Annotated in this window: 97 protein-coding genes, 1 tRNA gene and 9 pseudogenes (2 of these 107 only partly in view); 57 read left to right on the forward strand and 50 right to left on the reverse strand. The window is 40.7% G+C overall.

The window, feature by feature from the left end; genetic code table 11:
• Positions 1 to 440, reverse strand: the 5' end (the start) of a protein-coding gene (locus C427_RS01230; RefSeq protein ID WP_015430285.1) for a hypothetical protein. The gene continues 982 nt to the left of window position 1, outside the view; the window shows 440 of its 1,422 coding nt (coding positions 1-440); the start codon lies at positions 438 to 440; its stop codon lies beyond the left edge, outside the window.
• 183 nt (positions 441 to 623) lie between these two features.
• Here C427_RS01230 and C427_RS01235 point away from each other — a divergent pair, with 183 nt between their 5' ends.
• The 10 genes from C427_RS01235 to C427_RS01280 all read left to right on the forward strand — a co-directional run bounded on the left by C427_RS01235 (position 624) and on the right by C427_RS01280 (position 12,350).
• Positions 624 to 2,486 (forward strand): acyl-CoA synthetase, encoded by a 1,863-nt coding sequence (locus C427_RS01235; protein WP_007637949.1) that lies wholly within the window; start codon positions 624 to 626, stop codon positions 2,484 to 2,486.
• A gap of 25 nt (positions 2,487 to 2,511) precedes the next feature.
• The gene (locus C427_RS01240) at positions 2,512 to 3,711 is read left to right on the forward strand and encodes a 3-oxoadipyl-CoA thiolase (protein ID WP_007637948.1); all 1,200 of its coding nucleotides are present in this window, start codon (positions 2,512 to 2,514) and stop codon (positions 3,709 to 3,711) included.
• Between the two features lie 84 nt (positions 3,712 to 3,795).
• Positions 3,796 to 5,892, forward strand: coding sequence for a 3-hydroxyacyl-CoA dehydrogenase NAD-binding domain-containing protein (locus tag C427_RS01245; protein WP_007637947.1), 2,097 nt, complete (start codon positions 3,796 to 3,798; stop codon positions 5,890 to 5,892).
• A gap of 82 nt (positions 5,893 to 5,974) precedes the next feature.
• On the forward strand, positions 5,975 to 6,952 hold the full coding sequence (locus C427_RS01250; protein ID WP_007637945.1) for an NAD(P)H-dependent flavin oxidoreductase: 978 nt from the start codon (positions 5,975 to 5,977) through the stop codon (positions 6,950 to 6,952).
• A gap of 73 nt (positions 6,953 to 7,025) precedes the next feature.
• A complete protein-coding gene (locus C427_RS01255; RefSeq protein WP_007637944.1) occupies positions 7,026 to 7,760 on the forward strand; it encodes an enoyl-CoA hydratase-related protein in 735 nt (244 codons plus the stop codon).
• Positions 7,761 to 7,776: 16 nt separating this feature from the next.
• A complete protein-coding gene (locus C427_RS01260) occupies positions 7,777 to 8,193 on the forward strand; it encodes a PaaI family thioesterase (protein WP_007637942.1) in 417 nt (138 codons plus the stop codon).
• Positions 8,194 to 8,345: 152 nt separating this feature from the next.
• Positions 8,346 to 9,410: a C4-dicarboxylate TRAP transporter substrate-binding protein gene (locus C427_RS01265; RefSeq protein ID WP_226991144.1), complete on the forward strand. Its 1,065-nt coding sequence runs from the start codon at positions 8,346 to 8,348 to the stop codon at positions 9,408 to 9,410.
• 52 nt (positions 9,411 to 9,462) lie between these two features.
• On the forward strand, positions 9,463 to 9,966 hold the full coding sequence (locus C427_RS01270; protein WP_236613732.1) for a TRAP transporter small permease: 504 nt from the start codon (positions 9,463 to 9,465) through the stop codon (positions 9,964 to 9,966).
• A gap of 178 nt (positions 9,967 to 10,144) precedes the next feature.
• Positions 10,145 to 11,311, forward strand: a complete 1,167-nt coding sequence (locus tag C427_RS01275) for a TRAP transporter large permease (RefSeq protein WP_236613733.1) — start codon at positions 10,145 to 10,147, stop codon at positions 11,309 to 11,311.
• 109 nt (positions 11,312 to 11,420) lie between these two features.
• On the forward strand, positions 11,421 to 12,350 hold the full coding sequence (locus C427_RS01280; protein WP_007637938.1) for a putative 2-dehydropantoate 2-reductase: 930 nt from the start codon (positions 11,421 to 11,423) through the stop codon (positions 12,348 to 12,350).
• 149 nt (positions 12,351 to 12,499) lie between these two features.
• Here C427_RS01280 and C427_RS01285 read toward each other — a convergent pair whose 3' ends face one another.
• Both C427_RS01285 and C427_RS01290 read right to left on the reverse strand, forming a co-directional pair.
• Complete coding sequence (locus C427_RS01285; protein ID WP_007637937.1) at positions 12,500 to 13,300, reverse strand: IclR family transcriptional regulator; 801 nt, start codon at positions 13,298 to 13,300, stop codon at positions 12,500 to 12,502.
• Between the two features lie 274 nt (positions 13,301 to 13,574).
• Positions 13,575 to 14,456: a LysR family transcriptional regulator gene (locus C427_RS01290; RefSeq protein WP_007637936.1), complete on the reverse strand. Its 882-nt coding sequence runs from the start codon at positions 14,454 to 14,456 to the stop codon at positions 13,575 to 13,577.
• 131 nt (positions 14,457 to 14,587) lie between these two features.
• Here C427_RS01290 and C427_RS01295 point away from each other — a divergent pair, with 131 nt between their 5' ends.
• The 3 genes from C427_RS01295 to C427_RS26125 all read left to right on the forward strand — a co-directional run bounded on the left by C427_RS01295 (position 14,588) and on the right by C427_RS26125 (position 16,781).
• The gene (locus tag C427_RS01295) at positions 14,588 to 15,769 is read left to right on the forward strand and encodes an acyl-CoA dehydrogenase (RefSeq protein ID WP_007637935.1); all 1,182 of its coding nucleotides are present in this window, start codon (positions 14,588 to 14,590) and stop codon (positions 15,767 to 15,769) included.
• Positions 15,770 to 16,497: 728 nt separating this feature from the next.
• A complete protein-coding gene (locus C427_RS28040; RefSeq protein WP_007637932.1) occupies positions 16,498 to 16,623 on the forward strand; it encodes a hypothetical protein in 126 nt (41 codons plus the stop codon).
• Positions 16,624 to 16,634: 11 nt separating this feature from the next.
• Positions 16,635 to 16,781 (forward strand): hypothetical protein, encoded by a 147-nt coding sequence (locus tag C427_RS26125; protein ID WP_007637931.1) that lies wholly within the window; start codon positions 16,635 to 16,637, stop codon positions 16,779 to 16,781.
• A gap of 35 nt (positions 16,782 to 16,816) precedes the next feature.
• Here C427_RS26125 and C427_RS01300 read toward each other — a convergent pair whose 3' ends face one another.
• The 3 genes from C427_RS01300 to C427_RS01310 are packed head-to-tail and all read right to left on the reverse strand — an operon-like array spanning position 16,817 to position 20,211.
• The gene (locus C427_RS01300) at positions 16,817 to 17,605 is read right to left on the reverse strand and encodes an RMD1 family protein (RefSeq protein WP_007637930.1); all 789 of its coding nucleotides are present in this window, start codon (positions 17,603 to 17,605) and stop codon (positions 16,817 to 16,819) included.
• A gap of 3 nt (positions 17,606 to 17,608) precedes the next feature.
• Positions 17,609 to 18,766 (reverse strand): GNAT family N-acetyltransferase/peptidase C39 family protein, encoded by a 1,158-nt coding sequence (locus C427_RS01305; protein ID WP_007637929.1) that lies wholly within the window; start codon positions 18,764 to 18,766, stop codon positions 17,609 to 17,611.
• Positions 18,766 to 20,211: a RimK family protein gene (locus C427_RS01310; protein ID WP_187292393.1), complete on the reverse strand. Its 1,446-nt coding sequence runs from the start codon at positions 20,209 to 20,211 to the stop codon at positions 18,766 to 18,768. Before C427_RS01310 ends, C427_RS01305 begins: the two co-directional genes overlap by 1 nt.
• Positions 20,212 to 20,457: 246 nt before the next feature.
• Between C427_RS01310 and C427_RS01315 the strand changes: the two genes are divergently transcribed.
• A complete protein-coding gene (locus C427_RS01315; protein ID WP_007637926.1) occupies positions 20,458 to 21,306 on the forward strand; it encodes a LysR family transcriptional regulator in 849 nt (282 codons plus the stop codon).
• Positions 21,307 to 21,336: 30 nt separating this feature from the next.
• Here the strand turns inward: C427_RS01315 and C427_RS01320 are convergent, their stop codons facing one another.
• The 10 genes from C427_RS01320 to gmk all read right to left on the reverse strand — a co-directional run bounded on the left by C427_RS01320 (position 21,337) and on the right by gmk (position 30,428).
• On the reverse strand, positions 21,337 to 21,540 hold the full coding sequence (locus C427_RS01320; RefSeq protein ID WP_409371889.1) for a hypothetical protein: 204 nt from the start codon (positions 21,538 to 21,540) through the stop codon (positions 21,337 to 21,339).
• A gap of 44 nt (positions 21,541 to 21,584) precedes the next feature.
• A complete protein-coding gene (locus tag C427_RS26130; protein WP_007637924.1) occupies positions 21,585 to 21,758 on the reverse strand; it encodes a hypothetical protein in 174 nt (57 codons plus the stop codon).
• A gap of 311 nt (positions 21,759 to 22,069) precedes the next feature.
• Complete coding sequence (locus tag C427_RS01325; RefSeq protein WP_007637923.1) at positions 22,070 to 22,849, reverse strand: class I SAM-dependent methyltransferase; 780 nt, start codon at positions 22,847 to 22,849, stop codon at positions 22,070 to 22,072.
• On the reverse strand, positions 22,842 to 24,917 hold the full coding sequence (gene recG / locus C427_RS01330) for an ATP-dependent DNA helicase RecG (RefSeq protein ID WP_007637922.1): 2,076 nt from the start codon (positions 24,915 to 24,917) through the stop codon (positions 22,842 to 22,844). Before recG ends, C427_RS01325 begins: the two co-directional genes overlap by 8 nt.
• Before the next feature lie 177 nt (positions 24,918 to 25,094).
• Entirely contained in the window at positions 25,095 to 25,727 is a 633-nt protein-coding gene (locus C427_RS01335; protein ID WP_007637921.1) for a peroxiredoxin-like family protein, read from the reverse strand.
• Between the two features lie 286 nt (positions 25,728 to 26,013).
• Positions 26,014 to 26,703: a tRNA (guanosine(18)-2'-O)-methyltransferase TrmH gene (trmH, locus tag C427_RS01340; RefSeq protein ID WP_007637919.1), complete on the reverse strand. Its 690-nt coding sequence runs from the start codon at positions 26,701 to 26,703 to the stop codon at positions 26,014 to 26,016.
• Between the two features lie 46 nt (positions 26,704 to 26,749).
• Positions 26,750 to 27,136: a RidA family protein gene (locus C427_RS01345; RefSeq protein ID WP_007637918.1), complete on the reverse strand. Its 387-nt coding sequence runs from the start codon at positions 27,134 to 27,136 to the stop codon at positions 26,750 to 26,752.
• Between the two features lie 51 nt (positions 27,137 to 27,187).
• Positions 27,188 to 29,302 (reverse strand): bifunctional GTP diphosphokinase/guanosine-3',5'-bis pyrophosphate 3'-pyrophosphohydrolase, encoded by a 2,115-nt coding sequence (gene spoT / locus C427_RS01350; protein ID WP_007637917.1) that lies wholly within the window; start codon positions 29,300 to 29,302, stop codon positions 27,188 to 27,190.
• Between the two features lie 104 nt (positions 29,303 to 29,406).
• On the reverse strand, positions 29,407 to 29,679 hold the full coding sequence (gene rpoZ, locus C427_RS01355; RefSeq protein ID WP_007637916.1) for a DNA-directed RNA polymerase subunit omega: 273 nt from the start codon (positions 29,677 to 29,679) through the stop codon (positions 29,407 to 29,409).
• Between the two features lie 104 nt (positions 29,680 to 29,783).
• Positions 29,784 to 30,428 (reverse strand): guanylate kinase, encoded by a 645-nt coding sequence (gmk, locus tag C427_RS01360; RefSeq protein ID WP_007637915.1) that lies wholly within the window; start codon positions 30,426 to 30,428, stop codon positions 29,784 to 29,786.
• Positions 30,429 to 30,573: 145 nt separating this feature from the next.
• On the opposite strand from gmk, the gene cyaY reads away from it, so the two are divergent.
• The 12 genes from cyaY (at position 30,574) to C427_RS01420 (ending at position 41,098) form a co-directional block, all read left to right on the forward strand.
• Entirely contained in the window at positions 30,574 to 30,891 is a 318-nt protein-coding gene (gene cyaY, locus C427_RS01365) for an iron donor protein CyaY (protein WP_007637914.1), read from the forward strand.
• 41 nt (positions 30,892 to 30,932) lie between these two features.
• A complete protein-coding gene (locus tag C427_RS01370) occupies positions 30,933 to 31,604 on the forward strand; it encodes an alpha/beta hydrolase (protein ID WP_007637913.1) in 672 nt (223 codons plus the stop codon).
• Between the two features lie 330 nt (positions 31,605 to 31,934).
• On the forward strand, positions 31,935 to 33,416 hold the full coding sequence (locus C427_RS01375; RefSeq protein ID WP_007637912.1) for an SLC13 family permease: 1,482 nt from the start codon (positions 31,935 to 31,937) through the stop codon (positions 33,414 to 33,416).
• 396 nt (positions 33,417 to 33,812) lie between these two features.
• Positions 33,813 to 34,283, forward strand: a complete 471-nt coding sequence (locus C427_RS01380) for a YHS domain-containing (seleno)protein (protein ID WP_007637911.1) — start codon at positions 33,813 to 33,815, stop codon at positions 34,281 to 34,283.
• A 300-nt stretch (positions 34,284 to 34,583) separates the two neighbouring features.
• The gene (locus tag C427_RS01385) at positions 34,584 to 34,781 is read left to right on the forward strand and encodes a GNAT family N-acetyltransferase (RefSeq protein WP_007637908.1); all 198 of its coding nucleotides are present in this window, start codon (positions 34,584 to 34,586) and stop codon (positions 34,779 to 34,781) included.
• Between the two features lie 64 nt (positions 34,782 to 34,845).
• Positions 34,846 to 35,775: a hydroxymethylbilane synthase gene (gene hemC / locus C427_RS01390; protein ID WP_007637907.1), complete on the forward strand. Its 930-nt coding sequence runs from the start codon at positions 34,846 to 34,848 to the stop codon at positions 35,773 to 35,775.
• 215 nt (positions 35,776 to 35,990) lie between these two features.
• A complete protein-coding gene (locus tag C427_RS01395; protein WP_051075180.1) occupies positions 35,991 to 36,533 on the forward strand; it encodes a uroporphyrinogen-III synthase in 543 nt (180 codons plus the stop codon).
• A complete protein-coding gene (locus tag C427_RS01400; RefSeq protein WP_007637905.1) occupies positions 36,534 to 37,886 on the forward strand; it encodes a uroporphyrinogen-III C-methyltransferase in 1,353 nt (450 codons plus the stop codon).
• 2 nt (positions 37,887 to 37,888) lie between these two features.
• Complete coding sequence (locus tag C427_RS01405; protein WP_081589007.1) at positions 37,889 to 39,058, forward strand: heme biosynthesis HemY N-terminal domain-containing protein; 1,170 nt, start codon at positions 37,889 to 37,891, stop codon at positions 39,056 to 39,058.
• A 21-nt stretch (positions 39,059 to 39,079) separates the two neighbouring features.
• Positions 39,080 to 40,132: an MBL fold metallo-hydrolase gene (locus tag C427_RS01410; protein ID WP_007637903.1), complete on the forward strand. Its 1,053-nt coding sequence runs from the start codon at positions 39,080 to 39,082 to the stop codon at positions 40,130 to 40,132.
• 165 nt (positions 40,133 to 40,297) lie between these two features.
• Positions 40,298 to 40,690, forward strand: coding sequence for a hypothetical protein (locus C427_RS01415; RefSeq protein WP_007637902.1), 393 nt, complete (start codon positions 40,298 to 40,300; stop codon positions 40,688 to 40,690).
• A gap of 331 nt (positions 40,691 to 41,021) precedes the next feature.
• A tRNA-Arg gene (locus tag C427_RS01420) sits at positions 41,022 to 41,098 on the forward strand.
• A 235-nt stretch (positions 41,099 to 41,333) separates the two neighbouring features.
• Here C427_RS01420 and C427_RS01425 read toward each other — a convergent pair.
• Positions 41,334 to 42,122, reverse strand: coding sequence for a hypothetical protein (locus tag C427_RS01425; RefSeq protein ID WP_226991146.1), 789 nt, complete (start codon positions 42,120 to 42,122; stop codon positions 41,334 to 41,336).
• A 589-nt stretch (positions 42,123 to 42,711) separates the two neighbouring features.
• Between C427_RS01425 and C427_RS01430 the strand changes: the two genes are divergently transcribed.
• The 7 genes from C427_RS01430 (at position 42,712) to C427_RS01455 (ending at position 46,862) form a co-directional block, all read left to right on the forward strand.
• Entirely contained in the window at positions 42,712 to 42,972 is a 261-nt protein-coding gene (locus C427_RS01430; RefSeq protein WP_007637899.1) for a DnaJ domain-containing protein, read from the forward strand.
• An 11-nt stretch (positions 42,973 to 42,983) separates the two neighbouring features.
• Positions 42,984 to 43,451 carry a hypothetical protein gene (locus C427_RS01435; RefSeq protein WP_007637898.1) on the forward strand — a complete coding sequence of 156 codons (468 nt, stop codon included), beginning with the start codon at positions 42,984 to 42,986 and terminating at the stop codon, positions 43,449 to 43,451.
• A 27-nt stretch (positions 43,452 to 43,478) separates the two neighbouring features.
• A complete protein-coding gene (locus C427_RS01440; RefSeq protein ID WP_007637896.1) occupies positions 43,479 to 44,126 on the forward strand; it encodes a hypothetical protein in 648 nt (215 codons plus the stop codon).
• A gap of 18 nt (positions 44,127 to 44,144) precedes the next feature.
• Positions 44,145 to 44,954: a hypothetical protein gene (locus C427_RS01445; protein WP_015430290.1), complete on the forward strand. Its 810-nt coding sequence runs from the start codon at positions 44,145 to 44,147 to the stop codon at positions 44,952 to 44,954.
• Positions 44,927 to 45,058, forward strand: a complete 132-nt coding sequence (locus C427_RS28045; RefSeq protein WP_015430291.1) for a hypothetical protein — start codon at positions 44,927 to 44,929, stop codon at positions 45,056 to 45,058. The genes C427_RS01445 and C427_RS28045 overlap by 28 nt, the downstream gene beginning before the upstream one ends.
• A 109-nt stretch (positions 45,059 to 45,167) precedes the next feature.
• Positions 45,168 to 46,058 (forward strand): pseudouridine synthase, encoded by an 891-nt coding sequence (locus C427_RS01450; protein WP_007637892.1) that lies wholly within the window; start codon positions 45,168 to 45,170, stop codon positions 46,056 to 46,058.
• A gap of 186 nt (positions 46,059 to 46,244) precedes the next feature.
• A complete protein-coding gene (locus C427_RS01455) occupies positions 46,245 to 46,862 on the forward strand; it encodes a 3'-5' exonuclease (RefSeq protein WP_081589006.1) in 618 nt (205 codons plus the stop codon).
• Positions 46,863 to 46,923: 61 nt separating this feature from the next.
• Here C427_RS01455 and C427_RS26135 read toward each other — a convergent pair whose 3' ends face one another.
• The 6 genes from C427_RS26135 to nagB all read right to left on the reverse strand — a co-directional run bounded on the left by C427_RS26135 (position 46,924) and on the right by nagB (position 53,667).
• A complete protein-coding gene (locus C427_RS26135; protein ID WP_007637890.1) occupies positions 46,924 to 47,094 on the reverse strand; it encodes a hypothetical protein in 171 nt (56 codons plus the stop codon).
• Positions 47,095 to 47,320: 226 nt separating this feature from the next.
• Positions 47,321 to 49,261 (reverse strand): acetate--CoA ligase, encoded by a 1,941-nt coding sequence (gene acs / locus C427_RS01460; RefSeq protein WP_007637889.1) that lies wholly within the window; start codon positions 49,259 to 49,261, stop codon positions 47,321 to 47,323.
• Positions 49,262 to 49,370: 109 nt separating this feature from the next.
• On the reverse strand, positions 49,371 to 50,684 hold the full coding sequence (locus C427_RS01465) for a sugar MFS transporter (protein ID WP_007637888.1): 1,314 nt from the start codon (positions 50,682 to 50,684) through the stop codon (positions 49,371 to 49,373).
• Positions 50,685 to 50,722: 38 nt separating this feature from the next.
• The gene (gene nagA / locus C427_RS01470; RefSeq protein ID WP_007637887.1) at positions 50,723 to 51,850 is read right to left on the reverse strand and encodes an N-acetylglucosamine-6-phosphate deacetylase; all 1,128 of its coding nucleotides are present in this window, start codon (positions 51,848 to 51,850) and stop codon (positions 50,723 to 50,725) included.
• Positions 51,851 to 51,867: 17 nt separating this feature from the next.
• Positions 51,868 to 52,746 (reverse strand): glucosamine kinase nucleotide-binding domain-containing protein, encoded by an 879-nt coding sequence (locus tag C427_RS01475; protein ID WP_007637886.1) that lies wholly within the window; start codon positions 52,744 to 52,746, stop codon positions 51,868 to 51,870.
• A 114-nt stretch (positions 52,747 to 52,860) separates the two neighbouring features.
• On the reverse strand, positions 52,861 to 53,667 hold the full coding sequence (gene nagB, locus C427_RS01480) for a glucosamine-6-phosphate deaminase (RefSeq protein ID WP_007637885.1): 807 nt from the start codon (positions 53,665 to 53,667) through the stop codon (positions 52,861 to 52,863).
• 500 nt (positions 53,668 to 54,167) lie between these two features.
• Here nagB and C427_RS01485 point away from each other — a divergent pair, with 500 nt between their 5' ends.
• Positions 54,168 to 55,238, forward strand: coding sequence for a LacI family DNA-binding transcriptional regulator (locus C427_RS01485; RefSeq protein WP_007637884.1), 1,071 nt, complete (start codon positions 54,168 to 54,170; stop codon positions 55,236 to 55,238).
• A gap of 103 nt (positions 55,239 to 55,341) precedes the next feature.
• Positions 55,342 to 55,551 carry a hypothetical protein gene (locus C427_RS01490; protein WP_007637883.1) on the forward strand — a complete coding sequence of 70 codons (210 nt, stop codon included), beginning with the start codon at positions 55,342 to 55,344 and terminating at the stop codon, positions 55,549 to 55,551.
• A 62-nt stretch (positions 55,552 to 55,613) separates the two neighbouring features.
• On the opposite strand, the gene C427_RS01495 is transcribed toward C427_RS01490, so the two are convergent.
• Entirely contained in the window at positions 55,614 to 56,435 is an 822-nt protein-coding gene (locus tag C427_RS01495) for a helix-turn-helix transcriptional regulator (RefSeq protein ID WP_007637881.1), read from the reverse strand.
• A 141-nt stretch (positions 56,436 to 56,576) separates the two neighbouring features.
• Here C427_RS01495 and C427_RS01500 point away from each other — a divergent pair, with 141 nt between their 5' ends.
• Entirely contained in the window at positions 56,577 to 59,723 is a 3,147-nt protein-coding gene (locus tag C427_RS01500; RefSeq protein WP_007637880.1) for a beta-galactosidase, read from the forward strand.
• Positions 59,724 to 59,775: 52 nt separating this feature from the next.
• Here C427_RS01500 and C427_RS01505 read toward each other — a convergent pair whose 3' ends face one another.
• The 3 genes from C427_RS01505 to C427_RS01515 all read right to left on the reverse strand — a co-directional run bounded on the left by C427_RS01505 (position 59,776) and on the right by C427_RS01515 (position 64,927).
• The gene (locus C427_RS01505; protein WP_409371890.1) at positions 59,776 to 60,462 is read right to left on the reverse strand and encodes a cupin domain-containing protein; all 687 of its coding nucleotides are present in this window, start codon (positions 60,460 to 60,462) and stop codon (positions 59,776 to 59,778) included.
• A 96-nt stretch (positions 60,463 to 60,558) separates the two neighbouring features.
• Positions 60,559 to 63,768: an efflux RND transporter permease subunit gene (locus C427_RS01510; protein WP_015430292.1), complete on the reverse strand. Its 3,210-nt coding sequence runs from the start codon at positions 63,766 to 63,768 to the stop codon at positions 60,559 to 60,561.
• 10 nt (positions 63,769 to 63,778) lie between these two features.
• Complete coding sequence (locus tag C427_RS01515) at positions 63,779 to 64,927, reverse strand: efflux RND transporter periplasmic adaptor subunit (RefSeq protein WP_007637877.1); 1,149 nt, start codon at positions 64,925 to 64,927, stop codon at positions 63,779 to 63,781.
• 189 nt (positions 64,928 to 65,116) lie between these two features.
• Between C427_RS01515 and C427_RS01520 the strand changes: the two genes are divergently transcribed.
• Together C427_RS01520 and C427_RS26640 are read left to right on the forward strand one after the other, a co-directional pair.
• On the forward strand, positions 65,117 to 65,977 hold the full coding sequence (locus C427_RS01520; RefSeq protein ID WP_007637876.1) for an ATP-grasp domain-containing protein: 861 nt from the start codon (positions 65,117 to 65,119) through the stop codon (positions 65,975 to 65,977).
• 280 nt (positions 65,978 to 66,257) lie between these two features.
• Positions 66,258 to 66,425: a hypothetical protein gene (locus tag C427_RS26640; protein ID WP_007637874.1), complete on the forward strand. Its 168-nt coding sequence runs from the start codon at positions 66,258 to 66,260 to the stop codon at positions 66,423 to 66,425.
• A gap of 94 nt (positions 66,426 to 66,519) precedes the next feature.
• Here the strand turns inward: C427_RS26640 and msrB are convergent, their stop codons facing one another.
• Positions 66,520 to 67,092 carry a peptide-methionine (R)-S-oxide reductase MsrB gene (msrB, locus tag C427_RS01525; RefSeq protein WP_007637873.1) on the reverse strand — a complete coding sequence of 191 codons (573 nt, stop codon included), beginning with the start codon at positions 67,090 to 67,092 and terminating at the stop codon, positions 66,520 to 66,522.
• Positions 67,093 to 67,496: 404 nt separating this feature from the next.
• Here msrB and C427_RS01530 point away from each other — a divergent pair, with 404 nt between their 5' ends.
• The 3 genes from C427_RS01530 (at position 67,497) to C427_RS01540 (ending at position 71,156) form a co-directional block, all read left to right on the forward strand.
• Positions 67,497 to 68,477 (forward strand): transposase, encoded by a 981-nt coding sequence (locus C427_RS01530; protein WP_007637872.1) that lies wholly within the window; start codon positions 67,497 to 67,499, stop codon positions 68,475 to 68,477.
• 673 nt (positions 68,478 to 69,150) lie between these two features.
• Positions 69,151 to 70,035 carry an IS1595-like element ISGps1 family transposase gene (locus C427_RS01535; RefSeq protein WP_015430293.1) on the forward strand — a complete coding sequence of 295 codons (885 nt, stop codon included), beginning with the start codon at positions 69,151 to 69,153 and terminating at the stop codon, positions 70,033 to 70,035.
• 200 nt (positions 70,036 to 70,235) lie between these two features.
• On the forward strand, positions 70,236 to 71,156 hold the full coding sequence (locus C427_RS01540) for a cation diffusion facilitator family transporter (RefSeq protein ID WP_007643950.1): 921 nt from the start codon (positions 70,236 to 70,238) through the stop codon (positions 71,154 to 71,156).
• 342 nt (positions 71,157 to 71,498) lie between these two features.
• On the opposite strand, the gene C427_RS01545 is transcribed toward C427_RS01540, so the two are convergent.
• Positions 71,499 to 72,716, reverse strand: a complete 1,218-nt coding sequence (locus C427_RS01545; RefSeq protein ID WP_007643948.1) for an Nramp family divalent metal transporter — start codon at positions 72,714 to 72,716, stop codon at positions 71,499 to 71,501.
• 44 nt (positions 72,717 to 72,760) lie between these two features.
• On the reverse strand, positions 72,761 to 76,456 hold the full coding sequence (locus tag C427_RS01550; RefSeq protein ID WP_007643945.1) for a hydantoinase B/oxoprolinase family protein: 3,696 nt from the start codon (positions 76,454 to 76,456) through the stop codon (positions 72,761 to 72,763).
• A 95-nt stretch (positions 76,457 to 76,551) separates the two neighbouring features.
• Between C427_RS01550 and C427_RS01555 the strand changes: the two genes are divergently transcribed.
• The 3 genes from C427_RS01555 (at position 76,552) to C427_RS01565 (ending at position 78,876) form a co-directional block, all read left to right on the forward strand.
• The gene (locus tag C427_RS01555) at positions 76,552 to 76,785 is read left to right on the forward strand and encodes a putative quinol monooxygenase (RefSeq protein ID WP_015430294.1); all 234 of its coding nucleotides are present in this window, start codon (positions 76,552 to 76,554) and stop codon (positions 76,783 to 76,785) included.
• A 142-nt stretch (positions 76,786 to 76,927) separates the two neighbouring features.
• Positions 76,928 to 77,674, forward strand: a complete 747-nt coding sequence (locus C427_RS01560) for a DUF4097 family beta strand repeat-containing protein (protein ID WP_007643941.1) — start codon at positions 76,928 to 76,930, stop codon at positions 77,672 to 77,674.
• A 455-nt stretch (positions 77,675 to 78,129) separates the two neighbouring features.
• Positions 78,130 to 78,876, forward strand: coding sequence for a ferredoxin--NADP reductase (locus tag C427_RS01565; protein ID WP_007643939.1), 747 nt, complete (start codon positions 78,130 to 78,132; stop codon positions 78,874 to 78,876).
• Positions 78,877 to 78,961: 85 nt separating this feature from the next.
• Here the strand turns inward: C427_RS01565 and C427_RS01570 are convergent, their stop codons facing one another.
• Positions 78,962 to 80,185 (reverse strand): EAL and HDOD domain-containing protein, encoded by a 1,224-nt coding sequence (locus C427_RS01570; protein WP_007643937.1) that lies wholly within the window; start codon positions 80,183 to 80,185, stop codon positions 78,962 to 78,964.
• 623 nt (positions 80,186 to 80,808) lie between these two features.
• Here C427_RS01570 and C427_RS01575 point away from each other — a divergent pair.
• Together C427_RS01575 and C427_RS28050 are read left to right on the forward strand one after the other, a co-directional pair.
• Complete coding sequence (locus tag C427_RS01575; RefSeq protein ID WP_007643934.1) at positions 80,809 to 81,636, forward strand: SDR family NAD(P)-dependent oxidoreductase; 828 nt, start codon at positions 80,809 to 80,811, stop codon at positions 81,634 to 81,636.
• A gap of 947 nt (positions 81,637 to 82,583) precedes the next feature.
• Positions 82,584 to 82,709: a hypothetical protein gene (locus C427_RS28050; protein ID WP_007643932.1), complete on the forward strand. Its 126-nt coding sequence runs from the start codon at positions 82,584 to 82,586 to the stop codon at positions 82,707 to 82,709.
• 70 nt (positions 82,710 to 82,779) lie between these two features.
• On the opposite strand, the gene cysG is transcribed toward C427_RS28050, so the two are convergent.
• Complete coding sequence (cysG, locus tag C427_RS01580) at positions 82,780 to 84,171, reverse strand: siroheme synthase CysG (protein ID WP_007643931.1); 1,392 nt, start codon at positions 84,169 to 84,171, stop codon at positions 82,780 to 82,782.
• 171 nt (positions 84,172 to 84,342) lie between these two features.
• The gene (locus tag C427_RS01585; protein ID WP_007643927.1) at positions 84,343 to 86,100 is read right to left on the reverse strand and encodes a DEAD/DEAH box helicase; all 1,758 of its coding nucleotides are present in this window, start codon (positions 86,098 to 86,100) and stop codon (positions 84,343 to 84,345) included.
• A 1,279-nt stretch (positions 86,101 to 87,379) separates the two neighbouring features.
• Here C427_RS01585 and C427_RS28055 point away from each other — a divergent pair.
• From C427_RS28055 to prsT, 5 genes and pseudogenes are all read left to right on the forward strand, one after another.
• Positions 87,380 to 88,027 carry a reverse transcriptase N-terminal domain-containing protein gene (locus C427_RS28055; protein WP_015430295.1) on the forward strand — a complete coding sequence of 216 codons (648 nt, stop codon included), beginning with the start codon at positions 87,380 to 87,382 and terminating at the stop codon, positions 88,025 to 88,027.
• A pseudogene (locus C427_RS28060) lies at positions 87,982 to 88,571 on the forward strand (reverse transcriptase domain-containing protein); the annotation flags it as partial. The gene C427_RS28055 and the pseudogene C427_RS28060, both read left to right, overlap by 46 nt.
• A 3-nt stretch (positions 88,572 to 88,574) precedes the next feature.
• Positions 88,575 to 88,871, forward strand: coding sequence for a hypothetical protein (locus C427_RS26655; protein ID WP_236613734.1), 297 nt, complete (start codon positions 88,575 to 88,577; stop codon positions 88,869 to 88,871).
• A 232-nt stretch (positions 88,872 to 89,103) separates the two neighbouring features.
• Positions 89,104 to 90,197: pseudogene (locus C427_RS25620) on the forward strand (IS3 family transposase).
• Between the two features lie 212 nt (positions 90,198 to 90,409).
• Positions 90,410 to 93,178 (forward strand): XrtA/PEP-CTERM system TPR-repeat protein PrsT, encoded by a 2,769-nt coding sequence (gene prsT / locus C427_RS01610; protein ID WP_007643980.1) that lies wholly within the window; start codon positions 90,410 to 90,412, stop codon positions 93,176 to 93,178.
• Between the two features lie 508 nt (positions 93,179 to 93,686).
• Here the strand turns inward: prsT and C427_RS01615 are convergent.
• The 10 genes and pseudogenes from C427_RS01615 to C427_RS01660 all read right to left on the reverse strand — a co-directional run bounded on the left by C427_RS01615 (position 93,687) and on the right by C427_RS01660 (position 104,213).
• The gene (locus C427_RS01615; RefSeq protein ID WP_007643978.1) at positions 93,687 to 94,073 is read right to left on the reverse strand and encodes a DUF1304 domain-containing protein; all 387 of its coding nucleotides are present in this window, start codon (positions 94,071 to 94,073) and stop codon (positions 93,687 to 93,689) included.
• Positions 94,074 to 94,248: 175 nt separating this feature from the next.
• Positions 94,249 to 95,136, reverse strand: a complete 888-nt coding sequence (gene hflC / locus C427_RS01620; protein WP_007643976.1) for a protease modulator HflC — start codon at positions 95,134 to 95,136, stop codon at positions 94,249 to 94,251.
• A gap of 3 nt (positions 95,137 to 95,139) precedes the next feature.
• Positions 95,140 to 96,297, reverse strand: a complete 1,158-nt coding sequence (gene hflK, locus C427_RS01625) for an FtsH protease activity modulator HflK (protein WP_034900416.1) — start codon at positions 96,295 to 96,297, stop codon at positions 95,140 to 95,142.
• 83 nt (positions 96,298 to 96,380) lie between these two features.
• Positions 96,381 to 97,671: pseudogene (gene hflX, locus C427_RS01630) on the reverse strand (ribosome rescue GTPase HflX).
• Between the two features lie 21 nt (positions 97,672 to 97,692).
• Positions 97,693 to 97,938, reverse strand: a complete 246-nt coding sequence (gene hfq / locus C427_RS01635) for an RNA chaperone Hfq (protein ID WP_007643971.1) — start codon at positions 97,936 to 97,938, stop codon at positions 97,693 to 97,695.
• Between the two features lie 82 nt (positions 97,939 to 98,020).
• The gene (miaA, locus tag C427_RS01640) at positions 98,021 to 98,974 is read right to left on the reverse strand and encodes a tRNA (adenosine(37)-N6)-dimethylallyltransferase MiaA (RefSeq protein ID WP_007643970.1); all 954 of its coding nucleotides are present in this window, start codon (positions 98,972 to 98,974) and stop codon (positions 98,021 to 98,023) included.
• On the reverse strand, positions 98,967 to 100,787 hold the full coding sequence (gene mutL, locus C427_RS01645; RefSeq protein WP_007643969.1) for a DNA mismatch repair endonuclease MutL: 1,821 nt from the start codon (positions 100,785 to 100,787) through the stop codon (positions 98,967 to 98,969). Before mutL ends, miaA begins: the two co-directional genes overlap by 8 nt.
• Positions 100,788 to 100,826: 39 nt before the next feature.
• Positions 100,827 to 102,161 carry an N-acetylmuramoyl-L-alanine amidase gene (locus tag C427_RS01650; RefSeq protein ID WP_007643968.1) on the reverse strand — a complete coding sequence of 445 codons (1,335 nt, stop codon included), beginning with the start codon at positions 102,159 to 102,161 and terminating at the stop codon, positions 100,827 to 100,829.
• Between the two features lie 10 nt (positions 102,162 to 102,171).
• Positions 102,172 to 102,663: a tRNA (adenosine(37)-N6)-threonylcarbamoyltransferase complex ATPase subunit type 1 TsaE gene (gene tsaE / locus C427_RS01655; RefSeq protein ID WP_007643967.1), complete on the reverse strand. Its 492-nt coding sequence runs from the start codon at positions 102,661 to 102,663 to the stop codon at positions 102,172 to 102,174.
• Positions 102,660 to 104,213 carry a bifunctional ADP-dependent NAD(P)H-hydrate dehydratase/NAD(P)H-hydrate epimerase gene (locus C427_RS01660; RefSeq protein ID WP_007643966.1) on the reverse strand — a complete coding sequence of 518 codons (1,554 nt, stop codon included), beginning with the start codon at positions 104,211 to 104,213 and terminating at the stop codon, positions 102,660 to 102,662. Before C427_RS01660 ends, tsaE begins: the two co-directional genes overlap by 4 nt.
• On the opposite strand from C427_RS01660, the pseudogene queG reads away from it, so the two are divergent.
• Positions 104,207 to 105,353 (forward strand): annotated as a pseudogene (gene queG / locus C427_RS01665) (tRNA epoxyqueuosine(34) reductase QueG). The gene C427_RS01660 and the pseudogene queG sit on opposite strands and share 7 nt — an antisense overlap.
• 247 nt (positions 105,354 to 105,600) lie before the next feature.
• Here queG and C427_RS26890 read toward each other — a convergent pair.
• The 3 genes from C427_RS26890 to C427_RS01680 all read right to left on the reverse strand — a co-directional run bounded on the left by C427_RS26890 (position 105,601) and on the right by C427_RS01680 (position 107,215).
• Positions 105,601 to 105,792 carry a hypothetical protein gene (locus C427_RS26890; RefSeq protein ID WP_236613735.1) on the reverse strand — a complete coding sequence of 64 codons (192 nt, stop codon included), beginning with the start codon at positions 105,790 to 105,792 and terminating at the stop codon, positions 105,601 to 105,603.
• A gap of 84 nt (positions 105,793 to 105,876) precedes the next feature.
• A complete protein-coding gene (locus C427_RS01675; RefSeq protein ID WP_226991314.1) occupies positions 105,877 to 106,590 on the reverse strand; it encodes a tRNA1(Val) (adenine(37)-N6)-methyltransferase in 714 nt (237 codons plus the stop codon).
• A 1-nt stretch (position 106,591) separates the two neighbouring features.
• Positions 106,592 to 107,215 carry an NAD(P)H-binding protein gene (locus C427_RS01680; protein ID WP_007643961.1) on the reverse strand — a complete coding sequence of 208 codons (624 nt, stop codon included), beginning with the start codon at positions 107,213 to 107,215 and terminating at the stop codon, positions 106,592 to 106,594.
• Between the two features lie 381 nt (positions 107,216 to 107,596).
• On the opposite strand from C427_RS01680, the pseudogene C427_RS23875 reads away from it, so the two are divergent.
• Positions 107,597 to 107,836: pseudogene (locus C427_RS23875) on the forward strand (DPP IV N-terminal domain-containing protein); the annotation flags it as partial.
• 126 nt (positions 107,837 to 107,962) lie between these two features.
• Entirely contained in the window at positions 107,963 to 108,181 is a 219-nt protein-coding gene (locus tag C427_RS23880) for a hypothetical protein (RefSeq protein WP_015430308.1), read from the forward strand.
• Positions 108,182 to 108,311: 130 nt separating this feature from the next.
• Here the strand turns inward: C427_RS23880 and C427_RS01690 are convergent.
• Positions 108,312 to 109,084 (reverse strand): annotated as a pseudogene (locus C427_RS01690) (IS982 family transposase).
• Between the two features lie 108 nt (positions 109,085 to 109,192).
• Positions 109,193 to 110,165 (reverse strand): annotated as a pseudogene (locus tag C427_RS25625) (IS630 family transposase).
• A 121-nt stretch (positions 110,166 to 110,286) separates the two neighbouring features.
• On the opposite strand from C427_RS25625, the pseudogene C427_RS25630 reads away from it, so the two are divergent.
• Positions 110,287 to 110,575, forward strand: a pseudogene (locus C427_RS25630) (prolyl oligopeptidase family serine peptidase); the annotation flags it as partial.
• Between the two features lie 183 nt (positions 110,576 to 110,758).
• Here the strand turns inward: C427_RS25630 and C427_RS01705 are convergent.
• A pseudogene (locus C427_RS01705) lies at positions 110,759 to 111,876 on the reverse strand (IS256 family transposase); the annotation flags it as partial.
• Between the two features lie 204 nt (positions 111,877 to 112,080).
• On the opposite strand from C427_RS01705, the gene C427_RS01710 reads away from it, so the two are divergent.
• Positions 112,081 to 112,737 carry a DsbA family oxidoreductase gene (locus tag C427_RS01710; protein WP_007642850.1) on the forward strand — a complete coding sequence of 219 codons (657 nt, stop codon included), beginning with the start codon at positions 112,081 to 112,083 and terminating at the stop codon, positions 112,735 to 112,737.
• Positions 112,738 to 112,916: 179 nt separating this feature from the next.
• Here the strand turns inward: C427_RS01710 and C427_RS01715 are convergent, their stop codons facing one another.
• Complete coding sequence (locus C427_RS01715) at positions 112,917 to 115,085, reverse strand: M3 family metallopeptidase (protein WP_007642853.1); 2,169 nt, start codon at positions 115,083 to 115,085, stop codon at positions 112,917 to 112,919.
• A 231-nt stretch (positions 115,086 to 115,316) separates the two neighbouring features.
• Between C427_RS01715 and C427_RS01720 the strand changes: the two genes are divergently transcribed.
• Positions 115,317 to 115,343: the 5' portion of a hypothetical protein gene (locus C427_RS01720; protein WP_015430312.1), read on the forward strand. The gene runs 543 nt beyond the window's last position; the window shows 27 of its 570 coding nt (coding positions 1-27); it begins with the start codon at positions 115,317 to 115,319; its stop codon lies off the right edge, out of view.

Below are 115,343 nucleotides of genomic sequence, written 5' to 3' on the forward strand. Positions count from 1 at the left end.
CCGACACTCATTAATATGCCCAACAAGTGGCTGGCAAAGGTAAGAAACGCATAACGCCTTACAGGTTGTTGCTGTAATAATGCGCGACCCGTTAGGTTAACTGAGTTTGAGGTTAAAGCCGCTTCTTTTAAGAGGCTCAATGCAATTAAAAAAATGACAAAAAAAGCGACGCTGCCACATAAAATGGCTATCTGTATAAATGTTATTTGTGATGACAATAACAATGCGATTGTTAAGCCAATAGCCACTATGGCGATGATTTTCGCGGTTAATTCTAAATTTTTCCATTCGACTAAAGTAAATATTAGCAACACAAATACAGCCAATATGGCGGGTGGTTGATACCCCGTCCATTCTGTAATTAACGTTGCAAAAAAAATAACGACTAAACATAGCGGAGATAGCCAAGGAGGTAACAACCAAGAAGACGAGTTATTCATTTGTAGCTTTATTTGGCATGGGTCTGGTTGCTTATCTAATTCTTATATAAAGTACATGGAGTTGTTTTCCAAAAAACTTGCAAAATGCAATTCCGCATTGCAGAATGCTAACGCTATTTTACCGGTATTGTTAGTGTCTTGGTAATATTAAATAATTACAACTTGTATTAAATTGAGTGCTTAATGTCCAAACAAACAGAATTAGAATTACTTGCTGATTTAGAAAAGATAAGTTACCAAGAACGATATCATTGTAAAACAACATACGATGTATTTTGCCATGCAGCAGATGAATATTCCGCTGATATAGCTATAGCTGAGCATGTTACCGCTTCTCGAGATGAAACTGCCAAACAACTCACTTTTGCTGATTTAGCCAAAAAAATCAATCAAACAGCCAACCTATATCAATCTTTACGGATTGAGCGTAATGATGTTGTCTCTATTCTACTTCCGAATTTAACTGAAACTCATCTTTGTATATGGGCATCACAAGCGGTGGGCATCGCCAATCCTATTAACTACCTACTGCAAGTTGAGCATATTGTTGAAATATTGAATGAGGTAAAAGCAAAAGTATTAGTCACTGTTTCTCTCGATGATGCGACTGAATTGGGTAATAAAGTGCAGCAGATTATTGAACGTGTGCCATCACTTGAACACCTACTTTTGCTAGATGACAGTCATGCTGCTGAGGGCAGTCATAAAAAAGTTAGCGTGACTGATTTTAATAAGGCTATAGCGACTCAATCGGATGCAAGATTAGCACAATCTTTACAACCTAATGGTGACGATATTGCGATGTATTTTCACACTGGCGGTACGACAGGTCGTCCTAAAATAGCCAAGCTATCCCATGACAATATTAGTTTTGTAGTGCAAGTGTATGCAGGGTTTAATACTTATCACGGTAAATCTCCAGTATTGAACGCATTACCGTTATTTCATGTGTTTGGTGTAATTGCCGCTAGTTTGTCGATGTTTATTGTGGGTCGTACGGTGGTAATTATGACCCCAGAGGGCTTTAGAAACCCTAACACGGTCAAAAACTGGTGGTATTTTGTGAGTAAGTATCAAGTGTGTTGGTTTCCTACTGTACCCACCATTATGTCTGTTTTATTACAGCAACCGGATGAGGAAATTGATCTTAGTTGTTTTGAATATGCGGCTTGTGGATCAGCCCCTTTACCCCTTGAATTAAAATTATCCTTTCAACGAAGATTTAATTGTAGTGTGACCAATGGTTACGGCATGACAGAATCATCTTGTTTAATTGCTAGAGTATTACCTGGCTCTGATATTAAAGGGGTGGCAGTGGGCAATGGCATACCCTACAGCCGAGTGATTGCTGCTCAACTAAATGATAATAAAATTAGCCGTGTTTGTGATATTAATGAACCCGGCATCATTTTAGTTAAAGGTCCTAATATCTTTCAGGGCTATTTGAATGCAAGTGATAATGAGGGGGCATGGGTCGAAGAACAGTGGTTTAACACCGGTGATTTAGGGGTGATTAATGCGCTAGGGCATATTCAGTTGACTGGTCGAGCAAAAGATTTAATTATCCGTGGTGGTCATAATATTGATCCTCAAATCATTGAAGATGCACTTATGTCCCATGCCGAAGTTATTCAAGCAGTGGCGATTGGTCAACCTGATGTGCATTCAGGAGAAATACCCGTTGCTTATGTAGTGGTAAAAAATAAGCCACAAGACACGCAGCAAACTACAGCATCTGAATTATTGGCTTTTTGCCAAGAGCATATCAGCGAAAGGGCCGCTATCCCTAAGCGTATCGAAATTCTTGAGAGCATACCGGTAACAGCTGTTGGCAAAGTCTTCAAACCGTTGTTACGTAATAAAGCCACCGAATTTAGTGTTAATGATTTATTTAAAAAACATGATATCAGCGCGCACATTAAGTCAGAATTTGACCCTGAAAAAGGGCAGGTGGTACATATTCAATTATCAAATAGTCAAGACCAAGATAAAGCCGCTACATTACTTATCGCTTTTCCAGTTTTAGTTAAATACATAAACGGTTAATTACATCAATTTATAAGGAAAAATCATGCAAGATGCATATATTTACGATGCCGCACGAACCGCATTTGGACGCCATGGTGGCGTTTTATCTTCGGTTCGACCTGATGATATGTTGGCGCACCTTATTAAAACGTTAGTGCAACGCAATGACTTTGATTTAAGCCTGTATGAAGATGTGATTGCTGGTAATACTAATCAAGCGGGTGAAGATAGCCGAAACGTAGCGCGTACTGCAGGGTTATTGGCTGGCTTGCCAATTGAGACCGGTGGTTTAACTGTTAACCGTTTATGTGGTTCAAGTTTAGCCGCGGCCTTAGATGCAGCCCGATGTGTAAAAACGAATGAAGGTGATTTATTTGTAGCTTGTGGTGTTGAGTCTATGAGTCGCGCACCTTTTGTTTTAGCCAAAGCTACTTCTGCCTTTGCTAGGCAACAAGAAATGTTTGATACCACTATGGGCGCGCGTTTTACTAACCCAGAAATTGTTAAGCAGTTTGGTGGTCATTCAATGCCTGAAACCGCAGACAACATTGCCAGCGATTTACATATCAGTAGAGAAGAATGCGATGTATTTGCAGCCGCCTCTCAAGCAAAATACGAAACGGCAAAAGTAGCCGGATATTTTAATGATGAAATCATTCCTATTGAGGTGTCACAAGGTCGCAAGAAGCCAGCACTGTCAGTGACAACAGATGAACATCCACGCCCTGCGTCTACATTAGAAGCACTCAGTAATTTACGCCCCTTATTTGATGGCGTAGTCACTGCAGGTAATGCTTCAGGCATCAATGATGGCGCTTCTGCCATGATCATTGGCAATAAAGAGGTAGGTGAAAAGGCGGGTATCAAACCTCGCGGTAGAATTATTGCCGGTGCCATAGCAGGTGTACCACCACGAGTAATGGGATTAGGCCCCGTGCCAGCTACCCGAAAAGTATTAGCAAGAGCAGGCTTAACCCTAGCCGATATGGACGTTTTAGAATTTAATGAAGCATTTGCAGTACAAGCGTTAGGGTGCATGAAACAACTTGGCATTGCTTTTGATGACCCCCGTGTTAATCAAAATGGAGGTGCGATTGCGATTGGTCATCCTTTGGGCGCAAGTGGAACACGGATTATGTTGACGGCATTACGCCAACTAGAAAAAACCGGTGGCCGTTATGCACTTGCGACAATGTGTATTGGCATTGGTCAAGGTATCGCTGTAGTCATCGAACGTGTTTAGATCTCCAATGAATCACCAACGCATCTCCAATGAGTCTTTAATAAGTCTCTAATAAAGAGTGTTCTAAAAGTAAGGAATTAATTTATGTCAGTTGTTAGTTATCAATTAGAGGGTGATATCGGTGTTATTCGATTAAATAACCCGCCAGTCAACGCACTTTCTCATGCATTACGAAGCGGCATTCAAGATGCGGTAACACAGGCACAAGATGATGCCTCTTTAGCTTTAGTATTGATGTGTGAAGGGCGCACGTTCATTGCTGGTGCAGATATCTCAGAGTTCGGTAAACCACCGATGTTGCCTTCATTACCTGAGCTGCTTATTGTGCTTGAAGCATCGAAAAAACCTATCATTGCTGCCATACATGGTACCGCACTAGGTGGTGGCTTAGAGACTGCGCTGGCTTGTCATTATCGTTGTGCACTACCTTCAGCTCAAGTTGGTTTACCTGAAGTTAAATTAGGTTTGTTACCTGGTGCTGGTGGCACACAACGAGTACCAAGGTTAACTGGCGTGAAAGCTGCACTTGATTTAATGACAACCGGTGCACCTATCGCTGCAGCTCAAGCACTCAATATTGGTTTAATTGATAAAGTGGTTGAAGGTGATTTACTCAGCGCGGCACTAGATTTTGCCAATGAAGTGATTGCACAAGGTGCCGAGCTGAAACGAGTCAGCGACTTAGAGGTTGATAAAACCACTGCATCAGCTGAATTCTTCGCTGAATATAGGAAAACATTAAGTAAACGTCTTCGTGGGCAAGAAGCGCCACATCGCATTGTGGAATGTATTGAAGCGGCGTTAAATACTCCTTTTGATGAAGGTTTAAAAGTTGAAAGACGACTATTTGTAGAGTGTATGCAATCATCTCAGTCTGGGGCATTACAGCATATGTTCTTTGCAGAAAGAATGTCTTCTAAAGTGAAAGATTTACCCAAAGACACCCAATTAAAAGATATCAAACGCGTGGGTATTATTGGTGGTGGATTAATGGGAGGAGGCATTGCAATGAATTTTGTAAATGTGGGTATCCCGGTTACCTTGCTGGAAATAAGCCAAGAAGCCTTACAGCGGGGTAAAGATCTTATCGCTAAAAATTACGCTATGACAGTCAGTAAAGGTAAGTTGACTGTTGAGCTAGCCACTCAGCGCCAAGACATGATAACGGGGACCACTGATTACAATGATTTAGCAGATATGGATTTGGTTATTGAGGCGGTGTTTGAAAATTTAGACATCAAAAAACAAGTATTCGCCAAGCTTGATAATGTGTGTAAGCAAGGTGCTATTTTAGCCAGTAACACCTCTTATCAAGACGTCAATTTAATTGCTCAGTCAACGTCCAGGCCACAAGATGTGATTGGCCTACATTTTTTCAGCCCTGCTAATGTCATGAAATTACTTGAAATTGTGCGTGGTGATGAAACGTCAGATGAAGTAGTAGCGACATCGATGGCTATTGCTAAAAGCATTAAAAAAGTCCCTGCATTGTCTCGCGTTTGTTATGGCTTTATAGGTAATCGTATGTTGCGACATTATGCCCGTGAAGCGCAATTATGTTTGCTTGAAGGGTCAACCCCGCAAAACATAGACGCTGTCATGCAAAAATTTGGTATGGCAATGGGGCCCTTAGCGGTAGGTGACTTAGCGGGAATAGATATTGGTTATAAAGCCCGTGAAGGATTAACTGATGAACAAAAAGGTGATGTCAGAACCTATTGTATTGCCGATGCTTTATATGAAATGGGTCGTTTAGGTCAGAAAACGGGTGCAGGATATTACCAATACGATCCCGAGACTAGGCAGCGAAGTGTCGACCCAGTAGTAATGGAGGTGATTGAAGCACAAGCCAAAAAAAGGGGAGTTGAACGCAAGGTCATCAGTGACAAGACTATCTTAGATCGTTTGACTTTTGCTTTGATCAACGAAGGTTTTAAAATACTCGAAGAAGGCATCGCACAACGACCTAGTGATATTGATGTGGTTTACGCATTCGGTTATGGTTTTCCTGCATACCGAGGAGGCCCAATGTTTTATGCAGATACCATCGGATTAGAGAAAATTTATCACACTGTTTGTGAATTTGCTGACACTTACGGCGAAGAGTTTTGGCAGCCTGCAGCGTTATTAAAACAACTTGTCGAAGAAGGAAAAACCTTAACTCAGTGGGCCAATAGCTAGACAAGTTTACAATACGTTATGTTGGTTTTCTGGCATAACGTATTTTTTGTTGATCACATCGAATATCTTATAGGGGACTAAAATGTCAATTCCAAAGACATTACAAAATAAATTAACTTTGCCCGTCATCAGTGCTCCGATGTTTATCATCTCTGGACCTGAATTAGTCATCGCGCAATGTAAAGCTGGCATTGTTGGGTCTTTCCCGGCTCTTAATGCCCGCCCACAATCGTTACTGGGTGAGTGGCTAACCACTATAATCACTGAATTAGATGCCTATCAGGTAGCCAATCCGAACGCTATTGTTTCTCCTTATGCGGTTAATTTAATTGTGCACAAGAGTAACGACCGTTTAGAAGATGATGTGAACACCTGCATCGAATTCAAGGTGCCGATTATTATTACCAGCTTGCGTGCTTTAGATCCTAATTTGGTTGAACGTATTCATGCTTACGGTGGCATTATTTTTCACGATGTTATTAATGTGCGTCATGCCCAAAAAGCAATAGACGTCGGTGTTGATGGATTAGTGTTGGTGTGTGCTGGTGCTGGTGGTCATGCGGGAACGTTAAGTCCTTTTGCTTTAGTGAGTGAAATTAAACAATTTTTTGATGGCCCTATTGCGTTGTCAGGTTCGATTGCTAACGGTGCCTCTATATTGTCAGCACAAGCATTAGGGGCTGACTTTGCTTACATAGGCACGCGTTTTATTGCCAGCAAAGAAGCCAATGCCGAACAGGCATATAAAACTATGTTGGTTGAAAGTAGTGCCAAAGACATTGTGTACAGCTCTTTATTTACCGGCGTGCATGGAAATTACCTTAAACCCAGTATTACTAATGCTGGCTTAGACCCAGATGATTTGGAGCAGGGCGATAAAAATAAAATGAAATTTGGCTCCGAGGGTGGCAGTAAAACTAAGGCTTGGAAAGATATTTGGGGTGCAGGCCAAGGATTAGGTAGTATTGCTGATGTCACTGATGTGGCTACGATTGTTGCCCGCTTCAAAACAGAATATGACTTGGCATTATCCCGTTTAAATGGTCTGAATAATCAATAAGTGCAGTCAGCTCGTGCAATATCTAGTGCAATAAATAGTGCAATAAATAGTGCAATAAACAGGCGCAATAAATATGGAATCTGAAGAAAACGTACTCATTCACACTGACAGTGGTGTTTTACATATTGGTATTCATCGTCCCAAGAAAAAAAATGCTTTAACCCGCTCAATGTATCTTGCTATGGCTAAAGCACTAAAAGACAGTGTGTCTGATGACAGTGTTAAAGTTGTGTTGATCTACGGCACTCAAGATGCATTTTCAGCAGGTAATGATTTAAACGATTTTAATACTCGTGATTTTGATCAACCTTCACCGGCATCAATTTTATTACGTGAACTACATCACTATCCTAAGCCAATCGTCGGAGCAGTATCTGGGGTAGCTATTGGTATAGGCGTCACCATGCTGCTGCATTTTGATTTGGTTTATGCATCAGACACGACTTTTAAAATGCCTTTTGTCGATTTAGGTGCTTGCCCTGAAGGTGGCTCAAGTCTGCTTATTCCTTTGTTAGCAGGTCATCGTAAAGCCGCAGAAGTATTAATGCTGGGTGATTCTTTTAATACGCAATCAGCTATTAATATGGGTATTGTTAACCAGCAAGTAGACAAATCTGAAGTACTTGAGTTTGCCTTATCTAAAGCAAAAGCATTGGCACTCAAACCTCAAAACGCTTTGCGAACCACTAAAAGATTGCTAAAAGCACCGCAGCAGACGCTGCTTGGTCAAATTATTGAAGATGAGTTAGTGATTTTTTCTGAGTTATTACAAAGCGAAGAATCTCAAGCCGCCAGAAAAATAAAATAAGAGTGTTAAAAATATAATGACATCTTGGGCAAATAAAATAATGCCGCCTTTTAATAACCATTTAGGTTTTGTGGTTGAAGAATGGCGAGAAAAACATATTAAAATGAGTGCTGAACTTAAACCTGAACATCTGAACCGCTCAGATATACCCCATGGTGGTTTTATTTCGGCCTTATTAGATGCAACCACAGCATTGTCTGGGGCATACAGTGATGACCCGACTGAGTATAGAAAAGCGCTGACCCTATCCTTAAACATTAGTTTTTTAGGACAAGCACAATCCAACACGCTTTATGCTGTTGGAAAAGTGACGGCTTCAGGTAGAAATATCTATTATGCTTCTGCCGAAGTATTCGATTCTTTTGATAATCTGATTGCTTCAGGGCAAGGCGTATTTCGATATAGAAAAGATGAAACTCATACGAAGGGCTAGTAACAAAGTGAACACGCAACATTAAAAAGGTTGATTAGATTTAGTAAACAACTTTCTTGCAGCAGTATGTTTGTTAATGTAAAGTAACAAACATAAATGGTTCGCTAATTCCGCTATGCGAAACCATCGTGACTCTTGTGAGAAATAAAATAATGAATATAATTAGCAAATTTTTTAGCGCGATAACATTAACGGTGATGACTTTGATAGCTATACCCGCTGTCGCGGCTACGGTTCTCACCTATGGTGAGCCAGGACCAAATCGGGGCGCTCGTGCTGAAGCCACTAAATGGTTTGCGAAGGAAGTTGAGAAGCGTACTGGCGGTGATTTAAAAATCAATATTATGTGGGGTGGTGCTTTATTTAAGGCAAATGCATCGCGACAATCTATTGCTGCAGGAGTCGTCGACTTAGGCACTATTATTCCAGATTACTTTCTTAAAGAGATGGTGTCTTTTTCATTGACTAACTTACCCTTTGAAAATCTAGATCCTTGGGTGGGATTAAAAGCCAACTTTGACCACATGCAATCCCCTGAAGTATCAAGTAGTTTAGCGAAACAAAATTTAGTCTTTGTTACCTCATACATGCTCTCTAACGTCATCATGTTATGTAAAGGTGATGCAGTTCGTACACTTGATGACATAAAAGATAAAAAGGTACGAGGAGTAGGCACCTTCGGAAAGATATTTGGAGATTTAGGCGCAAATTTAGTTGGGATGAATATCTATAAAGCTTATCAGGGACTAGACAACGGATTGCTCGATTGCAGTCAGGGTTATATGAACGCATCACTTGCGCTGAAGCACCATGAAGTAGCAGACAGTTTAACTAAACTTAATTGGGGAATTTATACTGGCTTGGGCATTTTTATAAACCAAGATTCACTCGCAAGATTAAGCGCGTCTCAAAGAAAGGTGCTTAACGAAGTAGGTGTCGATTTTATTGATTACCTTGGCCAAAATGTATTGAAATCTGACGACGCTGCAGAGCAACGATTTACGCAAGGGATTGATGGCCGTAAGTTAGAAATCATCAGTCTTTCTGCCGCAGATTCAAAAAAACTCTATTCAGCTAGTCAATATCATATTGGCAAATGGGAAAACGAAGCCAGAAAAAGTGGTTTTGATGGAAAAGCTATGGTCGAAAAATACAGGACCTCCCTAATTAAATACAGCCAAGAACGAGATTTAGAAGGCTACCCTTGGACACGTTAATTTAACCCCATAGAGTTTATTATTATGTTGAAAAAAATTAGAAAAGGGGGCATTGATTGTCGCAGGTGGGTGTATTGTCACCCTCGGATTAATGATTACCCTAACCGTTCTCACACGAAATCTTTTTGGTTGGGGAGTAACCGACGATGTGGTTATCGTCAGAGAGCTTATGGTAGGTGCTATTTTTTTGCCATTAGCTTATGTCACAGCAGATTATAGTCACATTACCATAGAGTTCTTGTTCAAACGCTTGGGCAAACACGCCAAATTATGGATGTTAGCCATCGGTTCTCTCATCAGTTTATTAATACTTCTGCCACTGGTTTTTTCCGCATGGCAGGGGTTCTTTCATGCCGCCAGTAGCGGCGCCTATTTTTTTGGTGAGTTGGAGCTGCCTGAATGGCCGGGTCGCTTTGCTTTTTTTGCAGGCGCGGCACTATTTATTATACGTTTATCGATAATTCTCGTTGCAGATATGCGAGCGGCTATCACTGGCAATACTGAATACCTCGTGCAGCGCACAGACGCTGAACACGACATAATAGAAGAGGGTTAAACTATGGATCCATTGATTCTTGGGCTCATAGGGTTTGCCTGTGCGTTGCTTTTACTTGTATTTCGCGTGCCAATCGCATTTAGCTTAGCGGGTGTGTCGTCTACATTTATCCTTTTATTTTTTGTCCATGCGAAATGGTGGTTTTGACATTGTTAGTGCAGTGGCTCCGACCCTGTCGATGGTTTCATCTAACACCTTCGCTTTAGTACACTCTTATGACCTAAGTATGATCCCGCTATTCGTGCTTTTAGGTCATATCTCTTACCATACTGGTATCACCACTGATATCTACCATGCGGCGCGAGTTTGGTTAAAACGTTTGCCTGGCGGTGTGGCTATGGCCTCTGTTTTTGGTTGTGGGGGATTTTCTGCTATTACTGGGTCAAGTATCGCTTGCGCATCGGCGATGGGTAAAATTTGTGTGCCAGAAATGTTACGTATGGGTTACGACAAACGTTTGGCTACGTCTACGGTGGCCGTAGGCGGTACGCTATGTTCGCTGATCCCGCCAAGTGTATTATTTATTGTTTACGGTATTTTTACTGAAATGTCAGTCAGCCGCCTCTTTATGGCTGGAGTGATCCCTGGACTGATATCGTTGCTTGGTTTTTTAGTGGTTATCTACATCTGGGTAAAGCGGAATCCAGAAGTAGCGCCAGTTGATGACACCATTTTGGAAAAAGGCGAACGCCGAAAAGCGGCAAAAAGGTGTTGGCCGGCAATGTTGCTGTTTACTATCATCATCGGTGGTATTTATGGAGGTTTCTTCACTGCTACTGAAGCCGCAGCGGTCAGTGCATTCGCAGTCATCGTCATTGGTTCTATACAAAAAAGACTTAATTGGTCGCAGTTTATCCTCTCTATTAAAGACACTTGTACTCAAACCACCTCTATTTTCTTTATCGCTGCAGGTGCCAAGATTTTTGTTGGGTTTGTTGCATTAACGGGTATGGCACCCGCATTGGTTGGACTGGTTGAAGGGGCAGATGTATCTCTATGGTTATTGATGATAATGATCGCAGGTGTATACCTGTTGCTGGGTATGTTTCTTGATCCTCTAGGTATTATGGTGCTTACCCTACCTTTCTTAATTCCCATGGTTGATGGTTATGGATTAGACCTAATATGGTTTGGAGTCGTAGTCATTAAGTTACTCGAAATAAGCTTGATCACCCCGCCAGTAGGATTAAACGTGTTTGTTATCGCCAGTGTCACTAAACCCTCGGTTGCGGTGTATGACATTTTTATGGGAGTGGCACGTTTTCTAGTGATGGATATTGTAGTACTGATTGCGATTATCGCCTTCCCAATACTGTCATTGTTACTGCCTAACTTTATGATGTAAGTGTGCGAGCAAAGTAAAATTTTCTAAGTTTATTGATTGGCGCATTTTAAACGGACTCACAAATTTAAGCACACTCACAAAATTTATTACCCAGTCTGTGGAGAATATAATGAAATATGCAGTAATTGGTACTGGAGCTATTGGTGGTTATTACGGTGCTATGCTAGCCCGAAATGAAATGGATGTGCATTTTTTGCTCCACAGTGACTACCCACACGTTAATGAACAGGGATTACGGATAGATTCTATCAACGGTAACTTCAACGTTGCTGTTAACGCATATGCCAAGCCTGAAGATATGCCACTTTGCGATGTCGCCATTGTCGCTTTAAAAACAACGAATAATCATTTGCTTGAAGTATTGCTGCCGCAGGTCATAAAGTACAATGGGATCGTGGTGATTATGCAAAATGGACTTGCCGTGGAGCAGGTCGCCGCTGATATTCTACCTCAGGCGAGCATTATTGGTGGTTTGTGTTTTATTGGTAGCACCAAGATTGGTCCCGGTCATATTAAACATAGCGATTTTGGGATGGTTAGTTTGGGGCATTATATCAAGGACGAATCTGCGGCCGGCATCACTCCCGAGCTTGGACTGGTGACTGAAGACTTCCTTGCTTGTGGTATTGACGTAAAACCCGTTGAGAATTTGTGCTTTTTGCGCTGGCAAAAGTTGGTTTGGAATGTACCTTTTAACGGACTGTCAGTTGTGCTTAATAGCAGTACGGCTGAACTTCTTCGTCAGCATGACTCCCGTGAATTAATTAAATCTATCATGCTAGAAGTGATTGCTGCCGCTAATGCTTGTGGGCAGCCCCTTAGCGCTTCGTTGGCCGAGTCAATGCTCGTGAATACCGAGACTAACATGCAGGACTACGCACCTAGTATGAAAGTTGACTATGAACATAATCGCCCCTTGGAAATTAATGCTATTTATCAGTCGATGATCGACCGTGCTGCGCGATCGGGTGCAGACATGAAACTTGCTAAAATGCTTGCACAGCAGCTACAGTTTTTGAGCCGTGATGATGTTCAATAAAAAGTGTGATGCGTAAATAAAGGGGAGCAGATCCAAATAAGACTATACTGACTGCTCACTTTCTTTCATTTCGGCTAGTTAGCCTATCAGCAAGACCTGAGTGACAAACATTAAATCGATCACACGGTAAATTAATTTAGAATAAAATCCTAAAACCGAATTAAAGTTGCTTCGATATTGCGCACCATGCTTTTTAATTGTGGCGCCACTTCATCTCTCAAAAATTCTTTCGACAATCGAAAAGCGGGTCCGCCAGCATTAAACACATAGATTTGACCTTGTGTGAGTTTTAATGGCACAGCAATGGCAGTGGTATCAGGCTCCCAATCACCCCATGAATAGCAATATCCAAATTTTTCATAGTTTTCTAATGCTTGATCAACACCCGCTTTGACAGCTTCAAACTTATCACCCAATTTTTCTTTGAAGTGCCGCATGAAGAAGTTTCTTTCTTCTTCTGACAATGCGACTAAATAAGCTCGGCCAGCGGCTGTGGTTGCCATTGGAATTTTATCACCAATTTCTTTTTTGAAGGTAACAATGTCTTTTGGGGCACAATGATCAACGTAAATCATATCCAAGCGATCTCTGTCTGCTAGGCCTACCGATGTACCCGTTTCAATTGAAAGGTCTTTCATTAAGGGGTTCGCTACTTGGCGAATGGCAAGGTTAGAAACAAATGCATAACCCAAAGCCAATACGCCCGCCCCAAGCTGGTATTTTTCTAATCGCTTCGAATAAGTCAGATAGCCTAGGCTGGTCAAAGTATAAGTTAGGCGAGATATACTGGATTTAGCCAATCCGGTACGTTGTGCAATTTCTTGATTACCAAGAAATCCATCACCCGGATTAAATGCCCGTAATATATCTAATCCTCTGGCAAGGGCTTCGACAAACTTACGATCTACTTCACCCTTCTTATCTCTTGGCATACCAGTCAGTGTATTCATTTTGAACTACTCAATTATTTATCACGTTAGACGTATTGACTTGTTGTAACTGCCGATACGTTTTTAAAACCATAAAAATAATAAACGCATTATTTTCAATAACAAAGGCTATTATACATGGGTTTAAGAATAAAATTTATAGATTAATTAATAGTAGCAAGGAGTAGTAAAAATAGGTGCTTCTAGTTCTACTTATTTTACTTATTACTGCTCATTAAACTTAAAAAAGAAAAAACCGGCTTGAGTGAACTTCGTGCTAAATTTCAATTTACACTTAGTTCTTAGGCTCGACCGTTGAGCTTAAATAAGTCATGAATACTTTACTGGCTTTAGATAGATAATGATTTTTTTTCCATGCCAAGCTCAGCTTAAATTCAATCTTCGGCTCAAAGGGAGTGGATGTCATTTGCTTTTCGTTTTCTAAAATACGCGATAGACATGTGGTAATGCCCACCTCATTTCTAACTAATGACTTTTGTAATTCGATAAGGTTAGTTTCCATGCGGATATCTAATGATAAGTGATGTTTTTTTGCATATTGACTGACTACTTCACGCAAAAAATAGCCCTCATGAAACAAGACTAGAGGTTGCTGGCAAAATTGCGCTAGTGATAGGGTATGTTCAGCGGATAGCGGATGTGATCTGGCCATACCTGCCACTATCTCCTCATTAATAAGTTGCGTGTAACGTAGCTGAGTATTTTCTAAATCACCCCTTACTAAAGCTAAATCAAGTTCACTATTAAGTAACATTCTCTCAAGTGCTGCAGTCCCTTGGTCAACTAAGTGTATTTTTATTTTCGGATATTTTTGCTTGAATTCTGTCAATATTTTAGGAAAGTAATAAGACCCCATCATCGCTGAAACACCAAAACGAATAGTGCCTCTCTCTAAATCTTTTAGCTCTTCTAACTCTAATTCTACTTGTTTAGCTTGGCCTAATAATTGGGAAGCCAGTTTATATAGGACTTGGCCTTCGGCTGTTAATAAAGAGTGTTTGTCAGCACGATTAATTAACTTTAACCCCACTTCTTGTTCTAGCTTTTGAATTGCAACCGTTAATGCGGGTTGAGCGATGCCTACTTTATGTGCTGCCCGAGTAAAGTTACCCAATGCGGCTAACTGACAAAAATATTCTAGACGCTTCAAATTCATATCATCAGGACCAATAATTAAAAGTTATCAAAAATATAAAAACTATATATTATATTTATTCTTGTTTTAAGCATAGAGTAATCCGATAAATTAGACTATTACCTATACAAGTATATAAACGGAGTAACTTTATGAGCCAAAAACTAACCTCTTTTAACTGGCAAGATCCCATGTTTCTTGATAGCCAATTAACTGAAGAGGAGCGCATGATACGTGATACCGCTCATGATTATTGCCAACAAAAACTTCTACCTCGTGTGCTTGAAGCGAATAGGCATGAGCACTTCGATCGCGAAATAATGAATGAGCTAGGCCAGTTAGGTCTATTGGGCGCTACCTTGCCTTCACAATACGGTGGCAGTGACGTTAATTATGTGAGTTATGGGCTGGTTGCTCGTGAAGTAGAGCGTGTGGATAGTGGTTATCGTAGCGCCATGAGTGTGCAATCTTCACTGGTTATGCACCCAATATATTCATACGGTACTGAAGCACAACGCATGAAGTACTTACCTAAACTGGCTTCTGGTGAATGGGTAGGTTGTTTTGGTTTGACTGAGCCTAACTCAGGTAGTGATCCAGCATCGATGACCACTCACGCCAAAAAAGTGGATGGTGGTTATTCCTTAACGGGTAATAAAATGTGGATCACTAATTCACCTATTGCTGATGTGTTTGTGGTGTGGGGCAAACTCGAAGGTAAAATTCGTGGTTTTGTGCTGGAAAAAGGCATGCAGGGTTTATCTGCACCGAAAATAGAAGGCAAATTCTCTTTACGTGCTTCGGTAACGGGCGAAATTGTTATGGATAACGTGTTTGTTCCAGAAGAAAACATGTTTCCAGAAATCAAAGGGTTAGCAGGGCCTTTTGGTTGTTTAAATAAAGCCCGTTACGGTATTGCTTGGGGCTCAATTGGCGCAGCAGAATTTTGTTTTAATGCTGCTAGAACTTATACCTTAGATCGTGAACAATTTGGTCGCCCTTTGGCTGCTAATCAGTTAATTCAAAAGAAACTGGCTGACATGGAAACGGAGATAGCGCTTGGCTTACAGGGCTGCTTACAAATGGGCCGCTTAATGGATGCAAACCAGTGCCCAGTTGAATTAATTTCGTTGATGAAACGTAATAATTGCGGTAAGTCTCTTGATATTGCTCGCGTTTCTCGTGATATGCATGGTGGCAATGGTATTAGTGACGAATATGGCGTTATTCGCCATGTCATGAATCTGGAAGCCGTTAATACCTATGAAGGTACTCATGATGTTCATGCTCTAATTTTAGGGCGTGCCATCACTGATATTCAGGCTTTTTATTAAACATTAGCGTATAGCGCCATTAACCTTGTTCATTGAAGCCGTCTTAGTGCGGCTTCGCATTCTGCCTAAACGTCACAAACGAACCTCAACCCTTGCGTAATTACACCTCTCTTTATTTTAAATTTACTCAATAACCAGCATTATGTAGGCGAGATTGTAAGGCGTTAATCTGCAAATCGAATTTCAATTTTTGAGGGTACCAACTTATGACACAAACCCAACAATATAAGCGTAAAATGACTGAGCTTAGCTATAGTATCTATGTTGGATTAATCACTTACAAAAATTGATCTCATCCATTATCTGTGCGTGTCTAAACCGAGCACAATGGTAGAAATTTTATGGTGAGATCTACCCAGTGCAAACAGGTAAAATCGAAATAGTAATACATGCGGGTGTTTGTTGTGTAAGTGTTTTTGTGCAAGTTATTGAAGATTAAACCAATGAAGCTTTAATGTCAGTCGCGTGAAAACCCATCACTTACAGCGGTTAAACAACCGGTATTAGCCGACATAAGCTCCCATAAATTGCAAAAAACTGCGTTGATTGGTCATAGTTTGAGTCGCTTTGTGAGTTTTTGGTTGTCGTCTAAAGCTCCGACAAAAATTGGCCTGATTGTCCCAGTTGATGGCTTTCCTTTTATCGGCCCAGTGTTTACTCACACCAATTCATGAAGCGTTGCGAGTTTGGTCGGGCAAGCACAGCAGATAAAAATATGTGCAGTAAATATGTCTCAACAACAACTTATTGACCAAGCTCACTATGGTTTATTTACACAAGCCAGTAGTGATGAGCTCAAGGCAAATGTGAAGAGCATGGTACAAACTTCAGATCCAAAGCGGTTGGCCAAGTAATCTATACATTAATGAGCCATGATGTAAGACTAGATATTACTCAGTTCACATCAGCTGTTTTATTGTTGTGTGCATTAGGAGGATTTAGTACAGATAATCAAAAAATAGCTATGCAAACACTGTATGCGCAACAACTACAGGCCTTGCCTATTGCGTAATTGCTTTTGAATACACATTTTCGTCACCTCATTATCTAATCAACTAAAAACATCACGATTTCAACCGCAATTAAAATGATAATAATCCATTCCAAAAACGATGAATGTTTATGATTTTGTTCTGCTGCCAGCATTTCATGTAATTCATTGATGGTGGCAAGTTTCATAGTCAGTAGTTCGACTCGAGGCTTTAAGTCCAAATATTTACTTACGGTAAGATATTTTTGCTCTTGTTCTGGGTATTCCCAGAAAAATTCAGGTGTATCTAGTAAATTAAAGTGCAATAAAATGTCACTCTTGGTACTGAACAATGCCCCTCGTAACATGGATAACTTTTTACGACTGAGTGGAATTTTTCCGGTTTTAGCTAAGGTTTGAGATAGATAAGCATTGTCTTTGATCGTGCGTTCAGCCATTACTTCAAACCTACCTAACTTAGCTGACTGAGCCAGCGCATGACTGGCTGCCAATAACGTCATAGTTTTGTTGTCGGGTAAAGTGATCGTGTCGTCAATCATTGAGACTGAAGCATTTTCGGTTATTTTAAAGTGAAACCGTTCGGTATCTTTTTGTAAGTTTGTTTCACTGACATGCTCTTGAACCATATTCAGTAATTGTGACTTTTTATTGTCAATTATTCCCCAGCTTATGGCTACGCCATAGTCAAAAATATACATTTGCCCTTTGGGCGTACTGATACTTAATACATCGCGATAACGTTTTACAAAATATATTTTAGAGATCTGTTCGTTAAGTAAATCCAAACGAATCGTATTGCCTAGCAGGGAGACTTCAACATCATTAGTAGTGAAGGTAATAGTCATGTGTTACTCCTTAACAACCATTTTAGATATTACGATAGCCGTGCGTAATTTGGTTTTTCCGTAACTAGATAATTTAACAAAATCTTCTAAGGCTATCGGAATATGTTGGCAGTCAAACCCGGTCGCATGGTCTTCAGGCACACTAGGGTCATGAAGGTAAAGACATTCGTTATCTATCGCTGTAATGGTTATCCAGTGGGGAACCTTATAGCCATCCATTTGGTATGTGCTAATCAGGGTGAGCACTTTGCTGCCATTGCTGAGTGCTGTTTTTATTGTTTGTAAGTCAAAGTCTTCAAACATAATGGGTATATTTTCTTGAAGCGCCCTGGCGTAAAATTGATTCTCAACTAACTCAATGGTTGTTTTTTTCACCTCTTGGCGAACACCAGACGTAAACAGGGGTAAGGGGTTATTAATGAATACATTGACCTCAAAACCTCTTTTTTTCGCGGCCAACCCTAGGCCTATGGGATGGCAGCCGCCATGACCCGCCATCATAAAAATAGTGGTGGCTTCACGCCAAAGATCTAACTCTAAAGCCTGATCCATTAAAACTGTATGAGATAGACTATTCATCGCCATCATCAATGCAGCTGGGCCACAAGTAAAGTCTGTGGTTTGGGCATACCAAGGGTATGAAGGTAATCTGTCAAACTGTGCAGCCTGGCGTATAGCTTTTTGCATTCTAAAGGCATCACCATTATTTTCGTAATAGTGTTCGTAGTCGCCAAATATCTTGTAGCCCATCGACTGGTATAAACTTATAGCGCGTTGATTGGTTTTTTCTACTTCTAGCCTGAGAAATAACTTGCCCGCGGCTACAGTTTTGTTTTCCAGTGCGAGAAGTAACTGTCGACCGATACCTTTTCCTTCAATATTTTGGTCAACGGCGATTGAATATAACCTTGCCAAGCGCGTCCCTTTGCGCATGATAACCAAACCATAAGCTACAATTTGCCCGTCACATTCAGCTACTAAAAACACTCGGTGAGTCGACTTAATCCAGTACGAAAAGCTGCGTTTGCTCAATCTGTCAGAAGCAAAGCAGCGTTTTTCTAAAGCGATCAGTTGTGTCAGGTCTGCAGAAATGACTTCTCGGACTTCTATATTCTTTAAGTTAGCGTTACTGGTTACGGTGATTGCAGAAGCCGCCATCATTAGCGGCCTCTTTGTTCGAGACGATTGGCAAACTCTTGCATAATTTGCATGTATAACTCGTAGCCAAGATAACGGTCTTCAACGCCATGTTCGATGCTCGGGTTATCGTTTACTTCAATCACATACACTTTGTCACCCAGTTGCTTTAAATCCACACCATATAAACTGCTACCAATAAAGGAGCAGGCTTTGACCGCCGTTTCTAATACTTGGCGCGGTACTTCAAAAGTGGCCATGGTTTCAAAATCACCTGTTGAAAAGCGCTTCGCTCCGTGGTTATAGATCTGCCAGTGATTTCTAGCCATGTGATATCGACAGGCGTAAATAGAGCGACCATTTAGCACACCAATTCGCCAGTCATATTCGGTGTATAAATATTCCTGTACCAAGATAATGGCTGAGTCAGCCAGTATCGAACATAGTTTGTGCTGCAGTGCTTCGCGGTCAGCAACCTTAAAAACGCCTTTGGAGAACGAACTTTCTGGCAGTTTCAACACCATCGGATATGTGAAATCTTGCTCTAATTGCTCCAGTGTGGTCGTAGTGGCATCAGACACAAATTGTGTTTTTGGTGACGGTACGCTGTTGTAGCTAAATGCATCATGTAAAAATACTTTGTTGCAGCAACGTAAAATGGATGTGGCATCGTCAATGACTACCAAGCCTTCTTTTTCGGCTTGCCGGGCAAGTTGGTAAGTGTGATGGCGGATTGCTGTTGTTTCACGAATAAACAACGCATCGTAGCGATTCAGTAAGCCAATTTGATCAACCGTAACCAGCTCAGCATTAATGCCAAATTTATTGGCAGCCTTAACAAAATGACTTAAGGCTTTCTGGTCGCTCGGAGGTGTATCTTCTTCAGGATTAACCAATATGGCCATATCCCAGCGGAAACGTTTACGATTTTTATTGCTGCGCCACACATTATTAGTGAAGTTATCTAACCTTTGTTGCAGCGTTGTATGTTGTTCTGGGTTTAGTTCCGCTAGAGCAAATAAGCTGAGAGTTGCAAACAACTTATTATCACGCCAGTTTAAGACCAACTTTAAAATCGGTGCAGGATATTGTGCGAACACATATTGTGCAATTTTGTTGATGTTTTCGTCGCTATGCCAACCAAAATAAACTAACTCATCAGCAGACTTATCTTTTGCATACACTCTTGAGACATTATTAGGTATTACCAGCACCAATCCTCCTGGCTGGCAGGTTAAATCATTAATAGTGCTAACACTAGGTAAAACTTGATGCTGCCGCGCTTCTGCTAACAGTGAGCAATAGTAGCCCTGACTTAAATATTGAGTCGGGTCACATAAGTTAATCAATCTAGTGGTGATATTTCCCTTTTTAGGAAACTCTGCCAAATATTGATTAAAATTAACAATTGTCGCGTTAACGCTCTCGATATTGAGACTATCGTTTAGGACAATGAGGGTTTTACGTATGTTATTCATGCAAACACATTTTGTTAGGAGCCATTTTAGAAACACGGAATTTGGCGGATAGTACGTTTTTTATGGGATTTGTGAATACATTCCATGCTTAAATATTTTACTCGTCAGGAACAAATAAATAGTGGATAAAATCAGCACTCAATAGCAGAATACGGGTGACTATTTTTAAGGTGTGTTGATGTCTGATTCGTTGTATTTAGGCACCCAAACATATCTCTACTATATTGTGATTTTATTATGGATATTCGATTTCTAGTAACCTTTATGGAAGTGGCGCAAACCAGACATTTTGGTAAAGCGGCTGAAAACTTGTATTTGACTCAGTCAGCGGTCAGTGCGCGCATTAAGCAGCTTGAAGAATATTTTAATTCGGCGCTTTTTATACGCAATAGAAATAGCCTGCAACTTACTGTTGCAGGCGAAAAATTGCTGCCTTTCGCGGTCACACTTGCCGATACGCTCGAACAGGCTCGGGCTGCAATGAATGAGGAAGGGATTCAATATTTGAGCATCGCCAGCACCCCTAATGCTTGGGATATATATTTAAAACAGGGGTTAGATGTGGTCAATAGTCACCTTAAAGATGTGTCCATAAGAGCAGAGATATGCAATAGCGAACAGCTAAGTAGATTAGTGCATGAGCACAGTATCGACTTGGCCCTGACAACCGTGCCTTTTAAATCTGATGACGTTGAAATACTCGAATTAAGTGAGTCAATGTTGTCATTGTGTTGTTCAGTCGCGTTAGCTAAGCAACCACTTGAACATCTGAATATTTCGTTGGACTGGGGTACAAAAATTAACGAAGTGATTGAAAAAATCTATCCGGAGATTAAAAAAGCTGGCATGCGCACTGGCTCGCTTCAAGTTGCTTTGAATTATCTGTCTACTAATGAAAGTGCCATTATTCTACCTGAAGAAATTGCACAATCTTTAGTGAGCAAAGGTGAATTGGTGATGTTAGAGTCTTTAGTCCCGTTATCAGTTAAAGTTTATTTAATTTATTTGAAACACACTAAAAACGCGGGATTAAGTCAATTTATTGATGTGTTTACACAGATGCTTAAAAACAAAAAAGGGCGCTAATACGCCCTTTTATAAAGATGTTAAAAAATTTTATACCAGCTCAGTCAGCAGTTGATAACCTTCCGAGTCTAGTTCTTCATTCACACATTCCAGCATATACACTTTTAGCTCTTTGCCATCAGTACCGACTTCTTGTGCTAATTCTGTGCAATATTGTTTAAGTTCGGTAATAAGTTTTTTGTCTGCTACCGGACGATCATCAGCCATGACGGTTGTTGATAATAATAAACTCAATGTTAACAATAACTTTTTCATCATATTCTCAAATTGTGAATTTATTAATGTAATTCGGCGAATTCGTGGAGTTTTTCATCTGTTCTTCGCTGGGATACTTTTCTACCTTTTTTTGATTTAAACTCTAACTCATCGCTGTATTCAGCATTAAATCTATGTTTTTCAGCACCGTTAATTTTCTCGTAATCATTTTTTTTCAAATGAAAATTTTTGCTCATTACTTTGTCCAAAAAAGGGGTTAATAAAATATTTGCATCAAATGCAATATGATTATTAGGCTGATTAATAAAATTTGAAAACGAAATAATTTGTTCTTCAAGAACAAAAAAAATAGTGCTGGAGATTAGTGCAGTAAATCAGCGCAGTAAATCAGTGCAGTAAATCAGCGCAGTAAATCAGCGCAGTAAATTAGTGAGGTAATGAACTTTATTTGAAAGTAAACTCAAAGCACTGAGGGGCACAGTACCAACTAGTCTATACTTTGGGTGTCTCTGGTTGCCTAATTCTTATTAGCAGACCGAAAAGTCCTTTATTTATTTACATTTTGAATCAGATAAACATCAAAGCGATTAGCCTTACCTAACATTTCAATGTGAGGCTTTTTACCATCCAAAAATGGTGCACCGGAAGGACGTTTTACTACCACTCGGTTTTTCGCCAGTGTTAATGCGGGTCCAAGCAAAAGGTCTGCGTCTTCATCTGGACCAAGTAACTGTTGAAATATGCGCATATCTTTTTTGACCGCAGCATTTTTTTTACGATGTGGGAACATCGGATCAAGATACACCACATCTGGTTTTTCATAAGGCCAATCAGCTAATAGGTCTGTTGCCACATCGTGAAATAACTGCATATTCGCAGGCATCCATGAACTCAATTCAACATCAGCAGCTGCACGCTTTAGCCCATCTTGGAGTAAAGCAGCAACAACTGCAGACCGCTCAATCATATCTACTTTGCAACCTAAGCTGGCAAGCACAAAAGCGTCTCGGCCCAAACCCGCTGTGGCATCGAGTACGTGCAAACTGCTCTTACCTTTTAAGCCAATTGCTCTGGCAATGGCTTCTTTTTTACCTCCGCCATGTAATCGTCTAAACGTAAGTGCGTCTGAAGTAAAATCGACTTTTACTGCGCCTACTTTTGGCTCGTCTAATTGACGTAATTCCAAGTGAGAAATTTGCTGTACCAAGGCTAAGCCAGAATCGGTGTTTTCGCGATACATTAATCCCCACTTTGCAGCGGTTTGTTGGGCTAGTAATGTTAATTCGGGTGCAGCGTCTCGCGGCACCGTAACAGGGATGTTACGCATGACCAAAGTGCTCTTTGTTACTTAACCAGCGATTCACTATTGCTTGGGCGTTTGATGGGTATTGATCCCATAGGTGGTTAGCAATATTTTGAACTTGAGGTATGAGCTCTGCATCACGCATCAGATCTGCAATCTTTAAATCAGCTAACCCAGTTTGTTTGGTGCCTAAAAGCTCTCCTGGTCCGCGAATTTCTAAATCCTGTTGAGCGATATAAAATCCGTCGTTGGACTCCCTAAGAACAGCCAAACGTTTGTTAGCCGTTTTAGACAAAGGGCTTTGGTACATTAAAACGCAATGGCTTTCTATTGAGCCTCGACCTACACGCCCACGTAATTGGTGCAATTGCGCCAGCCCTAAACGTTCTGGATTTTCGATAATCATCAGGCTGGCATTGGGCACATCAACACCTACTTCAATCACAGTGGTTGCTACCAATAAGTCTAAGGCACCTGCTTTAAAGTCAGCCATAATTTGTTGTTTTTCATTAGATTTTAGTCTGCCATGTACTAAACCTACTTTCAGTTCTGGTAATGCTGTTCGCAATAAAATGGCAGTATCTTCCGCTGCTTGGCTTTGTAAAAACTCAGATTCATCTATTAGTGTACATACCCAATAGGTTTGCCTGCCTTGCTTAACGCTTACGTCACGCACTCTGGTAATTACCTCATCGCGTCGAGCATCGGGTAAAACCACAGTTTTTACAGGTGTTCTGCCCGGTGGTAATTCATCAATAATTGACGTATCTAAATCTGCATAAGCGGTCATCGCCAATGTGCGTGGAATAGGGGTGGCGGTCATGATTAACTGATGAGGAAATGCCCCTTGAGACTCACCCTTTTCACGCAACGCTAGACGTTGATGCACACCAAAGCGATGCTGTTCATCCACGACTACCAAAGCCAATGATGAAAACGTGACGGCTTCTTGAAAAATGGCATGGGTGCCTACCAACATTTTGACTTCGTTGTTGGCTAATTGAGCTAATACTTTTTCTCTGACTTTACCTTTTAATTTCCCGGCTAACCAACCGACTTCGATACCTAATGGTTCAAACCATTGACGGAAGTTATTGAAATGTTGCTCGGCTAATAGTTCAGTGGGTGCCATCAGCCCCACTTGATAACCTGCGCCGATGGCAGATAATGCCGCCATAGCAGCCACCACAGTTTTGCCTGACCCTACATCGCCTTGTACTAATCGCATCATCGGGCAATTTTGCTGCATATCATCTTGTATTTCGCCCACTACTCGCTGTTGTGCGCCTGTGGGTTTGAAGGGTAAATTTTTTAAAAATTGATTAAGCAATGACGTATTAGGTTTGATTGGGAATGTTGCTTGTTGCTGACTTTGTTGACGGACCTTTAACACACTGAGGTGGTGAGCTAATAACTCCTCTATAATTAAACGTTGCTGGGCGGGGTGTCTACCTTCCTCAAATAACGATAAGGTCACATCCGGCGGTGGCCGGTGGACTAAGTGTAAAGCGTCAACTAAGCCAATTTGGTGTTGATATAAGCCTTCTGGTAATAGTTCAGCTAACCCCCCTTTACTCAGTAGTTTTAGCGCTTGCTCGGTTAAATTACGCAAGGTGATCTGTTTGATACCTTCAGTAGCGGGGTAAACCGGGGTGAGAGATTCTTGCAAGGCTTGGGGATTATCGAGATTAATCGATTTATACTCTGGGTGCATGATCTCAAGGCCATATTTGCCCGCTTTCACTTCACCAAAACAACGAATGGTGGCCCCAGATTCAAGACTATTTTTTTGTGACGCTGAAAAATGAAAAAAACGTAACGTTACAGTTCCCGTTCCATCGCTAAGCCTTACAACTAACATTCGCCTGCGACCAAACTGGATATCACATGACATCACCTCACCTTGAATACTGGTATGTAAGTGAGGTTGCAAGTCTGAGATGGGATAAATGCGGGTGCGGTCTTCGTACCTATGAGGCAAATGAAATAGTAGGTCTTGTACCGACACAATTGCTAGCTTGGCTAATTTTTCTGCAGCTTTGGCGCCCACACCTTTTAGCTCGGTTACGGGAGTTTGTGCTAATCCCTTCATAACCTATCCATCTGTATTAGGTTGTGTGAGGATGAAAAATAGAAAGTTATAGAAAGGGCAAATAACAAAACGCAGTCCAAGCACTCATCGGTAATATAGGTTACATATACTCGGAGATCTTACAGTATTGCGCAAGGTTTACCGAGCCCAAAACAGTCAGCTCGGTAATAAAAATACTTACAAGGACAATTTTGCAGCCTGATAAAGTAATTCAGGCGAAATACGCGTTTTAAAATCTGGATTAACGTAACTAAACAGCACCTTACCGTTGGTATCCAAAATAAACACCGCTGGTGCAGGTAACACGGCTTTACCGGAATTTTTATCGCTGGTTAAGTTAATGTCCCATTTAGATTTGTATGTTGTGCGCTTTTCGTCTGGCACATAAAAGCCGATCCCAAAGCCACTAATAGCCTCTAGTTCAGGATCTGCTAATAACTGTACTGTAAATTTTGTTTGGAGTTTTTGTTCTTGCAATTGGGCCGGTGTTTCAGGAGAAATAGCTAATATTTGATAACCTAACGCGTCAAGTTTGTCTTCAATATCCTTTAAACCAGCAAGTTGACGATTACAATAAGGGCACCAACCGCCGCGATAAAAAATTAACACTGTCGGTTTTTGCATCGTTAAGGCTTTTAGACTGACTGGGTCGCCATTAACTGTTTGTAACTTACTGTTTGGTGCGGACTGACCAATTAATAGCGGGGTAACGTTTAGAGCTGTGTCAGCTATTTTTGTTCTATCCAGCGCCTTGGCAGGTAATACCAAAAACAAAATAAATAGCCCAAGGATAATTCTAAAATACGTCATAGTTTTCTCTTGTTAATGTGATTATAGGTATAAGACACGATTTGATTAGACAACTAAGTTGATAGACCTATATGGGTAAAAATAACTTTCAAGTAATATGCACGTTTGCATGCAATTAATTAGATACAGAAGGCAACGTCTCAGATATTCAACAAATTCTCACCAGCAGTGAATATGGAAAATTCTAAGAGAAGATTATCTGTAGGGTAACTTAAACGAACGGCCTTGCTGTTGGCGTATAGCGAGGTATTAAGGCAAATGTCATCAAGGTGATTGTTTACGTTTATTAAAGGTTTTTACCCGTCAACTGTATTTTTTTCCACCAGTTAGCACCTTCGTCAATGTGTCCTCTTGAGTCAATATGTGGATAAGGTAATCCCTTGCGGTCACATATTTCTCGTAGTCTAGGGAAACCACCTTCAAATAGCATTTTTTGGCAGGCTTGCTCGGTTAACTGCTGGGTATTATACATTCCTGCTTGTTGTCTTTGTCGCTGAGCTTCATACAAGATAAGCGCTGCAGCCACTGATACATTGAGGGATTGCACCATGCCCACCATAGGAATAATAATATCTTGGTCAGCTGCTGCCACGGCTTCTTGGGTTGCACCATGTTTTTCTTGGCCCAGAATGATGGCCGTAGGTAGGGTGTAGTCAATTTCACGAAAATCCACTGCATTTTCAGATAAGTTTGTTACTAGGACCTGCATGTCTTGGGTTTTTAAATGATCAACCGCATCCTCAATACATGAATGTTCTTTGGTATATACCCAGTTTTCGCTGCCCATAGCAGTGCTTTTGCGGAATTCTGGTTTTTCGTTCCAGACTGCATGCACTTCATACACACCGACCGCATCACAACTGCGCACAATGGCAGAAACATTGTGCGGCTTATGCAGCTGTTCTAAACACAAAGTTAAGCTGGGCTGGCGTTGACTAAGAAAATGCCTGATCCGGGCATAACGCTCCGCTGACATGTAGGTTTCTGCTGGCATAATGCATCAATACTAAGTAAGTGATTACTTACTCAGGAAGCTCCATCACGCCGTCGATTTCAATTTGTACACCTTTGGGTAAAGCGCTCACTTGTACTGCTGCTCTGGCAGGATAAGGTTGTTTGAAATACTGACTCATGATTTCATTTAAGGTGGCAAAGTTAGACAAATCAGTTAGAAATATATTCACTTTTACAAGATGATTGATTGAGCCGTCAGCCGCTGCGCATACTGCTTGAATATTTTTGAATACTTGATGGGCTTGTTCTGAAAAATCTTCAGAAATGACCTGCATGGTTTCTGGTACCAAAGGGATTTGCCCGGATAGGTACACAGTGGTACCACTCTTAATCGCTTGGCTGTAGGTGCCAATAGCTTGTGGCGCCTTGTCGGTATGGATAACGGACTTAGACATATTAGTTACCTTTTTTCTATTTGTAGATGTGTGAGTGAATGAGGGTAATCCCTAATTCTGTTTTGCTTGACTATGCCTGGATACCCGCTGTACTTCTGGCATAGTTCGGATTTTACGCATCACATTGGCTAATTGCAGACGGTTTTTGATGGTCAGCTCGATATCAATATAATACACGTTACTTTCTTTTTCTTCAGTTTGTAATCCAACAATGTTTGAACCACAGCTCGCAACCGTATTGGTTAAGGTTGCTAAAGTACCTTGATGGTTAATTAACTCGATGCGCAGCGCTGCGTGAAAATTACCGAGTACATCATCCCCCCATAGCATGACTAACACACGGTGAGGCTCTTCTTTACTTAGTTTACGAATGTTACTGCAGCCAGTTTGATGAATAGCCATGCCCTTTCCAGGACTTATGACGGCAACAATTTCATCATCGGGAATAGGGTGACAGCAGCGCGAGTAGGAAACTAATAAGCCTTCGGTTCCACGAATTGCAACTTTATTTTGTTTATCAGATAGATTGGTATTTTCGCCTAACAATCGTCTTGCGACTATAGCGCTAAGCTCATTACCTAGGCCAATGTCTGCCAGTAGTTCAGCGAAACTATTATGTTTGGTTTCGAGCACAACGCGGTCAATATCCGTTTGCAGTAGTTTATCCAGTTTCACTTTACCTAAAGCATGCCTGAGCAGTCGAGTACCCATTAATATCGCTTCTTCAGAGCGTTGATTTTTTAAATAATGGCGAATACGTGAACGTGCCTTGGCACTGACTACAAAATTGAGCCAGTTAGCATTAGGTTTGGCTCTGGGAGAGGTAATAATTTCAACTGTTTGACCATTTTCTAATGGTTTACTCAGTGAAAATGTACGTCTTTCTACTTTTACCCCAACACAAGAATTACCGACATCAGTATGCACCGCGTAAGCAAAGTCTACTGCTGTTGCACCAAGTGGTAACTCAATGATCCTGCCATCTGGGGTAAACACATAGATTTCATCAGGGAATAAATCTGTTTTAACATTTTCTATAAATTCAAAAGAAGAACTGGCGCTATGCTGTAACTCAATCAAAGACTGCATCCATTTACGCGCACGTACTTGGGCAGTGGTATCGTTACTATCCTTGGTATCTTTATAAACCCAATGTGCTGCCACACCCTTGTCTGCCATATGATCCATGTCGTTGGTGCGAATTTGAATTTCGACGGGAATACCGTGCGGACCAATCAATGACGTATGCAATGATTGATAACCATTAGTGCGAGGGATAGCAATATAATCTTTAAAGCGGCTCTCGATGGGTTTGTATAAGCCATGCATCGCACCTAAAGCCCGATAACAATGATCAACCGAGTCTACTACCACTCGAAAAGCATAAATATCCATGACTTCGTTGAACATCAACTCTTTGTTTTTCATTTTACGATAAATCGAATACAAATGTTTTTCGCGGCCGGTAACAGTCGCGTTTATTTTAACTGCAGCTAAACGAGTCTCAACTTCTTTGCGGGTATTTTCGATGACTTCTTTGCGGTTACCACGGGCTTGTTTGACGGCATTACCTAATGCGCGGTAGCGCATCGGATACATTGCCTGAAAACCTAATTCTTCAAGCTCATTTTTAATTTCGTGAATTCCCAATCGATGAGCAATAGGTGCATATATTTCTAAGGTTTCGCGGGCAATACGCCGCCGCTTATCTGGACGTAAAGAGCCTAAAGTGCGCATGTTATGAGTGCGATCGGCAAGTTTTATTAGAATGACACGGATATCTTGGACCATAGCCATCATCATCTTGCGAAAATTTTCTGCTTGAGCTTCTTGAGTGCTGCTGAAGTGAATTTTTTCTAGTTTGCTCACTCCTTCTACAAGTTCGCCTACTGTTTCACCAAATTGTCGACTTAAGTCTTCCTTATTATGGTGAGTATCTTCTATCACGTCATGTAGTAGGGCTGCCATCAAGGTTTCATGGTCAAGGCGCATGTCTGCTAATATGCAAGCGACTGCGACAGGATGAGTAATATAAGGGTCACCACTGGAACGCATTTGTCCGCTGTGAGCATCTCTGGCTAGAATAAAGGCACGCTGAGTATCCGCCACTTTATCGGGCGGTAAATAGGCTTCAAGTTTTTGTTTTAAACCTTCAAAAAGATACACACTAAACGCTTATAAAATAATTGATGAGTTAAGAATACGGGGAATTTGGCGGGAAGCCAACGGCTAAACATCAGATTGATGAAAAGCCGTTAAAATAGAGCTGTTTATTGCTCTTGCAGAATGTTTGCTACAGAAGCAAATTCAGCTTGGTCATGTGCTCGTTGATCGCGAAGATTTTCAGCTTCTAACGTATCAGCAGTCACTAAACCGAGTTCTATTTCCCGTAAAGCAATTACGGTGGGCTTATCTGTGCCACGTTCTACTAATGGTTCTTTACCTTCAATAGCAATTTGGCGAGCACGACGAGCAGCGACTAAAACTAAATCAAATCGGTTGCCAATTTTATCTACAGCATCTTCAACTGTTACGCGGGCCATGGTGATCTCCGTCGGGTGGTAATATGAAAAAAAGGTCGCATAGTGTACTGGTTAATGCGCCATTGTAAAAGCTATTTGAACTATTAATGATCAATATAGCGTAATTATGATCCCAACAAATTATCAAACAACTGCTGGTGGCGAATAATCTGTTTTTCTTTGCGCAAACGGCGAGTGGTCACTATCGCATCTAGCTCTGCCAGAGCCGCAGCAAAATTATCATTTACCACCACGAAATCAAACTCATGGTAATGAGAAATTTCAGAGACTGCTTTGATCATTCGCTGCTCGATAACCTCAACTGAGTCTTGACCTCGCTCAGTTAAACGCCTTTTAAGTTCGTCTTTTGAAGGCGGCGCTACAAAAATGGTCGCGGTATCGGGAATTTGTGCTTTAACTTGCCGTGCACCTTGCCAATCTATATCCAGGAATACATCGATTCCTTGGCGAAGAGTTTGCTCTATAATAATCTTAGAAGTGCCGTAATAATTACCAAATACTTCCGCATGTTCAAAAAAAGCACCTTGTTCAATCAACGACTCAAATTCTGCGCGATCAACAAAATGATAATGCATACCATCAACCTCACCGGGTCGTGCTGCTCGGGTTGTATGTGACACAGACACTTGCATCGCATTGTCATGCTCACCTGTTGCAGGATGTTTTTCTAATAGGGCTTTGATTAAGCTAGATTTACCGGCGCCAGACGGCGCCGCCAAAATAAATAAATTTCCAAGAGTTTGAGGCATTTTTTTATCTTTTAATGATTAATTATTATGTCGCGATTGATTAGCAATGTTAGCATAATATTATTGTACCAAATATGTCGAAGTGGATTCAGTGATATGACAGTCATAATCTCTGCTGCCAGATAATTAAACGGATGAAAGCAACATGAACGATAGCCAATATCATCAATTAACTGATGACTTGTTAATTGATATTGAAGAAATGCTCGACGAGTGTGAAGTCGATATAGATTATGAGTCAGCGAGTAGCATACTCACTATGATTTTCTTAAATGGCACTAAAATCATAATCAATAAACAACCACCATTACACCAGTTGTGGGTAGCCACTAAGTTTAACGGTCATCATTTTAATTTTCAGAACGAGCAATGGATAGACGAACGAACAGGTGTAGAGTTTTGGTCGTTTTTGGATGCAGCGGTTTCTAAACAAGCTGAACAAGCGATTACGCTCAAAAAATAGTCCTTAAAAAATAACTCATCTAACCCAACGAGATAATGTCTATGAGCGAACACGCTTTACCTTATGTTGAAGTCAATCCAAAAAGTAAGCCAAGAGCCACAGTTATATGGTTGCATGGCTTAGGGGATTCTGGTAATGGTTTTGCCCCCATTGTGCCTGACCTAAAATTACCTGATGAACTAGGTATTCGGTTTGTTTTTCCGCACGCACCGATGCGCCCTGTGACTATCAATAATGGCATGACAATGCGTGCTTGGTACGACATTACTAGCTTAGATTTTAATAACCGAGCAGATAGCCAAGGTGTGACAGAGTCATCTGCCTTAGTGGCTGATTTAATTGAAAAAGAAATTGCCCAAGGTATTCCTGCTCATAAGATTGTCTTGGCAGGGTTTTCTCAAGGTGGTGTGATTGCCTTAAATCTAGGCACTCGCACTGCACACACTCTGGCTGGTGTCATGTCTATGTCCAGCTATATGAGTGAGCCAGAAAAACTCAATGAAGAAGCGCACTCTGCAAACAAAAACACCCCGTTCTTTGTAGCTCATGGCACCCATGATGATGTCGTGCCTATCTTTATGGGTAACACCGCTTTTAAAGTGTTGGAAAGTAATGGTTACCAAGCCACTTGGCATGAATATGCGATGCAGCATAACGTGTGTATGCAACAGCTCAATGATATTTCAAGCTGGTTACAAGAGAAATTAAGTTAACAGTTTTAGGTGCGTTTATAATTCTTGATCTTAGTGGCTAAATTCTGAAAAACGGCAAGATGTTAAGGGCAAAGAGTTTTAAAAGCCTTGTTCGAAACTTAATTATCTAGAATAACACTGCCACTGGTTTGCGCTCGGTATTGCTGACTTGAGTGCTGAGTCAGTTCCACTTGCCAAGTGTCATTTCGGATTTTTATATAATCCATAGCGTTAAGACGACCGAAGTTATGACATTGAGTTTAATAGCAGATTCAAACTGCTGTCGTCAAAGAGCTAGATTCCATGAATTGATCTGGCTCACTACAATTAACTTATGCACAAGGTAGCAAAATGAGTAATAGCTTAGCGGATATTACAGACCAACATCGTGCGCGATACCAAGATATAGGTTTGGTTATGGGACCAGGCATTTTTGTGTTGATGATGTTAATGGGTGGGTCACAAACCATAATGGACTCTGCAGCGTGGCAAGTGGCAGCTATTGGATTATGGATGGCCATTTGGTGGGCAACCGAAGCAGTGCCCGTTCCTGTAACTGCATTATTACCTATCGTGATCTTTCCTTTCATGGGTATTACCACGTTAGCAGAAGCAACTGTTTCTTATGCTAACCCTATAATTTACTTATTCCTCGGTGCATTTATTTTAGCCCTAGCAGTAGAAAGATGGGATTTGCACAAACGGATTGCCTTGACTATTTTATCTTATACCGGCACTGATGGTAGTCGCCTGATTGGCGGCTTCATGTTAGTTGCTGCTTTATTGTCTATGTGGATGACGAATACATCCACTACTATGATGTTAATGCCTATTGCATTATCTGTCGCAAGAGTCATTGCAGACAACAACACACATTTGAGCCAGGATCAAACTAAGTCATTTCAAGTGGCGATGCTACTTGGATTAGCGTATGCCGCGACAATAGGGGGATTAGCCACATTGGTTGGCACCCCACCGAACGCTCTCTTAGCAGCGTTTTTGAATGATAATTATGATATTAAAATCACCTTTGTCAGTTGGATGTTAGTGGGCGTGCCTGTGATGATAGTGATGTTACCGCTGGCTTGGTTATCGCTTACACGCTGGACGTTCAAGATAAATATCCCTGCTAATCCTGAAGTAAATAGACATTTAGCCGAATTGAAAAGCGATCTTGGAAAAATGACTTCGGCTGAAAAATGTGTTGCAACAATTTTTGCACTGGTTGTAATATTTTGGATGGTTAGAAGACCATTATCCACGTTGTTGGATATCGATTTTTTGAGTGATACTGGCATTGTAATGACAGCAGCCTTGTTACTGTTTTTATTGCCTAGTGGCGATAAAAAACAACCTCAAATTATGATTTGGGATGATGTTAGTCGACTGCCTTGGGGAGTGCTGATTTTATTTGGTGGGGGATTAAGTTTAGCTGCTGCTGTTTCATCCTCGGGTCTGGCAGCTTGGTTAGGCAGTAGCCTGACCCATCTAGGTGCATTTGGTATATTTACCTTAGTGATTGCTGCCACCGGTTTAGTGATTTTTTTAACTGAATTAACTAGTAATGTTGCCACTGCGGCTACCTTTTTACCTGTAGTCGCCGCCGTTGCTCTTGAATTAGGTGTATCACCACTACTCTTGTGTGTCCCTATTACGCTAGCTGCAAGTTGTGCTTTTATGTTGCCTGTTGCCACCCCCCCGAATGCGATTGTGTTTGCATCCGGACTTATCAATATCCCACAAATGGTAAGAGCTGGCGCAATATTGAATTTGATTGGTATGTTGTTACTTTCTGTCGTATCGATTTGGTTAGCACCTTTGGTATTTTTATGAGTGAATTTATTTATAAAAGCGAGGTGTAAAGTTTATCCGCGTTTTTATTATTAACGGTTGCTGCATGTCACATCATTTATACAAAAGATGACTCAAGTCCCAGTGATACCTTTTGAGTGTTATAGCCGCTAAGAATGTTCAACCACATGTGAATAAACTCGGGTATTATTTGAGACCGAGGATATGTAGGCAAATTTATTATGGGCAAAGAACCCAGACAACATTTAAAACACCATCACAAGCCTTTATCTATTCAATGAGTATTCCATAAAAAATATTTCAGAGAATAAGGCTCCTTAAGCAAAATGAATTGATATTCGCTTTGTAATGAAATAATAATTAACCTCGTCCGGTTTAATGCAGCAAGATTATTATTATTGTTAAACGGAGAGATTAATGAACAAGTTTGTGAAATACCTTAGTGTTGTCGTTTTTACACTTTTTACCTTACCTGCTTTTGCCCTTGATGACGCAGTGAACACAGGCATATTTAACGATACCGCGATTGAAGGTTATGACACGGTTGCCTATTTTACCCAAGGTAAACCAGTCAAAGGCGACAAGAAATTTCAATTTTTATGGCGTGATGCCAATTGGAGATTCGCGACCCAAAAGAATCTAGACTTGTTTAAACAAAACCCTGAAATGTATGCCGCTCAATACGGTGGCTACTGCGCATGGGCAATGGCTGCTGGAAAGACTGCTGGAATAGACCCAAATGTATGGTACATAGAAGATGCAAAGTTGTATTTAAACTATAACAAGAATGTTCAAAAGGAATGGTTTGAGGCGCTTCAAGGAGACATTATTTCTGCTGATAAAAATTACCCTGAAATTACTGATGTAAATACGTATCTAAGTCACTAATGATGCTTATTGCCTTGGCTTAGACCTAGAATTTTAATGTTAGTAAACAGTATGCGTGTTGCAAAACCTGAAGAAGCGGCATTGCTAAGTGAATTAGCGCTGCGGTCAAAGGTTATTAGGGTGATAGAGCCGGATTTCTAGCGAGCTGTATACAAGAGTCAATGCATAGTGAAAGCCAACTCCCATCGCCCATCGCCAACTTACTGGTTTAAAGTAGTCGAATTAAGCGGCCATGGTCTAACAGGTTTTTTATTCTAAACCATTTTGACATTGCTCCCCCAGAAATCGAAGCCCTGTTTTATGGGTCAGGGTTGGGGTAAATACTTGCTGGCTTTAGCGATAGCTGTCGCAAAAGCACACAACGCAAAAAGTATTAAATTACAAGCCGATCCCTTTGTCGAAGACTTTTATTTGGTAAAGGGTGCAGTCAAGGTTGGTGAAACAGAATCCCTCAGTGTTTCGAGGCGTTTTTTACCTTTACTCAAAATTTGTCTTTAGCCAAGCTCTCACAGCAGGTATGTTTCTGATAACATATATCATGTAATTTTTTTCAGGAAGTTTCATGTCAAAACGCATTATCCGGATCGCCACGCGCAAAAGTGCCTTAGCGTTATGGCAAGCTGAGTTCGTTAAAGCGGCTTTACTTAACGCGCATAACAATTTACAAATAGAACTTGTGCCGATGAGTACTCAGGGCGACAAGATTTTAGATACCCCTTTAGCTAAAATTGGTGGTAAAGGTCTATTTATTAAAGAACTAGAAGTGGCGATGACTGAAGGTCGGGCTGATATTGCGGTGCATTCTATGAAAGACGTGCCTATCGCTTTCCCCGATGGATTTGGCCTGCATGCTATTTGTGAGCGCGAAAATCCTTTCGATGCTTTTGTGTCAAATCACTTCAATTCACTCGAAGTGTTACCACTCAATGCAGTGGTCGGTACATCTAGTTTGAGGCGTCAGTGCCAAATACGCAAAGTCAGACCTGACTTGGTGATTAAGGATTTACGCGGCAATGTGAACACCCGATTGGCTAAGTTAGATGCGGGTGGATATGACGCCATTATATTAGCCGCAGCAGGCTTGATCCGACTAGGTATGCGAGAGCGAATCCAGTCTGAGATTCAACCTGAAATATCACTTCCAGCTGTGGGGCAGGGTGCCGTAGGCATTGAATGTCGTAATGATGATGCAGAGCTGATTGCACTATTAGCTCCTTTGAATCACTTTGAAACATCTATTAGGATAAAAGCAGAACGAGCTATGAACACCAAATTAAATGGTGGTTGCCAAGTGCCTATTGGTAGCTTTGCTGAGTTAGATGAAAAACATATTACGTTACGGGGTTTGGTTGGTTCGGTGGATGGTAAGGTGATGTTGTATGCCAAGCACACTGATATTTTAGAAAATGCAGAACAGTTAGGCGAACATGTCGCAGAATTGCTTCTGGCCCAAGGGGCAGGGGAGATCCTCAGCGCTTTGTATGACGATTAGCCTGTGACATTTTTACTGCTTCGGCCACAAGCTAAATGCCAAACTAGTGCAAAGTCATTTAAGCAGGCGAACCTGTCCGCTGTTGCTTGCGGCTTGATTGATACTGTTGTAGACAATGATGCTATTGGGCGGTTACCAGCAAAAATAGCCGAATTGTGCAGCCGTGCTGAACACCATGTTTATGTCATAGTGACCAGTACAGTCGCGGCGCAGCAATGTGTGTTGATGAAAAAAAATGGCCACAAAACGTTTGTTTTTTCGCTGTTGGGGCCAGTACAGGGCTTATCTTGCAGAACGCTGGACTGGTTGTGGTTGTTCCACTAGAACCTAGAACTGAAGGGCTACTCGCCCTACCCCAACTTAATCACCTAGAGAATCAAAGCGTGATTATTATGAAAGGTTTTGGCGGTAGAGAATTACTTTATGACACCCTAGTTACCCGAGGGGCTAACGTGGCAGAGTGGGAAGTGTATAAACGAGTTAAACTAGACTCTCCGGTTTTCACAGAAGACTGGTACCCAGCGCAAATTCGTTGCATTATTGCTACAAGTGGTGAGGTTATTCAAGCAGCCTTTGAGTATTTTGAAGCGAGCTGGCTTACGACATTAAACTGGATAGTGGTTAGTCAACGAACCGCAGACATAGCATCTAAACTGGGTGTAACCCAGATAGACATTAGCCGTGATGCAAGTGATCAGGCACTTATACAATGCGCACAGCACGTGGTTAAACGCGCAAGACATTTTTCGGAGCATTAAATGGCAGACAGTCAGGACAAATTAACCCCGTCAGATGCAGCGAAACTGGCAGACAGTCAGGACAAATTAACCCCGTCAGATGCAGCGAAACTGGCAGCGTTGGAAAAACAATTAGCGAAAGAAAAAACGACTGATCCCTCAACAAAGAAAGAGCAGGGCGCTGCGTCAGTGAGTAAAAGTGAAGAAAAACAGCCAACCAAATCTGTCGATACGTTAGCGAAAAAAAGCGGTTTTACAAGCAGTAAAAGTAGTGCACCACCACATAAAGCAGATACTGTATCTAAAGGTAAAACTGGCATATTGTGGTTTTTCACCATGATTAATTTGTTAGTGCTGATAGCAATCATTGGCGCAGTTTACTGGGCGTGGCTGGGGTGGCAAGCACAAATCCAACAACAAACTGATGCCTTAGCTGTCCAGCAAACGAGTATGCAACAACAGCAAAGTAGTATGCTTCAGCAGCAAAAAAATATCGCTCAATCTATTGCCTCTAATCAACAGGTAAAAAATGATTTAGAACAACAAAATCAAGCTTTACAAACCAGTGTGCAAAGTCTGGTTGAACAACTCCAACTTACCAGCGCCCAAGTGCAAATCAATCAGCGTAATTTAGCGGATGTATCGGGACGTAGACCAGCGGACTGGTTATTAGCCGAAGCCGATTATTTAGTACGTATGGCAGGCCGCAAAATTTGGTTAGAACATGACGTAAAGACTGCCATCATGATGTTGCAATCTGCTGATAGTCGTATTCAAGATTTAGACGATCCTAGTTTGTTGCCATTACGCGCCAAGCTGGCCGAGGATTTACAGGCCCTACAGCAAGTTAATCAAGTTTCAACCAGCTCTATTGCATTAGCTTTAGGTGCCATGCTTAAACAAGTTAATAACTTACCTTTAGCATTCTTTAAAAGACCTGAAGATGATGCGGTTGATGAAACCGTAACAGAATCTATTGATGATTGGCGTTCAAATTTGGCGCGTAACTGGCGTGAGGCGACAAAAAACTTTTTTAGTTTTAAGAAGGTGACAGCTGACATCAAACCTTTTATGTCTGTGCAACAACAATGGTTATCCAAAGAGCAGCTCAAGTTTGCCTTATTGCAAGCGCAGGTAGCAGCATTACAAGAAAACACAACGCTTTATCAGCAGTCCTTACAAACCGCTTTTGGGATATTAATTGAGTCTTTCGACACTGAAAAAGATACGGTTGTTCAGTTTACAGATAGCCTAAGCAATTTACAAAGAACTGATTTTGAAAGCCATTATCCTAAACAGTTTAATGTTACTCCGTTACTGCAAGATATAATTGAACAGCGCTTAAATAACCGTTTTGTTAACGGAAATAATTAATTATGAGTCATCTAATTAGAATTTTTTTGGTATTGGTTATGTTGTTGATTGGCGTAGCCGTTGCGGCTATGTTTTTTGACGATAGTGGTTATGTCATGGTCGAATTTAACGGCTGGGTGGTTGAGATGAATGTTTGGTCGCTTAGCTTATCGCTGATTGCTATTTTTGTCGGCTTCATGCTTATCAACTTATTAGTTAAAACTTCACTCGCTGCCGCTTCTGGCTCGAAAAGTTGGTTAGGTAACTTGGGTAACCGTAAGAAGCAAAAAGCCTTTACTGCTGGTTTGATAGCCTTGGCTGAAACTAACTATCTGATTGCCAGAGAAAACTTTAATAAAATTGAAAATGACGATTTCGATGGGATTAATTTGTTGGCCGCAGCAGAAGCTGAAAAACAATTAGGCCAACCTGAACAAGCCAAAAGTTATTGGCGCTTGGCTGCCACCTATGAAAAATCAACTTTAGCCGCTAATTTATGTTTAATTCGTGACGCTTTGCAACATCATTTGCCGGACGAGGCGATGACACTTATTCGAGGTTTAAATCAAAAACAGCAAGCTCAACCACCGGTATTAAAACTTTGGGCACAAGCACTAGGCCAAGCAGGTAAGTGGCAAGAATTAAAAGATAATTTAAAAGGCTGGAAAAAAGCGCTAGGCAACGATTATGAACTTTTTATGCAGCAGGCTTCAAAAGGACACTTTGCAGAAATCGCGAGCAAAGAGGGAGCTGGTCAGCTAAAAGAAAATTGGCAATCGTTACCTCGATCTACACGCAAAGACCCTGCACAACAAGCGGCTTATATACAACAGCTTATTGATCAAGGTATGAATACCGATGCGGAGCTTGCTTTGGTGGAATACCAAAGTTCAGCACCTCACCCACTATTGATACCTTTGTTCAAGTTAATTAAGTTACCCAATCCAGCTGCATCAATTAAAAAATTAGAGGCCTGGCTAAAACAAGACAGTTTAAATGTCGAACTATTATCCGCCCTAGGACATATTGCGTTTAACGCAAACGATAAACAATTAGCAGAAAAAGCTTTGGCTAAAGCTATTAAATTAGGCAACAGACGAGAAGATTTAGTGTTGATGGCAAGTATAAAAGAGTCACAAGACGATCAAAAACAAGCTCTACAACTCTACAAGCAGAGTATGGGCACGGACTGACATCCACCTAAGGCTAGATCATTGCAGTTAGATAAAAAGACTTTTGTTGGTTCTCAGCTTAAACAGATATGCATATGTATATTTTTATTGCTTGTATCGTGTCGGTTATTTGGAGGGCAATCTCAATCGCCGACACCAACTGAAACGGATGCCATATTTGAGCTAGTCACTTTAGGTGACGCTGGTGGTATACAAGATGGTAATCTAAGCGCTTTTTTATTCCGAGTTTTATCAGAACCTAACTATATTGCCTTAGATGCAGGAACTGTGATTAATGGCATCAACGTATCGCTGGCTAACAATGCTTTTAAATACTTAGAACTAAATAAAGATAAAAAGTTATCCCTGACAGGCAACATTCTGCATCACCACATCAAAGGGTATTTGATTAGTCATGCACACCTAGACCATGTTGCTGGCCTATTGATTGCTGCGCCAGATGACAGCAATAAACCTATTTATGCACTCAAGTCAGTTAACCAAACTATGCAGGATAGCTATTTCAATTGGAAAGCGTGGCCGAATTTTACAAATAGAGGTATACAGCCTCATTTAAACAAATACCAAGTAATAGACTTAGTTCCTCAGCAAGGTTTAAGTCTAAAAAACACCCAGCTAAAAGTTACAGCATTCAGCCTTAGCCACTCTGTTGAGTCAACTGCATTTGTAATTGAATACCAGAATAACTTGTTTGTGTACTTTGGAGACACCGGCCCAGACGAAATGGAGAAACAAGGAAATCTTGCAGCTATTTGGCAATACCTAGCTAAACAAATGCAAACGAAAACACTCAGAGGGCTAGTGATAGAAGTATCATTTGATAATCAACAACCCGACAATCAATTATTTGGTCATTTAACCCCAAAATGGTTACTGTCAGAACTGACCTATTTCTATTCGTTAGTAGAACAAAAACAGCAGTTTCAGTCTATGGGTGTCATCATCAGCCATATTAAATACAGTCTAGAAAGTGGTCTAGATCCTAGAGATAAAATTCAACAAGAGCTTCAACAAAAAAATACGCTAGGTTTCAACTTTATGCTTGCTAAACAAGGACAACGAATTATATTGTAGCGAGTGTAAGATTATCAATGTGTTACTAAAAAAATGAAAATTTTTCTTTGTTACCTGCAAGTAAAACCAACTAACAGACTTAAGTCAGGAACAGAAAAACGAATTTTTACACCATGTCAGCATGATATATAAAGTTGTTAAAGCAAATAATTAAACTGTCATAAAGTGTACTCAGAGCAACTCTATTCACCTTTACCAGAAGATGAAGCCAATCTATTAGGAAAGGCATGTGCGACCTGTATGGGCTCTTGTTGTAAACATGGACAACCCCATGCATTCGTAGACTACCCATCGTTACAACACTTGCTAGCATCTCAAGCAACTGAGCTTTCTGAACAAGAGTTAACTGACTTATATAGCGATTATTTCCCTACACGAAGTTACCAAGACTCTCGTGTCTTCCAGGGTAACAAAGGATGTTTGTTGCCAAGGGAATTACGTTCTTTTACCTGTAATAATTTTCTATGTGATGGGGCGATCAATTATCGCCATGAAGTTATTTATGCAGATTCGAACCCATTAATCTCAGAGATGTTTTGCCCACTAAGTTCAGAATAAAACTAAATAACAGTGGAAAAACCAGCATAATTCATTAGAATCATCATTCGCTTTATCAAGCAGTTTGGTGTTAGTTGTGTAAGCGCTATTTAATTAACCTAATACACCTCCCTGACGATTTGTAATTGCTAGAATAGAGTGACAAAATTGCTATGGATGTGAGTGGTTAAGTCTGGCGCTAAAGTTTAGCTTAGGCATGTATTGAACCTTATATGCCCCCGTAAAAGTGTAACCCACATGAGACTGCGGTATAGTCTTAAGTTGATGCATAGGGGGGAAGTTATATACTGAAGGTCACGACCTAGACAGAAAAATAAGCACAGTTTGAAATGCACCCGTAGCTCAGTTGGATAGAGTATCGGCCTCCGAAGCCGAGGGTCGCGCGTTCGAATCGCGCCGGGTGCACCATCTATCTACCTATCTGAATTTAAAAGATTATAAGTTCGATTATAATATAGATAGTTGTGCAGTGGATGTGATTTGTTCAATCGCTAATCTTCGTTTATTCAATAAAAGTCGTTTTGACAAATGACCTTTTTAATTTTTACTATGCTTTGAGCTTTGTATTCACCGATTGAAATCACCTGTCTTAGCAGCATAAGATACCTTGGTAGTTTAAAAAAATATAAGGTCGATAAAGCAATTAATTAGACGTCGAAGCTTCAACATAAACTTGTTTCATCAGTGATGGCAGAAGAAAATTATCCTTATCTAAATTTTTCTGTTCTCTTAACAACTGGTATGCAAGATTAAATCCTTTAAGAATTTCTTTATGATGTTTATTTCTTTTGGAAACCCAGATACCTGCGCTGCTTATCATCAAAGGTTTAAAATCTTGCTGCTTCCATTGCATCGACAATTGCTCAAAATACCATTCAAACATATTTGAGCCCCATAATAATGATGCTCTACCTGAGCTATAAATTTTAATCGCAGAAGCTATTGAACTGGTTTCTATTAGTTCAACTTTACCCTCGGCGACTAAGCCTTTGAGGTTGGGATAGACTTCATAAATTGACTGCCACCCTCTAACCATGACTAAATTATGGCCTTGCAACATAGTTTCGTTAACAGGTATATCTTCAATTTCTAGTTGGGTAATCAAGCCTACCATAAAAGGATATGACCATTCAGCATAGATACAACAACGTTTAAAAGAGGCTATGTCGGCAGTCAACAAAACGTCACTAGTACCATTTTCTATGCCCATGTAGGCGCGAGCCGATGGATAAATAATCACCTCACATTTCATATGAGCAATGGTGCAAAGTGCTCTGATGGTTTCTATGGCCTTGCCTGAAACACGTTCACTTCTGGTTCTGTGGGCATTAGGGGGAAAGTCCATCGAGGCAATGTCGATTTCAATTATAGGTAAGTTATTTAATTCTTGTTTTAACGATTGAGCGGACAATTGAATTGACACAATACACATCATCCAGAGGAAAAACCTGGGAGAAAAAGTCTTGAAAATACACAAGATATTGTCGACGTTCCTAGCAAGAGCTAGTGGCATAAAATAACAGTTATTGTATGCATTTATAAAGCATTACCAAACACTATGACACATAAAAAAACTTTTTCTTTAAGCCACACAATCCCATTTGATTTTGTTGCTCTTGAAAGTTCATTATCTTGTGTTGAGTTATTAAGTAAGGGTGAATAGTCACTACCAATGTTTTTAGAGTAGAACCAATTGATTTAGGTTGTTAATAGCGAACCTATTTAAGTACTAGTTTAAAAACTGTTTAAAAGTCAGGCTAGTTAAGGTTTTTTAATGTTGTTTACTTCCAAATTTCTATCAAATTTATCCATAAATAGTGCATTCATTCATATTTCAGCTTGGATTTTTTGGTAAGTTATTGAGCTAAATCGCTTTTTTAGAGCTGTGTTGGATACACTTAAAAGTCACTATGAATAGTACCTCAGCATTGTTAAACAGCAGCGGTAAAGGTAAAATAAACCACAAATAAATACACTCAATTTTTAGTTAAATTGTATGCACAAGGTTTACGTTAAATTTTATGGACCATTTTGAACTATTGGGGGTCACGAGAACTTCCACTACCACTGAAATTAAAAAAGCGTATCGAAAACTGGCTAATCAGTTCCATCCCGATAGAAATGATGCGGCAGAGGCAAAAGAAAAATTTCAATTAATCCAAAAAGCGTACGACATAATTTCCGACCCACAAAAGCGTTCTTTATACATTAAGAGCAATTACACTATTATCACTGACCCAAGAGAAATTGCCGATTCTTTTTGGCACAATGCCTTGTTGTAAGGATCAATTATATGAAGTTTGAAACACCCATACCCGATTATTTGTCCGATGATTTTTCTATGTATTTAGAAAATATGGAGTCGCTGACCGATCCTGAAAATCCTGATTTGCTGACTAATTATCTAAAGGTGTTGTCAGCACAATTAGCCTTAAACAGTTCGGTCTTTAATGGCTTAGTTGACCAATTGGCGATGGCAATTACTCGTAGCGTAAGAATTGATTCAGAAAGTCTAGCCAAGGTAGATGTTACTCAGCAACCAGACTGGGCTGACATCAAACCTTTTGTTGGTGTTCATGCTGATGCCAGAGCTACGATTACAGCGTTAATGAATCACTCAGAGAATGAGTTAAAAACGGCGGTGCTGCTGATCCATTTTTATAATACTTATGATGCCACTCCTTTACCTGCTTTACCCGAGCACGTAGAAGCGCACGATGACACAAACGATGCTTATGAAACCTACGGTTATGATGAATAATCTTATACTATTTTTGAGGAATACCAATTGACCAGTAATGCACTGATTCTCGCCTCCGATATAACGGAACAAGCCCAGCACAGCGGTAGACGTGCGGGTAACTCATTAGAAAAGATCGCATCGGAGCAAGGCGATAACGCTATGTTAGCGGTGTTTTCTGAGATGGATATTTTAACAGTGGCAAAAATTGTACGTGAGCATGATGCCACTATACCTTCTATTGCTACCTGGCTAATGGATGCGGATTCCATAAAAAAATTATTAAATGTCGAACCTTCATATTGGCAAAATTTGGATGAAGAATCATTGTTTTGTGCACAAACCGAAGCCCACAGTTTGTTAGCACAAATATTTCTCTCTTATGAGGATGATGAAAAGCAACTCGAGATACTTAAGGCTATCATTCAAGATGATTTTGGTTTGTTGTATTTATCATTGCCTTTTATTGGTCATGACTTTTCTGAACTCGAATATGATGAAGAACAAGTATCTGGCAGCATTGAAGAATTGCTTCTAAAAATAAAAAGCCTTGATGAAGAAGCGTATCGTGAAGTGATGGCCGTGAGCACTAATGGCACTCTAGAAAATATAGAAGCAGCTTTAAAAAACAATGCAAATAAGCAAAGAGTCACAGCAGTTGAAATGGACACAGACGATATGTTTGCACCTCTATAGGATGATAAGGACGAAATCATGAAAATAGCAGAGTTGAGGAACAAACCTTTTATCCTTTTGGTTTTAAAAGATGGCTTAGCAGATGGATATTTTTCTGAGGAGTTTGTGCATAAAACTAAACAACAATTGTCAGATATGTCGTTGCGTATCGCTTCTGACAATTTATCTATTATTTATGCTGATCACATTAAAAAAGCGTGTGAAATAGTCTTAGGGTTTATCAGCCTAGGGCTATTAAGTCATTGTGACAATAACACCGAAAAAGCAAAAGACATTATCAAGACTCAAGGTATTGTGTATTGTTTCAGGGCTGGATGGGCGAAATATGCAGGGTTGAAAGAGATTTCAGCTGATTATTTTAAACAGATCAAACTCAGTAGTTACGCTTTAGCAGCTAACGACATCTCAGATATAACCATAGTTCATGCAGATATCGTTAAACAAGGCCAAGACAGTTTAAAGTTATTAAACTTGTATAGAAGTATATCGGCGCAATATTCTGCTAACGTGGTGATACCTGAAACTGACGAAGACTACTTAAAATTTGAGCTGCAAAAACTACTCAATTCGGCTGTTGCTTTAATGCTGATAGATTCCCAGCAGAAGATTTTTAATCATGAACGGTACACTCAACTTATTACTTATCTGACTACTACAGATTCGAAGCTGGTGCTTGAGAAGTTTGCTTGTTGTGTCTCAGATTTTTCTGAAAAGCAGCCAGTTACTACAAAAACCTTTCTTCAAGAATCGTCTTTGTTAGATTTTAATGAATTTAAAACAATCATAACGACGCAAAAAAATTGGCTGTTTTTATCCCTGAGATTTTAGAGCTCTCGGTAAATATCACCAATGAATTGAATGATGATTTTGAAGGCGGTTACGATTTTGGCCTGGATGATCAAGACGATATCGCTTATTTAAAACCTGACTAAATTTATTCTTAAAAGGTTAAACGTTGTTCTCAGCGTTTAACCTCCTTTTGAGCGATGAGTCATAAAGTTAGACTTGCCCCTCCTGATAGGATCAACTACGAGTGTAATTATGGCGATAGCAATTTCTCCGTCTAAGCTCAGCTTACCTCAGCATAATCCTGGTGTAACGACTGTTCTAGAATTTCTTATTCGTAAGTTTCCGGCCATAACACATGATGTATGGCTTCAACGTATTATTGATGGCAAAGTGCATTGGCATGACGGGAGCTTAATTAGTGCGAAAACCCCTTATGCGGCCCAACAGCGGGTGTATTATTATCGTGAAGTGACACGTGAGCCTGTGGTGCCTTTTGCAGAGGAAATTGTGTTTGAAGACGAGTTGATTTTGGTGGCATATAAGCCGCATTTTTTACCGGTCATGCCAGGGGGGAAATATGTTGAAGAGTGCCTGCAAAATCGTTTGCGTAAAAAAACGGGTAATCAGCAATTACAAGCTGTGCACCGAATTGATAACAGCACTGCAGGCTTGGTATTGTTTTCGGTTAATCCCCAGTTACGTAAACATTATCATGCTCTGTTTGAAACACATCAAGTCACTAAAACCTATCAGGCCATTGCCAGCACCAATAAACGTATTCCATTAGACAACCAGCAATGGGAAGTTAAAAACCGATTAGAGAAGTCCGAACCGAGATTTTTGATGCATATCGTTGAAGGACTGGCTAATAGTCATTCACGCATCCGCTGTCTTAAACGTTCTGCCGACAAAGCATTATTTGAATTAAACCCGATAACAGGTAAAACCCATCAGCTACGCGTGCACATGCAAAGTCTCAGTTGGCCGCTATTAAACGATAATTATTATCCAGAGTTACAGCCAAAAAAACCAGATGACTACAGCAAACCCTTACAGCTACTAGCACAATCATTGCAATTTATTGACCCGATGACACGACAAGTAAGGTGCTTTTCTAGTCATACCGAGCTCAATTTAAATTAACAGTAAGCTAGGACCTTGTGCACCGATATACATCTCGTTTTTCTATTTTTACTCCAACGTCTGCCTCATTTTTTTCTATCAGAGCTGTAAATGCTTCGATAAATCGCTAACGGGTTAAATACGTCTTCGGTTAAAACCCATTTGTTTGTTAAAATACTTCGTTGACACCACACAGGTAATTTACACATGACGCAAACCTGCGCCGACTCCCTTGTCGTACTTGATTTTGAAACTACTGGACTGTCACCTAACATGGGCGATAGAGCCATTGAAATAGGGGCGGTTCGTCTTGAGAGAGGGCAGGTGGTTGATCGTTTTCAAGCATTAATGAATCCTGGGAAACCTGTTAGTGCATTTATTGAAAATTATACTGGGATCACTAACCGCATGTTAAACCGAGCCGCTCCCTGTGATGAAGTCATGCATGAGTTTTCTGATTTTATGGGAGACAGTAATTTGGTTGCCCATAATGCGTCATTTGATAAACGTTTTTTGGATGCAGAGTTAGGTCGGATTTGTAGGTCGTATGATGGTCATTTTGCTTGCTCTTTATTGGTGGCCAGGCGTGTATATCAGCAAGCGCCTAATCATAAGCTAGGTTCACTGATTGCTTATAAAAACATTCCATCAGAGGGTGGCTTTCACCGAGCGTTATACGATTCAGAAATGACCGCGAAATTGTGGATGGCTATGCTGGATGATATTTCTCAAATAATAACAACCAAAGTCGTACCGTTTAGATTAATTCAAAAGCTCTCTAAAACACCTAAAAGTGGGGTGAATACATTGTTGCTAGCACAATAATTATTGCTTAGCCTACAACGTAAAAAAGCAATAAACACCTGAAGTTTATAAGGATTAAGCCCTAATCCTTTTTGCTGATAGTGATGTCAATATTTTTACTATCACCAGCAAACCACTTTTGAACGTAAATACTACCTATGACAGGCGGCATGCCATCTTCTGGCACTTCTTTGTATCGAACACTATTTTTGTTCTGTTTTTCAAACTCAAATTTAACTTTTTTATCGGACATGAATATCGCCTCAGTATTTTTATGGATTATGGAATATTTTAGGGCGTCATAGCCATATCTTTTTAATTGTGAAGCCAATAATCTTAAAGTTATCGGAGTCAAAAAACATTAAAAGATTCAGAAGTTTTGATATTGAATCAATAAGATTTAAGGTGAGGACGATGTAAACGTGATCTGACATAATTAATCAACAGGTCAAAGTGCTTCGACCCGTTGCTTAATTATCTTAGCGGTTCAATCTGTTGGCTATCAAACTTTCTACCACACTGGGATCAGCTAGAGTCGAGATATCACCTAGTTGCTCATATTCATTGGCGGCAATTTTACGTAATATCCTGCGCATGATTTTACCTGATCGTGTTTTAGGAAGATCTTGGGTCCATTGAATAATATCTGGGGTCGCGATAGGGCTTAGTTCTTTGCGTACCCAGTTTTTTAGTTCTATTGTGAGCTCATCATTGAAGCTTTGGCCTTCAACAGGGCTAACGAAAACATAAATACCTTGGCCTTTTATGTCGTGTGAGTAACCCACAACAGCAGCTTCAGCTACAGCAGGATGAGATACCAGCGCACTTTCTATTTCGGCGGTGCCTAAACGATGACCTGAGACATTAAGTACATCATCAACTCTACCCGTTATCCAATAGTAACCATCGTCATCTCTGCGACAGCCATCACCGGTAAAATATTGATTTTCGTAGGTACTAAAATAGGTCTGGATAAATCGCTGATGATCACCATAAACTGTTCTACCTTGGCCTGGCCAACTATCGCGGATCACCAGGTTACCTTCTGCCGCTAATAATAACTCTTCTCCATTCTTGTCGACTACAGCAGGTTGGATACCAAAAAATGGCATACTGGCGGCGCCGGGTTTTAAAGCAGTGACACTTGGCAATGGTGTGATCATGATGCCACCAGTTTCGGTTTGCCACCATGTATCGACAATGGGGCAGCGACTTTTACCAATGGTTTCATAGTACCACTGCCAGGCTTGGGGATTAATTGGCTCGCCTACCGAGCCTAATAGTCGAAGTGAATTACAGTGAGTACCATCTGCTGGATAATCACCGTGGGCCATTAATGCCCGGATGGCAGTAGGCGCAGTATAAAGAATATTGACTTTATGTTTGTCTACTATTTGGCAAATTCGTCTTACATCAGGGTAAGTGGGTACCCCTTCAAATAATAACGTAGTAGCACCATTTGCCAATGGTCCATACACCATATAACTGTGGCCTGTGATCCAGCCCACATCTGCTGCACACCAGTATATTTCGCCGGGATGGTAGTCGAAAACGTATTTGTGAGTCAACGCGGCATATACCAGATAACCACCAGTGGTATGCACCACACCTTTTGGCGTGCCTGTAGAGCCAGAAGTGTAGAGAATGAATAATGGGTCTTCCGCATTCATTTCAGTTGGCGTGCATTCTGTCGTACAATCGGCAACCAACTCGTGCCACCACAAGTCTTGTGGGTTAAATGCTACTTCAGCATACGTATTTTGAAACACTATGTTGTGTTTAATACTTGGACAGCGGTTATTTTTTAAGGCTTCATCGACATTGAGCTTTAAGGGGACTGTTTTGCCACCACGACGGCCTTCGTCAGCGGTAATCACAACTTTTGCATCGCAGTCGTTAATACGGTCGGCTATCGCATTGGGTGAAAAGCCCGCAAAAACAATAGAGTGAACGGCTCCAATTCTAGTACAAGCTAACATGGCATAAGCTGCTTCGGGCACCATTGGCATGTAAATAGCCACACGATCACCTTTAGCTATCCCTAGATTTTTTAAGCCATTGGCTAACCGGCACACTTCATCATGTAACTGTTGGTAGCTTATATTTTGGTCGGTCTCGGGAGAGTCGCCTTCCCAGATAATAGCGGTTTGTTGTGCTTGTTTGGCTAAATGTCTATCGATACAGTTGTAGCTGACATTTAATAGCCCATCTTCGAACCATTTGATGTACAAATTATCTTTAGAAAAATTAGTGTTTTTGATAATAGTGGGGGCTTTATACCAGTCAACAATAGACGATTGTTCACGCCAAAATTCGTCAGGAGATTCAACCGATTGTTGATACATTATTTGGTATTTTTCAACACTTAAAAAAGAATCTTGCTTCGCTTGTTCTGGCACGGGATAGAGCATTTTAGTCATGAATACCTCTAGTAAAAAAGATGGTTGTTAGTATTGTCATACAATTCACAATTATTCAGTGAACTAACCTAAGGAAGTTCACCTTAGGCTAAAATAACCTGTAATAAATTTAAGACCATTGCCTGATTTTATGTCCCTTAAGGGCATAAAAGAGGATGAAACTATAGCAGGGGATCATCATCCAGTAGGCAGACTGATTATCAAAATGGTCTGCCAATAAACCATAACAAAGGGGTAAAACAGCGCCGCCAGAGATGCCCATAATTAACCATGCTGAGCCACGAGCGGTTAAACTATATAAACCATTTAAGGCTAAGGGCCAAACTGCAGGCCATACTAGAGCATTCGCAAAACCCAGTATCGCGATCAGGGTTATAGCATTAGGTAATTCAGCAATACCCATCCAGCCCCACAAAAAACTTGAGATTGAAGACGATTCAACATCGGCAAAAACCACCGCCACACTAAGAACTAAACCTAAAATAGCAGAGCCAGCTAACGCCTGAGCCTGATCAATAAAACGTGGTATAAGCATTAAGCCTATCAAATATCCTAGCACCATAAAGGCCATAGTATAAGAGGTTAACGATGTGGCATTGGCCACACCTAACTGCGATCCAAATAAGCCGATGGTATCCCCGGCTATAACTTCAACTCCTACATATAAAAAGAGAGCCACCACGCCGAGTATCAATTGTGGATAAGCCTTTAAGCTGCCCGCTTCTGCATCTGCAGATTGGGGCTTTTCAAGCACTAAGTCGGGCAATGAAGAAAACTTCAATAAAACAGCTAATACTAGTAAAGCAACAGCCATATAAGCATAAGGCAAAATTAGTCCATCAGCCAATGCGGTAATTTGGGTGACACGTTCGGCATCTGACAATGCTGCTATAGACTGAGCATTTACGCCTGTAAACTCACCCAACACTATGGCAGTAAAAACGATGGGTGCAAGAAAACCAGCAAATTTATTCAGTAAACCCATAATAGAAATGCGCACGGCTGCGGTTTCTTGTGGACCAATTTTAACAATATAGGGATTTGATGCCGTTTGTAGAATAGTCAGCCCGGTACCCACAATAAACTGCGCCACAAGAAACATGGCAAACTGCTGAGAATAGGCCGCTGGGATAAAGAGTAAACATCCTAAGGCTATTCCCACTAGACCTAAACACATAGCATGTTTGTAGCCTACTTTGTCTAACACCCAAGACATGGGCAACGCCATCACTACATAAGCAATATAAAAGGAAAACGCTACCAGTAAGGCTTGGGACTCTGTTAAATCACAGACAATTTGTAAAAATGGGATCAAGGCGCCGTTAAGCCATGTGACAAAACCAAATACAAAGAACAACATACCTATAATAAGCATAGGTAAAAATGCACTTGGTTTAGGCTGCTGTGTATCGATTGTCTGCATTGTTCACCTTCAAGTTAATTCTAGGGTTAAGTCTGTTTTTAAGGGGATACTTGTTCGCCCGCTATATAAGTGGAATTTACATAATACTGGTTGGTTAATACCACCCAATCTGCATCGAACCCCGGAGCCAAATAGCCCTTTTGTTGTTGCAAGCCTAGGAATGTAGCTGGTGTAGTAGAAGCCATCTTGAGTGCATCTTGCATCGAGCAATGTAAATTTTGTATGCTGTTACGAACGGCTGTTGCCATATCAAGTGCCGAACCGGCTAACCGCCCCCCTTCAATGGTCAATTTATTACCTTGGCGACTGATTTGCATGCCAGCAAATTGTAATTCTATTTGCTCACTACCTACGTGCGACATCGCATCCGTAACCAGCATGATACGGTCGGGGGTTTTACATTTAATTGCTAATTGGCAACTGGTGATATCCACATGTTCGTGATCAACAATCAAACCACAATAGCTAGATGAGTCTAATAATGCTGCCCCAACCATGCCCGCTTCTCTACTTTGCAAAGGCGACATGGCATTGAATAAATGGGTAAAGCCTTGAGCTCCTGCTTGAAGTGCGGCAAACGTTTGGGCCGAACTTGCATTCGAGTGGCCTAAACACACTCTTATATTTGCTTGCACTAACTCCTTAATTAACTCGACCGATACATTTTCAGGGGCCAATGTGACACACACTAAACCCAGATCTGTGCGTTTAAACAAGGCCATTTCTTCAGAACTAATTTTGCGAATATGCTGCGTTGGATGAATCCCTTTTTTGGGCTGACTTAAATGAGGTCCCTCGAAATGAATACCTATTATGCCTTTAACATTTTGGGCAATGGCAGATGCCACGGCATTGGCTGCTAGTTTCATAGTCACTAAATCATCAGTAATAAGAGTCGGTAATATAGCGGTACTGCCAAATTGTTGATGGGCACGACTCATAGTGAGCAAGGTATCTAGGTTTGGTTGATTATTAAATAATACACCACCACCACCATTGACCTGCACATCCACAAAACCGGGAGCAACTAGACCAGATAATTGAATCGCATCATCTTGCAACATTGCTGATTCAATTGAGCTAATGGTGCCGGCCTCAACAGTAATCATTTGATTTTTTAGAATGGTGTTTCCATCAAACAAACTTCCTGCAAAAAAACGCTGCATCTGTACCTCTATAATGTTTAAGTTAATTTTGTCTTGGCGTATAGAATTGCGCCTTGCTCTGGCGTCGCTTTAGCGGGCCGAATGATAGCCTGTAGTTGGTTATCCAAATAAGGCATCAAGGGTTGCGTAATGCCGCCGATCAGAGATATGCGATCTAAGTTACCTATTAATAATCGATGGCAAAGCTTGTTGATATAAGTAGCAGCTTGATTAACTAGTAATAGTGCATCTTCTTGCTGACTTGCCGCGAGTTGTAGTATCAGCGGTGCAATTGATGCGTAAAATGCCGGTTTTGCCTCTAAAGTTAAACTAACCAAGTCGTAAGGATTGTCGCAATTAAGTAAGCTCAGTACATGTTCGCAAAGAAGATTGTTAGGGGTAATACCATCCAATGTTTCAAGGCAATGACTAACTGCCATCTTACCAAGCCATGCGCCACTGCCTTTATCGCCGACGACAAAACCATGACCTCCCACTTCTAACTGTTGACTGTTATGGATAGCTATCCCAGATGAGCCTGTTCCTACTATCACAATGGCTCCGTCTTGACCTGAATGAGCGCCAAGACAAGCAATGTGTAAATCAGTGGTTATGTGCCAACTAGCAAAGGGCAGGGATTGCCTTAGAAAGGTTTGTTTAACTTGGGGAATATTAATACCAGCCAAGCCAATTCCAGCATGGATTTGGTTTAAGGTTAATCCTTTAATATTAGCATTGGCGATGGCTTTTTCACTGGCTTCAAGCACGGCTGCAACTGAATCTATTAAATGTTGCGCGGCATTTGCTGGACCTGAGGTAGCTTCAGCCAAAAGGTTTCCCTGTACATCTTCCAAGCGAGCTTTACATTTGGTGCCTCCGCCATCAATGCCTAGAAAGATATCCGTTGAATTAGTCAAAAATTATTCCTCTGTTTGTAGAACAATAAACGTTTTTTTATTCATCATTGCTAACTTTTTTACAGCCTACCTTGGCACTAATTATTGAACAGCAGTCGCTATTTAACTGCGTATTTAATAGTTATGAAAATAACCGTAATCTTCAATTAACTTACGATTTTCGTTATCAGCCCACTGATAGTAACTTTGGTCGCTTAATTCACTGGCGGCTGCTTTATCCAATAAGATAATTGCATTTTCATGCATTTGTAGTGCAGAAGCGGGACACATGGCCGAAACACCACCGGTAATCATCTCTTTAACCGCATTGGCTTTGTTAGCACCAGTAGCCATCAACAACACATAACGTGCATCCATAATTGTGGCAATACCCATAGTCATTGCCATGGTGGGTTGTTTTTCATCGGGCTTAAATAAACGGCTATTATCGGAGATTGTTTGTTGGGTTAAGGTTTTAATACGTGTTCGGGATGACAAGCTGGAGGTTGGTTCGTTAAAACCAATATGCCCATTAGCCCCGATACCTAAAATTTGTAAATCAATACCGCCTTGTTGTTTGATTTTTTCTTCATAAGCCAAACCTTGAACTCTGGGGTTTTCGCCTGCAGCACAGGATGGTAAAAAGGTATTATTTACATCAATATCAACATGATTGAATAAATTTTTATTCATAAAGCTGCGATAGCTTTGTGGGTTAGTTGAATCTATGTGGTGGTACTCATCTAAGTTGAATGTAGTGACATTTTTAAAGCTAAGGCTGTTTGATTTATGCTGCTCAACTAACTGTTTGTATAAGCTAATGGGTGTATTACCTGTTGCTAAGCCTAATACAGGGGCGGGTTTTTTCTTAATCAGCTCTTTTACCCATAGTGCCGCGCTTTCGGCAACCTGTTGAGCATTGGTATAAATAATAATTTGCATAAAACTTCCTTTGAACTTCACTATCTATCGCGATAACTCATTAGTTAATGACAGCGCTGTCATTAACTTTACCTACTAAAGAATTATTTGCAACATTTTGAGCTTGTTATTTAAAGACTAGGAGTGAGTATCTCTAGTTATTATTAACAGCGTTATCATTTATTCTCTTAAAACTACTAGGAGTGAAGACGTAATCAACAACACTAAGCTATCGTGGTATGAGTATAAAATATTGATTACTATGTATCTACTTAAAAATGATACTGACAATGTGATTTGTGTACAGTCATATTTAGTGACCGCACCGTCATTTATAGGTAATCTAAATAAAATAGCTCTGTGGTATCTTGTACCAAATAAACACAAGATAGCTTGTGTTTTTAAACAACAAAGTATTTGTTTGCTCCTCTAATAAAAGTTTAGGATAGCTATTTAAGTAATTGAAATTCAATTAATTTTTTGTCGATTTAAAAACTTAGACCAAGTGTTCGTAACACAATATGAAAATGGTGCTTAAAACAACAATGAAAACAAAAACTACCATTAAAGATGTGGCCGAATTAGCTGGCGTGTCTTTTAAAACTGTTTCCCGTGTAACCAATAATGAAGGGTCAGTTCGCAAGGAGACGCTGCAGAAAGTTAACGACGCTATTCTCCAATTAAACTATCAGCCTAATAACGCAGCAAGAAATTTAGCGGGAAGTAAATCTTACTCTTTAGGGTATGTGTACGACAACCCAAACGCCTATTATGTGCTGGATATGCAAAATGGAATATTGGCAGAATGCAGAGAACGCGGCTATGAATTGGTTATTCACCCATGTTCAGCCAATAACAAAAATATCATAGATGAATTAGCTACTATGATTAAACGCTCGCAATTAGCGGGATTGATCATCTCACCGCCATTGTCGGAAATGCCAGAGGTCCTTGATGCCTTAGATGATATGAATATTCCATTTATTCGTATTATCTCTGCCAGTGAAGTGAGTGAAGAATCGTCGCCCTGTGTCTATATTAATGACCGAGATGCCGCTTTCGATATCACCGAGCACTTAATAGAAGAAGGTCATACCAAGATAGCGTTTTTACGAGGCGATGAAAGTCACCGTTCAAGTCATGAGCGTAAAATAGGTTATTTAAATGCACTGAGGAAGCATAGTCTACCGATTATCGATGATTATCAAATTGACGGTTCTTATACATTTGAATTTGGTGTTAAAGGGGCTAAACAATTGATGTCTTTAGCAGAGCCACCTACTGGTATATTTTCCTGTAACGATGAAATCGCAGCAGGAGCGTTATTTGCAGTGCGTTTACAAGGACTTAATGTGCCAGAAGATATAGCCATTGCAGGTTTTGAGGACAGTCCATTTTCTCGTCAAACGTGGCCAATGTTAACCACCGCAGCACAGCCAACAAATACTATTGCGCGCAAAGCTGCTGCGTCTTTGATCCAACATTTAGTGCATTTACGTTCACCTAAAACCAATTCAGACAGTATTCCTCATCTGCATTTTAGACCGCAATTAGTTAAACGTGAATCTACCCTTTCAACATCTGGTAAATAGTATGTTGATGCAGCTTCGGCCATTAATCATTTTATTTGAGGCACTACGGGTTGGATGACCGCTAAGTCATTGTTACAAGCTTGGCCTGAAACCCGCATTCCTATTGGTCGAGTCCGTTGCCGAAGTCATTACTGCGGTAGGTGAGGGCGGGTCTCCTTTCCTAAAACCGTACTTTCGCCAGTTAGATATACCCAAACGTTTAGTAGGCAGGCTGCCTAGAAATAACTTAAGCCAGATTGCTTGGGGCTCTCAGTCGATTGATATTGAGTATGTTTGTTATTTAGAACAGGTGAAATTAGGTCAGTTTCTTTGAGACCAATTTAAATAGACAGGTTTGATGTATTTTGTAAAGAATGTCTCTGATAAGTATATACTTTAGCCACGTCTAAACTCACTTGGTGAAACACCGACTAATTTTTTAAAACTTTTTGAAAAATTAAAAATATTTGTGTACCCCACATAACTTGCGACATGTTGAACAGGCCAGCGAGTATTGAGCAATAAGCTTTTTGCGCGCTCTATGCGCAAATGAATAAGTTTTTGTATGGGGCTTTTACCAAATTGTGCTTGGCACAAACGGTGCAAATGTGGCGGTGAATAGTGTAATTGGTCACACATGGCTTCTATGGTCCAGTTGTACTGGAGACGTTTCTCGATATTTTGAAATAAGCTATGTAAGCGATTATTTGCCTTGTTTTGTTTGTCATCTCGTAGGGTAGCATTCAGATAATAATTTATTATTGGAATGACTCCTTCGCGCAGCCTCGCATCCGGTTCGCTATACAAAAGTTCCATGGCAAAATGTAATGGCTGAAGTTGTTGATCGCTAATGACGATGGCTTGTTCTAAAGCAATATGTTGCCAACGTTCTGTATTCGCAAGGTTTAGCCAAATAATGTCCCATTGCTCCCCAGCTATGCTTACCTCAAAACTCTGCTTGGCGGGTAAAATGGCCAAAGTATTGGCGACCAGCAGGTGTTCGTTGTCTATAGTGGTTAATTTACCTTGCCCTTTCAGGGTATAAAACAGCGTATGCTCAAGGGGGGCGGTGCGAGCTACGCAATATTTCCCTGATAGGTTAGAACATCCAGCTAAAGTAATGTCTAGGTGTTTCATTTCAGCAGTAACATCTAAATTTATAAAGCGCTCATAGCAGTTTTGACCAATATCTAGAAGGTCTTTAATTTGATTTTTCATAAATTAATAATAGTTTTGGATAAAAATATGCGAGATTTAAGCATAATATAATCCTAGCTTTTTAGCTATATTAGGTAACATAAACACAATCCTACATTGTGCATCCAACATTATGCATCCAACATGCCCACGGGAAATACTATGACGACATTAGATCACATTATTCAGCGCCGCGATTGGGAAACGCAATTAACTACGCAAATCAATACAGTCAGAGCACATAGCCCACTTAATGGTTTTAAAAGTATTAGTGATGCCCGTCAAAAACAAAATCCTCAAAGGCAGCTATTAAACGGAGATTGGGAGTTTAAGTTATTTGATAAACCAGAAGAGGTCGACGAGTCGTTTCTTAGTGAAACTCTTCATGACAACTGGCAAAAAATACCAGTCCCCTCAAATTGGCAACTTCAGGGTTTTGATAAGCCTATTTATTGCAATGTAAAGTATCCTTTTGCGGTCAATCCGCCCTTTGTCCCCAGCGATAACCCAACAGGCTGTTATCGAACTGTATTCAAAGTGACTCAAGAACAATTAACCCAGCGAAATCATATTATTTTTGACGGAGTGAATTCGGCGTTTCACTTGTGGTGCAATGGCCAATGGGTCGGATATTCGCAAGATAGTCGTTTACCCAGTGAGTTTGATTTACAACCATTTTTGCACGCGGGCAAAAACCGCATAGCAGTAATGGTGATACGTTGGAGCGATGGCAGTTACCTTGAAGACCAAGATATGTGGTGGCTTAGTGGTATATTTCGCGATGTGGTTTTACTGACCAAACCGCAACAGCAAATTTGCGACGTATTTATCACCCCCGATTTAGACGCTTGTTATCGCGATGCTACTTTGGCCATTAAAACGTCCATCAATGCCCCTAATAATTATTCTGTAAGCGTACAAGTATTTGATGGCGACACAGCTCTCTGTGAACCTCACACTCAAAGTACTAACAATAAAAGAGTAGATGAAAAAGGAGGTTGGGATGATGTGGTATTCCAGAGTATTTCAATAGAAAATCCTCGAAAGTGGACCGCTGAAACCCCTAACTTGTATCGCTGTGTGGTAAGCCTGGAAGATGAACAAGGTAACATCGTTGACGTAGAAGGTTATGACATTGGTTTTAGAAAAGTTGAAATGACGGATGGTCAATTATGTGTAAACGGCAAGCCGCTGCTAATACGCGGTGTTAATCGCCACGAGCATCATCCAGAAAACGGGCATGCGATAGTCGAATCAGACATGATTATTGACATCAAGCTGATGAAACAAAACAATTTTAATGCAGTGCGTACCGCCCATTATCCGAATCATCCACGTTGGTATGAGTTGTGTGATGAGTTAGGGCTTTATGTGGTGGATGAAGCCAACATAGAAACCCACGGTATGTTTCCTATGGGGCGATTAGCTGCTGATCCTCAATGGGCTAGTGCATTTATGTCACGTTATACGCAAATGGTAGAGCGTGATAAAAACCATGCTTCTATCATTATTTGGTCGTTAGGAAATGAGTGCGGATATGGCGCAAATCATGATGCTATGTACGCTTGGTCAAAAAGCTTTGACCCATCACGACCAGTGCAATATGAAGGCGGTGGTGCCAATACCTCTGCTACGGATATTATTTGTCCCATGTATGCTCGAGTTGATTATGATCTTGAAGACGAAGCGGTACCAAAATATTCAATTAAAAAGTGGCTCAGCTTACCAGGTGAAACTCGGCCCCTTATTTTATGTGAATACGCTCATGCGATGGGAAATAGCCTAGGTAGTTTTGATGATTATTGGCAAGCCTTTAAAGAATACCCGCGTTTGCAGGGTGGATTTATTTGGGATTGGGTTGATCAAGGTTTATCAAAAACAGATGAAAACGGCGTGCATTATTGGGCATATGGCGGAGACTTTGGCGATACAGTGAACGATCGGCAATTTTGCATCAACGGCTTACTGTTTCCTGACCGTACTGCTCATCCTAGTTTGTTTGAAGCTAAATACAGCCAGCAACATTTTCGTTTTGCTATAGCGACTATCGCTAAAAACAAAGAAACAACGTCCTTAGCTCAAAACGAATATACGCTTTCTATCTTTAGTGACTATGTGTTTAGAACCACAGATAACGAGAAGCTAGTGTGGCGACTGATGCAAAATGGTGTTGCGGTTGAGCAAGGCGATGTCACCTTGAGTATCGCACCACAAAGTACAGCCAACATTGTCATTAAACCTTCCACTCAATTTGAAACAGGTGCTCAGTATCATCTTAATATAGACGTTGAACTGGCCGACAACTGCAGTTTTGCTGCAGCAGGCCACGTAATGGCAACCGAACAATTTGCTTTAGCCAATAGCCAAAGTTTAATCAGTAATGCATTTACAAAACCAAGTTATCAGCCAAGTTCTCAATTAAGCACCCAAGCAAACGTTAGTCTAACTGAAAATAAGGAAACTATTAGTATTCAAGGGGCAGGTTTAACGCTCATTTTTGACCGCCAAACAGGCCTAATTACAAGTTGGCTGCAAGATAACCAACCAGTAATAGTCAGTCCACTGGTTGATAATTTTTATCGAGCACCACTTGATAATGATATTGGTGTCAGCGAAGTGGATAACCTTGATCCCAATGCATGGGAGGCACGCTGGTTGGATGCAGGCATTGGCAAGTGGCAACGAAAGTGTCGCCAAATTGATGCAATATCTTCAAAGGTCGATGTGCGTATTATTTGTGTATTCGATTATGAATATAACGGTGAACTGTGCGCTCAAACTAAATGGATTTATACCGTCAATAATAGCGCTGAAGTGAAAGTTGATATAGCGGTACTTTTAAGTGAACAGTTACCACCTCTGCCACGTGTAGGAGTCAGTTTAAGCATAACTAAACAAGATAACCTGCTAGTGAAATGGTTAGGTATAGGGCCATTTGAAAACTATCCAGATCGTAAGTCGGTAGGCCGTTTTGGTGAGTACAGTTTGCCACTAAATGAGCTGCATACGCCCTACATTTTCCCCACAGATAACGGCTTGCGTTGTGATTGTCAATTGCTCGAAATAGGTGAGTTACGGGTTGCTGGAGAGTTTTTATTTGCAGCAAGCGAATATTCTCAAAGTCAGTTAGCCGCAGCCAAACACACCAACGAGTTGGTTGTGGATGATGTGGTTCATGTACATATAGACCACCAACATATGGGGGTGGGCGGTGATGATTCTTGGAGTCCGAGTACGCACAAAGAGTATTTGTTAGAGGACAAGCATTATAATTATTCATTCACTTTTGGAGCTAAAAAACACGCATAGGCTGGTAAAAAGGATAATTATTTTATCTTCGAAAATAGCTGGCTTTAACCGGTCAGCTTACTTCCATTACTCTTTTGATCTGCTGATTCACATCAGTTAAATGGCCAGTTTTAAGCCAGATTTCTGCGCCTAGCTCATCAGTTTTTAGGCAAAGAGAATAATCGATTGGGGCGCGTAACCAACTGTATTTTACTAATGAGTCTTGCTGTTCTTGTAAGCTGCCTTGTAAAACAAACAGCTCTGCGCCACCTTCTGGGTGAAATTGCATATTAGTGTGGGGTCTCATCTTTATAACAGAGACTTGTTCGTGTGTATCTTTAAACAATGGAATCACTGAAACACCTGTTTCGTCAGGATTGGCTGCCGACGCCAATTCATTTATGTTTAAACGCACTGGGGTTCTGTCTTCAGGTTGGAATTGCCATAATTTCACTAAAATCACACAGCCAGCTTCAGAGCCTGGCGTATGGCTAGATTGAGGTGGGTTTCGCACATATGAGCCTACTGGATAGTCGCCGTGTTCGTCTTGAAATACACCTTCCAGCACTACAAATTCTTCTCCTCCCGTGTGTACATGAGGCGAAAAATGGCTTCCTGGTGCATAACGCACGATTGAAGTTGCCCGTGCTACTTCTTCTCCCACTCTGTCCAATGGTCTTCTTGCTACACCTACCATTGGTGAATCTATCCATGGCATACTGGAACTGTGCACTATCACACGTTTACTAAAATCAGACAAAAATTTTCATATTTATTCTCGATGAAAGTCACCAAAAGTTGGGAATGATTGGTATTACCGTCCCTTAAACAACAAAGCGCCAATTAAGGCGCTTTGTTAAGCGTTATACAACTTAGGCTTGTGACGGTGAGTTATCGATAGATGGTGTTTTTTACGTTTGAAAACTTTTCCAAACAGACTAAACAACCATATAAATCCGGCCTTTAAATCTTCTAGTATCATATACAAACAAGGCACCAATATCAGAGTCACAAATGTGGCGTAAAGTACCGCAAAACCTAGAGCTACTGCCATTGGTATAACAATTTTAGCTTGGGTGCTGGTTTCAAACATGATGGGTAAAACACCCACAAATGTAGTAATTGAGGTTAACGTGATAGCCCTAAAACGAGCGCAGCCAGCTTCTGTAACGGCAGCTAATATAGCATGCCCCTGTTTTCTTCTTTGATTAACAAAGTCTGTCATCACTAAACTGTCGTTAATGACTACCCCTGCCGCTGCAATCAATCCAAACAGAGACAATAGGCTTAGATCTATGCCGAAGATAAAATGTCCCCATATCGCCCCAGTTAAACTAAAAGGGATGACCGACATAATGATTAACGGTTGACCATAACTTTTTAAGGGTATGGCCAGTAATATATAGATCAACAGCAAGCCGGCAATCAAGAATGTGACAAACTCACTTTCTTGAGCTTGTTCTTCTTCAATAGAACCGCCTAATTCAGATTTTACTCCGGGGAAATTAGATTTTAGTTGTGGCAACAGGTTTTCTTCTACTTGTTTAATGACGATATTAGGCTCAACAATTTCTTCGTCAATAGACCCATAGACATAAACACTTCTAAACCCTTCTTCTCGGCGAATAAAGTTAATTCCTGGCGTTTCAGTTAATGTAACAACGTCTCCAAGCATGACTTCTTGACCATTTGGAGTGGTAATAACGGCGTATTTTAGTTCTGCAAAACGTTCACGAGTAAGTTTAGGGTAACGCACCATCACCCGTACTTCTTCTCCATCACGGATAACCCTTTGTGCTTCACCACCAAAAAAGCTGGCACCCACTTGGTTGGCGATATTAGTCAGATCTAACCCTAAGTCGTAGGCAACCGGTAGTAAATCAATCTGGATCTCTTTACTGGCCGGATCGATGCTCGAACTGATGTCAAACAACCCTTTTTGTTGTTGCAACATTGAGATGAATTCACGTCCCGCGGCATTGAGTAACTGAATATCTGCGCCATACAACATGAAACCAAATTCACCTCCATCACCGCCACCACCCATGAGGTTATCTTGAATCGTAATAGACTTCATACCTGGAATAACAGGCATATCTGCGCGCCATCTTCTGGCTAACTCAAACGCATCAAAGTGTCGATTTTCTTCGTCTACTAAGGGCACTAAAATTCGCCCTGCAGTACGACCCCGATTGAACACCATGATATCTTTCATCATGCTGCTACCATATTCATCAACAATACTTTTATCCACTGCATAAACCATATTTTCTATGGTCTTAAGCGCATCTAAAGTAGTCTCGTCTGAGACATTTTCATTCATCTCAATATTAATGCCGGGAAAATCATGAGCCACTTTAGGTGTCATAACTGTTCTGACGTAATCCCCTTGAATTAAACCAGTACTCAATGCCAAAATTGCTATAAAAGTGGCAAATACGAACCAGCGCCATTCAATACAACGAGTGATAAAGTTTTTGTAAGGGCCGTTTACAAAACCAAAGAAACGTTTATTAAATCGTGCACGCCAACTCGTTTCTTTGATAGGAGTAAATTTCATGTGAGCCAAGTGGGCAGGTAAAATCCACTTAGATTCGATCAAACTAAAGACCAAACATAAAATTACTATTATTGAGATATTAGTAAAAAATGCAGCTTGTGGACCTGATGCAAATAACGTCGGAGCAAATACAGCAATGGTGGTTAACACTCCAAATGTTGCAGGTGTAGCAACTTTTTTAGCGCCTCGTACGACACTTTCTACGCCGCCACCTTTTTCTTCGATCTCAGTGTAAGCTGCTTCACCTATCACAATTGCATCGTCAACTACTATGCCTAGTACCATTATAAAGGCGAACAAGGACAAAACATTAATGGTCATACCGAATACTGGCATCATCATTATCGCGCCCAAGAAACACACGGGTAAGCCTAGCATTACCCAAAACGCTAATCTGAAACGTAAAAATATCGTTAGCATCAAGGCAACTAAAAGTGCTCCTTGAAACAGGTTTTTGAGCATCATGTCCAGACGTGAGTTTAAATAGAATGTCATGTCTACTAGGATTTTAAGTTCTAACCCTTGGGGCAAGGTTTTGTTGCGTGCCTCTACGTAAGTTTGTACTGATTCGGCAATGGGAATTGTGCTCTGATCTTTGGTCGCTTTGACACTAAAAGACAAGGCATTTACGCCAGAATATTTGAAATAACGCTCACCTTCAGTAAAGCCGTCTTGTATTTCTGCTACGTCCTCAAGTAATACTTTTCCACCATTGTCGCCAATTTTGACGGGTATCTTTCTGAACTCATCGCCATTGTAGAGTTGGTTTTCAACTCTTATCGCAACAATACCCGACTCTGTACGTAACTGTCCGGCGGAGATATCGGTAGAGAATCGCCTGATCGCTTGGGTAACGTCGGCAATAGACAAGTTATATTTTCGTAATGTTTCTGGTTTAATTTCTATGGCTATTTCATCATCTGGAGCTTCTAGTTCAACCAAAGATACATTTTGCAATGCCATTAATTCATCTTCAACTTGCTGAGCAATGGGTTTTAACTCGCTGATGGGTATGTCACCCACTAGTGCCATCTCAATCACGTCTTGCTGAAATTCAATTTGGGATATATTTGGTGGTTCCATATCAGCAGGAAAGGTAGCAATACTATCTATTCTAGCTTTCACTTTATCTAACACCTCAGACAAATTTTTGTCTGGGTCTATCTCCAAGGTAATTGAGCCGCTCCCGCGTCGGGCACGGGAAGTGCTTTCTTTAATTTCAGTGATATCTTTGAGTGCTTCTTCCATTTTAATGATAATGCTTTGTTCAATCTCTTGGGGAGAAGCCCCCCTATAAACGGCACTAACATTGATGTAATTAATTTCAATATTGGGAAACATTTGCCTTTGTATGGTTTTATAATTCCACAGACCCATAACGATGATAAACATCATCATTAAGTTGGCTGCAACAGAATTGTTGGCAAAAAAAGCAATTAAGCCTGTTTGTTTAGGCTCGGGCGTTTGTGACCCGGTAGTTAGAGTGCCTGGATTCTCAGTAGACATGGTGTTGCCCTTATAATGATTTCTGAACGACTAAGTCTTCTTTAGGCTCGGCAATTTTAACTTTCATGCCTTTCTGAGGATACTCAGGCAAAGTAGTCACTAACTTATCTTGATTTTGTAGACCTTCGCTGATCAAAAAATACGCATCTTCTTCACGTAAAATTTCAACTCGTTGAGGCTGCATCTGTTGTTCTTCGTCTAATAACCAGATAATGCGGTTATTCACTAGTTCTTGGGGTAATCGATAAACCTGATTTAGCGTTCTTCCGGCAAAACTCACTTCCACATAATGGCCAAATTTTAATGCTGGAAGAGAAGACTTTAAACCGTAAGGGTCTTCTATTCTCACTACCAACTGACTCATGCGTGTACTTTTGTCAATAATGCCCAGATCACGGGTAACCATACCCTTGCGTACAATAGGGTTGTAACCTTTGGTACTGATAGTGGCTGGTTGCTGGGTAATGTCGCTGGGTAAAAACTCTCTGTCGAAGCCAGCAATAGGGAAGGATACTTCTGCAGATTCAATATTATACAGCTCACCTACTTGGGAACCCTGATTAACGTATTGCCCAACGCCTAGCTCACGACTAACCACTAAGGCATCATAAGGGGCTTTAATCGCACAATTATCTAAATCGCGTTGTGCGATTTTAAATCTCGCTTGAGCTGATTTTATGGATGCTTGGGCGCTTAGCATTTGTGGTTTACGTAAATACAAGTCAGAGACTTTACTTCCTTTTGCTTCACGTTCGGCTACTTCTGCTCTGGCTTGTTCTTCAATTAGACTTGCTCTAGCTAAGCTAAGGTCAGCTTCGGCCTGTAATAAAGCGGCTTCATAAGTGTCCATCTCAATAGTAAACAGGGTGTCACCACGCAACACTAAACCACCTGGTACAAAGTTAGGATGCCAAGTGAGTACTTCGCCTGATACCTGAGCTGAAACCATGGTACTTTCTAGAGGTTTTACCTCTCCGTAACTGGTTATTCTAACTTGATAATCTTCTGCTATGGCTGTTTCAATTTTTACCGTGGGGCGCACGTCTACTGGCTCATTATCATCATCCTTATCGCCGGAAGCCTTTATAGCAGTCATGCCGCCAACACCAATCGCCAGTATTACTAAGGGTAATATTCCTTTAAACCACTTTTGTTTCATTCTGTTTTGCCCTAACTGGAATTTTATCAAACCATAGTAACTTACGAGAACCAAGATACATAAGTTGATTTGTAAAAATGTGTGATTTTTATCCCGATGTTTGATGAAAGTTGCACGAGCTGTAGTGTAAATAAAGGCTGAATTTATTATAGTGAATGATATTAAATCATCTAACAATCGAAGATACCTATGAAACGTTGTGCCTTTTTATCCATGGACAGTCTTGAAGACTTCTTTGCTTACGATCACATGTTATTTGAACCGTTAAAAGCAGCTGGTTGGTTAGCCGAAGAAGTATCTTGGCGAAAAACGGATGTTGATTGGAATGTCTACGATGTGGTGGTGATCCGCACAAGCTGGGATTATCAGGATGATATCGAGGGATTTATGGCATGTTTACAACGTATTGAAGCTTCCTCAGCTCTATTGCAAAACAGCTTAAAAATTGTCGAATGGAATATTAGTAAAAATTACTTAAAAGATTTACAAAGCCAAGGTATAAATATTGTGCCTACGCTTTGGTTTAACACGTTTGTTTTGGCTGAATTACAGCTTGGTTTTAGTCATTTTGATACACCAGAAATAGTCATAAAACCTTTAGTGAGTGCCAACTCAGATCATACTTATCGATTGACGTCAGAAAACCTCAAACAGCAAGCTGACCAGCTAAAGGCCGTTTTTGCTGCGCGTGAATTTATGCTGCAGCCTTTCTTGAATGCGATTGTAGATGAAGGTGAATACTCACTTTTTTATTTTGCTGGGCAATATAGCCACAGCATTTTAAAACAACCAGAATCAGGTGATTTCAGAGTACAAGAAGAGCATGGAGGGCAGCTCAAATCGATTCAACCATGTGAAGAGATGCTGACCACTGCAAGACACTGTTTAGCGGCTTTGCCAGCTGATGTGTTATATGCACGGGTAGATTTGGTGCGCTATAAAAATGAATTTGCTGTCATAGAAATAGAGTTAATCGAGCCATCGTTATATTTCAATATGGACGCTGAGTCCCCGCAACGATTTGTCGATGCTTTTATAGAAATGTGTTGATTTGTTATGGATAGATATCAATTAAGAACAACTTGTTTTTGTTAATTAAATTGACATGGAGGAGTGTCTGTTGGCGCTAGAGTTAAAAGATGTCAGCTTGCTGGTGGAAGAGTAGTGTAATCTCTAAGACGTTTGACTCGGGTTTGAAGCTGGGTCGTTCAACGTGCCAGATCACCCCAAACCTGCATAACTATGGTGGAAGTATATTTCTGACGTTGCTAGTGGCGAGAGTTCAGAGCAAAAAGCGTTAGACGGACTAGCAGTTGCCCAAGATAAGGTGATGCAACAATTAGAACGGGCCAATGTACAAGGAGAGTGTGGACCTAAATTAAATAAACCAAGAGATCTCGAATATTGGTTAGCGCAACTTGGTTCGCCAAAAGTTAAATTAGCCAATGAAAAGCCTCAAGGCCAGATGGTTGCCTATGCTCAACTTTTAAAAAGTTAAAAGGGAGAGTAACTGTTGTATTTACCTGACTCTAAGAAAAAAAACATGTTGATGCTCTGATAGCAATAAAATAGAGCAGGTAAACCAATTATTATTAGCTGGGGTTCATCGCTATAAACTTAAGTGCTACGCCATTGTTACACCAACGTTTGCCGGTGGGCTTAGGCCCATCATCGAACACATGGCCCTGATGTCCACCACAGCGGACACAATGATATTCGGTACGTGGCCAAATCATTTTATAATCTGTTTTGGTCTCCAAATGTCCAGGTATGTGAGTGATAAAACTCGGCCATCCTGTACCGCTTTCAAACTTCATCTCTGACGTAAATAATGGTAAATCACAACCTTCACAGGCATATATGCCCTTGTCATGCTGTTGATTTAGGGCGGATGAGCCAGGGCGCTCTGTTTGCTCATCTCGCAGCACCTTAAAGGCAGCTGAACTAAGACGTTGTTGCCATTCTTGCTCACTCAATTTAATAGGTGTTAACACTAAGCTACCACTGTAGCCCTTAGGTAATAACTCGCGCCATTCCTGCTCTACTGAAAGCGCAGTTTTGGTTTTTTTGAACGTGGGCTCAGCAAAAACCGAAAACATGGTGCTACCTAATCCTAGGCTAGCGGTGACTGCAATGGTTGACGTGATAAATTTTCTACGGTTCATAAGGCGCCTCTTTTTGTAACTCATAAGTAACTAGACCGTAAATTGCAGTATTTATTTCTAAATAAAAGTAGAAATAAAATATCCGAGCCAAATAAAGGTTCAGGATCAATTTGAGTAAGTTGCGCTCTAGTTTAGATTGTAATTAATATAAATTTGTACGAAACGACTTAAAAACATGTTCAAAATTTTATTGTCGCTTATGACTTGCGTGATAGATGCCGTAATTCAGTTTTCGGACTAGAATGACAATATAGTCGCGAATTCCCCAATGTTTTTAAGTGCGAACGAGCGCATTGTCTCACTGCCTGTCCACCAAACATAATTACCAAGCCACCCATAACAATTTGACTAATTATCAAGACAAGCTAGGCTTTGATTAGGAAATAAATCAAAGGATTGATGTCGTGGCTCAACCTCGTAGCAGTCAAATTAGTTTATTGGATACCCCTTATTATCATTGTGTTTCCCGCTGCGTAAGGCGCTCTTTTTTGTGCGGTATAGATAATTATTCAGGGCAAAGCTATGAACATCGCCGCGGCTGGGTTGAAAAACGATTGTTATTTTTATCGTCCGTGTTTGCCATAGATTTGTGTGCCTATGCGGTGATGAGTAATCACGTACATGTGGTGTTACATGTGGATGTGAAACAAACCCAAGTGTGGTCAGACTATGACGTTGTTCAGCGTTGGCATCGCTTACACAAAGGTACATTACTCACTCAAATGTTTGCTCGAGGAGACACGATAGGCAGAGGTCAAAGATTAACCTTAGATAACACTATCACCGAGTATCGCAGACGTTTACATGACATTAGCTGGCTGATGCGAAATCTAAATGAGTACATTGCCCGGCGGGCCAACAAAGAGGATGAATGTACGGGCAGGTTCTGGGAAGGACGATTTAAATCACAAGCGTTGTTAGATGAAGCTGCATTATTGTCCTGTATGGCTTATGTTGACCTTAATCCTATTCGAACCAAAATAGCGAAGACACCAGAAACTTCAAAGCACACCAGCATTAAAAAACGTTTAGAGTCGATAAAACAAAATACACCAACACATTCATTGATGCCCTTTGTGGGTAACGAAAGACAACATATGCCCAAAGGTATCGCCTTTTCCCTCAAAGATTACTGCGAGTTAGTCGACATCACAGGCAAGATAATCAGACATGATAAAGCAGGGCATATTGACCATCAAGCGCAACCCATACTCCAAAGACTAGGTATATCAGACGAACAATGGCTCACCCTGACCACTGAGTTTGAAAAACACTTTTGTTATGCAGCAGGGGCAGAACAATTGATGAATCAGTTTAAAGAGCACACAGGTCATCAACGTATTCGAGGCATAGGGAAGGCCAAAACCTTGTTACGCTGCGCTTAACTTCAATTAGCTAGTCAAATTATTACTAATTTGGCACATCTATGTGTGAAAATCCCTTAAAGTCCATTTACTCATACAAATGACTAGAAACTTTCGACCTGCTGTATAACTGCTCCATAAATCCATTTATGAACTAAATATCAACTTGGTTTTTTTAGATTTTTATTTAAGTTTATAAGATGGGTGGCTAGATAAATTTTTAAGTTTATAAGATGGGTGGCTAGATAAATTTGTTAGTTTATAAGATGGGTGGCTAGATAAATTTGTTGCTAGATAAATTTGTTCTGAAACAAGATGTACCAGAGCGTACTATCAATATTGCTTTTGGCTCGAAAGTCGCCGTCACTCCGATTTTGATATAGATGAAAAGTCTGTGCTTGTTCAGGGTGCTGTTCATCTGTGGCGACTTTTTGAATAGTGGGTGGGTAACAGAGGTATTCGAGATCAGAGTATGTTGATGCTTTGTTCTTAATTTAGGGAGTAACTGCAATTCGCTGATTTTTATTTAATCTATTACTTTAGATTCCTATGTAGACGTTTCATAGGCTCTGAATTTGCAGGTTCCATAATTGAGTGCATTTGATTAACGATTTAAAATAGTACATGCCTATGCAGATAACTCAGGACTAAACTGTACTGTATATACAAACACCCTGTATAGGTAACCATTACCATGAACATGCCAGAAGCAAGCTTTTTAGCTTGGCAAAAACAGTTTAGTACAGAAGATGATTGCTTAAAATACTTGCAACAAATGAAATGGCCAAATGGCTTTATTTGCCCTGATTGTGGCAATAACCATAGCTATGAAATTACAAGTCGTCATTTATACGAGTGTACGCAATGTAAAAAGCAGACCTCAGTCATGTCAGGAACACTTTTTCACGGCAGCAAAATCACTTTGAACCAGTGGTTTTGGGCTATCTATTCTCTTGGCTCTGATAAGGGAAGTATCTCAGCACTGAGACTCAGTAAATTAATAGAAGTCAATTGGCGAACCGCGAGGCTGATTTTAAAGAAACTTAAAACGGCTATGGGGCACAGAGATAGTTTATATCAATTAAGTGGCACAATAGAGCTAGACGACGCTCTGGTTGGCGGTAGACAAAAAGGCAAACGAGGACGCGGAGCAGCAGGAAAAAAGAATGTGCTGATAGCCTGTGAAAGTAAGGATAAAAAAGCAGGATTTATCGCAATGGCAGTGGTCGATAGCATTTGTCATTTTAGCGTGAATGAATTCGTCAAGAAACACTTGAAACAAGGCCAACAAGTTCATTCTGATGCATTGCCGGCATTGAATATTATAGGTCAAACAGAAAACTATGAGGCAAGAGTAACCCCGGGTTATTTAGTTGATGAATGGTTACCGTGGGTACATATAGCCATCGGCAATTTAAAAACGTTTTTGTTAGGTACGTTTCATGGTGTAACCGGAAAATACCTACAAGAATACTTTGATGAGTTCTGTTATCGGTTCAATCGTCGATTTATCGAAAAACAAATACCTAACCGATTGTTAAACTTAGCAATAATTCACTTACCTGTAAAATCGACCTGAGCCAGGTGAATAGACATAAAATAGTAAGAGATGTAACCAATTAAATCACCTGAAATTTGGGCCATTTCTGTCTTAATTTCTATCCCAACAAACAGTTCAACTAACCTTCTAAATCACAAATACAATATTTTTTGAAATCACTATCTTATTTTGGAAAGTGGAGTAGTATCCGCGAATTCAAACGCTCTCAGTCTATTTCAATGGTCATTGGTTTTCACGAACAAAAAGAAAAGCGCCTATTAATCCTGTCTTTCTATGTGGCTGGGTTATTTGTTTTTGTTGCTTTTGGTTTTGCCCTTATTACTCATTCTGATGCTATTTTATTTGACGGTATTTATTCTCTTATTTCTTTTTTCATGGCTTTGTTAACGTTGAAAGTGGCTAACCTTGTGCAAATGCCCGACGATGATAGATTCCACTTTGGCTATACCGCCATTGAACCCACTCTTAATCTATTTAAGTCATTAATTATTATTGCCACTTGTTTGTACGCTGTTGTTGGGTCTATAAATAGTTTGATGACGGGGGGCAATTCTGCGGAATTTGGGCTGGCGATAATTTATGGTGCTATAGCAACAGCAGCCTGTTTTGCAGTATCCAGTTATATGAAACATCAAGGTAGTATTTTGCGTTCAGATTTAGTTGGCGTTGATGCTCATACTTGGTTTGTCGACGGAGTGCTAAGTGCATCAATATTACTGGGTTTTGGTCTTGCTTATTTTATCGAAAAAACTAGTTTTGCCAGTTATGCCCCCCTGATCGATCCATTACTACTTATTTTATTGGGTACTGCGATTTTACCAATACCAGGCAAAATTATGCTCGATAGCCTCAAAGAAGTCATTAACAAAGCACCGCCTGAAGCTGTTACTGCAGTAATTGAGAAAAAACTCAAGCAAACACTTTTAGCTGTTCCTTATGAACATGTTGAAGTACGTATCAGCAAACGTGGAAGAGATCTTTATATATTGGTACATATCATAGTTAATGAGTCATTTTCAGTTGCCACTATTAGCGAACTCGATGACATTCGAATAAGTTGTGAAGCAGCAATGCGCGATTGGAACCCATCGATTATCATGGATATTTTGTTCATTAAAGATCCAAAGTTGGCGGGATAGACTGAATTAATTTGCGTAACCCATTTTTTGTGGTTAAGAATTTTAGCAACTGCGACATTGCTACAAAGTAAATCCGTTTACTGTGCCCTTAGGTCAATTTTGCAGATGTTCAAAATGTTCCCGACCATTTTGTCTGGTTACTCTATTTTTTGCTGTTGACCCTATTTACGGGATAAATAGGGAACAGCTTTAGCTGGAGTGAAAGGTAAAGTTCATGGATGTAGTTTATAAAAAAGAGTAGCTGGTTAGAAAGAATCCTAGTCAAAAACCATCATGGATGATGGCGCGAAGCGTGCATTTATTCTTTATAAAGAATAAATGTTTTGCACTAACCCGTTGAGCTTACAGCACCCCAGTCGCACTCATTATCAACCGAATACCTAACCCAGCAGTCACCATCACCACCATTACACCCAGCGTATTGCCCAACCACTTATTTACATATTGACCTAATTGTTTTTTCTGGTTCATTACCACCAGCAGAAAAATCGCAATAATAGGCAGTAACAAACCATTGGCAAATTGTGCAGTTAATATAATGCTAATGGGTTTGATGCCGGTTAAAGCCAAGCTTGCACCACTTAAAATGACGCTAAGGGCAATCCACTTAAAAATACGTGATGAAGTGCCACTTTTAATCCCTAATATTTCTGTCACTGCGTATGCGGTGGCTAAAGGTGCGGTGATTGAACTGCTTAAACCCGCCGCAAAAAAGCCCATACCTAACATGGTTTTTGAAAACGAACCGAATAGTGGTTCTAGTTGCATCGCCATGTCACCGGCTCCCGATATGTTCAAACCGCTGCCAAAAATGCTGGCTGCGGCGGTGGAAGCTATCAATATGGTAATCAAGCCACCTAGACCAATGGCGGTGGCTGTATCTGCACGAGCATGATTCAAATCGTTGACAGATGACCATTTGGCTTTTACCGCAGAGGCATGTAAAAAAAGATTGTAGGGCACGACTGTTGTGCCAATAAGAGCGATTACGGTTAACAGACTACCGTCTGGAATGTTGGGTGTGGTAAGTCCTTTAAAAACTGCCGTTAAGTCTGGTCCTACTGAGATAAAAGTGGCAATAAATGCCAGTGCCATCAGCGCTACTAACATAAGTAACATACGTTCAATCTGTTTATATGAGCCGCGCCACAATAAAATACCCGCTAACAGCGAAATTACGATAACAAAAATGCGGTAGAGCGACTGACTCTCATCTGTTAGTGCTTGAATGCCTAATGCCGCGCCAGATAAATTGCCAGCTTCGTAAGCTGCGTTACCCAGATACAAGGCCACCATGATCAAACTAAATAGTGGCCACTTCCAAACAGATTGATTCAGCATAATTCGCAGTGTTTCGCCTAAACCTTGTTGGGTGACTAACCCCAACCGAGCAGACATTTCTTGTAAAATAATGGTGGCGACAGTAGCAAACAGTAGAGCCCACAGCAGGGTGTAGCCGTAATTTGCCCCTGCTAAGGTACAAGCAGTAACGGTGCCTGGGCCAATAAAGGCAGCCGCAATTAAGGCACCTGGGCCGATATTTTTAATACGTTTTAACATAGGTTTTCACTTACTTTTTTCTTATTATGATATAGGTGGTTACATCACCCATCGGCTTTTCCAAACCCTCCACCAGTGGGTGATTGAATAGAGATACTGTCCCCAGCGTTAACAGCAGTATGCTCACATCCTGCTAAATATTTCTGCTCGCCGTTGGGTTTCGTTAACCAGTTGCGTCCAATCCGTCCCGCTTCACCGCCGTTAAGACCGAAGGGTGGGGTTATTCGGTGCCCTGATAAAATCGAGCACTGCATATCTTCTAAAAAGGTAATGGTGCGAGTAATACCGTCTCCTGCATTGTATTTACCTTTACCACCTGAATCGCGATCAATTCTGAATTCTTTGAGGATCACCGGGTAACGTTGCTCCAGTATTTCGGGGTCGGTCATACGGGTATTTGTCATATGTGTATGCACTGCGGCTACGCCGTTAAAACCTTCCCCTGAGGGCATAACCCCAGCAGGACTACCAGAACAAATTGTTTCGTAGTACTGATAACGTTCATTTCCAAAGGTAAGATTATTCATAGTGCCTTGGCTTGAACCTAACACACCTAAAGCAGCAAATAGCGCATTGGTCACCGCTTGGCTAGTTTCAACATTACCTGCTACTACCGCCGCCGGGAAATATGGATTAAGTAACGAGCCTTCAGGCACAATAATATCCAGAGCTTGCATACAGCCTGCGTTAAGCGGGACATCATCGTTAACCAAACATCTAAATACATACATCACAGCAGCTTGCGTTATGGCTTTTGGGGCATTCAAATTGTTGTTTTGTTGCTCGCTGGTGCCTGTGAAATCAATACATGCCTTTAATTTAGTTTTATCAATACTGATTTTAACCACAATGGTGGCACCCGATTCTAACGGGTAGCTAAACTCGCCATCTTCTAATCTAGCCAATACTTGTTGTACCGAGGTTTTGGCACTGTCTTGGATATGTTGCATATAAGCATAAACGGTTTTAAGACTATGCTGCTCGACCAGCTTCAGTAATTCATTTACACCTGTTTTATTAGCAGCGGTTTGCGCCATTAAATCTGCCATATTTTGGGCGATATTTCTAGCTGGATAATCACCTGAAGAAAAAAGCTTTTCAAGACGTTCAGTTTGAAAATGCCCTTGTTCAATTAGTTTTACGCTGTCTAGTAATATGCCTTCTTGGTGGATATCTGTGGCTAGGGAAGACATGGAGCCCGGTGCGATGCCTCCTACGTCTTCATGGTGGGCGCGACTGGCGACATAAAATAAAACATTGGCGTTAGCCGAGTCGAACACTGGGGTAATAACTGTAATATCGGGTAGGTGAGAGCCACCGTTGTAGGGATTGTTTTGAACAAAAACGTCGCCTGCATCGATGGATTGAGTACCATTAATAATAACTTTGACACTGGCATCCATTGAGCCTAAATGCACCGGCACATGTGGTGCGTTGGCAATCAAGTTCCCAGTGGCATCAAAAATGGCACAGGAAAAGTCTAATCGTTCTTTGACGTTGACTGACTGTGACGTATTACGCAGTACTATGCCCATTTGCTGCGCGATGCTCATAAAAGCACTGTTAAATAGCTCTAGAGTGACAGGGTCTGCCTTACCTAGCGTATTTTCTTCTGAGGATGAGGATGAGGATGAAGAAGAGCCTAGTGTCGTTTTGACTTCCTCAAAGTGAAGCACCAAATGGCCGTTAACATTGACATTCACTCGCCAGTTTTTTTCAACAATGATGGTGCCCGTAGGTTCAACAATGATAGCTGGGCCTATTACCTCATGACCAAATTTAAGTGAGGATAGCTTAATTACGGGGGTCTCTAACCATTCACCTTGGCTATAAATTTGCCTGACGCTTTCTATGTTTATAGGTACGTCGCTGGCTATTGTTTGTTTGGCTTCTAAGGTTTTTTCGGCGCCACCAAAAGATTCAACAATCAAAGTATCAATCACTACGGTTTTACCAGGCGTAACGCCGGCAGACCCACCTGGAGCGGTCCCACTAAAGCCAAATTGTTGTTCATGCTGTTCTGTAAAGCGTTGTTGCATGGCTGCAAAAGTATCTATGGGGATGTTAATGCTGGTGTCGGTATTAAGGTATTTGAGCAAAGCAGTACAGTGATGAGTGATTTGGTTATTGCTTAACCCTTGTTTGTTTAAATCTTGAATGTTGGTTTGTTTAAGTTGCTCAATAGCCATATCCATGGCATGCATGTCACCACTTTGAATAAGTGAGCTTGCCACCTTTTGGCGTTCTACTTGTATATCGGCCAATCCCATACCGTAAGCTGATAATATGCCAGAATAACTATGCAAAAATATGGTTTTAATGCCTAACTTTTCAGCCACCAAACAAGCATGTTGTCCACCTGCACCACCAAAACAGTTCAGCACATAGTTGGACACGTCGTAACCACGGGCAATGGATATTTTTTTGATCGCCTGCGCCATATGTTGAATAGCAATCGCTAGAAAACCTTCCGCTACGTCTTCAGCGCAACGTCCATCGTCAATGATTTTCGCGATGTCTTCAAAAGCTTGTACTGAACTTGCCTTATCTAAAGGCTGGTTTTGTTCTGGGCCAAAAATACTAGGAAAAAAATCAGCCTGAATTTTTCCTAAACACAGGTTAATGTCGGTTACTGCAAGTTTGCCATTGCGTCGGTAACATACTGGCCCTGGAACGGCGCCTGCAGACTCAGGGCCGACTCGAAAACGCCCATCTTGATAACGTAACACTGAACCACCACCGGCAGCTACAGTGTGGATGTGTAACATAGGCACACGCATACGCACACCTGCGACTTGTGTTTCGTAGGCTTTCTCAAACTCGCCAGCATAGTGAGATACATCGGTAGAGGTGCCACCCATATCAAAGCCAATGATTTTATCAAACCCTGCTAGTTTAGAAGTGTGCACAGCACCGACTATACCGCCAGCGGGGCCAGATAAAATTGCATCTCGTCCACGAAATGTATCTGCGCTAGTTAGGCCACCAGAGGACTGCATAAATAATAATTTCGCAGGTGTTTTTTGGTTAAGCCCTTTGCTAATGTTGCGTATGTATCTTAATAATATAGGGGTGAGATAAGCATCCACTAAAGTGGTTTCACCTCTAGATATTAGTTTTTGTAAGGGACTGACTTCATGGCTGGCTGAAATTTGTTTAAAGCCAATTTCTTTGGCCAACTGCATCAGTTGTTTTTCATGCTGATTATAATGGTAGCCATGCATTAACACTATTGCAATGGCTGTTAAGCCCTGGTTAAAGGCACTTTCCAATGATTTTTTAGTTAATTCAATATCCAGCGCTTGTAAGACCTCACCGTTAGCCGTGACTCTCTCATTTATCTCCATTACCTGAGTGTACAGAATATCTGGCTTTTCAATCTTTAAGGCAAAGGTATCGGGGCGTGCCTGATACCCAATTTCAAGTGCATCTTTGAAACCTCTAGTGATCGCTAGTAACACATTGTCACCTTTACGCTCTAATAAAGCATTAGTCGCAACCGTGGTACCCATTTTGATTTTGTCGATTAGGCCATCAGGCACGGGATCAGATTGGCGGATATCCAAGATTGACTTAATACCAAATACAGCAGCATCATCATAGGCTTCTGGATTTTCTGATAGGTATTTTCTACATTGTAGGGTGCCATCTGGATGCCGAGCAATGATATCGGTGAAAGTACCGCCGCGATCGATCCAAAATTGCCAGTTTTTATAAGGTGTATGAAAGTCTTTAGTCATTGGATATGCAGTTGAGAACCTTAATTGTGATTATGCCAGACCTTATGTTTTAATCTATTAACTTGGATATAAATATATAAGTTGGCATAAACGTTATGATTATTATCACAGGTGATCTATTGATCAAAGATGGCAGCATGCAGCAAGCTATGCAAGCTTGTCAAAAACATGTTGCTCACTCGCGCACTGAGCCTGGTTGTATTAGCCATTGCGTGTATCAAGATCCTGAAAATGGATTACGTTTGTTTTTTATGAACAATGGGAAGACCAAGCTAGCATTGATGCACATTTTGTTTTACCTAGTTCACTCGCTTTTGTTGCAGCGGTAACGAAGTTGGTTTCTGCTCCCCCTAATTTGCATATTTTTAATGCCACACAAATTAAATAAACCCTTATCTAAACTTTTTGAATACTTTTAGCGACACAAGAAAGAGTAATACACTCGTTTATAAAACTGGAAAGGATTTCGTCATGAAAAAATCAATTATTGTTTGTTTAGCTTTATGCATTACATTTCTAAGCAAAGGGCTTTTCGCAGGTGGTTGGGGCAGAGCCAATTTAAGTAAAAACGTACAGTTGGCTTTAGCCGCTGACTCTATCGTTCAACTGAGTATTGATGCAGGTGCCGGTGATTTAGAGATCACAGGTGTAGCAGGTCAGTCAGAGATTATTGTCGTTGCTAAAGTGTTGGGTGAAAAATTGAATGATGATGATTATGTACTAACCCTTAAAAAAGAAGGTGATAAAGCGCTACTTATTGCCCAATTCAATAACAACACTTACAACAGTGAAAGAATCGACCTAGAAGTCAGCATGCCGTCGTCTTTGGCTTTGGTCGTGGACGATAAATCTGGTGATATATCAATTGAATCGGTCAGCAATGGACTTACGTTGAATGACCGTTCGGGGGATATTGAGTTGAGTAACATTGCAGGTCTAATGAGAATTGAAGACCGTTCTGGTGATGTGATAGGAGAAGATTTACGTGGTGACGTGAGCATCAATGATCGCTCAGGTGAGATCCGTCTGAAAAATGTTGTGGGTGACGTAAATATTGATGATTCTTCGGGCGATATTCGCGCAACAAACATATCTGGGGTCGTCACAGTTGAAGACAGTTCTGGTGATATCAATGTTAACGGTGCTGCTGATTTTAAGTTAATCAGTGATGGTTCTGGTGATGTCAGTTTGCGAAATATAAAAATGGATTTAAAGTAGCTCTAACGATAGTGAGGTCTATGCTCTTTTTGAGGCTACTCATTTATAGGTGGTTCTAGCCAGCGATAATGTAATCACGTTCCTGCTTTTTTGCTTGAGATAGAGCCTGACTAGCACGTTAATGGATTTAAAGTGATCGACATCAAAACCGACTACAGATAAATTGGAGTTGTCCCGTTTGCTAATGGCAGCAGATTGTTCAACGATGATTTTATCTAAAAATAAATAGCACAAATTAAAGTGATTGTGCGTGCTGGATTCACTTCCCGTTTGAGGCTATTTAACTCTTGGCTAATACCCCAAAGCTTATTCATCTTAATGGCAAGTAAGTTGTGTCTCGCATATTATGACGAAATCATCCTCACTTTTATTCAAACCTGCATATGATATTCTAAACTCTAGCTAACATACCCAACATACCCAACATACCCAACATAGCGACCGAGGATAATTGAATGGCACAGTGGTTAGATGCAAAAGTGGTGAGTAGAACAGATTGGAATGATCATTTGTTTAGTTTACGTTTTTCTTGTGCTGACTTTCCTAAGTTTACGGCCGGGCAGTTTACTAAAGTCGGTGTTGAACAAGATGACAAAATTATCTCTCGTCCTTATTCACTCGTCAGTGGGCCTGATGATAATGAGATAGAGATTATTGCGGTGCCTGTTGAAAATGGTTTGTTGTCTCCCAAGTTACACAAATTTAAAGTCGGCGATTCATTAAAAATCATGTCACCTGCAACCGGGTTTCTGATCCTCGACGAAGTGCCTAAAAGTCGTGATTTATGGTTAATGGCGACGGGTACCGGCGTGGGACCTTTTTTATCTATTCTAGCCACAGAGCAGGTCTGGCAGAATTATGAAAATATAATATTGGTCTACGGCGCACGTTATGACGATGACATTGCGTATAAGAAGTTGATTGCCACTTGGTCTGAGCAATATCCAGATAAGTTTCACTTTGTACCCATCGTAAGCCGTGAACATAAGGCCGATAGATTACACGGGCGTATTCCGACATTACTCAAAACATCCCTGATCCAGGAACAAGTAGGCTTGGATATCCATGCTGCTCATAGTCAAGTGATGTTATGTGGCAACCCAGCGATGATCGAGGAGGCCACACAAACCTTAATGGAATTGGGTTTATCGAAACACCTTCGCCGTTCGCCGGGGCAAATATCTTTGGAGCGGTATTGGTAGAAAAAGATTAGCTGCCAGTAATGGATTTCTAACGAGTAAAGTAGGGTAAAACCGTTATCTATGGGTTAAGTTGTTGCGGAGCCACTTACGGATGTAGCGCCTTGATCCTTGCTGAAGACCAATTCATGGATTGTTGAAATAATGCTGCGGCTTGGGTGGAATCAACACAGACTATTTGGCAGTGTGGATCTATTTTATCCCACTCTGCGTTTTCAAATAGTTCACATAATTTTAATATGTCTGCAAATTTGCCCACTCGGTTAACAATGGCTTGTTTCATTTCTAATGATAGTGGCAGTTTATCCATCAGTTCCTTAATGTCGCCATCGACCATTGCATCAAGCAAAGACAATAATCCGGTCAAAAAGCCGGAAGACTCTGAATCGCTTGGTGTAACATTCTGATCCACTAACTCACAGAACCTAGCTCTAACTAAAGCCATAACGGTTAATTCTTGTGGTTTATTTTGAGAAAATTGTGCACTAAACAGAAGCGAAACACAGCGTTTAAGCTCTTGCATACCCAATACTACAACCGCTTGCTTAATCGTTTCAATTACTACCGCTCGCTTAAATATGGGCGATTGTGAATAGCGTAATAATTTAAATGATAAATGAACATCGCCTTCGAAGATTGAAATTATCGCTGTGATCTCAGGTTCAGCTTTGTTGACTTCAGCCATAAGATGAATAACAGATAATTGAGACGGGTTAAAAGCAACCGTTTTAATAACATTGGGCTTGCTAAAAAAATACCCTTGAAAGTATTCACAACCGATGTCTAAAGCATGATGATAATCTTTATAGGTTTCAACCTTTTCAGCCAGTAACTTGATGTGAGGGAAAGGAGCTAAGGTGGCTAATATTTTTGTAAACTGAGCTTCCGATGTTATTGAATAATCCAGTTTTATGATATCTATATAAGGAAAAAAGTGTAGCCAAATTGGGTTATGTTCATAGTCATCTAAAGCAATGGTGTAACCTTTTTCTTTTAAATCGATACAGATTGCGAGTAATCTTTTCTCAGGTTTTGCAGTCTCTAAAATTTCAACCACAATTTGCTCACAAGGAAGCAATAAAGGGTAGCCTTGGATTAATGAGTCTAGGGTGAAATTGATAAAGGCTACAGAGCCTTCCGTCAAACTCTGTAACCCTAGATTAAACTCCAAACCGTCGATGATTTTTGCGGTTGCCTCGTTGCCATTAATGTCCGGAAATATGTTTTCTAAACTATCTCGAAATAATAATTCATATGCATGTAACTCCTTATTTTTATTTAAAATTGCTTGGCGTGCTACATAAAAATTCACTAAATTACCTTTAAAAATATTTATAAAAATACAAGAGTAAAACGATCAAATACCGTTCATTTAGGTTTTATCCAGCTTTATAAATGATTACTTTTGTACCCTCATTATTTAGAATTACAATCTGTCTTGGCATAATCAGCGCTATTTTTTTGTCAACGCTTATAATCTCAAGTCAGAATAACCTAAACCTCTGGTTACGTGTTGCACTGTGTCCATAGATGTTTGTCATATATCCACAATGACGTTCATACTCATCAATAACCTTGAAGACATAAATTCACCTTACACTAAATAATTGAGTTTAAATTTATTTCTCAGACACTCGGTAACATTGACTGTGGCCGTTATTTAGCTATTTCACATGACTGGGCACAAGTGTTGCTTTACAACGTTAAAGTAAAGTTAATTACAAGGACTCGATAAACATCAAGATATGCAAAAACGTAATGCTAATATATTGGAATAAAGAGAGTGCGTATTTAACAGCCTCTTAATTTCTGTTATGACAACCACACTAGCAGTTACCCAAATGAATCAAACTCCAACAAAATCGGAGCCTGTTGAATAGGTAAGGGATGTGGCTTATTCTTGCTATCCTCAACAAGCTCCAAAGGAGTCTAGGCATGACTGCTCGATTTTCAGAAAAAACAATCATTATCACTGGTGCATCTGCAGGTGTAGGCGCAGCCTGCGCTCGGGCTTTTGCAGCACAAAAAGCTAACCTAGTATTGGTGGCTAGGGGTCAAGAAGGACTGGACTTAATTAAACAGGAATTGTCGACTCAGACAAAAGTACTTACCGTAGCAATGGACGTATCAGATACCGAGCAATGTTTGGCTTTGTTTGCCAAAGCTGAGCAAGAATTTGGCAGCGTTGACGTGTTGGTGAACAATGCCGGCATGCACAGCAGAGGTAACCTTGAGACTATCTCTCCAGAAGACGTAGGTGCAATGGTTGATATCAATCTTCGGGCTCCTCTGATGCTGTCTTGTGCGGCTATTCCGTATCTGCGCCGTGCTGGTGGCGGTGGTATTGTTATGGTTGGCTCACTTGCAGGCATGGCTCCTTTACAGGGGGCGGCAACCTATTCTGGCACTAAAGCTGGGCTGCGTGCATTTGCCTATGCCTTAGCTGATGAGATGCAAGGCACGGGCATACATGTTGGAGTCGTTTCTCCTGGGCCGATTGATACTGGCTTTATTATGGATGAGATTGATAACGTTGAAGATATTGTCTTTTCCCAGCCTATGAGCAGTGCTGATGAAGTAGCTGATGCAGTGTTGAGAATAGCTGCAGGGGATAAACTAGAAATCCCTATGCCAGCTTCCAGCGGCAGGATGGTAAATTTAGCTTATTTGTTTCCTTGGCTACGTCGTTATTTGCGTCCAAAACTATATGCTAAGGGACGTAAAAATAAAGATAAGTATCGCAGTCGAAAGAATCAAAAATAACTTTTTCATGCATATAATGAAACCGAATTATATCGACCAATACAGTTTTTACCCGGTCATATTGTTGAAATGTATGTTTGAGTGCCTATCAAATATAGACACTCAAATATGACTGATATTGATATAGAGGAACTAAAAAGACCTCTTAACCTATGGCTGCTTATGACCGCCATGCGATCAAAACGATCTGATTTTAATTGTCATCAAGAATTTAGATCGGACATGCAATGAAACGTTACTTATCATCTGTCGTAACGTTGATTATGTTCTCGAGCAATGTCGAAACCAGTGCAGAATAAAAACCAACTCAGACCCATGAGCATGGTGCTGAGCAACCACAAATAGCATTGAATCATGGCGAAAAGTGGAAGATCAATGAAAGCTTACATACTGGTATGACTCTTATCAATCAAGAAATCATTAAAATCTAGATGCTATTCATGTTGACCATTTCCCTAAGCAGCAATATGCGAAACTTGCCATTAAGTTAGACTCGCAGCTTACTTACCTTTTTGAAAATTGTAAGTTGCCAACCCAAGCAGATGCACAATTACATATTGTTGCTAACAAGAATTGCGTAGGGTATTGCGATTATTAAGCAATAAAGTAATAAAAAAACAGGGGGTTATATTAGTTATGCAACATTAATGGACTATCCAAATTATTTTGATGATCTTGCTTGGCAGGATCTGCAGCATTAATCAGTGCGACAGCTAACAGTAAATCATTAAGTAGTGATTCTGTATGAAAAGCGTGATGTAACTGACCTGGATGTTGGATTGTTAAATAACCTGAATTCGGGTTAAGACGTGCCGCGTCCCTAGAAGTAAAGACAATATAAACAATAAGTTAGATGCTGCCAATTGGTTTGCATAGACATTGAATGCATCCAGTGTTGCTATTATTGCGTTTATCGAGGCGAATTTGTGAGGGAATAGCGCGTAATTGTGAGCAAGTTAAGCGAAGATAGGCGCGATAATAGTGGTGCTGGACGGTATGGCTTATCCCGAGCTCAGGTTAAATATTACAGCAGCAGTTATCGAGACAACGGTGCTCGCAGCACATACCTTTGATGCCAAATATTAGCTTTGGCGCAACCAATAAAAACCGACTTTCGTCGGTTTAAAACTATACGCTTGAACCTTAACTGTTGCCTTTACCAAACCAATTCAACTTCTCATGCAAACTCACCACCGAACCCACAATAATTAAAGCGGGTGGTCTAATTTCTGCGGCTTGTGCCTTTTGCTGTATATTTTCTAAGGTGCCAGTCACCACTTTTTGTTGTGGGGTAGTAGCAGATTGCACCATGGCGACGGGCGTAGTGGCTGCAAGACCATGTTTAACTAACTGTTCACAGATAATAGGTAAACCTGTCAAACCCATATAAAATACTATGGTTTGGTCTGGTTGAGCTAAGCCTTGCCAGTTTAGGTTGATGCTATTGTCTTGTAAGTGTCCGGTTGCAAAAACCACTGATTTAGCGTGATCTCTATGGGTCAGCGGTATACCTGCATAACTGGCTGCGCCGCTGGCTGCAGTAACACCGGGGACAACCTGAAAACTAACGCCATGTTTGATTAGAGTTTCGAGTTCTTCTCCGCCTCTACCAAAGATGAAAGGGTCGCCGCCTTTTAACCTGACTACGCGATTACCTGCTAAGGCTTCTTTGGCTAATAGTTCATTAATTTCATCTTGAGGTATTGTGTGTTTACTTTTAGCTTTGCCTACATAAATTTTTTCTGCATCGCGTCTTACCAGCTCGAGTATTTCTGGTGAAACTAAGCGGTCATAAACCACAACGTCGGCTTTTTGCATTAAACGTAACGCTCTAAATGTCAATAAGTCAGGATCGCCAGGGCCGGCGCCTACAAGATACACTTCACCGACTGTTTTACTGGCATCGGGGGTGTTTAACTTTTCCAAAAATTTTTGTTCAGCAACTTGTTCGTTACCTTGTAAAATATTTTCGGCTATATCGCCATCTAACACGTCTTCCCAAAAATAGCGGCGTTCTGTCACTGATTTAAAACGTTTTTTTACAGTCTCCCTGAATTTTTCTGAAAACTGACCTAATAAGCTCACTTTTTGTGGGATCACAGATTCGAGTTTTTGCCTTAAATATCTGAGTAATACTGGCGCTACTCCACCGCTACTCATAGCAATAATGATGGGTGAGCGGTCAACAATAGAGGGAGTAATAAATTGGCAAAGTGGAGTGTTATCTACCACGTTGACTAAAATCTTTTGGGCACGCGCTTGGTCGTGAATTTGCGCATTAAGTTCGCTGTTATCTGTAGCCACAAAAACCATTTGTCGGTTGCTAAGATCTGACTCGGTATAAGGTCTAACAATAAGCTTAATTTTTTCTTCTCTAGCAAATCGCTGCACTGTATCGCATGCCCAAGGGGCTACGACTGTGATATTCGCAGACGTTTTTAATAGTAATTCCACTTTGCGTGCGGCTACTTCTCCAGCGCCTACGACCAAACAGGTTAAGTCTATGGTATCTAAAAATATCGGGAAGTATCGCATGTGTTATTACTCATTAAGATTATGTGATTATTGTGCCCTTTCAGACTGGAAGTGCAAACCAATTAAAACAGAATTGATATTCCATTAGGTTATTAAAAAATAGCAATGCTGATGTTGGAGGTATAAAAAAAGGCCGTATAGGCCCTTTTTTCATTATTTTAAACTAAAAGTTTAGTCGCGATTATCTGGATTACCACGTTTCTTTGGTGGTAGTTCAGACCATTCACGCATACCTAAGCTTCGGCCTGCAACACGTGTCTTTTGTAAGGTATCGTGAGTTGCTTTGGGCATATCATTAGGCAAATCTACAGTGCTGAAATTATCGTAGATTTCGATAGAGCCGATATTTTTACTACTGATGTTGGCTTCGTTAGCGATAGCGCCCACTATGTTGCCTGGTTTAGCACCATGAGTATGACCTACTTCTATACGATAACGCTGCATTCCTTCACTAGGTGGTCCAGATTTGCGTTCGCGTTTAACACGCTCAGCACCACCACGCTCACCACCACGTTCAGGACGAGCACCGCGATCTCTTGGCGCTCGGTCATTTCTATCGTTACGATCATTTCTTGGAGGCGCAGCATTTAAATCTGGACGGTCACTGTCTCTAAGGATAAGTGGCTCATCACCTTGAGCGATTTTGGCTAATGCGGCCATGATCACTTCTGGCGCAGCTTCAGTCTCCGCTTGAATTGATTCAACGATAGGGATAAGTGTCTCAATTGATGCATCACCTATGGCTTCAATCACACTGCTTTTGAAACGAGATAAACGTGTTTCATTAAGTTGTGAGATTGACGGGATAGTCATTGCATCGATTGTCTGCCTAGTGGCGCGTTCGATAGAAAACAACATACGTTTTTCACGGTGTGAAATAAATAATATTGCATCACCTTCACGACCAGCGCGACCAGTACGGCCAATACGGTGAACATATGATTCGGTATCGTAAGGAACGTCAAAGTTGATTACATGGCTAACACGTTCAACATCAAGACCACGAGCTACCACATCTGTAGCAACTAGAATATCAATTTTGCCTTTCTTCAAACGGTCAACGGTTCGTTCACGTGAGTTTTGTGGAATATCACCGTTAAGTGGTTCAACCGCATAACCTCTAGCAGAAAGTTTTTCAGCCAATTCCATGGTGGCTGTTTTAGTACGTACGAAGATAATCACACCATCAAAGACTTCTACTTCTAATATGCGTGTCAGGGCTTCTAATTTGTGATGGCCCGCTACTTGGCAATAACGCTGACGAATGGTACTCGCTGTGGCAACTTTGGATTCGATTTTGACTGATTTAGGGTCGTTTAAATAACGTTTCGTTATTTTACGAATAGCATCAGGCATAGTCGCTGAAAACAACGCAGTTTGACGCTCTTTTGGAGCATGCCCCAATATCCACTCTACATCATCAATGAAACCCATACGTAACATTTCATCAGCTTCATCGAGTACCAAAAACTTCAATTTATCAAGTTTCAGGGTGCCCTTTTTAATGTGATCTATTACACGGCCAGGTGTGCCGACAACAACTTGTGTGCCACGTTTCAGCTGGCGAATTTGGTTATCGTAAGATGAACCGCCATAAATAGGTAAAACGTTAATTTTCTTAAGAAAGCTAGCATAAACCTGAAAGGCTTCGGCTACTTGAATGGCTAACTCTCTGGTAGGAGTTAATACCAATAATTGGGTGCTTTTATCATCAGGATCAATATTGGCCAACATAGGCAGGGCAAAAGCAGCGGTTTTACCGGTACCTGTTTGCGCGGTGCCTAATAAATCATGGCCTCCAATAATAAGTGGAATACATTCTGCTTGAATAGGTGTGGGTTTTTCATAGCCGACCTTGTCTAATGCTTGCAGCAGTTCTTCGGGTAGATTTAAATCTCTAAATGTTATTTCAGATGTGGTGGTGGTCATCAATTTTCCCAGGGTACAGGCAGGCACAGCGTTATTTGAATCGGTAGTACAATTTCTAAAATCAGTAATACAATTATCTAAGGCGAAGCCGGCGTGGTTTCAAAGGTCAAATTATATTCGATATTCAACATTTACTCCATGTAATGCTTTGTTTAATTGCATTATTTTTAGAAAATGCCATTTTGTGATGCGATATTTTGTGGTTTATTGTCAATGATGTTGCATAAATGTCATAAAGTTAGAGTGAATTTTAACATGTAACGATGATTTTATTCATTTGACCAATTTTTATTAAAGTAGTTTTAGGTTCAGGAACAACAATCACTATGCAATAAAGTATTAAAAAAGATAGATTTATCCCTTTGAAAAAAACAGATTTAATCTAAGTTTGTTTAGATAATGGTCGTTTATCCACCGAACTACGTGGTGATTTAAAGCTCTTTCACCGTTGATCGTCAGTACCTTACATTTTGAATATCACCACATACTTGAGGAATTAAAGGGCAGTTACGCACCTTTCGAGCCTAATTCTGACACCATAGCTGCTAAACAGTTAACCGATGATATCTTGCAAACTAAACAATAAATTTTTTACTGATAGATTTACCCAAGTCTTAAACGCTGCCAATTTCAAAAAAGTTACTGATCAAGATCTTTAAGAAGCATTAAACGAGAGTGACGTGGTTGAATAGTTGCGACACGAAGTCGCTATATGAAGTTGTCTTCCTTCGACAGAGAAGACCATCCGTGTTGCCGGATGAATCAACAAGCTTGAATAAAGAGCAGCTTGCACAATGTAGCGAAGTGCGACAAAGCACGGGGTATAAATCGCGAGAAGCATATCTTCCTGGTAACCACTACCGGGTAAGCGCTAGATAATCGGTAGGGCTAAGATATCTGAATCTGCGTTAAAGATCGTTAGCACGAACATGCGGAAGTGGTTAATGCGCATGAGCCAAAAAGGCACTGGTGGTAGGAAAGTCGTTTCTATTATGCGGCTTCGCAAACAATATACTGCCCGGTCAATAGCAGGAGCCTAACCCGATGTACTTCTATAGCGGAACGTGGAAACCCCGTATCACTCTCGATGGAACTTGAGACAGCTAGTCGTAAGACAAGCCAATGGTGGTGCGGGAATAGGAGTGTCGAAACAAGCGAATGCCATGCTGTAATGGTGTGGATACGGGTTTAAATGTTACCTGGCACTAAAGTGCGCCCACGTTCGACTGGTCTTTCTTTGCAAGATAATTTGAAGAACCTTTGGTAAGAGGAAAAGCAAATGACGACAATGAATCATTTATTGGACGGTGCACCCTCTGCTTGTGAAATTGACTGGGATCTTATTTGTTGGGATAAAGTCGAAAAACAAGTACGACGGCTTCAGGTGCGTATTGCAAAGGCTGTTCGGGAAGGACGTCATGGCAAAGCGAAAGCATTGCAGTGGATCCTTTCTCACTCGTCCTCAGCAAAACTCATTGCGGTTAGACGAGTGACACAAAATAAAGGCAGTAAAACTGCCGGTGTTGATAACGTCATTTGGACAACACCTAAAAAGAAAATGCAGGCTGTCGAGGATATCAAACAAAGGGGTTATCAACCTCTTCCTCTCAGGCGTATTTATATTCCCAAAAAGAACGGAAAACTGCGTCCGCTATCAATTCCAACAATGGCAGACAGGGCACAACAAGCACTTCACTTGTTAACCTTGGAGCCCATATCGGAAACGTTAGCGGACAAGAATGCGTATGGTTTCCGACCAAAACGTCCTTGTGCAAATGCCATAGAGCAATGTTTCAAAGTACTGTGCATAAAATGTTCTGCTCAATGGGTTCTCGAAGGAAATATAAAGTCCTGTTTTGATAAAATCCGGCCCCATTGTCCATGGACAATATCCCAAAGGATAAAGAAATCCCTGAAAAATGGCTGACAGCTGGCTACATAGAAAAAACAGTGTTTAATCCCACATTTGAAGGTACGCCTCAGGGCGGGATCATTTCGCCAACACTTTTGGTGTTAACCCTTACCGGACTAGAGCAAGCTGTCAAAGCAGCAACAAGCTCTAAGGATAAGGTAAATATCATCGTGTATGCGGACGATTTTATCATCACTGGTGCCTCAAGAGAAATTCTTGAGTCTAAAGTAAAACCGGCTGTGATATCTTTTTTAAAGCTACGTGGATTAACACTCTCAGAGGAGAAGACACATCTCACTCATGTTAATGATGGTTTTAACTTTCTCGGTTTTAACGTACGTAAGTACGATGGGAAACTGTTAATCAAGCCAGCTAAAGAGAATGTTAAACTCTTTTTAGATAAGCTAAGAAATACCATCAAAAACAGCCGGCAGTGCAACGACGGAAGCATTATTCGCCAGCTTAATCTAAAAATCAGAGGATGTTCGAACTACTATCTTCATGTGTCTCTAAACGCACTTTTTCTAAAGTAGATCACAACATTGTCTGCATGGCTCTGGCAATGACTAAGCGAAGACATCCAAACAAAAGTGCACAATGGCGTAAACAGAAATATTATCGTCACCTTGCACTCAGAGATTGGATCTTCTTTGCAAGAACTCATGATAAGGATGGTTTCACAAGCCACCTCGATCTCGCTGAAGCAGCTAAGGTTAATATCAAACGACATCTTAAAATAAAGGGAAGTGCCAATCCTTACGAACTTGCCTATGACGACTATTTCGACAATCGTTCAGGAATGAATAAAGGTCGACATATTGCCATAGTAAGGGACGAAAGGTGCCAATCTACATTTTGAGTAAACGACATATTGTGACAAACAACCGGGTCTACTATAGGCCTTTGAAAGGCTTGAGCCACGTGCTGGGAAACTCGCATGCGTGGTTCTTAGGGGAGTTGGGGCTGGTAACAGCCCCTGCTTACCCGGCATCCGACTACCTAGGTTAAGACATAATACCCTTAACTGGAGATAGGTAATGACAGCACGTAAGAAATATTCAAAAGAATTTAAATTGGATGCCATCGCATAGGTGGTAGAGCAAAAATACAGTCGTGTAGAGGCGGCTAGGAATCTAGGCCTCAGTCCTCAGATACTCGGTCGTTGGCTCAAAGAGGCCGAAGATGATAATGGTCATGCTTTTCGAGGTAATGGCACCCTGACACCCGAACAAGCCGAAATCCGCAGCTTGAAGGGGCAAGTCAAGCGTCTCGAAATAGAGCGTGAGATATAAAAAAAAGCGACGGTCTTCTTTGCCAAAAAAAAGAAGTGAAGTATTCGTTTATTACCCGATATAAGAAGACCTGGCCTGTGCGCTTAATGTGCAGACTACTCGGTGTACAAAGTAACAATTATTACCGTTACCAGAAGCGTCAAACGGATAAACCTGATGGTTTAACGCATCAAGAGATGCGGGAAGGGGTAAAAGATATCGCCAGGTTCAGCGATAATACCTATGGCGAGACGCATTCAAAAAGTATTGAATACGCTGAGCTTTCCAGTGAGTCGCAGGAAAACAGCTCAATTGATGAAAGAAGCAGGCGTGTGGGTGCGGTATAAAAAGAAATATAAAGCCACCACCAACAGTGACCATAAAAAGCCCATTTATGACAATGAGCTAAAGCAAGACTTTGCAGCACAAAAGCCTGACCAAGCTTATGTGCATTATGTGCAGGATATCACCTACGTTTAGATATCAGAAGGCTGGTTGTATTTAGCGGTGGTGATTGATTTATATTCACGCAAAGTCGTGGGTTGGAGTATGAGTTCAAGAATGAAGGCCAGCTTAGTGTGTGACGCATTAACCATGGCAATATGGCAACGACAACCCAAAGCAAGATTGATTGTGCATTCAGACCAAAGCTTATCGCCGCCTTATCAAGGCTTGTCGGCAGCATGAGTAAAAAAGGGTGTTGTTGGGACAATGCTGTGGCAGAAAGCTTCTTCGGGAGTCTAAAGCAAGAACGGGTGCATTGGCGTAATTACTCTACACGATTTAGCGCCCAACAAGACATCTTGAATTACATGACCATGTGGTACAACAGCCATAGACTGCATTCGTACTTGGATTACCAATGTCCTAATAACTTTGAACAACAAAACAATGAATTACAAAAAGTAGCTTAACTGAGGTAGTCGTATTAGGTAGATCAGGTCATTGTCTATCAGCGCTGCACTTTTGCATCCTGATACTCAGTGGGATGGCTTGTTTAATTTTTAACAGCATTATTAACCGTGTCAGTGGTTACATCTTCGAATAAAACGTGGGGCGTTTGTCGCATCTGGTAAAATCTCATGTCATTATACATCAATAAGAATTTTTACACGGAATTATCAACATGAAAAGTTTGAATTCAAAACAATTTAAATATGCATTAGCTGTTTTAGCAATAGGCGTTCTATCCTCTTGTGGTAGACAAACTAGTGACCAGTATATGCAGGAAGCTAAACAGTATGTTGCAGAAAATGATCCTGGGGCTGCTATTGTAGCGTTAAAAAATGCGGTACAGCTTGAGCCAAAATCAGCACAAGCAAGATTTGAACTTGGGCTGCTTTACATACAGCAAAAACAATTTGAAAGTGCAGAAAAAGAGTTTAATCGTGCGTTGGAATATGGTTATGAAGCCTCAAAGGTATTACCCTTGTTAACGCAAGCTTATCAACAATCGGGCGCCTATTCAGCTATTAGTAAACTAGAGCATGATCAAGATGGTTTAACATCAGTCGAACGTGCTGAAATCGGTTATTTCAAAGTAGTTGCATTGGCTCGATTAAATAAATTAGACGATGCGCGTGTATTGATTGAAGAATTAAGAGAGATTAAAACTAGTTCAATTTTTAAGGGGCTAACAGCATCTTACATGCTGGTGTTAGATGAAGATTATGAAACGGCCGCCACTTCAGTATCTGAGCTGCGTGAACAAGCTCCGCAAAATGCAGAGGTATTGAAGTTATTAGCTCAGTTAAAGTTGTCGCTTGGTGCACCGGATGAAGCTGCCGAAATATTTACTGATTATGTTCAGTCTTACCCTGAGGATAAACAAACAACTTTTGTCTTAGCCAAATTATTGGTAGATATTGGCAAGTTAGAAGCTGCGGAACCTTATATTGATGAACTTCTTCAATTAAATGACCAAAATCCCCTATTGAATCAATTAAAGTCTGCAACATATGCACAAAAAGGTGATCATGCCAATGCTCTTAAACATGCTGAGATAGCTATCAATGGCGGAATTGAAGCACCGTCTATACGCTTGGTAGCAGGTTATTCCGCTTACCAAATACAAGACTACTCAAGTGCTAATCGGCATTTGACTTATATTGCTGGAGTACTGCCAGATAATCATCCTGGTCTCAAGTTGCTTGCAGCTAGCCAACTTCAGTTAGGGCTGACCTCAGAAGCAGGGGACGTGTTAGGTAGGCTTGACCAATTATCAGATGAAGACGCGCCTTTATTTTCTAAGGCAAGCTATGAGCTGCTTCGTGACGGTTTTGAAAAAGAAGCCAAGGTGTTGATTGAAAAATCAACTAATATTAGTCGCACTGCCGAAGATTTAACGCGCTTAGGGTTATTACAACTTTCTCTGAATAATCTTGATGGCATAGTCAACTTAGAAGAGGCTGTCAGTAAGTCGCCTGAATTGGTGAGTGCACAAACCACACTAGCAAAAGCGTATATAGTCACTAAGCAATACGACAAAGCCCTGGAACTGGCAAGCAATTGGAAAAACTCCACCCCTGCTGATTCAAAATCCTATATGTTGGCTGGCGATGTATATACAAGGCAGCAGAAATTTGCAGAAGCAAAAGTAGAATTTGAAAATGCATCGTCCCTAGACACTAATAGTCCCTCTCCAAAACTGGCCATGGTTAACTTGGCGGTTGTACAAAAAGATACTCAACAAGCTAGCCTGTTATTAGATGAGTTATTGATCAAATTTCCAAATAATGTCCCTACACTGGCGACTTATTATTTAGTTAGTAAGCAAGCTAACAAACAAATCTCAGGAATTGAAAAGATTCAAGCTACTTTTGACAGCGAGCCTTCAAATATGGATATTAGATTACTCCTCGCTCGTGTTTATGTTGTCGAAGCCAATTACTTAAAAGCGATTGAATTGTTGACTGCAGTAAAAGATCAAAAAGATTTACCAAGAGCGTATTGGAAAACATTAGGTCAAAGTCTTATCAAAACTAACCAATTACGACCCGCCACTTTGCACTATGATGCTTGGTTGGTTAAAGAGCCAAATGATAAGGATGCCATCGTAGGTAAGCTATTGTTGCTGGATAATCTGAACAAGTTTGCAGAAGCTGCTCTATTAACTCAAGGTTACCTTAAGAATCGTGACGATGTGCAGATGCAATTGTTAAATACTCATTTTTTACTGATGCAAGCGGATTATCCAGCGGCTCAAAAGGCGTATGATGCTTTGCCAGACAATGTACTAGGATTACCCTTAGCTAAAGGTTTCCTCGCGCGCTTTCAGTTAAATAACAAACAACCAGAATTGGCGTTGGAAAACGCATTGGTCGCTTACAGTTCGACCCCAAATAATAGAAATCTGATCTTGTTAATCTTCACTTACGATACTTTGAAGCAAACTGATAAAACCATGCAACTGCTAACACAGCACATAGAAAAATTCCCCCAAGATTTGGCTGCTAGAATGTTATTAGCAGAAAGACAGATAGGTGGAGATTTATCAGGGGCAATGGCAAGTTATGAAATAGCGTTACAACAAAATGCCAATAATTATATTGCTAACAATAATTTGGCGTACCTGCATTTACAGAAAGGCGACATTGATAAAGCTAAAGAGTATGGGAGAAAGGCAGTTGAAATCAAACCTAATAACTCAGCAGCACTGGATACCTTAGCGCAAATATATGTTGCGGAGAAAGACTATAAAGAAGCGTTAAATTTGTATGATCGAGCGATTACCGATGCTATGCAAAATGAAGAAATCTATCTAAATTACGTTGAAACCTTATTATTAGCGGAAGAAAAGTTTTTAGCAGAACGTAAACTAGGCCAGCGAGAGATGAAACAAAAGGCATCTATCACACGCGTAGATAAACTAAAAACTGACTTCGGTATTGAATAAGGCGCGAATTCTTAAATTATTTAAATGATTTTAAGTTATTAAGATAAAATTAGAATTGTATTAGAAGGCCATAACTTATGGCCTTTTTTTCAGAGACCTAGCAATAAGCCCCTGTAAACCTAACCTCGATTGGCGAACATTACTGTTTAGATAATAGTAGCCTGTATCAATATTTATTATCTCTAACCTATTACATGCCATATTACAGACACACCTTAATGATGCCCTAGTTAGATTCATAGGATTTCCATAAAGATTGATACTTAGGTAGTTACCAGTGGCTTATGTTTGCTGTTTGGAGGTATCTATTAACACATCTGATAGTAGGTAAGCGATTAGATTAGTTAAAACATATGCCTAATTATCCGCAAGTCTATTTTAGATAAATGCTGAGCTATACTAATATAATACTATAATCAGTTCTGTTGAGGCATCGACACTGTTGCACTGCAGTTTTGTCAGTAATCGATGCGGTTTAAGAAAACTCATTTCCATTTTTAGCTCATTATTACGAAAATAAACGTACTTCACCAGCTTGGCGACGTTTGACTTTAATGACTAACAAAAGTGTAATGAATCCAGGTAATGCTTGAAAATAAAAAATGTTAGTATTAGCTGTGAGCCCACCAAATATCCCGGCAATAGTGATACATATGAGTAAAAATACTTTTAAACTTTGATTGCCGCTTATTAAGCCCCAAAGTAAACCAAAGCCCAAAAAGCTATTATATAAACCTTGGTTCATAGCCAATACTTCTGAAGATTGTGCCACCTCTGCTGTCATTGAGAATATTTTTTGTCCAACAGGATGATTCCAGAAAAATATTTCTAACACCATGATGCCTAAATGCAAAAGGGCGACTAAAAAGGTCATAAAACCAGCAAAAAACTTCATAGATAATACCTTGACTACTTTGTATTAGATGTAACTTTTCATAGTGTGGTAAATTGACTTAAGTTGCAAGGATTGCTGTTGATACTTATGTCTAAATTAACAGACAGTTGCTCTATTTAATAAACACACTATCAAAAAAAAGCGCCTTGCGGCGCTTTCAAATATAAATAAACTGTTACGGTTGTTTTCCGCTTGGGTCTTTCATGTAACGGAAAAAATCACTGTCCGGTTCAACAACCAACACATCTTGTTTGCTGCTAAAGCTTTTCTTGTATGCATCCATACTCCGTAAGAAACTATAGAATTCAGGATCTTTGGTGTAAGTTTCAGCGTAAATCTGAGCTGCTTGAGCTTCACCTTCACCTCTTAGTTTTCGAAGGTTACGTTCTGCGTCAGCCAACATAACTGTAATTTTGGCATCGATATCAGCTTTGATAAATTCAGCTTTCTCTTTACCTTCAGAGCGATGCTCTCTGGCTACAGCTTCACGTTCGCTCCGCATACGTTGGAAAATAAAGTTTCTTACTTCCAATGGTAGGTTAATTTGTTTAACACGAACATCAATTATCTTTATCCCCAACTCGTCTGAGCTGGTTGAAGCTTGTGTCATAGCTTCATCCATAAGTTCTGATCGTTCACCAGACACAATTTCTTGAATAGTACGGGTACCAAACTCAGAACGTAAGGCATTATTGACTTTCTGTTGTAACAGTATTTCTGCACCAGATTTGATGCCACCAGTGGCTAAATAGTACTTAGCAAAATCTTCAATCTTCCACTTAACATACAAGTCGACAATCAAATCTTTTTTCTCAGAGGTCACAAAACGATCTGGCACTTCGTCCAATGTTTGAATACGTGCATCAAGTCTTACCACACGGTCAAAGAAAGGGAGTTTTAAGTGTAAACCAGGTTCAAAAACTGTGGTGTCACCTGACTCGCTGTCTCTCTGTACTTTACCAAACTGTATAACAATGGCTTTGTTGCCTTCTTCTACAACAAATAACGAGCCAAATATGAGCAACCCTATGGCTACTATTATTAATGCAATAAAATTTTTCATAGCCTAGTTTCTCCCACTACGTGCGCCGTTGTTACGGTTGTTTCTGGAGTTGCCGTTTAACGGTTGTGTATCTTCATCTTGATTACGCAAACCTTCTAAAGTACTGCGGATGTTGGCTGGAATTGTTGGCCCAGACTGATTTCCCAATATTTTATCTAGCGGTAAATACATCATGTTGCCAGTGCCTTCCGTATCCACCAATATTTTACTAGTGTTGCCGTAGACTTCTTCCATAGTTTCAAGGTAAATACGGCTACGAGTGACTTCTGGTGCAGAAGTATATTGAGGAAGTAATTCTTCAAACCTTGCGATTGCACCTTGCGCTTCCAATGTGACGCGTTCTTTATAAGCTTGGGCTTCTTGTGCTAAACGGTTAACCTGTCCACGGGCACGAGGTTCGATTTCACGAGAATAAGCTTCTGCTTCGTTTATGAAGCGTTGTTCATCTTCTTGTGCTGCAATGGCATCATCAAAAGCTTCTTTCACTTCTTCTGGCGGCCTTGCATCTTTAAAGTTCATATCGACAACAGATATACCCATATCGTATGATTCAATGATACCCGTTAATTCATCAAGCACGCTTCGCCTTGTTGCTTCACGTCCACCCGTTAATACTGCATCCATTCTAGAATGACCTACAACGTAACGAATGGCACTATCGAATGCTTGACTCAAACTCTCTTCAGGGCTAGTTACAGCAAAGCTGTATTTATAAGGTTCGAGAATACGGTATTGAACTTCCATCTCAACACGGACCACGTTTTCGTCTTCAGTTAGCATCGAGCCAGAAGAAGGCATAGAGCGAATTGTTTTTACATCTACCGGTAGAATCTCGTCTATAAAAGTTGGTTTCCATTGCAGACCGGGATCCACAAAGTGACTAAATTCTCCAAACCGCAAAACCACGCCGCGCTCAGCTTCACGAATAGTGTAAAAACCACTGAACACCCAGCCGATAACTAATATACCAACTATTACAGCAGCGCCTATACCCCCGAGGCTTTTACCGCCTGATGAGCCACCAGAACCACCACCACCAAACTTGCCGAATTTATTCATCAAGTTTTTGAATACCTCATCTAAATCAGGCGGGCCTTGATCTCGGCCACCCTTGTTTTTCCAAGGATCATTATTGTTTCCACCGGGCTCATTCCAAGCCATCATGTCTCTCCAGCTAGTTAATCTAATAAATAGGTCTAATGACCTTTACGAGTTTTTTAAATATTTTGATCGGTTATTTGTTACTAATTTTTTACTATATAAGACTCTAAATCAACGTCGACACGTTTGATTAGTCTGTTCCAATCTCTTTGTTCCATTCGTACATCGATTTGCCAATCACCATTTTCCGCATAACCTTCTTCTGCAATGCAGTTCATATCAAAAAATACACCACGTAAACTGCTTTTGTGCGGAGGTATTAATAAACTATGTTGTACCATGTTTTTTGATAGACATTCAGTAATTGCGCTGAGCAGTAAATCAATACCCAGACCTTGCTGAGCAGATAACCAAACTCGAATAGGCATGCCTGATTCATCGCGATCTATTTTTGCAATGACGCCATCCATTCGATCAATCTTATTACACACCATCAATTGTTGAATTTCGTTGGCATCTATCTCTTCAAGAACTTCATTTACTTGTTCGATATTCTCTTGAAACTGGTCGTCAGAATAATCCACTACATGCAATAATAAATTTGCTTGCTGAGTTTCTTGCAGAGTGGCCTTAAACGCTGCTATCAAATCAGTGGGGGAGGTGACGTATAAAACCAACCGTATCGGCGAGAATTGCTGAGCCAACATTTTGTAGCTGAATCTTTCTAAGCGTTGGGTCAAGTGTCGCAAATAATTGGTCAGCAACGTACACAGCAGATTCTGTCATGCTATTAAATAAAGTGGATTTGCCAGCGTTGGTATACCCTACCAGTGAAACTGTGGGGATTTCTGCTCGAATTCTAGAGCGTCTTCCTTGTTCTCTTTGTTTTTGTACTTTATCAAGACGACGCTGAATCGCTTTAAGCCTTGCTCTTAATAATCGTCTGTCAGTTTCAAGTTGACTTTCACCAGGACCACGCAGACCTATTCCACCTTTTTGTTTATCAAGGTGAGTCCAGCCGCGAACTAACCGGGTACTCATGTGCCTAAGTTGTGCAAGTTCTACTTGCAACTTACCTTCATGGGTACGAGCACGCTGGGCGAAAATATCTAGAATCAGCCCGGTGCGGTCGAGCACTCGACATTGGCATAGTTGTTCTAGATTACGTTCTTGAGATGGGGATAGACTATGATTAAAAATAACCACGTCAGCTTGTTGCGCTCTAACTGCATTGGCAATTTCTTCTGCTTTGCCACTTCCCACAAAATAACGTGCCTGTGGAGACTGTCGAGAACATGTCACTACATCTATTGCGTTTACACCAGCAGACGACACAAGTAGTTGTAATTCTAATAAATCTTCTTTGCTATTTTCGTCAGCAAAATCGACATGTACTAAAACAGCTTGTTCACCTGCTTCATAACGGTCAAACAATCCGCTCTCCTAAAACCATATTTAGTCTTCGTCTGATTCCGTCTGACCAACCGTAGGCATTGGAATTGCGCGCGATGGTACAACGGTAGAAATTGCGTGTTTGTAAACCATTTGGCTTACAGTATTTTTAAGTAAAATCACAAATTGGTCGAACGATTCAACTTGACCTTGAAGTTTAATACCGTTAACCAAATATATGGATACAGGGATGCGCTCTTTGCGCAGCGCGTTGAGGAATGGGTCCTGTAATGATTGCCCTTTTGCCATGATCAATCCTTTTTCTTTTTATTATAAAATTTCACACTCAAAAAGTGATTATACAGAAAAAAAAATAGCTGTATAGGCCGCCTTAGAGTTGAAACTGACTCAGTTTAATGACTTTCGACAGATTGTTTGTCGAAAACGTGTCTAACGGGTGAATATTTTCCCAACTTCTGAGCCAAGTCAACTGTCTTTTTGCTAGTTGACGAGTGGCTGCGACAGACTTTGCAATCATTTCAATAAAACCATAATCACCATCAAGATATTGCCACATTTGCCTGTAACCCACACATCTAATAGAAGGTAAATTCAAATGTAGATCACCTCTGGTTCTTAATTCTTCTACTTCAGCCTGAAACCCTGTATCGACCATTTGTTGAAAACGCTGAGCAATCCGTTGATGCAGTACTTTTCTATCGTCCGGAGCAATACAGAATTGCTTGACATTATAGGGTATGGGGGCGGATTTAGTCGCCATCAAGTCTGTCATTGAACGATTGGTTAGATGATAAACTTCTAAGGCTCTGATTAAACGTTGAGGATCGTTGGGATGAATACGTCTGGCTGAGGTTGGATCTATTTGAGCCAACTGCTGATGTAATTCCCCCCATCCTAATTTATCAGCCTCTGCTTCTATGGTTTTCCTGACATTTTGATCTGACTCTGGTAAGGGGGAAAGTCCGTCAATCAGGGCTTTGTAATACATCATAGTGCCACCCACTAATAATGGAATTTTACCCCTTGCTGTGATTTCTTGCATGGCCAACAATGCATCTTTACGAAATTCGGCCACTGAGTAACGTTCTGCGGGATCCAAAATATCGATTAACCTGTGAGGGGCCCTTTGCAATTCAACTGCGTTCGGTTTGGCCGTGCCTATATCCATGCCACGGTAAATCAATGCAGAATCGACACTGATTATCTCGCACGGCAGGTTTTCGCACAGCTCAATTGCAAGCCCGGTTTTACCTGAGGCGGTAGGCCCCATTAAAAATAATGCCGGTGGCAACGAACTAAGCTCTTTGCCTAGAATTTCATTCATTCGTATTTAGCCAATCATTTAAATGCACGGGTTTTCCTATTTTAGCAATATCATGTTCAACGTTGCTCGATGACTGAACAAACTGTTGCCACAATTCTTGTATCTGGGTAAGGCTTACTTCTTCACGTAAAACGATACATGTTAGCAAGTGCCTACGCACTTCCTCGGTCTCTAGTTCTTCAAAATTTAAAATTTCTTCTAGACATTCTATCCATCTAAACTGTCGTAACCCTGCGGGTACCTTACGTAAAATTATTCTATTTTTGGTCCAGCCAATTTCTACACTATTTTCTAGAAGTGGTTGGTAAAGTGCTTTTGCCTGTACCAATAAACTGGGCGTTGCAGTTATCGATATAGGCATTAATAAAGGTTGGCTCACTGGCATAACATCTGTATAGAGTCTTGACATTACGCTAAGGTGAAGAGCTACGGTCTCGAGTAAATAAAATTTTTGCTTGAGCTTAAGTAATATTTTTTTTTCTGATACCTGAAGCCATTGCCCGGGCATCATTGTAGTTTGTTGTGCAGAATTAGAAACCGCATTAATTGAATGTGTTGGAGTCATTAATTGTTGATAGTTTTTTGAAGATTGATTGATAACTTGAGAAGAGTTGACTAAGTGCTGAGCCATGTTTTTGTTTGCCAATCTACCCGAAGGACCAGATGCTTGAGTGCCTGCACCAGTATAATCAGGCAGACGATCATCCACACTTGTTTCTGATGCCGGTCTTTGTAAAGGTCGAATATAATCATGATTAGGCTGTGCTTGCGGCAATACACTTACCTCAGGATTCGGTTGCTGCTGGCCTAATTGACAATATTGATTAAGTGAGTCTGTTAGTGCTCTGAATATGAAATCATGGACCAGGCGCGCTTGGTGAAATCTGACCTCATGCTTGGCTGGGTGTACATTGACATCGACTTGGTTTGGCTCAAGGGTCAAATACAGCACATAGGCTGGATAAAAATCTGCACCCATAAGCCCTTCAAATGCTTGGCGAACAGCATGATTGATTAACTTATCACGCATCATACGGCCATTAACATAAAAATATTGAAACTCGCCTTGGGTTTTGGATTGTCCTGGTTGTGCCAGCCAACCCTTCAATTCAAATGTTTGAAATTGACTATTAAGTTCAATGCTTTGTTCGGAAAACTCTTTGCCACAAATAGTGTTAAGGCGCTTCAATTCAGAATTTTGTGCTTTTACAGCGGGATACTTACGCAGTAACTTTCCATTATGTTTAAGGCTAAAGCTCACATCAAAACGACTCAGAGCAATGCGCCTAACAACTTCATCTATATGTGTAAACTCAGTTTTTTCAGTCTTTAAAAATTTGCGTCTGGCAGGCGTGTTAAAAAACAAATCGACTACATCAACACTCGTGCCATCGGGATGTGCCACTGGGTTAACTTGCACTTGCATATCACGCCCTTCGCAATGAGCTTGCCAAGCTTGGGCTTGGTCTTTGGGCTTGGAACTTAAGCTTAAGCGTGCAACCGAGCTTATACTAGCTAACGCTTCACCACGAAACCCCAAACTACAAATGGTGTCTAAATCATCTAATTTTGCTATTTTACTAGTGGCATGACGGCTTAGGGCTAAAGCGAGTTCGTCATGGGGAATACCACTGCCGTTATCGCGGATCAAGATGCGTTTATGTCCACCTTTTTCGATATCAATTTCAATTGACGTAGCCCCAGAATCTAGGCTGTTTTCTACTATTTCTTTGACCACGGAGGATGGACGTTCAACCACTTCCCCAGCAGCAATTTGGTTGGCTAATCTTGCAGGAAGAATTTTAATTGGCAAAACAATGACCTTGGTGTAAATATTAAATAAATGAGCAGTTTAGGTGCTAGGGATCATTAGAACTTGTCCGATACGCACCACATCTGTATTCAGATTGTTGGCTTTTTTTAATGTGCTAATTTGCACATTATAACGCTGTGCCAGCAAGGATAATGATTCACCGCTTCGAACTCTATGGGTGCGTTTTTCTTGCTTCCATTTAGCCCATAATGAGCCATCTGGTGGTGAACCTTTAAAGTGTTGTTTAAGCCCGTTAAAAACTGACTGCGCCAGCTTCTGTCTATACTCAGACCAATTCAGGTTTTTTTCTTCTTGAGGGTTAGAGATAAATCCCATTTCTACTAAAATTGACGGAATATCTGGAGAGGTTAACACCGCAAAACTTGCCCCTTGGGGCGTCTTTTTATGCAATTTTGTCACTTTTCCTAGGTGCCTTATCATATCCCGACTCACGTCATAACTAGTGGTCAAGGAGTGATCCATAGACATATCCAGAAAGGTTTGAGCTAAATACCTTTCATTCGCTGTATCTTGAATAATCTCAGCAGCGCCTCCAAGTAATTCAGAATGCCGCTCGGTTCTTTCCAACCAGCGGCCCAGTTCCGTATTCGCTCTTTTCATGGATAACACCCATACAGACGCTCCCCTGGGTTGAGGTGTGGTAAACGCATCGGCATGTATTGACACAAACATATCTGCTTTGTGTTTTCTGGCAAGTTGAGGCCGTTTATTTGGTGAAATATAATAATCGCCAGTGCGTGTCATCAACGCTTTCATGCCTTTTTCTTTGTTAATCAAAGACTGTAATAGTTTCGCTATACCTAAAGTTACATTTTTTTCATAACTACCACTAGGACCAATCGAGCCTGGATCCTCACCACCGTGGCCTGCATCAATAACAATTATTATATCCCTGTCTGTTGTAGATTTTGAATTCAATACAATTTTTTGTGTTGCAGACTCAGGGGCGTTTAGAACAATTACTAATCTATTGCCATAGGGCTCGGTAGGGGGTAAAGCAAATATGTTCTTGTCGATCTTTTTATTTAACTCAATGACGACTCGAACAGCTTTAGGATTTTTGGCCGTGCTGTATCGTACTTTTCTGACCAACTTACTGTCATTCGCCACTTTTTTAAAATCAAAGTTCTTTGGGGTGTTTTCTATGTCTATGACTAATCGTTGTGGGTTGTTTAAGGTGAAGTAGCTATATTCGGGGGTATTAGCTAAATCGAAAACTAGACGAGTGGTATTTGGGGAAGGCCAAATGCGTAGTCCTTCGATTGTATTTTTAGCAAAAACTGGCGTGCTCAAAGCTATCAGCAAAAAACTGATTAATAGTATATGAAGTTGTTTGGACCAAAACGTTTGCATTAGTATTTTTCTAGTTTAATTGCTGAAGTAAATTCAAGCCCTTTGCCGATTTTGCCTGCATTGATAATGTGCGTCCTGTTTGCGTGTACTCAATACTAATGTGTAAATCGGCTGATGCCAAGAGGCCAGCACCTCTGTCTGGCCATTCAATCAAACAAATACAATCAGAATCGAAATAATCACGAATGCCCATAAACTCTAATTCTTCAGGATCAGACAAACGATATAGGTCAAAGTGAAACACACGCCAGTCTCCTATCTCATAGGGTTCAACCAATGTATAGGTAGGGCTTTTGACATTACCAATATGCCCTAGTCCTTGAATAAAACCTCGGCTAAAAGTGGTTTTACCTGCGCCTAAATCGCCTTCAAGATAAATCACCATACCTTGATGACAATTCTGAGCAAGTTTTCTTGCCAAAGCAACAGTGGCCTCTTCATCTGCTAACTCATAATTAGTTCGGGGTAAATCAGCGGTAGGGTTAATTAAAGAAATGCTCATAATCCGTTAACAATGGCTCGTAAAGGTTGCAGTAAGTCTGAAGCAATCATACCACGTTGACCATATTGTATTGCAACTCTGTCTCCTGCTTCAGCATGAGCACATACCCCATATACCGCTGCTTTTTGTGAGGTGAATCCTTGCGCCAAAAAAGCACCAACAACACCGGTTAGCAAATCGCCCATACCTGCGGTTGCCATACCGGGGTTGCCACCTTTGCATACAAAGCATCCACGCACTTGATGTAACTCTTGCATTTGGATAATAGTGCCTGCGCCTTTTAAAACACAAACGGATTGATATTTTTGTGCGATGTGTTGACTAGATAGGTACCTATCACTCTCAATTTTAGCAATATTGCAGTTCAATAATCGACTCGCTTCTCCTGGATGGGGTGTTAATACTAGTGCCGGTAAACGTGCCAAAGTATTCTGCACAGCTGCTTTATCTTTCATAGCTGCTAACAAATTTAGGCCATCAGCATCAATGACCAGTGGCTTTGGATGGTGTTTTAGGTACTCAAATAAACTCGAAAACTGCTGATGTGCCCAATTATCTTGACCTAACCCTGGTCCTACAACGATGCAGCTACACCAATCTAACGCGGCCTCAAGCTCCTTGTGGGTCAGCATTATTTCTGGACGACCAGCAGAGATACTGATGCTACTAGACTCATGGCAATAGACTTTTACTAAACCTACGCCACACCGCAAAGCTGCTTCGGCACTGAGTCGAATTGCCCCAGCCATACCTTGGTTACCGCCTATGCACAGTAATTTCCCAAAAGAACCTTTGTGACCATGCACGGGCCTAGATTGCAATGATTGTAACATTGACCAGTCGACTAATTGTGCTCTACTGCGCGCGATGTCGAAAAACTCTTTGCCTACCCCTAAATCAGCAAAAATTAGCTTGCCACAGAATTCTTTTCCAATACCGCTAACCAGTCCCGGTTTGGTTGCGATAAATGTAATCGTCACATCGGCATCGATACATAGAGGCAGAGCTTGCCCTGTGTTAGCAAACATCCCTGATGGTAAATCAATGCTTAAAACAGGTATGTTTGCTCGATTGATTTGTTGTATAACGGCTTGAAATGCTGGTTTGACTTCGCCAGTTACTCCCGTGCCTAACAATGCATCCACCACCACATCAAATTGCGTATAATCCAGCTCAGCAAACTGCTGTGTTTCTCCACCCTGCTGCTGCCATTCTAGTTGTGCTTGTTTTGCATCACCTATTAATTCTCTCTCAGGTTTCTCACATATGACCACAACATTGATACCTTGCTGTTTGGCAAGTTTAGCCAACACATAACCATCACCTGCATTATTGCCGTTACCAGCAACCACTATAATATTCATTGCATTAGGCCATGCTTGCTTTAATGCTTTAAATGCAGCTTCGCCTGCTCGTTGCATTAATTCAAACATAGAACATCCAGCAATCTGGGCTGCCTTGGGCTCAATCGTTCTGACTTGTTCTGAACTCACAATTTTATGTGCTAGTATCAGTTCTGCTTGCTCGGTTAACAGGTTTGTCAATGTCATCTCTGAACACTTATGAATTGTTGTCTTTGGCTAAAAATATCAAGGCTTGGGGCAAAGTGCTAGGTTTTCAGCAAGTGGGCATTTGTGATGTTAACCTAGAGCAGCACGAATCCCACTTACAATCGTGGTTGGATAAAGGCTATGCCGGTGAAATGAACTACATGGTAGAGCACGGTATGAAGAGAGCTCGACCGGCTGAGTTAATGCCCGGTACGATGCGCGTTATCAGTGTAAGAATGGATTACCTGCCTCCCAATGCGAAATTTGCTCATACCCTCAAAAACAAAAAGCAAGCTTACATAAGTCGTTATGCCCTTGGCCGTGACTATCACAAGCTGTTGCGTAGTCGTCTGAAAAAGCTTGGCGAAAAAATTAAAACTGAATGTGAACAACTCAATTTTCGGCCTTTTGTTGATTCAGCCCCAGTACTTGAACACGCTATTGCTGAAAAAGCAGGTATCGGTTGGACAGGTAAGCATTCACTTACTATCAATAAAGAAGCGGGTTCTTGGTTTTTTTTAGGCGAGTTATTTGTTGATATAGCTTTGCCTGTCGATCAGCCCGTAGAAGAAAACTGCGGTAGTTGCAAAGCCTGCATAACCATCTGCCCCACCCAAGCAATAGTAGAACCCTATGTGGTGGACGCTAGGCGCTGTATTTCATACCTGACCATAGAACAAAAAGGTGCTATTCCAGAACAGTATCGCGCTTTAATTGGCAACCGTGTCTATGGCTGTGATGATTGTCAACTTATTTGTCCGTGGAACCGCTACGCTAATATCACCGCTGAAGCCGATTTTCACCCTAGGCAAAAATTGATGAGCCAAGAACTTATCGACTTATTTGCTTGGGATGAATCAACCTTCCTGAAAAATACCGAAGGTTCGGCCATAAGACGTATTGGTTTTGAGCGCTGGCAACGTAATTTAGCCGTGGGATTAGGTAATGCGCCATACTCGCTCGAAATCGTTAGCACTTTGCAATCCGCATTGAGTCACACAACCGATTTAGTCAAAGAACATATTCAATGGGCATTGAAGCAACACAAAAATAAAGCAACTAATGAAGAAAAAAATAGATAGCCGCTTAACCCAAAGGTTAGTCCGCAGCATTGAAAAGGGTTTGGTTAGGGACGCTTAGTTCAGGATACGTAATCAGGAAGGATTATATTAGTATAAATATCCAGCTCAGTTATGCCTAAACGTAATTTCTTACAATTCTGCACACTGCTCTATCAGAGGCAGAAAGTTGTATATTTGACACAATATGGTCAGCAGGGTAACCATATAAACCAAAACGATTACCACGACTATGATTGATAATCAGCGCAAAATTGGGATGGGAATCAATATCTCCTCGAAAAGGATCTAAAATAGGTATCTTATATCTAGCAAAATGCAAAAAACCTAATCTGTCTGCCGTTTTTAAATACAACTTTATCAAATATCGGTTTTTCAATGATCGCATAAATAGCAAACTTGGGGATTTGCACGGGCACACCCTGCCATACCATTTCTACTACTTGCAGTTTCTCAGCAAGTGATGATATTGACTTAGGTAATTCAAATGTTTTCATCATTTTTCCCTGAGATTTACTGTCTTTTATTAAAAGACAAATGCTAGAAGTTATATATTAAAAGATAGAGAATAAGTTCAAATATTGTCAAAAGTTTAAGTAATAATCTTTGCAAAGCGCAATATAGTCTTCGGAATAGCTACTTAGATGATTGTAAATACTAAGTTTTGTGCTGATTTTGGTTTCTTTTTTTCGACTAAACTCGAGTAAAAGTCGCGTCACATCTGATTGTGGGTTTGGTCTCACATGAAGTTCCTGAATACAATACAACCCTACCGATTCTGCATCCACTATGAATATCTTAGCGGTGTCAAATGGCAGTACACAGCAAAATTTACCGCTAGAAGATAGGTGCTTGGTTACTTCTTTTAAAAGTGTTGGGTGATTTAACTCTACTGTTTGCCGAGCATTAATTCGACTTTTGGTTGAATGAGTTTTATTGGCGCTGAGATTTATTGAAAAATAGGGAGGGTTGCTGACAATTAAATCATAAGCGGTAGTAGTTGAAAATTGTTGTAAACTTGAATTTTTAAATGTTAATTGAAGTGCCCACGGACAGTTTTTAGCATTACTTTTAGCTTGTGCAATCGCGCCAACGTCGATATCAATACCGTCTATCAAACAATTATGTTGTGCTTTTTGAGCCAACATAATGGCTAACAATCCACTGCCGCTACCAACATCTAAAATATGCTGAGCGCTTTTAGTTTGTACCCAACTACCCAACATAATACTGTCGGTACCTACCTTCATAGCGCATGCGTCATGTTCGATAGTGAATCTTTTAAATTTAAATCCCACGTTAGAACACTTGTAAACGGATCATCTGAGCCGCCACATCGGCAGCCTGAACGGGTTTATATTTTATTAACCTGCCATGCAACAATGGTGATAAAAATGGACTTAATGCACTCGCAAGCTTCTCGGCAGGCCGCATTTCCTTTCGCTCTCCCAATAACAAGGATGGCCTGACTGCTGAGGCGTTATTCAAACCTGACATGCCAATAATGGCATTCTCTAATTCACCTTTTACACGTAAGTAAAAATTATTACTTTTAGCACTGGCGCCGACTGAAGAAATCCAAACAAAACTTCCGGCACGTTGTGCTCTAGCTAGTTGAGCTGCGACATGGACATATTCAAAATCTACTTTTCTAAATGCACTCTTGCTGCCGGCTTTTTTGATTGTGGTGCCTAAACACACGTAAATATGCTGACAACCAAAGTAACCTTGATAATCCTCTAAGCTTTCAAAATCGACAACTATAGGCTCTATCTTATTGATGTTTCCAGAAAAAAAATCTTTTGATAATGGTTTACGTACCAAACACGTGATGGTTTGATATCTGTGGTCTCGGCAGAGCTGCTCGACCAATGTTTTACCAACCAAACCTGTCCCACCTAAAACTAAAGCCGTTTTCAACATCTATTACCTGCGATTTTGCCTGTAGGTGAGAAATCCCTACAATACGATTAAAGGGATTGCCCATAAAATGATAATGCATCTTATCCAATAAAGATCAGAACAAACAGTAACGGGACAAATTAGAATAAATAAGCTTACCGGGTTTTATTAAGCGTTTAGGCTGCATGGTCTGCAAATACAGCAGCCAACAGTCACTCTGGAACGGCCCTCAGTATTGAACGAGTTTTCGAGTCTCCAAGCTTACAAGGGCCAGCAAAAAAGAACTACAAGTATCTCCTGATAGGAAATGTGTGACGTTTTTGCAGGGTAAAAAGGATGCAAGACAGTTCAGTCCTGAGCTATCAAATACAAAATCGTAACCAGTAACATTTAGCGCTTAAGGCATTTAATCTATCGGACAACAGCCAAACTACGCTAGTGGAAGAAAAAAGTGATACTTTGGTCAACTTAAATGAAGATTTACATTTCTTAGACGATCAACAGCACTTTATTTGGGCATCAGAAAAAGATGGCTACAAATATCTGTATCTGCACAAAAATAATGGCGAATTGAAGCGCCAGCTTACAAAAGGAAATTGGGTAGTAGATAAAATAGAAGCTATCGATCAAAAAACGCATTAGTTTGCTGGGCGCGCAGATACTCCTACTCAACGCCTTTTATACAAGGTTGGGTTAGCTGGTGGGCCAGTCACTAAGATAAGCCAGTGCAATGGTTTTCATTAAATTTTTTTTAGTGATGATACCAGTGTGTATGTTGATAGTTTTTCTACCATCAACATCCTTCAACAAGTCAGCTTACAAAAGGCCGATGGTGAGCAGTTAACTTGGTTAAGTAAAAATGCAGTAACCAAGAATCATCCACTTAAGGCTTATCAAGCCAACTGGGTTAAACCGACTATCTCTAGTTTCAGTTTAGATGATGACTCTGAACTCTATTATCGCCTTTATAAACCTTACAATATCTAAGGTAAACCCCCTGTCATTGTTTACCAATATGGCGGTTCAGGTTTGGAAGTGGTTAAAAACAGTTGGGGCGGCAATCGTGGCTTACTCATTCAGTATTGGGCAAGTAAAGGTTATGTAACCTGAGATCTGCTTAAGCAATAATCATAGAGTTCAGCTCTACGCCAGTTAAATTGAGGCTTAGCTTATTTTCTTTTAAACAATAAGCGACCAATCCCGCGAGTAATTCAGCATAAAGCCGTTCATACTCCGATGCCTTGAGTGTTCGATATAAGAAATATTCTTAAGTTGGTCGTTTATTGTTTCAATTATATAGCGCCTTGAAAGCATGGCCTTATCCCACAACGATATAGCTCTTGCTTTCATATTTTTGCGAACGGTTGTGATGAGACTTACACCTTTGTCTAATAAATCCGCTTCCAAATCTTTACTCAAATAGCCTTTGTCTCCATACAATTTATCAGTCAAACCTTCTGATAATTCACGTACGGGTTGAGTGTCATGTACATTGGCGGTTGTGACTTTCGCAGCAACAATTTCACCGTGATGATTGACGACTAAGTGGAGCTTAAAACCATAAAACCAACCCATAGTACCTTTAACTCGTTGAGCGATACCGTCGAAGGTTTTATGTCTAGGCATGACCGCTAGAAATCGTGTGTAACTCAATAAATTTGGAAACGCATTTTTGTAGACAAGAGATACATACCCAAGAGAGTAGTTTTTGAAATCACGGTAATGTGACATATGAAAACTGACGACAATCGTCATGATTTCATATGTGGTCATTTGCCCTTCTCTTTGACGTTTTTGCGTACCGTCTTCAAGCAGTTGTTTACACCATTGAGGTATAAATACTTTGCAAAAATAATCGACATCACAAAACAACTCAACAAATTTACTCATGCCTGTTCCTTTTTAGATTCATCTCTTTTAGTCGAAAGTTCGGATCTTGGAACAGGCATTTAGTTCAATTTATTAAACAGGATTCAGGTTAAATAATACCAATCCGCATTAAGTTTTTCCCACTTCAATCCAGTCCCGTGTGCACATTTTTGTCACGCGTAGTGTATCGCTTACAAAGTCATTCCAAGCGAGCGTGCAGGCATCAACAATATCCTCATAGCCGCTGAAACAGCGATTAGCTAAATGATGCTGGCGTAGCCAACTCCATACTTGTTCTATTGGGTTTAGCTCTGGGGAGTACGGGGGCAATTTGATGATATTCACATTTTTAAACCCTTCGACTAATGAAGCTTGATGCCATCCCGCCCCATCCATTATCACCACTGCGTATCTACCGTGTTTTGTTTTGGCTGAAATCTGTTCTAGGTGCTGTGTCATAATACATTTATCAACATGAGGTACTATTAATGCTTCTGTTTCACCTGTCGCAGGGCACACTGCACCAAACAAGTATGCATTGCTGCTGCCTAACGGCTCTAGGTCGACGACCTTTCAATGACCATAGGCGCGTGTGGTGGTATTCTGCGGGCCTATTCTCGCTTCATCCTGAAACCAAAAATCGACTCTATCTAGCGAAATATGTCCGGGGATCAATCTGATTGTTTCAATTTGAAGTTTTTTTAAAGTCTTCTTGGGCTTCTTCAGATTGCTTAGGATGTTTTGAGCGACTTGTCGTCCAAGTGATGTTCAATGACTTGAGTAATTTATAAATCGAGTTTTGATGATAGTTGACTGAAAAAGTCTGTTGAATATAGTTTTGTAGCATCTCACCGTTTAGACGCCCGCCACTCGTAGACTAACTTTGTTTCTCGATGTAATCGAGTAGCTCGGCTTTTTGCTGGGAGGACAATAGAGAAGGTCTTCCCGATGGTTTTTTACTTTCAAAGGCGCTAATACCACCTTTCAAATAGTTGGCAACCCATTCATTAACCATCCTTCGACTAACGTTCAACGTTCTGGCTACGGAAGCTTTATTTTTACCTGCCTTAAAATGCGCTATGGCTAATAAACGCATGCGCATTCGATGCTCTTTAACCTTGTTAGAAAGCGCTTTTAATTGCTGTTCAGTATGATGATTCAAAAGAATTACAACGTGATTATATGATAGACATATTAGATCACATATTTAGACGCATTGGTATAATTACACCGAGAGGTTTATGAAACATCCCAAGGCTGATGCAGACGCTTAAGTATTTCCTTATGCTAAAGATCTCAAAGGTGATTTACTGTTTTACCACGGCATAGTTGACGACAATGTATTGTTTACTAATAGCATCAAGTTATACAAACATTTACAAGAGTTAGGTATTCTATTCGAAAGCATGGATTTCCCAGCAAAAATACACAGTATTCCGTGGTGAAAATACCGGCATTCACTTATATAAAACCATTATCAAGTTCTTCGATAAACATTTTGGTATGGACTAGGGGTCAGTTACTAATGGCTAGTAGATAGTCACTAGTAACAACTAAAAGAGTTTGAACCACAGAGGACACAGAGAACACAGAGGAAAAGCAGATAAAAAAGAAAGGTATTATTGGGCTAAGGAGCTAGAACTGACTGGCTCAATGTGGAGCCTGTAACAGATTCTGTGTAACTGCCATTATTTAAGATGTTTCGGTGATGGCTAAGTACACCATTTTCTTAGCTGGATCGTCGCTTGGAAATATCTTTCGTTTCTTAAGTGCCTTGCAGATAACGCTGTTGAGAGACTCAATGGCGTTGGTTGTATATATCGCTTTTCGGATGTCCGCAGGATAATTAAAGATAGTATTTAAGTTCTGCCAGTGTGTTCGCCATGACTTACTAATCTGCGGATATTGCTCGTCCCAGGTGTCGCTAAAACGCTCTAGTTCAAGTAAGGCTTCTTCCTCTGTACTTGAACGATACACACGCTTTAAATCAGTCGTCACAGCCTTGTAGTCTTTCCAAAAAACGTATTTAAGTGAGTTACGCACCATGTGCACGATACACAGTTGCACATTGGTTTGTGGAAACACTGCATTAATCGCGTCAGGAAAGCCTTTGAGGCCATCTACGCAGGCAATTAGGATGTCTTCTACACCCCGATGTTGCAGCTCCGTCAGCACACTCAACCAGGACTTAGCGCCTTCGTTCTCGGCTACCCACATGCCCATTAGCTTTTTGTGGCCTTCGATATTAATACCAAGCGCAAGGAAGATGGATTTATTGATAACACGCTTATTTTGGCGAATTTTCACCACAAGACAATCGAGATAAATAATCGGATAAATGGGGTCGAGCGGTCGTGATTGCCATTCAACGACTTTGTCGATGACGGCGTTCGTCACTCTTGATATAAGCGTGGGTGAGATGTCTGCCCCGAACTATTCATCAAAGGCTTGTACGATTTCACGTGTGCTCATGCCTTGCGCATATAGCCAAAGGATTTTTTCATCCATGGACGTAAATCGAGACTGATTCTTTTTGACCAATTTAGGCTCAAAAGAGCCATCACGATAACGTGGTGTGTCGAGGTCGAACTCACCATCTTCCGTTTTTATCCGTTTAGACGTCCTGCCGTTACGACTATTCTTTACTACTGACTTAGCATGCTTCTGGTAGCCTCAATGCTCTTCCATCTCAGCGTTTAATGTAGCCTCAACGGTTATTTTCTTAGCATTCGGCTGAAATCATTTAAGTCTTCTGGGGTTTTAATGCCTTTGGCCGCTTCTTTAGCGAAAGCTTCAAGTTCTTTTCTGTTCATTTGCATCTGCCTATCCTTAACTCTCAATAGAGTAATTTATGATAAGCAGTTACACAAAATTCGTTACAGCATCCTACATTTCTCTTTTGAATTAACTTCTGCCTCGCAGTACCTCTGGAATGCTTTATCAATTGGCCTTGACTATCACTTCTAGTTCCCCCAGATCTATTTATAACATCAACTCTTACCTAAAATGATGACATTATGTATCAACACCTAAAAATCGACATCGTATCCGACGTATCTTGCCCTTGGTGTATCATCGGCTATCAAGCATTGAACCAAGCTTTAGCCAATTTAGCCCCAGATATCCAAGCCAAGATTACTTGGCAACCTTTTGAACTCAATCCTCAGATGCCCAAAGAAGGACAGGACATTACTGAACACATTACGCAAAAATATGGCATTACTGAGGAGCAGAGTGAGCAAAACCGTGCGGCTATTAAAGAGCGGGGGTTGTCTGTGGGTTATGAATTTGGCAATCGTGGTGGCGGTCGAATTTATAATACTTTTGATGCGCACCGTTTATTACATTGGGCCCATGAGTTAGGCAAACAAACTGAGTTAAAACTAGCGCTATTTGATTTGTATTTTCAGCAAAATGGTAATCCTAGTGATTATCAGCAGTTATTATCTGTTGTTGAAAGTCTTGGATTAGATGTGGCTGAGGCGAAACAAATATTGGAATCAGATAAGTACACCGCTGATGTGAGAAAGCAGCAACAATTTTATCAATCCGCTGGTGTGAGTTCGGTGCCTGCTGTAATCGTGAATGATAAACACTTGATCAGTGGTGGACAGCCAACTGAGGTATTTGAAAAAGCGTTAAAGCAAATTGCAGATGAGAGCATTACTGTCTAGTTTGAATGCGATATAACCATCGCTATTTCGTCTATGGTCGCGATCTTTACCTAACTGTCAGATGTTGGCAATCAATGCCTGAAAAATTGATATATGGACTCCGGTTTGTAAAAGCGGGCTGCTTATTACGATCACCTCGTTAGAGGTGGGAGTCCATATTTTTCATCTTGACTGTATGGTTACTGAGTGACTGGGAAGCCCCTATCTCGCATCAGTGCTTCAACTTTAGCATCACGTCCGCGGAATAAACGATAAGCTTCAGCTGGATCCATTGCATTACGAATAGAAAACAAGTGATCAACTAGTTTTTTACTCACATCTTTGTCGTAGAAACCACCAGGGGCTTCAACAAAGGCTTCTGCTGCGTCAGAAGTGAGTACTTCAGCCCACATGTAGCCATAATACCCAGAGGAATATCCTTCACTAGAAAATACGTGGCCAAACTGTGTACTGCGATGACGCATAACCACTTCGTCTGGCATGCCCAGAGCGGTTAATTGTTCTTTTTCAAAGGCTTGGGGATCGATTTTGGCAGGATCAGTGGTGTGGTATAACAAGTCCATAATGGCCGAGGCCAAATATTCAGTGGTCTTAAAACCTTCATTAAAGGTGGCAGCTTTTTTGATTTTAGCTACTAATTCAGCTGGGATAGGTTTGCCCGTTTTGTAATGTACCAAATAGTTATTAATCACTTCGTCTGTGGTTAACCAACGCTCTAGTAATTGAGATTGAAATTCAGTGTAATCTCGCACCCCAGAATGTGAAGTGGGATAAGCAACGGTGGCAGATAAAAAGTGTAAGGCATGACCAAACTCGTGGAAGTAAGTTTCTGCATCACTCCAAGATATCAATGTAGGTTCGCCATCGGCTCCTTTTACAAAATTGGAATTGTTAGAGGAAAGCACCGTCTTTTTACCATCAAATGTAGTATGGCTGCGATAGGTGGTGGCCCAAGCGCCCGAGCGCTTTCCTTTGCGGCCAAATGGGTCGAGATACCACAAACCAATATGTTCACCGGAGGTCTTGTCTGTGACTTCCCACACTTTAACATCTTCATGGAATACCGGTACTGAACCTTCTGGTACAGGTGTAAAATCAAAGTTAAATAATCGACCTGCAACATAGAACATCGCTTCGCGTAACTTATCTAATTGTAGGTATTGTTTCACTTCATCAGAATCAAGAGAATATTTGTCTTTGCGGACTTTTTCGGCGTAATAGCGATAGTCCCAAGGCGCTATTTTAATTTTAGCCCCTTGTGTATCTGCTATCGCCTGCATATCTGCCACTTCTTCATTCACACGTGCAATGGCTGCTGGCCAAACTTTTTTCATCAAGTCCATGGCATTTTCTGGGTTTTTTGCCATTCTGTCTTCTAAGCGCCACTGCGAGTAATTGTCGTAACCTAGCAGTGCAACACGTTCATCCCGTAAAGTAAGAATTTTTTTGATGAGATGGTTATTATCAAATTCAACACCATTATTGGCTCGGCTGTAATAGGTTTTCCATACCTTCTCTCTCAGTTCCCGCTTGTTAGAGTAAGTTAAAAATGGATCCATAGATGATCGAGAGTTGGTAATGGCATATTGCCCTTCTTTACCTAGACCTTTTGCTGCGCTCGCAGCAGCCGAGATCAGTGATTCTGAAAGGCCCGACAACTGGTCGTCATTTAGAAATAACACATAGTTTTCTTCGTCAGCTAATATGTTATTAGCAAATTGGGTCTGTAAACCGGCTACTTCTTGGTTAATTGCTGCATACCTCGCTTTGGCTTCACCTATTAGTGTTGCGCCGTTGCGAGCAAAACTATTATAGGTAAGCCATGTGACTCGCTGTTCTTCGCTGCTTAAGTCTTTTAAGTCCTCACTTTGGTAAACTGCTTTCACTTTAGCAAATAGTTTTTCATTACCTGTGATGCTTGAATTGAATGCAGAAATTTTGGGTACCATTTCTTTTTGGATCTCACGAAACTCAGGGCTATTATTATTTGAGCTCCATATTCCCCAATAACTAAACACTCTGCTTAAAGCGCTACCGGCCTTTTCTAATGCCACTACGGTGTTTTGAAAATTCGCAGGCTGTGGATTGTCGACTATGGCATCGATTTCAGCCAGATTGAGAGCCATACTCTCTTCTAATGCGGGTTCAAGGTCTGCTAACGCCATCTTGTCAAAGGCAGGTGTACCACCATAAGGACCTACATATTTTGCTATTAATGGATTTTGTTGTTGTATATTTGCTTCGGATTCGGGGGTAGTTGTTTGAGTTTTAGTAGGGGGATTTTCGCTACATGCACTTAACGCAACTATCACCGCACTACTTAATAGCGCTGCTAGTTTTATTTTCATAATTTCCTGCCAGATATTTATTATAATTTTGATTTAGTTCGCCAGCATTTATTTGACGACACAGAAGTGTAATGTTCTGGTTACAAAGTTCAAGTGAGTATGCGCTCAATCTTCGATATTTTGAGGTGGCTTAGGTATAAAATAATATACTAATTTGGTGTTAGGTATGCGGCAATTATACGAAGATTGGTTAAGGTATATTCATGTTGATGCCCAAGTTGAGTGCCTGACATGAAATCAGTTCTACTAGCCACATTT

It is taken from the genome of Paraglaciecola psychrophila 170 (assembly GCF_000347635.1).
In the GTDB taxonomy this organism is placed as follows: Bacteria; Pseudomonadota; Gammaproteobacteria; order Enterobacterales; family Alteromonadaceae; genus Paraglaciecola; species Paraglaciecola psychrophila.

What these genes read in the sequence shown, in the direction of transcription:
- C427_RS01235 (WP_007637949.1), top strand. Translation starts at nt 624, where the DNA reads ATGTCCAAACAAACAGAATTAGAATTACTTGCTGATTTAGAAAAGATA.
- C427_RS01240 (WP_007637948.1), top strand. Translation starts at nt 2,512, where the DNA reads ATGCAAGATGCATATATTTACGATGCCGCACGAACCGCATTTGGACGC.
- C427_RS01245 (WP_007637947.1), top strand. Translation starts at nt 3,796, where the DNA reads ATGTCAGTTGTTAGTTATCAATTAGAGGGTGATATCGGTGTTATTCGA.
- C427_RS01250 (WP_007637945.1), top strand. Translation starts at nt 5,975, where the DNA reads ATGTCAATTCCAAAGACATTACAAAATAAATTAACTTTGCCCGTCATC.
- C427_RS01255 (WP_007637944.1), top strand. Translation starts at nt 7,026, where the DNA reads ATGGAATCTGAAGAAAACGTACTCATTCACACTGACAGTGGTGTTTTA.
- C427_RS01260 (WP_007637942.1), top strand. Translation starts at nt 7,777, where the DNA reads ATGACATCTTGGGCAAATAAAATAATGCCGCCTTTTAATAACCATTTA.
- C427_RS01265 (WP_226991144.1), top strand. Translation starts at nt 8,346, where the DNA reads ATGAATATAATTAGCAAATTTTTTAGCGCGATAACATTAACGGTGATG.
- C427_RS01275 (WP_236613733.1), top strand. Translation starts at nt 10,145, where the DNA reads ATGGTTTCATCTAACACCTTCGCTTTAGTACACTCTTATGACCTAAGT.
- C427_RS01280 (WP_007637938.1), top strand. Translation starts at nt 11,421, where the DNA reads ATGAAATATGCAGTAATTGGTACTGGAGCTATTGGTGGTTATTACGGT.
- C427_RS01285 (WP_007637937.1), bottom strand. Translation starts at nt 13,300, where the DNA reads ATGAATACACTGACTGGTATGCCAAGAGATAAGAAGGGTGAAGTAGAT.
- C427_RS01290 (WP_007637936.1), bottom strand. Translation starts at nt 14,456, where the DNA reads ATGAATTTGAAGCGTCTAGAATATTTTTGTCAGTTAGCCGCATTGGGT.
- C427_RS01295 (WP_007637935.1), top strand. Translation starts at nt 14,588, where the DNA reads ATGAGCCAAAAACTAACCTCTTTTAACTGGCAAGATCCCATGTTTCTT.
- C427_RS28040 (WP_007637932.1), top strand. Translation starts at nt 16,498, where the DNA reads ATGTCTCAACAACAACTTATTGACCAAGCTCACTATGGTTTATTTACA.
- C427_RS26125 (WP_007637931.1), top strand. Translation starts at nt 16,635, where the DNA reads ATGAGCCATGATGTAAGACTAGATATTACTCAGTTCACATCAGCTGTT.
- C427_RS01300 (WP_007637930.1), bottom strand. Translation starts at nt 17,605, where the DNA reads ATGACTATTACCTTCACTACTAATGATGTTGAAGTCTCCCTGCTAGGC.
- C427_RS01305 (WP_007637929.1), bottom strand. Translation starts at nt 18,766, where the DNA reads ATGATGGCGGCTTCTGCAATCACCGTAACCAGTAACGCTAACTTAAAG.
- C427_RS01315 (WP_007637926.1), top strand. Translation starts at nt 20,458, where the DNA reads ATGGATATTCGATTTCTAGTAACCTTTATGGAAGTGGCGCAAACCAGA.
- C427_RS26130 (WP_007637924.1), bottom strand. Translation starts at nt 21,758, where the DNA reads ATGAGCAAAAATTTTCATTTGAAAAAAAATGATTACGAGAAAATTAAC.
- C427_RS01325 (WP_007637923.1), bottom strand. Translation starts at nt 22,849, where the DNA reads ATGCGTAACATCCCTGTTACGGTGCCGCGAGACGCTGCACCCGAATTA.
- recG (WP_007637922.1), bottom strand. Translation starts at nt 24,917, where the DNA reads ATGAAGGGATTAGCACAAACTCCCGTAACCGAGCTAAAAGGTGTGGGC.
- C427_RS01335 (WP_007637921.1), bottom strand. Translation starts at nt 25,727, where the DNA reads ATGACGTATTTTAGAATTATCCTTGGGCTATTTATTTTGTTTTTGGTA.
- trmH (WP_007637919.1), bottom strand. Translation starts at nt 26,703, where the DNA reads ATGTCAGCGGAGCGTTATGCCCGGATCAGGCATTTTCTTAGTCAACGC.
- C427_RS01345 (WP_007637918.1), bottom strand. Translation starts at nt 27,136, where the DNA reads ATGTCTAAGTCCGTTATCCATACCGACAAGGCGCCACAAGCTATTGGC.
- rpoZ (WP_007637916.1), bottom strand. Translation starts at nt 29,679, where the DNA reads ATGGCCCGCGTAACAGTTGAAGATGCTGTAGATAAAATTGGCAACCGA.
- gmk (WP_007637915.1), bottom strand. Translation starts at nt 30,428, where the DNA reads ATGCCTCAAACTCTTGGAAATTTATTTATTTTGGCGGCGCCGTCTGGC.
- cyaY (WP_007637914.1), top strand. Translation starts at nt 30,574, where the DNA reads ATGAACGATAGCCAATATCATCAATTAACTGATGACTTGTTAATTGAT.
- C427_RS01370 (WP_007637913.1), top strand. Translation starts at nt 30,933, where the DNA reads ATGAGCGAACACGCTTTACCTTATGTTGAAGTCAATCCAAAAAGTAAG.
- C427_RS01375 (WP_007637912.1), top strand. Translation starts at nt 31,935, where the DNA reads ATGAGTAATAGCTTAGCGGATATTACAGACCAACATCGTGCGCGATAC.
- C427_RS01380 (WP_007637911.1), top strand. Translation starts at nt 33,813, where the DNA reads ATGAACAAGTTTGTGAAATACCTTAGTGTTGTCGTTTTTACACTTTTT.
- C427_RS01385 (WP_007637908.1), top strand. Translation starts at nt 34,584, where the DNA reads ATGGGTCAGGGTTGGGGTAAATACTTGCTGGCTTTAGCGATAGCTGTC.
- hemC (WP_007637907.1), top strand. Translation starts at nt 34,846, where the DNA reads ATGTCAAAACGCATTATCCGGATCGCCACGCGCAAAAGTGCCTTAGCG.
- C427_RS01395 (WP_051075180.1), top strand. Translation starts at nt 35,991, where the DNA reads ATGTGTGTTGATGAAAAAAAATGGCCACAAAACGTTTGTTTTTTCGCT.
- C427_RS01400 (WP_007637905.1), top strand. Translation starts at nt 36,534, where the DNA reads ATGGCAGACAGTCAGGACAAATTAACCCCGTCAGATGCAGCGAAACTG.
- C427_RS01405 (WP_081589007.1), top strand. Translation starts at nt 37,889, where the DNA reads ATGAGTCATCTAATTAGAATTTTTTTGGTATTGGTTATGTTGTTGATT.
- C427_RS01425 (WP_226991146.1), bottom strand. Translation starts at nt 42,122, where the DNA reads ATGTGTATTGTGTCAATTCAATTGTCCGCTCAATCGTTAAAACAAGAA.
- C427_RS01430 (WP_007637899.1), top strand. Translation starts at nt 42,712, where the DNA reads ATGGACCATTTTGAACTATTGGGGGTCACGAGAACTTCCACTACCACT.
- C427_RS01435 (WP_007637898.1), top strand. Translation starts at nt 42,984, where the DNA reads ATGAAGTTTGAAACACCCATACCCGATTATTTGTCCGATGATTTTTCT.
- C427_RS01445 (WP_015430290.1), top strand. Translation starts at nt 44,145, where the DNA reads ATGAAAATAGCAGAGTTGAGGAACAAACCTTTTATCCTTTTGGTTTTA.
- C427_RS01450 (WP_007637892.1), top strand. Translation starts at nt 45,168, where the DNA reads ATGGCGATAGCAATTTCTCCGTCTAAGCTCAGCTTACCTCAGCATAAT.
- C427_RS01455 (WP_081589006.1), top strand. Translation starts at nt 46,245, where the DNA reads ATGACGCAAACCTGCGCCGACTCCCTTGTCGTACTTGATTTTGAAACT.
- C427_RS26135 (WP_007637890.1), bottom strand. Translation starts at nt 47,094, where the DNA reads ATGTCCGATAAAAAAGTTAAATTTGAGTTTGAAAAACAGAACAAAAAT.
- acs (WP_007637889.1), bottom strand. Translation starts at nt 49,261, where the DNA reads ATGACTAAAATGCTCTATCCCGTGCCAGAACAAGCGAAGCAAGATTCT.
- C427_RS01465 (WP_007637888.1), bottom strand. Translation starts at nt 50,684, where the DNA reads ATGCAGACAATCGATACACAGCAGCCTAAACCAAGTGCATTTTTACCT.
- nagA (WP_007637887.1), bottom strand. Translation starts at nt 51,850, where the DNA reads ATGCAGCGTTTTTTTGCAGGAAGTTTGTTTGATGGAAACACCATTCTA.
- nagB (WP_007637885.1), bottom strand. Translation starts at nt 53,667, where the DNA reads ATGCAAATTATTATTTATACCAATGCTCAACAGGTTGCCGAAAGCGCG.
- C427_RS01485 (WP_007637884.1), top strand. Translation starts at nt 54,168, where the DNA reads ATGAAAATGGTGCTTAAAACAACAATGAAAACAAAAACTACCATTAAA.
- C427_RS01495 (WP_007637881.1), bottom strand. Translation starts at nt 56,435, where the DNA reads ATGAAAAATCAAATTAAAGACCTTCTAGATATTGGTCAAAACTGCTAT.
- C427_RS01500 (WP_007637880.1), top strand. Translation starts at nt 56,577, where the DNA reads ATGACGACATTAGATCACATTATTCAGCGCCGCGATTGGGAAACGCAA.
- C427_RS01510 (WP_015430292.1), bottom strand. Translation starts at nt 63,768, where the DNA reads ATGTCTACTGAGAATCCAGGCACTCTAACTACCGGGTCACAAACGCCC.
- C427_RS01515 (WP_007637877.1), bottom strand. Translation starts at nt 64,927, where the DNA reads ATGAAACAAAAGTGGTTTAAAGGAATATTACCCTTAGTAATACTGGCG.
- C427_RS01520 (WP_007637876.1), top strand. Translation starts at nt 65,117, where the DNA reads ATGAAACGTTGTGCCTTTTTATCCATGGACAGTCTTGAAGACTTCTTT.
- C427_RS26640 (WP_007637874.1), top strand. Translation starts at nt 66,258, where the DNA reads ATGCAACAATTAGAACGGGCCAATGTACAAGGAGAGTGTGGACCTAAA.
- msrB (WP_007637873.1), bottom strand. Translation starts at nt 67,092, where the DNA reads ATGAACCGTAGAAAATTTATCACGTCAACCATTGCAGTCACCGCTAGC.
- C427_RS01535 (WP_015430293.1), top strand. Translation starts at nt 69,151, where the DNA reads ATGAACATGCCAGAAGCAAGCTTTTTAGCTTGGCAAAAACAGTTTAGT.
- C427_RS01540 (WP_007643950.1), top strand. Translation starts at nt 70,236, where the DNA reads ATGGTCATTGGTTTTCACGAACAAAAAGAAAAGCGCCTATTAATCCTG.
- C427_RS01545 (WP_007643948.1), bottom strand. Translation starts at nt 72,716, where the DNA reads ATGTTAAAACGTATTAAAAATATCGGCCCAGGTGCCTTAATTGCGGCT.
- C427_RS01550 (WP_007643945.1), bottom strand. Translation starts at nt 76,456, where the DNA reads ATGACTAAAGACTTTCATACACCTTATAAAAACTGGCAATTTTGGATC.
- C427_RS01555 (WP_015430294.1), top strand. Translation starts at nt 76,552, where the DNA reads ATGATTATTATCACAGGTGATCTATTGATCAAAGATGGCAGCATGCAG.
- C427_RS01560 (WP_007643941.1), top strand. Translation starts at nt 76,928, where the DNA reads ATGAAAAAATCAATTATTGTTTGTTTAGCTTTATGCATTACATTTCTA.
- C427_RS01565 (WP_007643939.1), top strand. Translation starts at nt 78,130, where the DNA reads ATGGCACAGTGGTTAGATGCAAAAGTGGTGAGTAGAACAGATTGGAAT.
- C427_RS01575 (WP_007643934.1), top strand. Translation starts at nt 80,809, where the DNA reads ATGACTGCTCGATTTTCAGAAAAAACAATCATTATCACTGGTGCATCT.
- cysG (WP_007643931.1), bottom strand. Translation starts at nt 84,171, where the DNA reads ATGCGATACTTCCCGATATTTTTAGATACCATAGACTTAACCTGTTTG.
- C427_RS01585 (WP_007643927.1), bottom strand. Translation starts at nt 86,100, where the DNA reads ATGACCACCACCACATCTGAAATAACATTTAGAGATTTAAATCTACCC.
- C427_RS28055 (WP_015430295.1), top strand. Translation starts at nt 87,380, where the DNA reads ATGACGACAATGAATCATTTATTGGACGGTGCACCCTCTGCTTGTGAA.
- C427_RS26655 (WP_236613734.1), top strand. Translation starts at nt 88,575, where the DNA reads ATGACTAAGCGAAGACATCCAAACAAAAGTGCACAATGGCGTAAACAG.
- prsT (WP_007643980.1), top strand. Translation starts at nt 90,410, where the DNA reads ATGAAAAGTTTGAATTCAAAACAATTTAAATATGCATTAGCTGTTTTA.
- C427_RS01615 (WP_007643978.1), bottom strand. Translation starts at nt 94,073, where the DNA reads ATGAAGTTTTTTGCTGGTTTTATGACCTTTTTAGTCGCCCTTTTGCAT.
- hflC (WP_007643976.1), bottom strand. Translation starts at nt 95,136, where the DNA reads ATGAAAAATTTTATTGCATTAATAATAGTAGCCATAGGGTTGCTCATA.
- hflK (WP_034900416.1), bottom strand. Translation starts at nt 96,297, where the DNA reads ATGGCTTGGAATGAGCCCGGTGGAAACAATAATGATCCTTGGAAAAAC.
- hfq (WP_007643971.1), bottom strand. Translation starts at nt 97,938, where the DNA reads ATGGCAAAAGGGCAATCATTACAGGACCCATTCCTCAACGCGCTGCGC.
- miaA (WP_007643970.1), bottom strand. Translation starts at nt 98,974, where the DNA reads ATGAATGAAATTCTAGGCAAAGAGCTTAGTTCGTTGCCACCGGCATTA.
- C427_RS01650 (WP_007643968.1), bottom strand. Translation starts at nt 102,161, where the DNA reads ATGCAAACGTTTTGGTCCAAACAACTTCATATACTATTAATCAGTTTT.
- tsaE (WP_007643967.1), bottom strand. Translation starts at nt 102,663, where the DNA reads ATGAGCATTTCTTTAATTAACCCTACCGCTGATTTACCCCGAACTAAT.
- C427_RS01660 (WP_007643966.1), bottom strand. Translation starts at nt 104,213, where the DNA reads ATGACATTGACAAACCTGTTAACCGAGCAAGCAGAACTGATACTAGCA.
- C427_RS26890 (WP_236613735.1), bottom strand. Translation starts at nt 105,792, where the DNA reads ATGATGAAAACATTTGAATTACCTAAGTCAATATCATCACTTGCTGAG.
- C427_RS01680 (WP_007643961.1), bottom strand. Translation starts at nt 107,215, where the DNA reads ATGTTGAAAACGGCTTTAGTTTTAGGTGGGACAGGTTTGGTTGGTAAA.
- C427_RS01710 (WP_007642850.1), top strand. Translation starts at nt 112,081, where the DNA reads ATGTATCAACACCTAAAAATCGACATCGTATCCGACGTATCTTGCCCT.
- C427_RS01715 (WP_007642853.1), bottom strand. Translation starts at nt 115,085, where the DNA reads ATGAAAATAAAACTAGCAGCGCTATTAAGTAGTGCGGTGATAGTTGCG.